Raw genomic sequence first — 115,343 nt, 5'->3', positions numbered from 1 at the left:
GGAAACAACGACGGCGGCCACGTCAAATCCAGCCAGGTGCGCGCCAACAAGCCCGACGACATGGGAGCCCAGGAAGTCTCCAAGGAGCTGGGCGGATTACCCGTCGTCGGAGATGCGTCGCTGGCGCCGGGATCGGTCCGGGTGGTGCTGGCCAACGACTACACGGGACCGGGCTCGGGCCTGTCCGGCGGCACGACCGCACCGGCACGGGTGACGAACCAATCGGCCACCGATCCGAATGTTCCCGCGCCCTCACCGATCCTGACCGCCGGCAGCGACAAGCCGGAGTGCATCAACTGACCACGCTATCCGGGGCGATCCTCGATCCGATGCTGGCCGCCGACCCGGTCGGTCCGCGCATCACCTATTACGACGATGCCACCGGCGAGCGCATCGAGTTGTCCGCGGTGACCCTGGCCAACTGGGCGGCCAAGACCGGCAACCTATTACGCGACGAGTTGGGGGCGGGCCCGGACAGCCGGGTGGCAATCCTATTGCCGGCGCATTGGCAGACCGCGGCGGTCCTGTTCGGGGTGTGGTGGATCGGGGCCGAGGCGGTGCTCGACGGGCCGGCCGACCTGGCGCTGTGCACCATCGAACGGCTCGACGAGGCCGACGCGACGGTCGAACCCGGTGGCGAGGTCGCGGTGTTGTCGCTGGACCCGTTCGGTCGTCCCGCGCCCGATCTGCCGATCGGCGTCACCGACTACGCCACCGCGGTGCGGGTGCACGGCGACCAGATCGTCGCCGAGCCCCATCCCGGTCCCGCGCTGGCCGGCCGATCCGTCGAAGAAGTCCTGGCCGACTGTGAAAGCTCCGCTACGGCAAGGGGTTTGACGGCCAAGGATCGGGTGCTTTCCACCGCCGCGTGGCCGGGCCCTGCCGAGTTGGTCGACGGCCTGCTGGCGATCATGTCCGTCGGGGCCTCGCTGGTGCAGGTGGCCAACCCCGATCCGGCGGCGCTGCAGCGCCGCGTCGAGACCGAAAAGGTCACCCGCGTCCTCTGACAAAACATATTGATATCGCTATACATCGATGTTAATTTCGTGGAAGCATCAGGTGGACGGCGCGGGAACTTGGCTGTTCGCGTCGCCGGCGATACGACTATCTGATAATGATTGTCATTAACGACCGTGGTGGGAGAAGGGATCAGGCGATGGCGGCATACGGGCTACTGGCAAAGGCGGCGGGAACGGTGTTCACCGGTCTGGTCGGAGTGACCGCCTACGAGGTCGTCCGTAAGGCCGTGGCCAAGGCGCCGCTGCACCAGACCGCCGTGGCGACCGCGGAGCTCGGATTGCGCGGCACCCGCAAAGCCGAAACGGCCGCCGAGTCGGCGCGTCTGCGGCTCGCCGATGTGATGGCCGAAGCCCGCGAGCGCATCGGCGAGGAGGCGCCCACCCCTTCCGTCGGCGACAGCCACGATCACGACCACTGATCGCTCGCCATGAGCCTCGCGATCGTTGAAGACATCGCAACTCCCAAAGACCCTTCCCTCGACATACTTTCGGATGCGGCCGGCCGCATGCGGGTTTCCGTCCCGTGGGTGCGCTCAAGCTCCCGCCGGGCCGTCGCGGTCGAAGAGGCCGTGGCCAGGCAGACCGGCGTGCGCGCCGTGCACGCTTACCCGCGCACCGGATCGGTCGTCGTCTGGTATTCACCGCGCCGCTGCGATCGCACCGAGGTGCTGGCCGCGATCGGCAGCGCGAAACATGTTGCTGCCGAACTGATTCCGTCGCGCGCACCACATTCTGCGGAGATCCGTAACTCCGACGTGCTGCGCATGGTGATCGGCGGCCTGGCGCTGAGCCTGCTCGGGGTGCGCCGCTACGTGTTCGTCCGGCCACCGCTGCTCGGCGCGAGTGGGCGGGTCGTCGCCACCGGCGTCACGATCTTCACCGGCTACCCGTTCCTGCGCGGCGCGCTGCGCTCGCTGCGATCCGGCCGAGCCGGTACCGATGCGCTGGTCTCCGCGGCGACCGTCGCGAGCCTGATCCTGCGCGAGAACGTGGTCGCGCTGACCGTGCTGTGGCTGCTCAATATCGGTGAGTACCTGCAAGATCTGACGTTGCGACGGACCCGGCGGGCCATTTCGGAGCTGTTGCGCGGCAGCCAGGACACGGCGTGGATCCGGCTGCCGGACAGCAACGAAGTCCAGGTGCCGATCGACAGCGTCGAGATCGGCGACGAGGTGGTGGTGCACGACCACGTCGCGATTCCGGTGGACGGCCAGGTCGTCGACGGCGAGGCCGTCGTCAACCAATCCGCGATCACCGGGGAGAACCTGCCCGTGAGCGTCGGTGTGGGCACCCACGTGCACGCCGGGTCGGTCGTGGTGCGCGGCCGCGTCGTAGTGTGTGCCGAGGCCGTCGGGAAGCAGACCACGATCGGGCGCATCATCACCCGCGTCGAGGAGGCGCAGCACGACCGGGCCCCCATCCAGACGGTCGGCGAAAACTTCTCTCGCCGTTTCGTTCCCACCTCGTTCATCGTCTCGGCGATCACTTTGGCGATCACCGCGGACGTGCGGCGCGCGATGACCATGCTGTTGATCGCCTGCCCGTGCGCGGTGGGCTTGGCCACCCCGACCGCGATCAGCGCGGCGATCGGCAACGGCGCGCGCCGCGGCATCCTGATCAAGGGCGGATCGCACCTCGAACAGGCGGGCCGGGTCGACGCGATCGTGTTCGACAAGACCGGGACACTCACCGTCGGACGTCCCGTGGTCACCAATATCGTTGCCATGCACAAGGATTGGCAGCCCGAGCAAGTTCTGGCGTATGCGGCCAGCTCGGAGATCCACTCGCGGCATCCGCTGGCCGAGGCCGTCATCCGCTCCACCGAGGAGCGTCACATCAGCATCCCGCCGCACGAGGAGTGCGAGGTGCTGGTCGGCCTGGGCATGCGGACCTGGGCCGACGGCCGGACCCTGCTGCTGGGCAGCCCGTCGCTGCTGCAGGCCGAGAAGGTCAAGGTGTCCAAGAAGGCCAAGGAGTGGGTCGACAAGCTGCGCCGCGAGGCGCAGACCCCGCTGCTGCTCGCGGTGGACGGCACACTGGTTGGCCTGATCAGCCTGCGCGACGAAGTCCGGCCCGAAGCCGCCGAGGTGCTACAGCAATTGCGCGCCAACGGGATTCGCCGCATCGTCATGCTCACCGGCGATCATCCGGACATCGCCCAGGTAGTCGCCGGCGAGCTGGGGATCGACGAGTGGCGCGCCGAGGTCCTGCCGGAGGACAAGCTAGAGGTGGTGCGCGATCTGCAGGGCGAAGGCTACATCGTGGGCATGGTCGGCGACGGCATCAACGACGCCCCGGCGCTGGCGGCCGCCGACATCGGAATCGCGATGGGGCTGGCCGGAACCGACGTCGCCGTCGAAACCGCCGACGTGGCGCTGGCCAACGACGATCTGCACCGCCTGCTCGACGTCCGGGATCTGGGCGCTCGGGCAGTCGAGGTGATCCGGGAGAACTACGGCATGTCCATCGCCGTCAACGCCGCCGGGCTGATCGTGGGCGCGGGCGGGGCCCTGTCCCCCGTGTTGGCCGCGGTTCTGCACAACGCGTCGTCGGTTGCCGTGGTGGCCAACAGTTCTCGCCTGATCCGCTACCGCCTCGGCTGAGGGCCGACCGGCAGCCGGGCTTTCGGCCGGTTAGGCGAAGCCGGCCGTTGCGGCGCGTTGAGCAGACGCTTGAGCACCTTTCCGCCCGCGTTGCGGGGCAATTCGTCGACGAACAGCACGTCACGCGGAATCTTGAAGCGCGCCAACCGGTTTCGGATGTATTCCTGCACGTCGTGCTCGGTCAACGATGCGCCGGGCCGCCGCACGATGTAGGCGCGCAGGCGCTGGCCGAACTCCTCGTCGTCGACGCCGATCACCGCGACGTCCGCGATGTCGGGGTGGTGTTCGAGCGCATCCTCGACCTCACCCGGGTACACGTTCTCCCCACCGGAGACGATCATCTCGTCGTCGCGCCCGTCGACGAACAGCCTGCCCGCGCGGTCGAAGTGACCGACATCGCCGGTGGATATCAGGCCCTGGATCGACTCCTTCTCGCCGCCGGTGCTGTATCCCTCGAAGGCCAGGATGTTGCCGACGAAAATCCGCCCCGTCGTTCCCGCGGGTGCTTCCTGCCCGTCGTCGGTGAAGACCTTGACGACCGACCCGGGCGCCACCGAACCGACGCAGCCCGGCTCGGCGGCCAGATCGGCGGGCGTGGCGATGGTCGCGTAGGCGACCTCGGTCGAGCCGTACATGTTGTAGATCACGGGGCCGAATGCCTCGAGGGCACGGGTGGCCAGCGCGGCGCCCAGCTGGGAGCCGCCGATGAACACGATGCGCAGCGACGACAGATCGTGTTCGGCCAGCGCCGCAGGGCCCAGATCGAGGATGCGCCGCAGCATGGTGGGAACGACGATCATGGCACTGGCACGATGTGCGGCCACGCTCGCCACGGCCTGCTCGGGATCGAAGTGGCGGCGCAACACCAACGTCGAGCCCAGCACCGTCGCATACATCGCCTGGCTGAATCCATTCGAATGAAACAGCGGCACACAGCATTCGGTGACCTCGCGGCCCAGGAAGGGCACTTTGCCGAGAAGTCCGCCGACCGGGATCAGCGAGTAGGGTTCCGAACGTACCGCGCCCTTGGGGACGCCCGTCGTCCCGCTGGTCGAGATGACGATCTTGGGACGGCCGCCGGAACGCGGCGGCGCAGCGGGGTCGCCGCGTTCGATCAGCCCCTCGAGCGTGTCCGCCGCGGGCGTATCGGCCCAGGCGCGCAGGCGGCCCAGCCTGGGGTGGACGCCCGCGACGACGGTGGCGTACTCCTCGTCGTACACCAGCAGGTCGGCGCCCTCGCGGGCCACCATCTCGGCGAGTTGCACGCTGCCGAAGCCGGTGTTGAGCAGCAGGATGCTCGCGCCGCATTTGCCGGCGGCAAAGACCGCTTCCAAAAAGCCGCGGTGGTTGCCCACCAGGATGGCCACGCTGGTGCCCGGGCCGAGGCCCAGGCGGCGCCACTCGTTGGCCAATGCGTTGGTCCGCCTGTCCAGGTCGCCGAAACTGAGCGGACCGTGCTCGTCGATCAGCGCCAACCCGTTGGGGTCTCGCCCGGCGGTGATCGCCGTTGCCGCCCCCAGCAGGCCGTAGCGTTGCACCGCACGCAGCACCGGCAGGATCGCACTCGGCGGAATCAACCTCAGTCCGCCAGATCGCGCGTACCACAACAGCGACCGGGCTTCCAACCCGAGGCGTCTGATCATTACCTGGATGCTGCCGGGGCGGGCGGTCGTCGATAAGGGCGTAATGCCACCGCGCCGGAGGTCTTTGGTCACCGCCGCAGCGCCCGTAGTTATTGTGTCTAACCATGGCACGCAGCGACAACGACACCTGGGACCTCGCGACGAGCGTGGGTGCTACCGCCACGATGGTGGCCGCCGGACGGGCCCGGGCCACCAAGGACAAGCTGATCGACGACCGGTTCGCCGAGCCGCTGGTGCGTGCCGTGGGCGTCGACTTCTTCACCCGGTGGGCCAACGCCGAGATCGACTCGGCCGACGTCGACGAGCCCGATGCGCCGTGGGGCATGCAGCGCATGACCGACCTGCTGGCGGCGCGCACCCGCTACATCGACGCGTTCTTCGCCGACGCGGCCGCCGCGGGCATCCGCCAGGTCGTCATCCTGGCCTCCGGCCTGGACGCGCGCGGGTACCGGCTGCCCTGGGCTCCGGGAACGACGGTGTTCGAGATCGATCAGCCGGAAGTCATCGAGTTCAAGACCACCACGATCGAAGCGCTCGGCGCCAAGCCCACCGCCGAGATCCGCGCGGTCGGGGTCGACCTGCGCCACGATTGGCCGTCGGCGCTGAAGCAGGCCGGGTTCGATGCCGGCCAACCCGCCGCGTGGGCTGCGGAGGGCCTACTCGGTTTCCTGCCACCCGAAGCCCAGGATCGCCTGCTGGACAACATCACCGCGCTGTCCGCCGACGGCAGCCGGCTGGTGGCCGAGGTGTTTCTCAACACCGGCCGCAATCAGAACGCGTTGAACGGCGCCAGCCAGCGGTGGCGGGACCACGGGCTCGACGTGGTGCTCGACGATCTGGGTTTTCCCGGTGAGCGCAGCGATGCGGCCACGTATCTGGCCGATCGCGGCTGGCAGCCGGTCAGCACCCCGCTGAATCAGCTGTTGGCCGACAACGGATTACCGCAGCAGCCCGACGGTGACGACGCCCCGTTCGCCAAGAATTACTACTGCACCGCAGTTTTGCACCAGGCAGGGTAAGAGAAAGGCTCTAGTATGCCAAACAGCCAGCCGCCCAAGCCTCTTGACGGATACCGGGTTCTCGATTTCACGCAGAACATCGCCGGGCCGCTGGCTGGACAGATCATGGCCGACCTCGGTGCCGAGGTCATCAAGGTCGAGGCACCCCACGGCGAAGCGGCCCGGCAGATCGTCGCGGTGCTGCCCGGGCGGCCGCCGCTGCCCACCCTGTTCTGGCCCCACAACCGGGGCAAGAAGTCGGTGGCAGTGGACCTGACCAAAGACGAAGCCAAACAACAGATCTTGCGACTCGTCGACACCGCCGATGTCGTGCTGGAGGGGTTCCGGCCCGGAGTGATGGAGCGTATGGGCCTGGGCCCCAATGAGTTACAAGCGCGCAACCCGAAGCTGATCTACGCCCGCTTGTCCGCCTACGGCGGCAACGGCCCACAGGGCAGCCGGCCGGGCGTCGACCTGATGGTGGCCGCGGAGTCGGGCATGACCACCGGAATGCCCACGCCCACCGGCAAACCACAGATCATTCCGTTTCAGCTCGTCGACGCCGCCAGCGGCCACGTGCTGGCGCAGGCGGTGCTGGCCGCGCTGCTCAATCGCGAGCGGCACGGCGTAGCCGACGTGGTGCGAGTCGCGATGTACGACGTCGCGGTGGGCCTGCAGGCCAGCCAGCTCACGATTCACCTGAACAAGCCCGCCGAGCAGCCCAAGCCGAAGCCGGACCCGGCGCCAACAGCCAAGAAACGCAAGGGCGTTGGCTTCGCCACCCAGCCGTCGGATGCCTTCAAGGCCGCAGACGGGTACCTGGTGATCAGCGCGTATGTGCCCAAGCACTGGGCGAAGCTGTGCGAGATCATCGGCCGGCCCGACATGCTGGAAGACGAACGGTTCATCGACCAGCGGTCCCGTGCGATGAACTACCACGAGTTGACCGAGGAACTCGAGGCGGCGCTGGCCGCCAAGACCGCCGCCGAATGGGTTGAGCTACTGCAAGAAGGCGGCTTGATGGCCTGCCTGGCCTACACCTGGAAGCAGGTCGTCAGCACCCCGCTATTCGCGGAAAACGAACTGGCTCTGACCGTCGGCAGTGGCGACGATGAAATCACGGTGATCCGCACTCCGGCCCGTTACTCCAGCTTCGATGCGGCCGCCGCCGATCCCCCACCCGCGGCCGGCCAGCACAACGACATGTTTCTGGCCGAGTCCTGATTTCGCGCACCGGCTTTCTTTGAATCGCCGATGAAACGACGTGTTGTCAACGCCGGGACACCTGGGTTTCTTTGAGTTGTCGATGAATTCGTAGGCGTTTATCCCGGTGATCGGGCAGTCGGGGAAAGCTTCCTCACACGAACTAGCCGCAGGCGGCACGACGTCTTGTCGTCCGCTTATCTGATTTGTCTTGGTCGCCGGGGCCGGTGGGCGCATGATTGACACACGACGTTCTACCGGTCATAAAGAGTCGTCAGCTTTGGGGTAGCGGACCGCCGCTTGCCGACTTCCTAACCGTTGGAGGAGTCGACTTATGAATGCGCTGGTAGAAACGGCCAAATCCGGGCCGCTGCTGAAGAATCTGCGCCACGACGTTCCCGCATCGCTCGTCGTCTTCCTGGTGGCCCTGCCGCTTTCGCTGGGCATCGCGATCGCCTCCGGAGCCCCGCTGGCCGCCGGCTTGATCGCCGCGGTCGTGGGCGGCATCGTCGCGGGCACTTTCGGCGGGTCGTCGGTCCAGGTCAGTGGCCCGGCCGCGGGCCTGACCGTCGTGGTCGCCGGACTGATCGATGACCTCGGGTTCCCGATGCTGTGCCTGATGACAATCGGCGCGGGTGCACTGCAGATCGCGTTCGGGCTGAGCCGGCTGGCGCGGGCCGCGCTGGCAATTGCTCCGGTGGTCGTGCACGCGATGCTGGCGGGCATCGGTATCACGATCATTTTGCAGCAGATTCACGTACTGATGGGGGGATCGTCACACAGCTCTGCCTGGCAGAATCTCGTGGCATTACCCAGCGGGATTCTGCATCACGAACTGCACGAGGTGATCACCGGCGCAACGGTCATCGCGATCTTGTTGGTGTGGTCGAGGCTGCCCGCCAAGATTCGGATGATCCCCGCCCCGCTGGTCGCCATCGTCGCGGCGACCGCGCTGGCGATCGCGGCGGGGCTGGACACTGATCGAATCTCACTGTCGGGCAACTTCTTCGACGCGCTCAACCTGCCTCACCTCTCGGGAGCGACCCCGAAAGGCAAGCCGTGGCTGGACGAGACCGAGGACATCGTCATCGGTGTGTTGACGATCGCCCTGATCGCCAGTGTGGAATCGCTGCTGTGCGCGGTCGGTGTCGACAAACTGCACAACGGCCCACGCACGAATTTCGACAAGGAGATCATCGGGCAGGGCACCGCGAACGTGGTATCCGGATTGCTTGGCGGACTCCCGATTACCGGTGTCATCGTACGTAGTTCGGCCAACGTGGCGGCGGGCGCCCGCACCCGCATGTCGGCGGTGCTGCACGGCGTTTGGATCCTGCTGTTCGCATCGCTGTTCACCGACCTGGTGGAACTCATCCCGAAGGCCGCGCTGGCCGGACTGCTGATCGTGGTCGGCGCCCAGCTGATCAAGCTGGCTCACATCAAATTAGCCTGGCGCACAGGCAACTTCGCCGTATACGCCGTCACCATACTGTCGGTGGTGTTCCTGAACCTGCTGGAAGGTGTGCTCATTGGGCTCGCCGTGGCCATCGGCTTCCTACTCATCAGGGTGACCCGCGCGCCGGTCGCGGTGCAACCGATCGGCGGTGAACACTCCAAGCAGTGGCGCATCGATATCGACGGCACGCTGAGCTTCCTGCTGCTGCCACGCCTGACCAAAGCGCTCGCGTCGGTGCCGCAGGGGACCGAGGTGACACTGAACCTGAACGCGGACTACATCGACGACTCGGTGTCGGAAACGATCGAGGATTGGCAACGCACCCACGAGGCGCGCGGCGGAGTCGTGGTAATTGTGGAGACCACCGGAGCCAAGCTGCAGAACGCGCACGCGAGTCCGCCGAAACGTCACTTCGCGTCCGCCCCGATCGGGCTGGTGCCATGGCGGTCGACGCGCGCCAATCACGAAAACAACGGCGACGCTTCGATTCTCGACCGCGTTGACGAGTACCACCGCAATGGTTCGGCCGTTTTGCACCAGCACATCGCGGGACTCGGCGGTGCCCAGGACCCGTATGCGCTGTTCCTCACCTGCGCGGATTCCCGGATCCTGCCGAACGTCATCACCGCCAGTGGCCCCGGCGACCTGTACACCGTCCGCAACTTCGGCAACCTGGTGCCGACCGACCCCGTCGACCGATCGGTCGACGCCGCAATCGAATTCGCGGCCGGTCAGTTGGGCGTGCGTTCGGTTGTCATCTGCGGGCATTCGTCGTGCGCGGCGATGAAGGTGCTGCTAGACGACAACCCCGGTCAATCCGCGACACCGATGGGCCAGTGGCTGCAATACGCCGGCGAGAGTCTGGCCGCCTACCGGGATCACCATCCGGCACGCGCCAGCGCACAGGCCAACGGGTACTCGGAGATCGATCAGCTGAGCATCGTCAACGTCGCCATCCAGCTGGAAAGACTGACCCGCCATCCGATCTTGGCGACCGCGGTCACCGCCGGCGATGTCCAGGTGGTCGGCATCTTCTTCGACATCGCGACCACCCGGGTGTACGAGGTGACGCCGCGCGGCATCGTGTGCCCGGAAGAACCCCTGGCTACACGCCCGGCAGGCGAACCACCTGCAGGAAGAACTCATCGATCTGCCGTACCGCACTGATGAACTGGTCGAGGTCGACCGGCTTGGCGACATAGGCGTTGGCGTGCAGCTTGTAGCTGCGCAGGATGTCTTCCTCCGCCGAAGAAGTGGTGAGCACGACGATCGGGATACGCGCGAGATCCGCGTCGGACTTCACCTTTTCCAGCAGCTGGCGCCCGTCGTACTTGGGCAGGTTCAGATCCAGCAGGATGAGATCCGGTCGCGGGGCGCCCTCGTATTGACCGCGCTTGTAGAGGAAGTCGAGCCCTTCTTCACCGTCATGCGCGACGTGTAGCCGATTCTGGAACTTGTTGTGCTCCAATGCTTCCCGTGTGATGAGTTCGTCTCCCGGGTCGTCTTCGACGAGCAGGATCTCGATTGCTCTGCTGGCGGGTGTCATGGGCGCGCTCCTTCCAGGGCGGCTGGGTGTGCTACGTCCACGGCAGCGGGGAGCGTGAGCTCGAATCGGGTTCCGTCGGTGTAGGTCGTGTCGATCCGGACTGCGCCGTCGTGATACTCGACGATCTTCTTCACCAGCGCCAGGCCGACACCCGTCCCCGGGTATACCTCGCGCCCGTGCAGCCGCTGAAAGATCACGAACACCTTTTCGGTGAACTCCTCGGCGATGCCGATACCATTGTCCGACACGGTCAGTAGCCACTGGTGAGTATCGGGGCGCAGCCGGCAGTCGATCACGATCCGGGGCGACCGATCCACGTGACGGAACTTGATCGCATTGCCAATCAGGTTCTGCCACAACATTGTCAGCAGTGTGGCATCTCCGAACACCTGTGGCAGCGGCTGGGCCGGGCGCACGATCTCGGTGTTCGACTCCTCGATGGCGGTGGCAAGGTTGGCCATGGCCGCGTCCAGCGCCATGTCCAGGTCGACCTCGGTTTGCTTGCCACCTACCCGGCCGACTCTGGAGAAGCTCAGCAGATCGTTGATCAGCACCTGCATCCTTTTGGCACCGTCGACCGCGTAGTTGATGTATTCGATGCCACGCTCGTCGAGCTGGTCGCCGTAACGCTTTTCGAGCAACTGGCAGAACGAGGCGACCTTGCGCAGCGGCTCCTGCAGATCGTGTGAGGCGACATAGGCGAACTGCTCGAGTTCGGCATTGGATCGCTTCAACTCGACTGCCTGCTCGTCCAATCGCGTCTCGGCCGCGCGCGAGACGTCCAATGCCGAAACGATTCGCTGCCTCATGTTCTCGACATCGATCGCCATGTCATGGATATCCTTGGGCCGCTGCGGGACCGAGATGGTCTTGGTGAAGTTGCCCTCGGTGATCCGCCGGCATGACGCGGCCAGCCCGGCCAGCGGCAGGGTGATGGCACTGCGGGTCAGCACCCCCAACGTGATGGCGAGGCCGAAGAAAACCAGCACAATCGCGGCCAGCACGCGGTCCCGCCATGCCTTGATGTCGTTCAATTCGTCGTTAGCCTGCGCTGCCGCCGCGGCGAGGTCGGTATTCTGGGTTTCGAAAAGTCCACGCAAATGGTCGAATTCGACTTTTCCGCGATCCGCCATCCTGCTGTTCACCACGTCGGGGGCGGTGGGGGTCACGCTCGCGATCAACGGCTCGGCGGAGCTGGCCCGCCAATTGGCGGCGGCCCGCTCGACGGCGTCCAAATCGTTGACCAGGTCCACGCGCTGACCGAGCAACCGCCGGGCTTCCTCGGCCGCCGCCTGTTCGGCATGCTGCCCGTCGTAGTAGGGCGTCAGGAACTGCCGGTCGGCGGCGATCGCATAGCCACGCACACCGGTTTCCTGGTCGCGCAGCGCGGCCTGCAGCTGCAGGGCGGCCCGCCGCGCGGGCTGAATCTGGTCGGTCAGGCCTCGCGACACCTCGTCGGTGCGATTCAGCAACGCCGTGCCCGCCGCGGCGCCGGCAAGCACCAGCAAGCCCATGCTCAACAAGACGAGGAACAGCCAACCGCGGACGGTCAGCTGAGCACGCGGGTGCGCGCCGGTCATGATGTCGCCGTCCGCTCTACCCGCACCACAGCGATGTCATCGGTGAGACCACCGCGCGGCTGGGCGAGTTCCTCGGCGCCGTCGATCAGCGCGTCGACGAATGCCGTCCCGGGCAACCCCGCATGGTCACGCGCGAGTGAAAGCAAGCCATCCTCCCCTAGTCGCTGGTTGCCGGTTCCGCTGTACCCCTCGAAGAGGCCGTCGGTGAGCAGCAATAGCCCCCGGCCCACCGGCAGTTCCAGCTCGGACTGCGGCCAGTCGTCGGCGCGCAGTCCCAGCGCCGGACCGCCCGGCGGCTCGATCCATTCCGCCGTGCCGGCGTCTTGGCGCAACATACCCGGGTGGCCGGCCCGGATACAGGTGATGCGCGGGGTGTCGGGCGGAATCTCCAAGGACAGGACCGTGGCGAAGACCCCGCTGCCGGCGCGTTCGGCCTGCAGCACCCGCTCCAGCTGGCGCATCGATTCGGCGGCACGCACACCCGCGAATGTCAGTGCGCGCCAAGCGATTCGCAACGCCGCGCCCAAGGCGGCCTCGTCAGGCCCGTGCCCGGCGACATCCCCGATCAAGACGTGCACAACCCGGTCCGGTGTCTGCACGACGTCGTAGAAGTCACCGCACAGCAGCGCATCCACCCGACTCGGCCGGTACCGGGCGACGATCTCGACACCCGGGTTGTCCAGCAGCAACGGCGACGGCAACAGGCCGCGTTCGAGCAAAGCGTTCTCGCGGGCTCGAAGCTGAGTCGCGTGCAGGTCCGCGGCGATGATCTCAACGCGCTTGCGCTCGATCGCGTAAAGCAGCGCACGGCGCAGCATTTCGGGTTCGACGCGGCCCTTGACCAGATAGTCCTGCGCCCCGGCCGCGACAGCGGACGCCCCGAAGTTCTCGTCGTTCAATCCGGTCAACACCACGATCGGGACGGTCGCGTCGTGTTTGGCGATGCGGTCCAGCGCATCGATGCCGCTGGCGTCGGGCAGATTGAGATCCAGCAGTACGCAGTCCGGCCGGGCCGAGGCCAGCTCGCGCTCGGCGTGCGCCATCGATTGCGCCCAGGTCACCCGGATGTCGTCGACCGCGTCGGCTATCAGATCCTCGACCAACACGGCGTCGGCCCGGTCGTCTTCGACCAGGAGTAACGACAACGTCTGCCAGTTCGCCGCCGGGGTGACAGGGCTAAGCATTCCGCACCCCTTGCCGCAGTCGTAACCTGCTCATTCGGCGCTACGCGTGGCCGCTACCCTCCGAACGGCACACGCTGAGCTTGGTCGTAGCGCTCGATCTTATTAGTTGAGCTGAATGTGAGGCTAACGGGTCCCGGCACAAGTTCAGCGCAGCAACGCCCGTGACATCACCACGCGCTGGATCTGGTTGGTGCCCTCGTAGATCTGGGTGATTTTGGCGTCGCGCATCATCCGCTCGACGGGGAAGTCGACGGTGTAGCCGGCGCCGCCGAACAGCTGCACGGCGTCGGTGGTGACCTCCATCGCGACATCGGAGGCAAAGCATTTCGACGCCGCCGAGATGAAGCCCAGATTCGACTCGCCACGCTCGGCCCGCGCCGCGGCGCTGTAGACCATCAGCCGAGCGGCTTCCACCTTCATCGCCATGTCGGCCAGCATGAACTGCACACCCTGGAAGCTGCTGATCGATTCGCCGAACTGTTTGCGGTCCTTGGTGTAGGCGATGGCCGCGTCGACCGCGCCCTGGGCGATCCCCACGGCTTGGGCGCCGATGGTCGGGCGGGTGTGATCCAACGTGGCCAGCGCCGTCTTGAAGCCGGTACCGGGCTCGCCGATCATCCGGTCGCCCGGGATGCGGCAGTTCTCGAAGTAGAGCTCGGTGGTCGGTGAACCCTTGATGCCCAGCTTGCGCTCCTTGGGCCCGACGGTGAACCCCTCGTCGTCCTTGTGCACCATGAACGACGAGATACCGTTGGCGCCCTTGTCCGGATCGGTCACCGCCATCACGGTGTACCAGCTCGACTTGCCGCCGTTGGTGATCCAGCACTTGGCGCCGTTGAGAATCCAGTCGTCCCCGTCGGCCTTGGCGCGGGTGCGCATCGAGGCCGCGTCGCTGCCGGCTTCGCGCTCGGACAGCGCATACGACGCCATTGCGGTGCCATCAGCGATCGACGGCAAGACCTGCTTCTTCAAGTCGTCCGAACCGCGCAGGATCAGGCCCATCGTGCCGAGCTTGTTCACCGCCGGGATCAACGACGCCGACGCGTCGACCCGGGCGACCTCCTCGATCACGATGCACGCCGCCACCGAGTCCGCGCCCTGACCGCCGTACTCCTCGGGCACATGCACCGCGTTGAAGCCCGAGGCGTTCAGCGCGTCCAGCGCCTCCTGCGGGAACCGGGCATTCTCATCCACGTCCGCGGCGTGCGGCGCGATTTCCTTTTCCGCCAGCGCCCGAATCGCCGCCCGCAACTCCTGGTGCTCTTCGGGCAATTGGAACAGATCGAAGTCGGGGTGTCCGGCCCATCCAGCCATCGTGAGATCTCCTAGCCCTCTTGCTACTCGCCGGTAACTTTACCCTGGAGCTCTTGCAGGGCCTCATCCTTGGCCCGCACGCTGTCGGCCAGCTGCTCCTGGAACGCCACGATCCGGGCCCGCAGCGCGGGGTCGGACGAGCCGAGAATCCGCACCGCCAGCAGACCCGCGTTGCGGGCCCCGCCGATCGAGACCGTGGCCACCGGCACGCCGGCGGGCATCTGCACGATCGACAGCAGCGAGTCCAGGCCGTCCAGCCGGCCCAGCGGCACCGGCACCCCGATCACCGGCAGCGGTGTCGCGGACGCGACCATGCCGGGCAGGTGGGCAGCGCCCCCGGCGCCCGCGATGATCACCTCGATGCCGCGGTCGGCCGCGCCGCGGGCGTAGTCGAACATCACACCCGGGGTGCGATGCGCCGAGACCACCCGGACCTCGGCGGGGATGCCGAACTCGGCCAGCGCCGCGGCGGCGTCGGCCATCACCGACCAGTCGCTGTCGCTGCCCATGATCACCCCGACGCGGGGGTTGCTACTCATGCGTGTGGATCCCATCCGTCCGACCACTGCCCGTGTGACAACCAGTGTGCCGCCAGCTCGGCGCGTTCACGAAGCTTCGGCACCTGGGCGACCCCAGCGCCCTGGTCGCCCAGGAAATTGATGTGCCCGACCTTGCGGCCCGGCCGCTCGTCCTTGCCGTAGAGGTGCACGCGCGCGTCGGGCATGCGCGCGTACAGGTGGTGCAACCGCTCGTCGACGGTCATGTCCGGGGTGCGCGCAGCCCCCAGCACATTGGCCATCACGGTCACCGGCGCGACGGCATCGGTGTCGCCGAGCGGATAGTCCAGCACCGCCCGCAGATGCTGCTCGAACTGGCTGGTGCGCGAACCGTCCATCGTCCAGTGCCCGGAGTTGTGCGGCCGCATCGCGAGCTCGTTGACCAGCAGCGCGCCGCTCGTCGTCTCGAACAGCTCGACAGCGAGCACACCGACCACGCCGAGTTCGGCCGCCAGCCGAAGCGCCAGCTGCTGTGCGGTCGCGGCCACGCCCTCGGGCAGCTCGGGCGCGGGCGCGATCACCTGCACGCAGATGCCGTCGGCCTGCACCGTTTCCACCACCGGCCACGCCGCACCCTGACCGAACGGCGAGCGGGCCACCAGCGCGGACAATTCACGACGCAGTTCGACCCGTTCCTCGAGCACCACCGGTACGCCGTCGGCCAGGTAGGCGCGGGTGATCTCGCGCGCATCCGCCAGGTCGCGTGCCAGCCGCACCCCCCGGCCGTCGTAGCCTCCGCGGGCCGCCTTGACCACCAGCGGGGCGTCGACACGGCTCACGAAGGCGTCCACTTCGTAGAGGCGATCGAGGGAATCCAGGCCGAGATAGCGCGGCACCGCGGCACCCAGGGCCTCCAGCCGGCGGCGCATCACCAGCTTGTCCTGGGCGTGCACCAAAGCCTGCGGTGGCGGTGCCACATTGACACCGTCGGCGACCAGCTTCTCCAGCAGTTCCGTCGGGACGTGTTCGTGGTCGAAGGTCAGCACGTCGGCGCCGGCGGCGACCCGGCGCAGATCGTCCAGATCGGTGTGCGAGCCGATCATCACATCGGGGGTGACCTGGGCGGCAGGCTCGTCGGCGGCCAACGCCAGCACCCGCAGGCTCTGCCCCAGCGCGATCGCGGCCTGGTGCGTCATCCGGGCTAGTTGACCGCCGCCGACCATGGCGACCAACGGGCTGCGTGTACTCGGCACGGCCATCATGGTGTCACGGCACACTGGTTCCTTGGTTGAAGGCGTGTTGACCGGCCGTGACGCGAAATCGTTATGTACCATTTTGCGCCGTTTTCGAGTCCGTCCGTACACTCACGTGTTGTGTCCTTTGCCGATGCCACAATCGCGCGCTTGCCCCGGGCTTTTCAGCCCTATGCACAGCGCCATCATGAATTCATCAAATTTGCCATCGTCGGGGGCACCACCTTCATCATCGACTCGGCAATTTTCTACACGCTCAAGCTGACGATTCTCGATACCAAGCCGGTGACGGCGAAGGTGATCGCGGGCATTGTCGCGGTCATCGCGTCCTACGTGCTGAACCGCGAGTGGAGCTTCCGCGACCGCGGCGGTCGCGAGCGCCACCACGAAGCGCTGCTGTTCTTCGCGTTCAGCGGCGTGGGCGTGCTGCTGAGCATGGCGCCGCTGTGGGTCTCCAGCTACGTGCTGCAGCTGCGCGAACCGATGGTGTCGCTGACCGTGGAGAACATCGCGGACTTCATCTCCGCCTACATCATCGGCAACCTGCTGCAGATGGCCTTCCGCTTCTGGGCGTTCCGGCGCTGGGTGTTCCCCGACCAGTTCGCCCGCAACCCCGAGAAGGCAATCGAATCCGCGCTCACCGCGGGCGGGATCGCCGAGGTGTTCGAGGACGAGGTCGAGTCCGGCAACGTCACCCTGCTGCGCGCCTGGCGCAACCGGCGCAGCCGGATCAATCAGCTCGGCGACTCCTCGGAACCCAGGGTGTCGAAGACTTCGTGATACAGCAGCGCGTGCACCTCGCGCAGCCGCGGAATGTTGTAGAACTCCAACGGATCTTGTGACGCCGACTCGATAATCAGTGTCCCGGTGCGAAACGGCCGTTCCCAAATCTTGTCCCGGAATTCCACGCTGTTAATCCGCGCGAGCGGGATATCGATACCGCTGCGGGTCAGCAATCCGTGGCGATACATCACCCGGCGATTGGTGACCACGAAATGTGTGGTGAGCCAAGTCAAGAACGGAAACAGCGTCAGCCAGCCGACTATCACCAACCAGATCCCCCAGATGACGCCGTGGATGATGTTCTTGGCCAGCTGCTCCCAGTGCGTGGAGTTGACGTAGCCCGACCCGAACGCCGCCAGCCCGGTCACCAGGATGAAAATCACCACCGGCCAGATCAATCGCTTCCAGTGCGGATGGCGATGTATGACAACCTGTTCGCCGGCGGCCAGGGCGTTGTCGGGATAGCTCATGTGGCGACATTAGCCCCGCAAATGCACGACGTCACCGGCAGAAACGACGACGGTCTCGTTGCCGGTCTCCAAACACAGCCGGCCGTGATCGTCGATTCCGCTGGCAGTCCCGACGATTTCCTTACCGCCGGGCAGCTGGGCGCGCACCCGGGTGCCGATGGTCAGGCTGCGTGCCCGGTAGTCGGCGGCTAACTGCCAGTCGGCCCCGCGAGCGGCCTGCCACGCGACGATCCGGCCGCCGAGTTCGCGCAGCACCGCGCGCAGGAGCTGATCGCGGTCGGGGGCGGCCACGCCCAGGTCGAGCAACGAGGTCGCCCCCGGCCCGCCGACCTCCTCAGGGGCCTGAGTCACGTTGAGCCCCAAGCCAATTACCACGACAGGGCGCGACACCTCGGCCAGGATCCCGGCCAGCTTGCCACCCCCGGCCAGCACGTCGTTGGGCCACTTGAGGCCGAGTTCCACCCCCTGCAGCAGCGGGGCCACAGCGTCGACCAGCGCCACCCCGGTGGCCAGCGGCAGCCAGCCCCACCCGGTGACCGGGACGTCGACGACGCTCACCGCGACCGACATCGTGATCTGTGCCCGCGGCGACGCCGACCAGGCACGGCCGTGCCGTCCGCGACCGGCGGTCTGGTGTTCGGCGATCAGCACCGCTCCGGCGACGTCGGTGCCGTCGGCGGCGCGAGCCAGTAGATCGGCGTTCGTGGAACCGGTCTGCTCGATGACATCGAGTCGCCGCCAACCCAATCCAGTCCCGACGAGCTCGGTGCGCAGCGCGGCCGCATCCAGCGGCGGCCTCAATGAGTCGCGATCCATCGACGTCCAGCCTAGAGGGCTGCAGCTGCGTGCCGGCGGTCTCGCATGTCCAGCGCCGCCAGGTGGCTGAACAGCATGCTGGTCCCGATCGGGTTGCCGCCGCCGGGATACGCCAGCCCGCTGGGTGCGGCCATCGTGTTGCCCGCCGCGTACAGACCGGGGATGGGGTTGCCCGAGGTGTCGAGCACCCGCGCCGCGGTGTCGGTGCGCAGGCCGCCCTTGGTGCCCAGGTCGGACAGACCGAACTGGGCCGCGTGATACGGCGGTGAGTCGATGGGCACCAGCGGCGATGCGCCCGCCGAGAAGGCGCGGTCGAAGGCCTCGTCGCCGCGGCCGAAGTCTTCGTCGACGCCGGATGCGGCAAAACCGTTGAACCGGGCCACAGTTGCGGCCAGCCGATCCCCCGGGACCCCGATCTTGGCGGCCAGCTCCTCGAGGGTGTCGGCGGTGTGCCACAGCCCGGCGGCGACGTAGCGCTCGGTCTCCACGATGGACACGTTGGCGGCCTTGACCGGCGGCACCTCGCCTTCCTTGTCGTCGTAGATCATCCAGTACGGCAACGACATTGAGCCGTCTTGCAGCTGCGCGATGATCTCGCGCCCGGCCCGGTCGTAGGCCCGTGACTCGTTGACGAACCGGTTGCCGTGCTGGTTGACGAAGATGCCGCCGGTGAACCACAGCGCGAACGCCGAGCGGCCGTCGGGATGGGTCATCCCCGGTGACCACCACGCCTGGTCCAGCAGGTCGGTGGCCGCGCCCGCGGCGATGCCGGCCTGTAGCGCCAGACCGCGACTTCCCGGGCCGCCCATGGTGTCTCGCGCCACGCCCGGCACGCCGTATGCGCGGCGCAACTCCTCGTTGGCTTCGAAACCCCCGGCGGCCAGCAGCACGCCCAGCCGGGTGCGGATCGCGCGGCGCTGGCCGGCGGTCTCGACGATCGCTCCGGTGACCCGCCCGTCGGACATCACCAGTTCGACCAGCGCGGTGTCGCGTCGCAGCGACGCGCTGGGGTACTGCTCGATGGCCTTGAGGAAACGCGCGATCAGCGCGCGGCCGCCGAGGTAGTAGTCGGGCGGCGTCTCGGCGCCCAGCCGGTCGGTGTCCAGCGGCCCGCGAATCGCGTCGCGCAATTCAGGAGCCGCGGCCACCTTCAGCGGCTTCGCGGCGATGTGGCGCTGCCCGTCCAGGCGCGCCTTGGGCGCCTTGCCGTAGTAGTCCGGCCAGGGCAACGGCACGAACTTGATGTTGGGGTCTTTCTCCAGGTACTCGATCAGCGGCGCGCCACCGCGCACGAACGTCTCTTGCAGGTCGCGGGGCGTGCGATCGCCGACCACGGCCCGGTAGTAGGTGAGCGCGTCCTCGATGGTGTCGTCGAATGAGCCCGGGGGGCCCGCGCGCACCAGCACCGGGTTGCACGGGAACCAGACGCCGCCGCCGCCGGAATAAGCCGTCGTGCCACCGAATTTCCCGGTCGCCTCGACCAGCAGCACCTCGAGGCCCTCGCGCGCCGCGGTGTAGGCACCGGTGACCCCGCCGCCACCCGACCCCGCGACCAGCACGTCGTACTCTTCACTCCACTGCAGCGTGCCCATAGTCAGCGCAGCCTATCCCCGCCGCTAAGCTCGACTCCCATGACGAGCGTTACCGACCACACTGCGGAACCCGCTGCCGAGCACACCATCGACATCCACACCACCGCGGGCAAGCTGGCCGAGCTGCACAAGCGCCGGGAAGAGTCGTTGCACCCCGTCGGTGAAGAGGCCGTCGAGAAGGTGCACGCCAAGGGCAAGCTGACCGCCCGCGAGCGCATCCTCGCCCTGCTGGACGAGGACTCGTTCGTCGAGCTCGACGCGCTGGCCAAGCACCGAAGCACCAACTTCGGCCTGGAAGCCAACCGCCCGCTCGGCGACGGTGTGATCACCGGGTACGGCACCATCGACGGCCGCGACGTGTGCATCTTCAGCCAGGACGCCACGGTGTTCGGCGGCAGCCTCGGCGAGGTCTACGGCGAAAAGATCGTCAAGGTCCAGGAGCTGGCCATCAAGACCGGCCGCCCACTGATCGGGATCAACGACGGCGCCGGCGCGCGAATCCAGGAAGGCGTCGTCTCGCTGGGCCTGTACAGCCGCATCTTCCGCAACAACATCCTGGCCTCCGGGGTCATCCCGCAGATCTCGCTGATCATGGGCGCCGCTGCCGGCGGGCACGTGTACTCCCCCGCCCTGACCGACTTCGTCGTGATGGTCGATCAGACCAGCCAGATGTTCATCACCGGGCCCGACGTCATCAAGACCGTCACCGGCGAGGACGTCACGATGGAGGAACTCGGCGGCGCCCACACCCACATGGCCAAGTCGGGCACGCTGCACTACGTCGCCTCCGGTGAACAGGACGCCTTCGACTGGGTCCGCGACCTGCTGGGCTACCTGCCGCCCAACAACTTCACCGACGCGCCCCGCTACGCGGTGCCGGCCCCGGAGGGTCCGATCGAGGAGAACCTCACCGAAGAGGACCTCGAGCTGGACACGCTGATCCCGGACTCGCCCAACCAGCCGTACGACATGCACGAGGTCATCACCCGCATCCTCGACGACGACGAATTCCTGGAAGTTCAGGGCGGTTACGCGCAGAACATCGTCGTCGGATTCGGCCGGGTCGACGGCCGGCCGGTCGGCATCGTGGCCAACCAGCCCACTCAGTTCGCGGGCTGCCTGGACATCAACGCCTCCGAGAAGGCAGCCCGGTTCGTACGGACCTGCGACTGCTTCAACATCCCGATCATCATGCTGGTGGATGTGCCCGGCTTCCTGCCGGGCACCGGCCAGGAATACAACGGCATCATCCGGCGTGGCGCCAAGCTGCTGTACGCCTACGGTGAGGCCACCGTCCCCAAGATCACCGTCATCACCCGCAAGGCCTACGGCGGCGCGTACTGCGTCATGGGCTCCAAGGACATGGGCTGCGATGTCAACCTGGCCTGGCCGACCGCGCAGATCGCCGTGATGGGCGCCTCCGGTGCGGTCGGCTTCGTCTACCGCCAGCAGCTCAAGCAGGCCGCCGCCGAGGGCCGCGACGTCGACGAGCTGCGGCTGCAGCTGCAGCAGGAGTACGAGGACACGTTGGTCAACCCGTACGTCGCCGCCGAGCGCGGTTACGTCGACTCGGTGATCCCGCCGTCGCACACCCGCGGCTACATCGCCACGGCGCTGCGGCTGCTGGAACGCAAAATCTCCCACCTGCCACCGAAGAAGCACGGGAACATTCCGCTATGAGTGAGCCGCACATCCAGATTCTGCGGGGCCGTCCCACCGCCGCGGAGGTGGCCGCGCTGATCACCGTGCTGGGCAGTGCCGGGGGTGGCGCGGCGCCCGAGCAACCGGAAAAGACCCGCTGGGGGCTTCCGGTCGACAAGCTGCGCTACGCGATCAGCAACTACCAGCGAGTCACCCTGCAGGAACGCATCCACATGCAGCGATGACTCGCGTGGTGCTGGGGTCGGCCTCCGCTGGCCGCCTCAAGGTGCTGCGCCAGGCGGGCATCGATCCCCTGGTCGTGGTCTCCGGCGTCGACGAGGATCGCCTGATCGACGGTCTGGGCCAAGACGCAGCGCCCGGTGACGTGGTCGGTGCGTTGGCCCAGGCCAAGGCCGAGCAGGTGGCCGGCGAACTGGATGCCGCCGTCGCGACGGATTGTGTTGTGATCGGCTGTGATTCGATGCTGTACCTGGACGGCGCGCTGTGCGGCAAGCCGGAATCCGTCGAGGCCGCACGCCAACTCTGGCAGTCGATGGCCGGGCGCTCCGGCCAGCTCTACACCGGCCATTGCGTGATCCGGCTGCAGGACAGTGACATTGTCCATCGCGAAGCGCAAACATCAATCACCACAGTGCATTTCGGAACACCGGAGCCCGACGACCTGGAGGCCTACCTGGCCGGCGGCGAATCGCTGCGGGTCGCCGGCGGCTTCACCCTGGACGGCCTGGGCGGCTGGTTCATCGACGGCGTCGACGGTGATCCATCGGCCGTGGTGGGAATTGGGCTGCCGCTGACACGTGCGCTGCTGCGCCGCGCCGGGGTGTCCATCGCGGCACTGTGGGCGGACAACGCCGAACCTCGGCGCTGAGTAGGCTTTGCCATGTGCCGCTACCCCCCGATTCAAGCCCCACGCTGTCGGCCTACGCCCACCCCGAACGCTTGGTCACCGCCGACTGGCTGTCCGGCCACCTCGGCTCGCCCGGTCTGGCGATCGTCGAATCCGATGAGGACGTGTTGCTCTACGACATCGGGCACATCCCCGGCGCCGTCAAGATCGACTGGCACACCGACCTCAACGACCCGCGGGTCCGCGACTACATCTCCGGTGAGCAATTCGCGGAGCTGATGGACCGCAAGGGCATCTCGCGCGACGACACCGTGGTCATCTACGGCGACAAGAGCAACTGGTGGGCCGCGTACGCGCTGTGGGTCTTCACGTTGTTCGGCCACCCCGATGTGCGGTTGCTCAACGGCGGGCGTGACCTGTGGCTGTCCGAGCGACGGGACACCAGCCTCGAGGTGCCGACCAAGACCTCGACCGGCTACCCCGTCGTGGCCCGCAACGACCCGCCTATCCGCGCCTACAAGGACGACGTGCTCGACATTCTGGGCAGCCAGCCACTGATCGACGTGCGCTCCCCCGACGAATACACCGGCAAGCGCACGCACATGCCCGACTACCCCGAAGAGGGCGCGCTGCGTGCCGGCCACATCCCCACCGCCCGATCGATCCCGTGGGGCAAGGCGGTCGACGAGAGCGGCCGGTTCCGCAGCCGCCAGGAACTCGAAGAGCTCTACGGTTTCCTGCAACCCGACGACAAGACGGTCGTCTACTGCCGTATCGGCGAGCGGTCCAGCCACACCTGGTTCGTGCTCACCCACTTGCTGGGCAAGCCCGGTGTGCGCAATTACGACGGGTCCTGGACCGAGTGGGGCAACACCGTGCGGGTGCCGATCGTCGCGGGCTCCGAACCGGGCCAGGCACCGGGAGCCGTACCGGCCTGATGACTCTGCCCGCTCCCCTGGCCGAGGTGGTGTCTGACTTCGCCGAAGTGCAGGGTCAGGACAAACTCAAGCTGCTGCTGGAGTTCGCCGACGACCTGCCGGACCTGCCCGACGATCTGGCCGAAGCGGCGATGGAGCCGGTTCCCGAGTGCCAGTCGCCGCTGTTCCTGCATGTCGACGCGCGCGACCCCAACCGGGTGCGGCTGTATTTCAGCGCTCCCGCCGAAGCGCCCACCACCCGGGGATTCGCGTCGATCCTGGCCGCCGGCCTCGACGAGCAACCGGCCGCCGACATCCTGGCGGTGCCCGAGGATTTCTACAGCGAGCTGGGGTTGGCCGCTCTGATCAGCCCGCTGCGGCTGCGGGGCATGTCAGCGATGCTGGCCCGCATCAAAAGGCGGCTGCGAGCTACCGCCGAGTAACCCCCGAATACCGACACCGCCTCATCGTCCCGACGGCGCGGCGCTTAGACTTCCCCCGAAATCGTTGTAAGAAATTCTCTTAGAGACGCACGCAGAACAATCTCTGCCGATAGGCCCAAACAGGAGGCGCAGTGGCCAGTCACGCCAGCTCAAGGATCTCCAAGGTGCTCGTCGCCAACCGCGGCGAAATCGCTGTCCGGGTGATCCGGGCGGCCCGCGACGCGGGCCTGTCCAGCGTGGCGGTGTACGCCGAGCCCGACGCCGACGCGCCGCACGTGCGTCTGGCCGACGAGGCGTTCGCCCTGGGCGGTCAGACTTCCGCCGAGTCCTACCTGGACTTCGGCAAAATTCTCGATGCGGCGGCCAAGTCCGGCGCCAACGCCATCCACCCGGGCTACGGCTTCCTGTCCGAGAACGCCGATTTCGCCCAGGCGGTCCTGGACGCCAACCTGATCTGGATCGGGCCCAGCCCGCAGTCGATCCGCGATCTCGGCGACAAGGTCACCGCCCGCCACATCGCCGCCCGCGCCCAGGCACCGCTGGTGCCCGGCACCCCCGACCCGGTCAAGGACGCCGACGAGGTGGTGGCCTTCGCCAAGGAGTACGGCGTGCCGGTCGCGATCAAGGCGGCCTTCGGTGGTGGCGGCCGCGGCATGAAGGTGGCCCGCAGCCTCGAAGAGATCCCCGAGCTGTTCGAGTCGGCCACCCGTGAGGCCGTCGCGGCGTTCGGCCGCGGTGAATGCTTCGTCGAGCGCTACCTGGACAAGCCGCGCCACGTCGAGGCCCAGGTGATCGCCGACCAGCACGGCAACGTCATCGTCGCCGGCACCCGCGACTGCTCGCTGCAGCGCCGCTTCCAGAAGCTGGTCGAGGAGGCCCCGGCGCCGTTCCTCACCGACGCGCAGCGCAAGGAGATCCACGAGTCGGCCAAGCGGATCTGCAAAGAGGCGCACTACTACGGCGCGGGAACGGTCGAATACCTGGTGGGCCAGGACGGTCTGATCTCGTTCCTGGAGGTCAACACCCGTCTGCAGGTCGAGCACCCGGTCACCGAGGAGACCGCGGGCATCGACCTGGTGCTGCAGCAGTTCAAGATCGCCAACGGCGAAAAGCTGGACATCACCGAGGACCCGACACCGCGCGGGCACGCGATCGAATTCCGGATCAACGGCGAGGACGCCGGCCGCGGCTTCCTGCCGGCGCCCGGCCCGGTCACCCGCTACGATATCCCGACCGGCCCCGGCGTGCGGCTGGACTCCGGCGTCGAGGCGGGCTCGGTGATCGGTGGCCAGTTCGACTCGATGCTGTCCAAGCTGATCGTGTACGGCGCCACCCGCGAGGAGGCGCTGGCGCGCTCGCGCCGCGCGCTGGACGAATTCCACGTCGAGGGCCTGGCCACGGTCATCCCGTTCCACCGCGCCGTGGTGTCGGACCCGGCGTTCATCGGCGACGGGAAGAGTTTCGCGGTGCACACCCGCTGGATCGAGACGGAGTGGGACAACACCGTCGAGCCGTTCACCGGCGGTGAGCCGCTCGACGAGGAGGAGACTCAGCCCCGGCAAAAGGTGGTCGTCGAGGTCGACGGCCGCCGGCTCGAGGTGTCGCTGCCCGGCGATCTGGCGCTGTCCAACGGCGGCAGTACCGGCGTGACCGGTGCCGGCGTCGTCCGCAAGAAGCCGAAGCCGCGCAAGCGCGGCGCGCACGGCGGCGCGGCGGCCTCGGGCGACGCGGTCACCGCTCCGATGCAGGGCACCGTGGTCAAGGTCGCGGTCGAGGAGGGCCAGCAGGTCGTGGTCGGGGAACTGGTCGTGGTCCTGGAGGCGATGAAGATGGAGAACCCGGTCACCGCCCACAAGGACGGCACCATCACCGGCCTTGCGGTGGAAGCCGGCATCGCCATCACCCAGGGCACGGTCCTCGCCGAAATCAAATAGCTGCTGACCAGGCTACCTGGGAATCAGCTAAGTAAACGTTGTCGGTCTCCGGCACCGGGGGTAGGGTTCGAGTCAGGTTGAGTTCACAGCCGCCCGGACTATGTGAGCGCCGCGCGGAAGGCGAATTCCCAGCTTTCAGCGTTTCGCCGTTGGCGTAGTCCTCACACCAATCCTCGGTATGAGGGAGTGAAGCAATGTCTGTGACTCAATCCTGGCAGCAGTGCCGCACGGCTCAATTCAGCGCCACCTGGAGCGCGTCGGGCACGGTCATCACGGTCGACGGTGAACTCGACGCCGCGAACTCCGACCAGCTCGCGATCTACGTGCAACGCAACGCGCGTCGCGCCAAGCGAGTGATCCTGGATCTACGCAGTCTCGATTTCATTGGTACGTCCGGCTTTTCGGCGCTGCACCGCATCAACGTGGTGTGCTCGGGCGCCCAACTCAGCTGGGCGATGGTGCCCAGCCCGGCGGTCATGCGGCTGTTGCGGGTGTGCGACCCGGATGGCACCCTGCCGGTGACGACACCGATGGAGGAGCCGCTGCTGGAGCGGGTCGCGTGGCCCGCGGGTCCCAACGCTCGGCCGCTACTCCAGCTGGTCGCGGAGCCGAGCTAGCGATTTAGCCAGCAGCCGCGAGACGTGCATCTGTGAGATGCCGACTCGTTCGGCGATCTGAGTCTGCGTCATCGACTCAAAGAACCTGAGCACCAACACCGTTCGCTCTCGCTCGGGCAGGCTCTCCAGCAACGGACGCAGCGACTCGCGGTCCTCGATTCGATCGATGCTGGCGTCGACGTCACCCAGCGTGTCCGCGATGGCCCGGGCGTCCTCTTCGTCGCCGCCGCCCCCACCGCTGTCGATGGACAGGGTGTTGTACGAGCTGCCCGCTACCAGACCCTCGACGACCTCGGCGCGATCCATTTCCAGCTCGGCCGCGAGTTCGGTTGCGGTGGGCGCCCGCCCGAGGCGCTGCGACAGGTCGGCGGTCGCGCTGCCGAGCCGCAGATGCAGCTCCTTGAGGCGCCGCGGCACCTTGACCGACCAGCTGTTGTCCCGGAAGTGCCGGCGGACCTCACCCATGATCGTGGGCACCGCGAACGACACGAAGTCCGATCCGGCGTCGACGTCGAAGCGGACCACGGCATTGACCAATCCCACTCGCGCAACCTGCACCAGGTCGTCGCGCGGCTCGCCGCGACCCTCGAACCGGCGGGCGATGTGGTCGGCCAGCGGCAGGCATCGCTCGACGATCTTGTCCCGTTGGCGCTGGAATTCCGCGGAGTCGGCCGCGACAGTGGCCAGCTCACGGAACATATCCGGAACGTCGGCGTATTCGTTTGGGCGTGACGAGCCCGAACCGCCGTCAGCTTGCGCTGTCACCGGCTAGCGGCCGCCCGTCGCGCCGTCAACTTGATACCGAAGATGCTGCCGGTTTCACTGGGTTCACGACCGTCGTGGAAAGTTTGGACGTCATCGGCCAGCGACGTCAGTACGTGCCAGCTGAAGCTGCCCGGCGACACCACGTCGTGGGTGGCGCATGCGGCGGATGCCTCGACCACCAATTCGTCTTCGCGCGGGTCGACCACCACGATCAGCGTCGCATCCGGGGTGGCCGACCGGATCAACCGCGTGCACACCTCGTCCACCGCGAGCCGGAGATCCGCCACGGCGTCGAAGTCCAGGTCCTCGTAGGTGCCGATCGCACCCACCAGCGTGCGCAGCATGGCCAGGTTCTCCAGGCGCGCAGCAACATGTAATTCGACGGCTCTGTGGCCGCGCTGACGCTTGTCAGCGCGCAATCCAACATCGGTCATTTGGTCTCCCGGCAACGTTTGGCTCACACTACCCCTCGCTTAGGGGCGCTCCATTGGTCGGGACAGCCCGCCTGGTTGGCCCTCATCGCGGCCGGGGATGTCGCTCGGTATGGACGCGCCAGACTCCACCGGCAATCCGAAATCACACTGGTCCTTCTGATCGTCATCGCCCGATGATGCGGTAGGCGCTGCGCGCACAATCATCATGGGCACTCATCATGGTTTAGACCTGATACCCAGTCGACGTCGCGGATAACCTACGAATCTGGCGACTGCCTGACGGCATCGGGGTGGTCGAGATACCACCGATCGAAGATCCGGCGCACCCGACGGTGTTCGGCGGCCAGCCACACCAGGCCCACCACCGTGACGACGAGCGCCGTCACCCCAGCGGTCATGCCCTCGTGCTGATGTCCGGTGCCGAAGGCCGCGAGGCTTCCGCACACCGCAACCACCCCGGCCACCACCATCAGGTATCCGGGCCAGTGCAATACATCGATCAGTGATTCGCCGGCGAGCGGCCGCGTCGTCCGCAAATGGTCGACGGGGTCGTGATAGGTGTCTCCCATGGCTGCTCCTAGGGTCGCACCTCTGATTATGAGCCTCCCAGCGCAGGACCGGCAATCGCCGGAACACCCATGGAGACGGCGACGATCATCAGCGTCAACAAGAACCAGCCCGCGCCGTGCCATCCCCACCAGGTGCCCTCGACACGCCATACCCGGTAGGTCCGCACGAAGGCCCATAGGCCGCCGGCCAACAGGATCAGCGGACCTCCGACGGCCAGCAAGGTGCGCTGCGGCGCCCCGCAGGCGGCCGTGTCCACGCCCGTTCCCGGGCAGGTGCTGACCCACAAGGCGGCCATCACGATGAATCCGACCCCCGCGGCCGCCGCCAAGACGGCAAAGCGGATGGCGGCGCGCACCTCGCCGTCTTCGGAACCCAGACGATCACCTCGTGATCGCTCGTCTGCTTTCGGCATCGAGAACCTCATACTCCGCGTGCTGACTCCGTGTGGTGTTTCGTCCGCACTGCTGGATTAGTTACCCGTTTCTCTCAGACAGTCACGCACCGCCGCGACGGCCACGTCTATTTCTGCCCGCGACACCGTCAGCGCGGGACGGAATCGCACGCCGTCGTCTCCGGTGGGTAACACGATCACGCCCCGCTGCCACAGCCGGCGGATCAACTCGTCGCGATCGGCGGTGGTCGGCAGGCTGAACGCGCACATCAGCCCGCGGCCGCGGGGGTCGGACACCAGCGCGCCGAACTCGCCGGCGAGCTCGACCAGCCGGCCCAGCAGATAGCGGCCCCGCTCGGCGGCCCGATCGAACAGTCCGTCGGCCTCGATGATTTCGAGGATGCGCCGCGCCCGCACCATGTCGGTCAGATTGCCGCCCCACGTCGAGTTGATCCGGGAGGAGACCGCGAAGACGTTGTCCGCGACCTCGTCGACCCGCCGGCCGGCCATCACCCCGCACACCTGAGTCTTCTTGCCGAATGCCACGACGTCGGGCTGCACACCCAATTGCTGGTAGGCCCAAGGAGTTCCGGTCAGCCCGCAGCCGGTCTGCACCTCGTCGAAGATCAGCAACGCATCGTGTTCGTCGCACAGCTCGCGCATCGCCGCGAAGAACTGGGGCCGGAAGTGCCGGTCGCCGCCCTCGCCCTGGATGGGTTCGGCGATGAAGCAGGCGATGTCGTGCGGGTGGGCCTCGAACGCCGCCCGGGCCTGGCGCAACGACTCGGCTTCGGCCGCGTCCATGTCCGTCTTGTTCAGGCCCGGCCGGAGGTAGGGCGCGTCGATGCGCGGCCAGTCGAACTTCGGGAACCGGGCCACGGTGACCGGCTTGGTGTTGGTCAGCGACAGCGTGTAGCCGCTGCGGCCGTGGAAGGCACCGCGCAGGTGCAGCACCCGGGTGCCCAGTTCAGGGCCGCCCGAGTGCAAGCCGCGGCTTTCGTTGTACCGGCTCTTCCAGTCGAAGGCCACCTTGAGGGCGTTCTCCACCGCGAGTGCGCCGCCGTCGATGAAGAACAGGTGCGGCAGCGCCGGGTCGCCGAGCACCCGCGCGAAGGTCTCGACGAAGCCGGCCATGGCCGCGGTGTACACATCGGCGTTGCTTGGCTTGTTCAGCGCGGCCACGGTGAGTTCGGCGCGGAACTCCTCGTCGTCGGCCAGTGCCGGATGGTTCATCCCCAGCGCCGACGAGGCGAAGAAGGTGAACATGTCGAGGTAGCGCCGGCCGTCGCGGGCGTCGACCAGATAGGAGCCGGACGACCGGGTCAGGTCGAGCACGAAATCGAAACCATCGACCAGCAGGTTGCGCGACAGCACGTCGTGGACGCCGTGGGCTTGCGACAGGACGGCAGTCATACCGGCCATTCTAGCCGAGTATTTACGGATTTATGACGATATTGTCGTAGATTTTATGGTACGTGTTGGCGATCACTGTAAAAAGTGTTGAGGATGATGGTGCTTCGGGTTTGGACGTTCGCCGCGGTCCGGATTCGCTGCAGCAGATCCTCGAGCGCCCGCGGAGACTCGACGCGCACCAGCAGCATGTAGCTTTCCTCGCCGGCCACCGAGTGGCACGCCTCGATCTCCTCGATGTGCGCCAGCCGGGCGGGCGCATCATCGGGTTGGGAAGGATCAAGAGGAGTGATGGCCACGAACGCCGATAGCACGTGCCCGACCGCCTCGGGGTCGATCCGCGCGGAGTATCCCGAGATCACGCCGCGGGCCTCCAGCCGGCGCACCCGGGACTGCACCGCCGAAACCGACAGGCCGGCACTCGCGGCCAACTCCGCGAGGGTGGCGCGTCCGTCCGCGACCAGCCGGCGCACCAGGATCCGGTCGATGTCGTCGAGCGTCTCACTCATGGCCAGAGATTAACCGTGAGCGGCGTCAAAAGGCTGGTGACCTGGCAGCTCCGCGAGCGCTTCGCGGCGGGGCTGTCGGCGATGTACGCCGGCGAGGTGCCCGCCTACGGCACCCTGGTCGAGGTCAGCGGACAGGTCAACGCCGAGTACGTGGCACGCCATCGGAGCGCCGAACGTCTGGGCTCCTTGGCGCGGGTCACCGCCGAACGCCATGGCGCCATCCGGGTGGGCAGCCCGGCCGAACTGGCCGCGATCGCGGACCTGTTCGCGGCCTTCGGCATGAGACCCGTCGGGTACTACGACCTGCGTCGCGCCCGCACGCCGATTCCGGTGGTATCGACGGCTTTTCGGCCCATCGATACAAACGAGTTGGCGCGCAATCCTTTTCGGGTGTTCACGTCGATGCTGGCCACCCGCGACGCGCGGTATTTCGATCCCGACCTGCGGGGCCGCGTCGAGACGTTCATCGCGCGCCGCGAGCTGTTCGACCCCGCGCTGCTCGGTCGGGCCCGGCTCATCGCCGCCGAGGGTGCCTGCGACGCCGAGGAAGCCGACGCGTTCGTCGCCGCGGCGGTGGGCGCCTTCGCGCTGTCGCGGGAACCGATCAACAAGGCCTGGTATGACGAGTTGTCCCGGGTGTGTGCGGTGGCCGCCGACATCGCGGGCGTGGGTTCGACCCACCTCAACCACCTGACGCCGCGGGTCCTGGACATCGACGAGCTGTACCAGCGGATGACCGGGCGCGGCATCACGATGATCGATGCAATCCAGGGCCCGCCGCGCACCGACGGACCCGCGGTGTTGTTGCGCCAGACGTCATTTCGCGCGCTGGCCGAATCATGCCTGTTTCGCGGCCGCGACGGGACCGTATCGGCGGGCAGTCTGCGGGTTCGGTTCGGCGAGGTCGAGGCGCGCGGTGTGGCGCTGACCCCGCGCGGGCGCGAACGCTACGACGCCGCAATGGCCACCGAGGATCCCGCCGAAGTGTGGAGCGACTACTTCCCGCCGACCGACACGGAGATGGCCGCCGAGGGGCTGGCCTACTACCGCGGCGGTGACCCGGCGGCCCCGATCGTCTACGAAGACTTCCTGCCGGCCTCGGCGGCGGGCATCTTCCGGTCCAACCTGGACCGCGACGCCCGGGCAGCCGACGGCGACGACGATTCTGGCTACAGCGCCGAGTGGCTGGCCGGGTCGATCGGCCACCATATCCATGACCCCTATCTTCTCTACGAGGAGGCATCGGCATGACGACCTCTGACGAGTTGCGCGACCGGGCACGTCGGGCCCTGCGGGCGACCGGCGCCGACGTCAGCCTCGGCGAGCCCGACGAACATGGTCTGGCGGCCAGCACGCCGATCACCGGCGAGGTGCTTTTCACCGTCGCAGAGACCTCGCCCGAGCAGGCCGACCGCGCGATCGCCGCGGCCGCCCGGGCCTTCACCACGTGGCGCGCCACCCCGGCCCCGGTGCGCGGTGCCCTGGTGGCCCGCCTCGGCGAGCTGCTCACCGCACACCAGAACGACCTCGCGACGCTGGTGACGCTCGAGGTCGGCAAGATCGCCTCCGAAGCCCTGGGCGAAGTGCAGGAGATGATCGACATCTGCCAGTTCGCGGTCGGCCTGTCGCGCCAGCTCTACGGCCGGACCATCGCCTCGGAGCGCCCCGGGCACCGGCTGGCCGAGACCTGGCATCCACTGGGCGTGGTCGGGGTCATCACCGCGTTCAACTTCCCGGTCGCCGTGTGGGCGTGGAACACCGCGGTGGCCCTGGTCTGCGGGGACACGGTGGTATGGAAGCCCTCCGAGCTGACGCCGTTGTCCGCGCTGGCCTGCCAGGCCCTGATCGGGCGGGCCGCCGCCGAGGTCGGCGCACCGCCCGCGGTGAGCCGGCTGGTGCTGGGCGAGCGCGACCTGGGCGAGCGGCTGGTCGACGACCCGCGGGTCGCGCTGGTGTCCGCGACGGGCTCGGTGCGGATGGGCCGGCAGGTGGGTCCGCGGGTGGCCGCGCGCTTCGGGCGGGCGCTGCTGGAGCTGGGCGGCAACAACGCGGCGATCGTGACGCCGTCGGCCGACCTGGACCTGGCGGTGCGCGCCATCGTGTTCGCCGCCGCCGGCACCGCCGGTCAGCGCTGCACCAGCCTGCGCCGGCTGATCGTGCACCGCTCGCTGGCCGACGTGGTCGTCGAGCGGGTGGCCGCCGCGTACCGGCAGTTGCCGATCGGCGACCCGTCGGCGCCCGGCACGCTCATCGGCCCGCTGATCCACGAGACCGCCTACCGCGACATGGTCGGCGCGCTGGAGCAGGCGCGCGCCGAGGGCGGCGAGGTGATGGGCGGCGACTACCAGGACGTCTGGGGCGAGGCGTATCCGAGCGCCTACTACGTCGCGCCGGCGGTGGTGCGCATGCCCGCGCAGAGCGACATCGTGGCCGCCGAGACGTTCGCGCCGATCCTCTACGTGCTCACCTACGACGACCTGGACGAGGCGATCGCGCTCAACAACGGCGTGCCGCAAGGGCTCTCGTCGGCCATCTTCACCACCGACCTGCGCGAGGCCGAGCGATTCCTGGACGGCTCCGACTGCGGCATCGCGAACGTCAATATCGGCACGTCGGGGGCCGAAATCGGGGGTGCTTTCGGTGGCGAGAAGCAAACCGGCGGCGGGCGGGAATCCGGCTCGGACGCGTGGAAGGCGTACATGCGACGGGCCACCAATACCGTTAATTACTCCAGCGAGCTGCCCTTGGCTCAAGGTGTGGAGTTCGGATAAACGCAAGCTGAATTGTCTGCCGGTCTTCGTGGGTACTATCTGACACATGCCAACGGCTAGGAGGCGGTTGTCCCCTGAGGACCGACGCGCCGAACTGCTTGCGTTAGGGGCGGAAGTCTTCGGGAAGCGGCCTTACGACGAGGTCCGCATCGACGAGATCGCCGAGCGGGCCGGCGTCTCGCGGGCGCTGATGTACCACTACTTCCCCGACAAGCGAGCGTTCTTCGCCGCGGTGGTCAAGGACGAGGCCGACCGGCTCTACGAGGCGACGAACAAAGAGCCGATGACCGGGCTGACGATGTTCGAAGAGGCGCGGATGGGCGTGCTGGCCTACATGGCCTACCACGAACAGAACCCGGAGGCCGCCTGGGCCGCTTACGTCGGCCTGGGCCGGTCCGACCCGGTTCTCCTCGGCGTCGAGGACGACGCCAAGAACCGCCAGCTGGAGCACATCATGACCCGTATCCATGAGGTCGTGGCCGCGGTTCCGGGAGCGAAGCTGGCACCCGACGTCGAGCGGGACCTGCGGGTGATCCTCAACGGCTGGATCGCGTTCACGTTCGAGCTGTGCCGTCAGCGCATCATGGACCCGACCACCAGTGCCGAGCGCCTGGCCGACTCGTGCGCGCACACGCTGCTCGACGCGATCACCCGGGTTCCCGAGATCCCCGAGGAACTCGCCCACGCGATGGCGACCGCCCGCCATCAACCGCAGTAGCACGTTTCTGTCGGTGGGTGTTGGCACCATGGCCAGGTGAGCACCGAAGCACTCGAGAAGTTCAGCGAGATAACCCGCGAGTGGTTCAGTAGCACCTTCCCCGCCCCGACCACCGCGCAGGCGGCGGCGTGGGAAGCCATTGCCGACGGCAACAACACGCTGGTCATAGCGCCGACCGGATCCGGTAAGACGCTGGCGGCGTTCCTGTGGGCCCTGGACTCCTTGGCCCGCACCACCGTCGCGGACGAACATCGGAGCGGCACCCGCGTCCTCTATGTCTCCCCGCTCAAGGCGCTGGCGGTCGACGTGGAGCGCAACCTGCGCACGCCGCTGGCCGGGCTGAGGCGAATCGCCGAACGCCACGACCTGCCCGCCCCCGACATCAGTGTCGGGGTCCGCTCGGGTGACACCCCGCCGGCCCAGCGCCGCCAGCTGATCAACTCCCCGCCCGACGTGCTGATCACCACCCCCGAGTCGCTGTTTCTGATGCTGACCTCGGCCGCGCGCGACACGCTGGCCGGCGTGCAGACGGTGATCATCGACGAGGTGCATGCGATCGCCGCGGGCAAGCGCGGCGCACACCTGGCGGTGTCGCTGGAGCGGCTCGAGGACTTGTCCCGGGACCTGCGGGACGGGCGGCCCGCGCAGCGCATCGGACTCTCGGCGACGGTGCGCCCGCCCGAGGAGCTCGCGCGGTTCCTGTCCGGTACCGCCCCGACCACGATCGTGGCTCCGCCGTCGGCCAAATCCTTTCAGCTCACCGTGCAGGTGCCGGTGCCCGACATGGCCAATCTGGCCGAAAACACCATCTGGCCCGACGTCGAGGCCCGCCTGGTCGACCTGATCGAAGCGCACAGCTCGACCATCGTATTCGCCAACTCACGACGGCTGGCCGAACGACTTACCGCACGGCTCAACGAGATTCACGCCGAGCGCAGCGGTGTCGAACTGTCGGACCCGGACAATCAAAGGGGCAACCGCAAGGTGCCCGGCGGGGCTCCGGCCCACATCATGGGCAGCGGCCAGACCTTCGGCGCCGATCCGTTGCTGGCTCGCGCGCACCACGGTTCGGTCAGCAAGGAACAGCGCGCGCTGGTCGAAGAGGATCTCAAACGCGGGCTGCTCAAGGCGGTGGTCGCCACGTCGAGCCTGGAGCTGGGTATCGACATGGGAGCCGTCGATCTGGTGATCCAGGTGGAGGCGCCGCCGTCGGTGGCCAGCGGCTTGCAGCGCATCGGGCGGGCGGGCCATCAGGTCGGTGAGGTGTCCCGAGGTGTGCTGTTCCCCAAGCACCGCACCGATCTGATCAGTTGCGCGGTCAGCGTGCAGCGGATGCTGGCCGGGCAGATCGAGAGCATGCGGGTGCCGGCCAATCCGCTCGACATCCTGGCTCAGCAGACGGTGGCCGCCGCCGCGCTCGAGCCGCTGAACGCCGACCGGTGGTTCGACACGGTACGACGCAGCGCCCCGTTCTCGACCCTGCCGCGCAGCGTGTTCGAGGCCACCCTGGACCTGTTGAGCGGCAAGTACCCGTCCACCGAATTCGCCGAACTGCGACCGCGACTGGTGTACGACCGCGACACCGGCACGCTGACCGCCCGGCCCGGTGCGCAGCGGCTGGCCGTCACGTCCGGCGGCGCGATCCCCGATCGCGGGATGTTCACCGTCTACCTGGCCAGTGAAGCCGAAAAGCCCTCGCGGGTAGGTGAACTCGACGAGGAGATGGTCTACGAGTCGCGGCCCGGTGATGTGATCTCGCTGGGGGCGACCAGCTGGCGGATCACCGAGATCACCCACGATCGGGTGTTGGTAATTCCGGCGCCCGGCCTGCCGGCCCGGCTGCCGTTCTGGCACGGCGACGGCGTGGGCCGCCCCGCCGAGCTCGGCGCGGCGCTGGGTGCGTTCACCGGCGAACTTGCCAGCCTTAGCCGCGAAGAATTCGGAACACGTTGCGCTGCATTGGGTTTCAACGAATACGCGACCGACAACCTGTGGGTCTTGCTCGACGACCAGCGGACCGCCACTTCGACGGTGCCCACCGACACCACCCTGCTGGTCGAACGATTCCGCGACGAGCTCGGCGACTGGCGGGTGATCCTGCACTCGCCGTACGGGCTGCGCGTGCATGGCCCGCTCGCGCTGGCGGTGGGCCGGCGGCTGGCCGAGCGCTACGGCATCGACGAGAAGCCGACCGCCTCCGACGACGGCATCGTCGTGCACCTGCCCGACACCGGGCTGTCCAGCCAAGAGGGCGCCCCGCTGGGCGCAGAGCTTTTCGTCTTCGACGCCGATGAAATAGACCCGATCGTCACCGCCGAAGTGGGCGGCTCGGCACTGTTCGCGTCCCGCTTCCGGGAATGCGCGGCGCGTGCGCTGCTGCTGCCGCGGCGCCACCCCGGCCGCCGCTCGCCGCTGTGGCACCAGCGTCAGCGCGCCGCGCAATTGCTGGACGTGGCCCGCAAATATCCCGACTTCCCGATCGTGCTGGAGACCGTCCGGGAATGCCTGCAGGACGTGTACGACGTCCCGGCGCTGGTCGATTTGATGACAGGCATCGCCAACCGCCGGGTGCGGGTGCTCGAGGCCGAAACACCCAAGCCGTCACCGTTCGCCGCGTCGCTGCTGTTCGGCTACGTCGGCGCGTTCATGTATGAAGGCGATTCCCCGCTCGCCGAGCGCCGCGCCGCGGCCCTGTCACTGGACAGCACGCTGCTGGCCGAGCTGCTCGGACGCGTCGAGTTGCGCGAGCTGCTCGACGCGGACGTCATCGCCGCGACCGGCCGCCAGTTGCAGCATCTGACCGCCGAGCGGGCCGCCCGCGACGCCGAGGCGGTCGCCGACCTGCTGCGGTTGCTGGGCCCGCTGACCGAAGACGAGGTCGCCGCGCGATCCGAGGCCGCCGACGTGGGCGGCTGGCTGGAAGGCCTGCGCGCCGCCCGGCGTGCGCTGACGGTGTCGTTCGCCGGCCGCAGCTGGTGGGTGGCCATCGAGGACATCGGCCGCCTGCGCGACGCGGTCGGCGTGGCCGTCCCGCTGGGCGTCCCGGCAACCTTCACCGAGCAGGTGGCAGACCCACTCGGCGAGCTGCTGGGCCGCTACGCGCGCACCCGCACCCCATTCACCACGGCCGAGGCCGCCGCCCGCTTCGGGCTGGGGCTGCGAGTGACGGCCGACGTGCTGAACCGGCTGGCCAGTGATGGCCGGCTGGTGCGCGGCGACTTCGTCGCTTCCGGCGGTGTCGGTGGAGTTGGCGGCGAACAATGGTGTGACGCAGACGTTTTGCGCATACTGCGGCGGCGTTCGCTGGCGGCGCTGCGCGCTCAGGTCGAGCCGGTCAGCACCGCCGCCTACGGACGCTTCCTGCCCGCCTGGCATCACCTGGGGGCCGCCAGCGGCCTGGACGGGCTGATGTCTGTGATAGATCAGCTGGCCGGGGTGCGGATCCCGGCGTCGGCCCTCGAGCCGCTGGTGCTGGCACCGCGAGTGACCGGCTACTCGCCGGCGATGCTCGACGAGCTGCTGGCGGCCGGCGAGGTCACCTGGTCGGGTGCCGGGTCGATCTCGGGCAGCGACGGCTGGATTGCTTTGCACGCCAGCGATTCCGCGCCGCTGAGCCTGACGACACCCGACGAGATCGACTTCACCGACGCCCATCGCGCGATCCTGGAAACCCTGGCCGGCGGCGGCGCCTACTTCTTCCGGCAGCTCGCTCAGGACGGCATCTCCGAATCCGCGCTCAAAGATGCGCTGTGGGAACTGATCTGGGCGGGCTGGATCACCGGCGACACCTTCGCACCGGTGCGCGCGCTGCTGACGGGCACCGGGGCCCGCAAACGCTCGGCTCCCGCCCACCGGACCCGCCGGGCGCCGCGGCTGAGCCGGTACAGCGTCGCGAATCCGAACGCCAGGACCACCGATCCCACCGTGGCCGGGCGCTGGTCGGCGCTGCCGACCCCGGAGCCCGATTCCACCCTGCGCGCCCACTATCAAGCCGAATTGCTGCTCAACCGGCATGGCGTGCTGACCAGGGGCGCGGTGGTGTCGGAAAATGTACCGGGGGGATTCGCCACCTTGTACAAGGTTCTGAGCACCTTCGAAGAAGCGGGCCGGTGTCAGCGGGGATACTTCGTGGAGTCGCTGGGCGGCGCCCAATTCGCCGTCGCCTCGACCGTCGACCGGCTGCGCAGTTACCTCGACGGGATCGATCCGGAACGACCCGAATACCGGGCGGTCGTGCTGGCCGCCGCCGACCCCGCCAACCCGTACGGGGCCGCATTGCCCTGGCCCGCAACCGACGGGCCACGCCCGGGCCGCAAGGCCGGCGCGCTCGTCGTGCTGGTCGACGGCGAGTTGGCCTGGTTCCTCGAGCGCGGCGGGCGAACATTGCTGACGTTCACCGACGATCCCGGCGCCCACCACGCGGCGGCCCAGGGGCTGGCCGACCTGGTCACCGCCCGGCGCGTCGAGTCGATCCTGGTCGAACGCATCGACGGGGTGCCGGCCCTGCAGCCGCTGCCCGGCGGGCCGAGTCCCGTCACCGAGGCACTGTCGGAAGCGGGCTTCGCGCGCACCCCGCGCGGAATGCGGCTGCGGTGATGACCGATGCCCGAGGGTGACACCGTCTGGCACACCGCGGCCATGCTGCGCGAGCACCTGGCCGGGCAAACGCTGACCCGCTGCGACGTCCGGGTGCCGCAATTCGCCACCGTCGACCTGACCGGCACCGTGGTCGACGAGGTGCTCAGCCGCGGCAAGCACCTGTTCATCCGGGCCGGGCGGGCCAGCATCCACTCACACCTGAAAATGGACGGCAGCTGGCGAGTCGGAAACCGCCCGGTGCGGATAGACCATCGCGCACGTATCATCTTGGAAGCCAACGGTATTCGTGCTGTCGGCATCGATCTTGGCGTGCTCGAGGTTCTCGACCGCGATCGCGACGGCGAAGCGGTCGCCCATTTGGGGCCCGATCTGTTGGGCCCGGACTGGGATCCCGACCTGGCCGCGGCGAACTTGGCCGCAAGCCCGGACCGGCCGCTGGCCGAGGCGTTGCTCGACCAGCGGGTGATGGCCGGGGTCGGCAACGTCTACTGCAACGAATTGTGTTTCGTCAGTGGACACTTGCCCACCGCACCGGTCAGCGCGATCGCAGACCCGCGCCGTTTGGTGTCGCGAGCCCGGGACATGCTGTGGGCCAACCGCTTCCGCTGGAACCGCTGCACCACCGGCGACACCCGGGCGGGCCGGCAGCTGTGGGTCTACGGCCGCGCCGGGCAGAGCTGCCGGCGCTGCGGCACGCGCATCAACATCGATGACACTGCCGCCCGGGTGGCCTACTGGTGTCCGTCCTGTCAGCGCTGAACCCCAAACTCTGGGCGAACTTCACAAACACGTTGTTCAACCCCGCCGGGAAATCCTGCGGAACAATGCGAATCGGCGACGGCTAGTCGCGGGCATGCGCCAGGAAGAATTGCGCGATCGATTCGGATCCGTCCAACACTCGCGTGGTCGGCCCGATCACCGCCCTCGGCAAATACTGCTTGCCGCCCGGCCAGGTGTGCCCGCCGTTGTCGATTTGGTAGAAGACCACCTCGGTGGCCGCCGCGCACGCCGTCGATTCGATGCGGTGCACGACGGTGCCGTCGCCGACGTTGGGCAGAACCTGGGCCATCGGGTCACCCTGGCATCCATCGGCCGAACGCCACTTGTCCACCATGCTTTTGACCGAAATGGAGTGGCTCAACCCCCCGCGACCACGTACGTCCCCGCCGTTGAAATGCACCAGCGGATCCGCGGTCCCGTGCGCCTCCCACACCGAAACGGGCTGCGACGGATTACACGCCACGCCGACGCCCAGCGTGCCCGCCACCGGCGCGATCGCCGAAAAAACATCAGCACGATCGCAAGCCAGCCGGTTGGACATGAAGCCGCCGTTGGACATTCCGGTGACGAATACGTGTCCGGGCGCGATGTTGTAGTCGTTGCGCAGCTTGTCGGCCAGCCCCACCAGGAAGCCGACGTCGTCGACATGGCGGCGATCGGCGGGCGAAGCTCCCCGCCCGTCGGCCCAGCTCTTGTCGTAACCGTCGGGGTAAACCACCAGCAGGTTGTTGGCGTCAGCGACGGCGTCGAAGTCCGTCAGACCCTTCTGGCCCTTTCCGCTGCCGCCGCCTCCGTGCAGGCTGAGTACCAAACCGACGGGATCCCCGGGTGGCAGGTGCATTACGTAGGTGCGGTCCAGGCCGCCGGACCGAAACTTTCCGGCCAGATCGCGCGGCGTGGCCGCCGATACGTGCTGCACGCCGCAGCCGACGAGACAGACCGCCAGCAGCGCCAGCGGTAGCAATCGTCCATACGGCATGAGGGTCAAATTACCTACCGCAGTGACGGTTCGATCACCTCGGGCGGGTATTGGATAGGCCGGCACTGAAAACGGCCATGTTCAACTCCCGGCCAGAGTTACTCACATTGGCAACCATCGCGATTTGAGCCATGATGAGGAACGTGAAAATTGCCAAGCCCGGCTCCCTGAAGATGCCGTCGGGCACCCGACTCGTAGCAGCGATGGCCGTGTCGCTTGGCGTGCTCGGCGCGGGGGTGGCCCCTGCCGCCCACGCCGACGCAAACGACGACAAATTCATCCAGCTGCTGATTGCCGACGGCATCACCCACGATTCCGTCCCCGCTGCAATCGCGGCAGCGCGGAAGGTCTGTGAGTACCTCGCCCAGGGGATGACGCCCAACGAAGTCGTCATCGACGTGATGAACAGCAGCAGCCTGCCCGACTACGACGCAGGCTACTTCGTCGGCGCGGCCATTCGCGCCTACTGCCCGCAGTACAAGCCGCCGCCGGAGCCTGCACCTCCGCCGGCACCGCCGTCGACCTAACGAAACGGCCACAAACCACCACAAAACGGCGAGCCGACGCCGTTGCGCCTTCGTCTGTGCGTACACTTTAACAACAGGTGAACAGACGGAGGACTAAAAATGATCACGAAGATAATAATTGGTGGCGCGGTCGTTCTAGGTGCCACGGTTGGACTCGCCGCACCTGCTAACGCGGACGTGGTGTTCAACCAATTTTCCTGTACCTGCGGGGCACCGCCCCCATTCGCCAGCCCACTGGCCGCGGATCGCATCAACCAGGGTATTCACGACGCCTTGACCCGCGTGCTGCCTGGCGACAACGGCTAACCGGCCGCTCCCTGTCCGACAGCTTGGACAGCGGCGTGCTCGTGTAGCGCCTGCTCAGCGTTCACCGGAACCGGCATCAGGTCGAAGACGACCTCCTTGACGGTTCCGGTGAACGCGTAGGGCGCCCTATCCTCGTATTCGCGATCGACGACCAACCCGTTGTCGCGGCCGATGTCCATCCCCGCGTACGACGTGAAGGCCAGACTCACCGTCTGCGGCAGTTCGCCCTCTCCGATCAACCGGTCGCCGGCCCATAGCGTCACGCGTCCCCCCGAACCGACGACGGGCTGGGCCGATTCGAACAGCATCCGCACGGTGACATCGCCGACGGGCAGTGCCTCGGTCGATACCTGCCGATAGGTCTCGACGCCGAGGAACGAATACGTGTGGTGCAGCTTGCGCTCCTCGTCGACCCACAACGCGAACCCGCCCATGAAGTCGGCGTTGGCGACGAGCACCCCCTGCGCTCCGGCCCCGGGGATGTGCAGCCGCGCTTCGATCGCGTAGGAACGGCCGAAGATGCGCGGCACCATGCCGCGCTGAATGTTCTGCACGCCGCCGGAGAAGCTGAACCGCGTGGTGGTGGGCAGCGGCGGCAGGTCGCCGAACATCACCGCAAGTCCGCCGAGAAGCGGTAGTACCCGGTTCTTTTCAGCTTCGTGCCACCACAGTTCGATCAGCTCGGCAAGCTTGTCGGGATGCTCGGCGGCCAGGTCGTTGGCCTGAGAGAAGTCGTCGGGCAGGTAGTACAGCTCCCAGACGTCGTCGTCGGGGTCGTAGTTGCCCGGCGCGAACCGCTGCATGGTCCGCGGCGACAGATCCCATGGCGCCTTGTCCAGCCGGGCGCAGGCCCACCAGCCGTCCTTGTACAACGCGCGGCTGCCGAAGTTCTCGAAGTACTGCACGGTGTGCCGCTCTGGTGCCGCCGAGTCGTCGAAGGTGTGGATGAAGCTGGTGCCGTCCATCGGCTCCTGCTCGAACCCGTCGACACTGCTCGGTTCCGGTAAACCGATGGCCTCCAACACCGTTGGCGCAATGTCGATGCAGTGTGTGAACTGGTCGCGCACTTGGGCGTCGGGCCGGATCCGGCTCGGCCAGGCCACCACCATCGGATCGCGGGTGCCGCCGAGGTGGCTGGCCATCTGTTTGCCCCACTGATACGGGGTGTTGTTGGCGTGCGCCCAGGCGCTGGCGAAATGCGGTGCGGTGTCCTCGTCGCCCAGCGCCTCGATCCCGCCGTATTGCTCGATGAGTGCCAACTGCTGCTCGGCGGTGAGATCGAGGCCGTTGATGAACGTCATTTCGTTGAACGAACCGGTGTTGGTGCCCTCCATGCTGGCGCCGTTGTCGCCCCAGATGTAGAAGACCATCGTGTTGTCGGACTCGCCGAGACCGTCGATCGCGTCCAGCAGGCGACCGACATTCCAGTCGGCGTTCTCCGAGAACCCGGCGAACACCTCCATCTGCCGGGCATAGAGTTGGCGCTGGGTCTGCGACAGGCTGTCCCACGCCGGAAAAAGATCGGGCCGCTCGGTGAGTTCGGCGTCGGGCGGAATGATCCCGAGCTGCTTTTGCCGCTCAAAGGTCTTCTGCCGGTACACGTCCCAACCCTCGTCGAATTGACCGCGATACTTGTCGGCCCACTCGGCGAACACGTGGTGCGGCGCGTGGGTGGCGCCGGTCGCGTAGTACATCATCCACGGCTTGGTGGCGTTGGCCGCCCGCACGGTGTGCAACCACTCGACGGCCTTGTCGGTGAGATCGTCGGGGAAGTAGTACGGCTTACCACCCTGGCCCGGGGGTATGCCAAGCACGGAATTGTCCTGGCTGATGATCGGGTCGTACTGGCCCGCGGCTCCCGACGGGAAGCCCCAGAAGTGGTCGAATCCCCAGCCGAGCGGCCAGTTGTCGAACGGACCCGCAGCGCCCTGCACGTTGTCCGAAGTCAGATGCCACTTGCCGAAAGCGCTTGTTACATAACCGTTGTCGCGAAGAATCCGCGGTAGCGCGGCGCAGCTGCGCGGCTTGGCCGTCGAGTAGCCGGGGTAAGGCCCGGGAAACTCGCACACCGATCCGAAGCCGACCCGGTGGTGGTTGCGTCCGGTCAGCAACGCCGCGCGGGTCGGCGAGCACACCGCGGTAACGTGAAATCGGTTATAAACCAACCCGTTACGCGCCAACCGGGACAGTGTCGGGGTGCGGATAGCGCCGCCGAAGGTGTCCGGGCCGCCGAAGCCGGCGTCGTCGATCAGCACGATCAGCACGTTCGGCGCGCCCTCGGGTGCGGCGGCACCGGGCACGATCGTCCAGTCCCCCACCGACTCAGCCACGGTGCGGCCCACGGTGCCGCCGAAGCCGCGCTGCGGGATCGGTAACCGGGTGCGGTCCGGGTTGAACTTGCCCATCGCCTCACCGAGCGCCACGCCGAAGCCACGCAAGGTCGAATGACCAAGCTCTGCAATAGATTTCATCGGCGAGCCGGCCAGCGCCTGCTGGACGGCCAATCGGGATTCGTCCGGAGCCAGGACGACGATCACGGCACTGTCGGCGGCCATCTGTTCGCCGATCTGGTCGGATAGCCCGCCCTTGACCTTCTGATTCAAGAAGGTGCCCGCCAGGGCGCCGGCCGCGGCGCCGACTGCCGCCGTGACCACCGACGCCGGCGAGAGCAGGCCCGCGGCCAGGCCCGCGCCCGCCCCCCACTTGGCGCCACGACGGCCGAGGCGATTGCCGCTGTCGACGAACACGCGATTGCCCTCGGCGTCCTTGCCGACCAGCACCGCGTCGCGTACCCGCAGGCTCTTGGCCTTAGCGCGGTCGGTCAGGGTGTGAAAGTCGTGGCGGGCTGCCTCGAGGCCTTGATAGCCGGCAACGATGACCAGCGTGCGTTCTTCGCTCATAACCAACTTATAGACCCCCGGCGTCAGTACGCGGAGATCTCATCCTCATTCGGCAATACTCCGCTGTTGATGAAGATGACACGACGGCCGATCTCCACGGCGTGGTCGGCGAAGCGCTCGTAGAAGCGGCCCAGCAATGCCGTTTCGACACCGGCGGAGACGCTGTGCGGCCATTCCCGATCTATCAGCACACCGAACAGCTCCCGATACAGGTCATCCATCGCGTCGTCTTGCTCGTGAAGCAGACCGGCTTGTCGCGGATCGCAGGATATCAATGCGCTTTTCGCACTGTCGCCCAACGTAATTGCCACCTTGGCCATGGCCGTGAAGTAGTCGCCGACTTCGGCGGGCAGGACGTGGTTGGGGTACTCGCGCCGGGCGATCTTCGCGATATGCACCGCCAGCGCACCCATGCGTTCCACGTCGGCGATGATTTGTATCGAGCTGAAGACCGCTCGCAATTCGCTGGCCACCGGTTGTTGCAACACCAGCAGCGCGAAGGCTTCCTTTTCAACGCGGGCCCGCAATGCCACGATCCGCTCGTGGTCGCCGATCACCTGCTCGGCGGCGACATTGTCGGCCTCGAGCAGAGCCCGGGTCGCGCGCTTCATCGCGACGCCCGCCAGGGCGCACATGTCGCCCAGCTGCGTGGTCAGGTTGGCCAGCTGTTGGTGATAGGCGGTACGCATCGGTGAAGACCTCCCTGAAAGCGAGTGGCTCGACAACGATGTTCGCCTTGTTCGGGAACCGCTCGCAAGGGACGAAAGCCCCTGAAGGGGGGCCTTACGCCTCCTCTGAATCAGCCCGGCGCCACATAGTCTGGCGAGGTGATCACGCCGCGTGGTTTACCGGGCTTTGCCTTGGTGACCGGCCCGTTGCGGGCGACGGTCGGCGGCACCCTCAGCAAAACGTTAACCCATGCCGCGCCGGATTTTTCGTCGGCGGCACGCGCGACGGCGGGCGTGCTGATCGAGGCGCTGGGCGGCCCCGCGGCACGGCGCACCAGTCGCAGCGGGCCGCGGTGCTGGATCGAGGTGCGAGGTCTCGGCGGCGAACATGCCCGCGCCATCGGCACCGACGTGCTGACCGCCGTCCGCGCGACACCCGGTGTTCACACGGCCTTCCTCAACCGTGCCCTGGCGCGGGTCGTGGTGACCCTGGACACCGAAGCCGCCGATGCGCCCTCGCTGACCGACCTGTGCCGGATCGTCGAGAACGCCGAATCGCGCGCCCGGGTTGGCGCCACTCGACAACACCCGGCCTCGCTGCCGGGCGACGATGCGCTGCTGGTGGCGCGGATGGTCGCGGCCACGGCCGCCACTGTGGGCCTTGGCCTTTCACTGACCGGCAGCCTGCTGCGCCTGCCCAGAATGCCCGACTTGGTGGCCGTGGTACCGACGCTGGCCGATCACCTGCCGCGAGCGCGTCGAGAGCTGGAACAACGCCTTGGTCCGGAGGGAACCGATGTGTTGTTCGGTTTGGTCAACGCCGTCACCGCCGCGCTGACGGTGTCGCCGACGGCGGCGGCCGCCGAGGCCGCTACCAACACGCTGCTGGCGGTGGAGGCGTGGAGTTGCCGGCTGGCGTGGTTCCGGCATGAATCCACCGTGGGCTGCCAACCGATTCCGGACGATGCGGCGTTGACGACGCGGGACCGGCCCCGCCCGCCCGACGGTCCCGCCGAACGCTACGCGAACCGCATCGGCCTGGCCGGCATCGGTGCCGGCGCGCTGGTGGGTCTGCTGTCACGGAATCTCGACACGGCCGGTGCCGCCGCGCTCAGTACCGTTCCGAAGCCGTTGCGCACCGTACGTGAGGCGTTCGCCTGTGCGATGAGCAGCGGCCTCAACGTCCACCATGACGCGCTGGTGCTGCACCCTCGCGTGCTGCGCTCACTGGATCGGATCGACGCGATCATGATCGACCCGCGGGCGCTCTACACCGACGAGCTGATGGTCAGTCGCGTTCTGGGAGTGGAGAACTCGGTACGTTCCCACGCATGGGAAGCAGTGCGTGGCGAACTCGAACGTGACGGCCTGAAGCCGGGATGGCACCAGCTGGCCGACATCCCCGGCGCCGGCGGTATCGGCGAGGCGCTGATCAGCCCGGTTCGCGATCCGTTCGCCGCGGCGGTGCTGACCGAAGCGCGCCGCTCACAGCCGCGGATATTCTCCCTGTACGACGACGGGTTACGTTCTCTGGCAAGGGGATTCGACCAGCTCTATCCCACAGACGGTTCGATCGACCACGCGGTGGCAGCGGCGGTGGCCGAACTGAAGGCCGGCGGCGCCACCGTGGCGCTGCTGACGACGGCGGAGATGCGGGCCGCGCACCGGTCCGACATCACGATCGGCGTGCTGCGCGACGGGCGGCCGCCGCCGTGGAATGCCGACGTGATCGTCGACGACCTGACCGGCGTCTGGCGGGTGCTGCACGCACTGCCCGCCGCCCGGTCCGCCACCGAGGGTGCCGTCCGGCTGTCCGCCTCGGCGTCGGCGCTCGGCGCCTTGATGTTGATTCCCGGTGTGCCCGGCCGCAGTTCAACGTCGGTCAACATCGGCATGGTCACCAGCCTGTGGCTCGGATACCGGGCCGCCGCCAAGGCGTTTCGCGATCCGTTGCCCGAGCCGGAGACCAGCCACGAATGGCACGCACTGCCCGTGACGGAAGTGCAGCGACTGTTGCCCCGCCCCACCGACCAACGCGTGGTGGAAGTACCAACGTGGTGGTCCCAGCGGCCGGCGGTTCGTGCGGTACACGATGCCACCGCGGCGTCATGGGGTCTGCTCCGCGACTTCGTCGGCGAGATGCGCGGCGACCTGGCGGACCCGATCACCCCGCTGCTGGCCACCGGGGCGCTGGCCAGCGCGCTGCTCGGCTCCCCGTTGGATGCGGTCCTGGTGGGTAGCGTCCTGTTGTCCAATGCGGCGTTGTCGGCCGAGCAGCAGCTGTACGCCGAACGCACGCTGGATCGCCTGCTAGCCGTGCAGGATCCGCCTGCGCGTCGCTACGTGGGCCGAGTGCAGGCGCAGCGCTACGAGAACGTTGCCACCAGGCGGCTGCGGCTCGGCGACGTCATCGAAGTCCGTGCCGACGAGGTGGTCCCGGCGGACGCCCGACTGCTGCACGCGGTCAATCTCGAAGTCGACGAATCCACACTGACCGGCGAATCGCTACCGGTGGCCAAGCAGACCGAGCCCACACCGGGCGCCCCGCTCGCCGAGCGCACCTGCATGATCTATGCCGGCACCACGGTCGTCGCGGGCACCGCGGTGGCCGTGGTTACCGCGGCGAGCTCGCGCTCGGAGATGCGCCGAGCGCTGGCGATGGCCCCGCGGAAATTGCAAGAGGTCGGCCTGCAGCGGCAGTTGCGCCACATCACCGGCCGGGCGTTGCCGTTCAGCGTGGCCAGCGGCGGCCTGGTGGGGCTGATCAGCCTGGTGCGCGGCACACCGTTGCGCGACGCGATGTCCAGTGCGGTCACCTTGGTCATCGCGGCCATTCCGGAGGGGTTGCCATTGGTCGCCACCCTGGCCCAGCTGTCCGCGGCCCGCCGGCTCACCAGCCGATCGGTCCTGATCCGCAATCCGCACTCGATCGAAGCGCTGGCCCGGTTGAACGTGGTCTGCTTCGACAAGACCGGGACGCTCAGCGAGAACCGGCTGAGGGTCAAATCGGTGCACCCGATGGCCGGCTACACCCCGGCGCAGGTGCTCGACGCGGCGGTGAGCACCAGCTACGCCAGACACACCCATCGTGTCGACCACGCCACCGACGACGCCATCACCCAAGCCGCCGACGACCCGCGGCTGCGAGGCGACGGGATGCCGCCACCACCGCGGCGCAGCCGCGACGCGTTCCTGCCGTTCCAGTCATCCGGCCGGCCGTTCGCCGCGGCGCTGGTGGGCACTCGACTGACCATCAAGGGATCACCCGAGGCGCTCTCGTCGGCGCTGCGGCACGACGACCAGCCGTTGGCACAGCAGGTCGACGAGATGGCGGCCAATGGTCTTCGGGTGCTGGCGGTCGCCGAGCGCGAACTCACCCCGCACCAGGCCGCGGCCGCCGCGGCCAACCCGGGCTATCTGGAGAGCGTGTGCACGTCGGGCCTCACCCCGGTCGGCCTGATCGGTTTGGCAGACACTCCGCGGCCGACGGCCCGCGCCCTGCTGCAAAGCCTGTCCGAGCGCGACATCGCGGTCCGGCTGATCACCGGTGATCATCCCTGCACCGCGCGGGTAATCGCCCAAGAGCTGGGCATCGACGTGCGCGCCGATCAGGTGATCACCGGCAGCGACTGGGAAGCGCTCTCCGCCGACCAGCGGGCGCAGACCGTCAAATCCTGTGTGGTGTTCGCGCGGATGACGCCGGAAGACAAGATCGACGTGGTCCAGACCCTCGAGCGGGCGGGCCTGGTCACGGCGATGGTCGGCGACGGCGTCAACGACGCCGCCGCGATCCGGGCGGCGAGCGTGGGCATTGGGGTGGCGGCCCGCGGCAGCGACGCGGCGCGCAGTGCGGCCGACGTGGTGCTGCTCGACGAACGGATCGAGGCGCTGCTCGATGCGCTCGACGAAGGCCGGCAGTTGTGGCAGCGGGTGCACTCGGCCGTCTCGATGCTGTTGGGCGGCAACCTCGGCGAGGCGTCCTTCGCGACGATGACCGCGCTCTTGACCGGGCGGTCGGTGCTCAACGCCCGGCAGATGCTGCTGGTCAACATGCTGACGGACGCGCTACCCGCCGCCGCGCTGGCCGTCAGCCCGCAGACGGGCAAAGCCGATGAGGACCGCGACGAGGCGGCGATGTGGCGCGCTATCGGGATTCGCGGTGCGGCCACCACGATCGGCGCCACGGTGGCCTGGACGATGGCCAGCGTGACCGGCACGCCGCGGCGCGCCGCGACCGTCGGGCTGATCGCGCTGGTGAGCACGCAACTTGCCCAGACTCTGATCGACTCGCACGCGCCGATGGTGGTGCTGACGTCGGTCGGTTCACTCGGAGTGCTGGTGGTGGTGGTCAGCACTCCGGGACTAAGCCAGCTGTTCGGCTGCACCCCGGTAGACCCGCTGGCCTGGAGTCAGGCCTTACTCGGGGCTGCGGTGGCCAGCGCGCTGCCCGCGATTGCTCCCCGCCTGCTGCGGCGGGCAGCTGAGGTAATCCGACGACAAATCTCGGGCGAAGAGTTGGCCCGACTAACTCAAGGAGTCGAAAGTGGTTGGCGATAACAGTGATTCACGATTGCAGCTCACGCCTTATCGAGCCGCCTCGGAGCATCTCGACGGAGCTTGGTGGCCGCGGTCGCAGAACCTGGTCGAGGAGTTGCCCGACCTGGTGGCGTCGGTGTCCGAACGACTGGGACGGGTCGTCATGGTGGGCTACCGCCGCAACGGCTGGGACGCAACCCCGGCCCTGGCCGAGATCGGCGGGCACACCATCGAATTGCTGGGCTTCATCAGCGACGAGCCGGCCAGTGTCATCCTGATCGGCGAAGACGGCCGCCATCTCACGCTGCACGTCATCCGTCCGGACACCGACGAAGCGGTTGCCCGAGAAGCGTTGGCGAAGGTGCAAGTACCGGCGGACGCCGACGTCACCCCGGCCGGTCGTGCAACGGTGGCGCGGTCCGTGGTCGAGGTCGCGGACAAGCTGGCCCGGCACGAGGGGCTTGATGACGATCGGCGCACCGCCCAGATCAAGGACTGGTGCCAAGAGGCCGCCCAACAATTCGTCAATGCGCCGGTGCAGACCTTCGTGCCGATCCTCGTCGAACACATCGTGCTCAACCGCATGATCGAGTCCCGGCGCAAGGCCTCCTCAGCCGCCTCGGCGAGCGGCCGATGACACGTGTGTGCCCTGGTCGAACCTGATCCCGAAGCCGGCTTGACCGCGCACGAGGCCGCTCGCCGCCTTGCCGCGGTGGGACCCAACGACATCGAACGTGTCCCGCCGCTGCCGAAGTGGAAAAAGATCGTCAGCCAGTTCCGCAGTCCGCTGATTTACCTGCTACTGGCCGCACTCCTTGCCTCCCTTGTGGTTTGGGCCCTCGAGGGGGCCGCCGGCTGGCCGGTCGATGCGTTGGTGATCGGCGTCATTCTGGTCCTCAACGCCGCACTGGGTTACGGACAGGAGGCCCACGCCGAGCGCGCGGTCGATGCGTTGGCCCGGATGACGACGACCACAGCGACCGTCGTGCGCGACGGAATCGAATGCAGGGTTGCCGCAAGCGAAGTGGTGCCCGGTGATGTGCTGCTGCTGACGGAGGGCGACGCCGTGGCAGCCGATGCCAGGCTGCTGTCGGCGGACGGGCTGCAGGTGCTGGAAAGCGCGTTGACCGGGGAGAGTGAGCCGGCCCGTAAAGATCCGCGGACCCTGGCCGAGGCGACGGCGCTGGACGAGAAAGCCGGCATGGTGTTCAAGGGCACGGCGGTCGCCAAGGGCGCCGGGCGGGCGGTGGTGACCGCCACGGGGATGGCCACGCAGACGGGTCAGATCGCCGGCCTGGTGCGCGCCGTCGACGACACCGCGACGCCCTTGCAGCGCGAGATCGACCGCGCCAGCCGTGTTCTCGGGATCGCCGTGCTGATTCTCGGCGTCGTGGTGATCGCGAGCATCTTCATCGTCTTCGGCGTGCACAGCGCCGATGATGTGGTCACCGCGGTGCTGCTCGGTGTCTCGCTGGCGGTGGCCGCCGTGCCGGAGGGGCTGCCCGCCATCATGTCGGTCGTACTCGCGCTGGGAACACGGCGGATGGCCGACGAAAACGCCGTCGTCAAACAACTCTCGTCGGCCGAAACCCTGGGATCGGCCTCGGTGGTCTGCTCTGGCAAGACCGGCACCCTGACGACCGGGGAGATGACGGTCGTTCGAATCCTCACCCCGGCCGGGGATGTCAGCGTGACGGGTGCGGGATACCGGCCGGAAGGCACGTTCGAGCACGACGGGGTCCAGCTTCGAGAGGGTGAAAACCTTTGGCGCCAAACAGCATTGGTGCTCGGCGCCCGCGCCGCCGGCGCGAATGCCTCACTTCGGGAACAGGACGGCCAACGGATTGCCGAGGGCGATCCCATCGAGGCGGCCTTCCTAATTGCCCAGACGAAGCTCGGTGCCGCACCATCCCCGTCGCCGCGCGTGACCAAGGGTGAGCCGGATGCGGTGCTGGCGCGCTGCACACAGGTGCGGATCGGCGATCGACTCGTACCGCTGGACACCGCGACGAAGGCGACCATCCGGTGCGGCGCCGAGCGGCTCACGCGCGACGGGCTGCACGCGGTCGCGGTGGCCTGTCCGGCCGCGGCCGACCGGCCCGACCAGCCGCTGGCGTACCTGGGCATGGTCGGCCTCACCGATCCCCCTCGCCCAGGAGCCGCCACGGCCATCGCCGACGCCCACCGCGCCGGGGTCCGGGTGGTGATGATCACGGGGGACCATCCCCGCGCGGCGGCGCGCATCGCGCGCGAACTCGGCATCGAAGACAACGAGTCGGCGGTATCCGGCGCGGAGATCGCCGCCCAGACCGATGATCAGCTCCGGCAAACGGTGCGCCGGCACTCGCAGTACACGCAGCTGGGCCCGGCCGACAAATTGCGCATCATCGGCGCCCTGCAGGCCGACCACGAGATCGTGGCCGTGACCGGCGAGGGGACCAATGACGCACCCGCCCTGAAATCGGCGGACATCGGGATCGCCATGGGCCGCACCGGCACGGACGTCGCCCGAGAAGCGGCGAACATGATTCTCGCCGACGACAACTTCGCGACGATCGTGCGGGCCATCCGGGAGGGCCGCGGCATCTTCGCCAACATCAAGAAGTCCCTGCGATACCTGTTGTCCTCGAACATGGGGGAAGTTCTGACCGTCTTTTTCGGGGTGGTCCTGGCCGGCGCGATCGGCCTGTCGCAGGCGCACACCGTGGCGTTACCGCTGCTGGCCACCCAGATTCTGTGGATCAACCTGCTCACCGACGGCGCTCCGGCCCTGGCCTTGGGCGCGGACCCGCAAACCGAGGACTTGATGGGCCTGCCGCCTCGGGCGGCGTCGGATCGGGTCATCGACAGGCGGATGTGGAACAACATCGTCGTGATCGGCGCGGCCGTCGCGGCCGCGACACTGCTGACGATCCACCTCTATGTCCCGGGCGGCCCGCTGCCGTCGTCGCTCGACACGGCCCGCACCGCGGGCTTCACCGTGCTGGTGCTCACCCAGCTGTTCAACACCCTCAATGCCCGCTCGGAGACGCAGACCGTGTTTCGTGGCCTGTTCGCCAACGGCTGGCTGTGGGCGGCGATCGCCTTCTCGGCGCTGCTCCAGGTAGCGGTGGTGCAGCTGCCGCTGCTGAATACGGCCTTCACCACCGAGCCGCTGTCCCTGAGCCAGTGGCTGGTGTGCATCGCCATGTCCAGCACAGTGCTGTGGGTCAGCGAGATCCGCAAGGTCATCCTGCGTCGCGGTGGCTGCCGAACATACGGCGCGACCCGGTGAACGGATCGTCGAACTCGATGCGTTGAGCCAGCAATCGCAGCGGAGTGCTGAAATCGTCGGCGGCCACGTCGATTACCTTGGGATACAACGGATCTCCGATGATCGGCAATCCCAGCGACGCCATCTGCACCCGCAGTTGATGGGTGCGTCCGGTGCGCGGCGTCAGCCGGTACAGTCCGTCCGGGGACAACAGTTCCACCAGCGTCTCCGCGTTCGGCTCACCGGGCTCGATTACGGCTTGTAAGTGGCTGCGGCGCTTGATGATTCGATGGCGCACCACGCGTGGCAGCTCCAGGCCGGGATCAACCGCCGCGCGAGCCAGATACGTCTTACCGACCTCCCCGCGGGCGAACAGCATCTGGTAGGCGCCGCGCACCTCGCGCCGGGTGGTGAACAACAGCACCCCGGCGGTCAGCCGGTCCAGCCGGTGAGCGGGGCTGAGCTCGGGCAGTCCCAGCTCGTTGCGCAGCCGCACCAGCGCGGTCTGCGCGACGTGGCGACCGCGCGGCATGGTGGCCAGAAAGTGCGGCTTGTCCACGACCACGATGTCGTCGTCGCGATGGAGCACCGGGATGTCGAACGGCACCGGCACCTCGTCGGGCAGGTCGCGGTAGAGGTAGACGCTGGCGCCGGCGGGCAGCACGGTGGCCGCTTCGATCACCGCGCCGTCGGCGTCGACGACCTCACCGGCGAGGACCTTGGCCCGGGCCTGCTCACCGAACCGCGTGGTCAGCTCGGCCAGCACCGCCCCGCCGTGCAGCCGTACCCGCGCGGGCCCCAATCCGTCGCGCACCGGCAGCGGGGCGGGCCTCACGGCCGGTTCACGTTAAAGGAACCGGCTCGAGGATCTCGGCACGCGCTTCGGGCGCGCTGGCGCGCAGCTCGTCGGCCGACACGTCGTCGGGCTGGGCCTGCGACAGGATCTCGGCCTCCACCCGCGCGGTGTAGTTCGCGACCTCACGGTTGACGTCCCCGGCGCTCCAGCCCAGTACCGGAGCCACCAGTTCGGCGACCTCGCGGGCGCAGTCCACGCCGCGGTGCGGGTATTCGATGGAGATCCGCATCCGGCGGGCCAGGATGTCCTCGAGATGCAGGGCCCCCTCGGCGGCGACGGCATACAGCGCCTCGACCAACAGGTAGCCCGGCGCGTCCTTGATCGGGGTTAGCAGTTCGGGACGATCGGCGGCCAGCGCCAGCACGTCGTCCATCAGCGAGCCGTAGCGGTCCAGCAGATGGCGCACCCGGTACGGGTGCAGGCCGACGAGTTCGCCGACGTGCTCGACCTGGTTGATCAGGGCGAAATAGCCGTCGGCACCCAGCAGGCTCACCTTCGCGGTGATCGAGGGCGCCACCCGGGCCGGAACGAACTGCGACGCGGCATCGATCGCGTCGGCGGCCATCACCCGGTAGGTGGTGTACTTCCCGCCGGCGATGGCGACCAGGCCGGGCGCGGGCACCGCGACGGCGTGCTCGCGGGACAGCTTGGAGGTCTCCTCGCTCTCCCCGGCCAGCAGCGGCCGCAGTCCCGCGTACACCCCGTCGATGTCGGCGTGCGACAGCGGCGTGGCCAGCACGGCGTTGACGGTGCCCAGGATGTAGTCGATGTCGGCCTTGGTGGCCGCCGGGTGGGCCAGGTCGAGGTTCCAGTCGGTGTCGGTGGTGCCGATGATCCAGTGGCTGCCCCACGGAATGATGAACATCACCGACTTCTCGGTGCGCAGGATGATCGCGGCATCGCTGACGATCCGGTCCCGCGGCACCACCACGTGCACGCCCTTGGACGCGCGCACCTGAAAGCGCCCGCGCTGCTTGGACAGGGCCTGGATCTCGTCGGTCCACACCCCGGTCGCGTTGACCACGACATGCCCGCGCACCTCAGTCACCGAGCCGTCCTCGGAGTCGCGCACCCGCACCCCGATCACCCGGTCGCCCTCGCGCAGCAGCGCGACCACCTGTGTCGAGCACCGCACGACCGCGCCGTAATGCGCGGCGGTGCGCGCGACCGTCATCGTGTGCCGGGCGTCGTCGACGACGGTGTCGTAGTAGCGGATCCCGCCGATCAGCGAGCTGCGCTTCAGGCCCGGGCTCAGTCGCAGCGCGCCGGCGCGGGTCAAATGCTTTTGGGCGGGAACGGATTTCGCTCCGCCCAGGCTGTCGTAGAGGAAGATGCCGGCCGCGGTGTAGGGCCGCTCCCACCACCGGTGGGTCAGCGGGAACAGGAACGGCAGCGGCTTGACCAGGTGCGGTGCCAGCGTGGTCAGCGACAGCTCACGCTCGTGCAGCGCCTCGCGCACCAGGCCGAACTCCAGCTGTTCGAGGTAGCGCAGCCCGCCGTGGAACATCTTCGACGAGCGACTCGAGGTCCCCGAGGCGAAGTCTCGGGCCTCGACCAGCGCGACCTTGAGCCCGCGGGTGGCGGCATCCAGCGCGCACCCGGAGCCCACTACCCCGCCGCCGATCACGACGACGTCGAACTGCTCGGTGCCGAGTCGCTTCCAGGCCGCCGCGCGTTGCTGCGGGCCCAGCATGGACAACAGGTCACTCACGGGAACGGACTCCTCACTTGGGCCAGGCTAATCCAGATCGTCGTGTGCCATCAGCCGGCGAGCGGCCTCGGTGATCGAACCGGACAACGACGGGTACACGGCCAGCGTCTGCGCCAGCTCGTTGACCGTGATGCGATTTTGCACGGCCACGGCGATCGGCAGGATCAGCTCGGAGGCGATCGGCGCCACCACCACGCCGCCGATGACCACCCCGGTGGCCTGCCGGCAGAACAGCTTCACGAAGCCCTGCTGCAGGCCGGACATCTTGGCCCGCGCGTTGGTCCGCAGCGGCAGCATGATCGTGCGGGCCGGCACCGAGCCGTCGTCGATCATGCTCTGCGGCACGCCGACCGCCGCGATCTCGGGGCGGGTGAACACCGTCGAGGCCACCGTGCGCAACCGGATCGGGCTGACGCCCTCGCCCAGCGCGTGATACATCGCGATCCGGCCCTGCATGGCGGCCACCGAGGCCAGCAACAGCAGGCCGGTGCAGTCGCCGGCGGCGTAGATGCCCGGAACCGACGTCCGCGACACCCGGTCCACCTTCAAATAGTCGCCGCGGCCCAGCTCGATGCCGACCCGCTCCAGGCCGAGGCCGCTGGTGTTGGGCACCGATCCGATCGTCATCAGCGCGTGGCTGCCCTCGACGGTCCGGCCGTCGGTCATCGTGACCAGGACCCCGGTCTCGGTGCGGACGACGGATTCCGCGCGGGCGTTCTTGATCAGGTCGACGCCGCGCTCGGCGAACGCCTCCTCGAGGACCAGCGCGGCGTCGGCGTCCTCGTAAGGCAGCACCCGGTCCCGGCTGGCCGCCACCGTCACCGGCACGCCCAGCTCGGTGTAGGCGTGCACGAACTCGGCGCCGGTGACGCCGGAGCCCACCACGATCAGGTGCTCGGGCAGCGCCTCCAGGTCGTAAAGCTGGCGCCAGGTCAGGATCCGTTCGCCGTCGGGTTGGGCCGACGGCAGCACCCGCGGGCTGGCGCCGGTGGCGATCAGGACCACGTCGGCGTCGTGCTCGGTGGTGGAGCCGTCCGAATGGGTCGCCTTGACGCGATGCCGGGCCAGGCCGGGGGCCGAGTCGCAGAGCTCCCCGCGTCCTGCGACCAAAGTCACACCGGCACTGCGCAGTTGGGCCGCGATGTCGGCGGACTGCTCGGCGGCCAGCGTCCTGACCCGTTTGTGGATCCGCGGCAGCGAGATCTTGGCGTCGTCGATGTCGATGTCGAAGCCCAGCCGGGGCGCGCGGCGCAGTTCGGTGCGCAGCCAGGTCGACGCGATGAACGTCTTGGACGGCACGCAGTCGTCCAGTACGGCCGCGCCGCCGATCCCTTCGGAGTCGATGACGGTGACGTCGGTGGTATCGGGGTGGGATGTGGCGGCCACCAGCGCGGCTTCGTAACCGGCCGGGCCTCCACCGAGGATCACGATGCGGGTCACCACAGCCCTAACCTATCCAAGAACCCGCCGGACGGCCGGATGAGTACCGGGCGGGCACCCGCCGTTTAAGCTTTCACCCGTGCCGCTCTACGCCGCCTACGGATCAAACATGCATCCCGAGCAGATGCAGCAGCGTGCACCCCACTCCCCGATGGCCGGAACGGGCTGGTTGCACGGCTGGCGGCTGACCTTCGGCGGTGAGGACATCGGCTGGGAAGGCGCGCTGGCCACCGTCGTCGAAGACCCCGATGCCAAGGTGTTCGTCGTGCTGTACGACATGACGCCGGCCGACGAGATGAGCCTGGACCGGTGGGAGGGCTCCGAGTTCGGCATCCACAAAAAGATCAGATGCCGGGTCGAACGCACGTCGTCGGACACCGACACCGATCCCGTGCTGGCGTGGCTCTACGTGCTCGATGCCTGGGAGGGCGGGCTGCCGTCGGCACGGTACCTGGGTGTAATGGCCGATGCTGCCGAAATCGCCGGCGCGCCAATGGAATACGTGCACGATTTGCGGACCCGACCGGCCCGCAACATCGGACCCGGCACTCCCGCGTGACGACACCGGGTGCGAGCCCGGCCGGCGAGGTGCCGACGGGGCGTGACGAGGTCGTCGCCGCGATCCTGGAGAGCGCCGCGGACCTGTTCGCCGAACGCGGACCGGCAGCCGCATCCATCCGCGATATCGCCGCCCGGGCGCGGGTCAACCACGGCCTCGTCTTCCGCCACTTCGGCAACAAAGAACAGCTGGTGGGAGCGGTGCTCAACCACGAGGCCGCAGCGCTGAGCAAACTGATCGACGCCGGTGCACAGCTACCCGAGATCGCTACCGCCGGCACCCGCCAGCTGCGCATCCTCAGCCAGGCGCTCCTCGACGGCTATCCGGTGGCCCAGCTGCAGACCAGCTTCCCGGCCGCCGATCGCCTGCTCGCCGAAGTGCGGCCCCTGCACGACAGCGACGACGCCGCCCGGCTGGCCACCGCGCACGCCGTCGCCTTGCTGCTGGGCTGGCAGCTGTTCGAATCCTTCATCCGCTCGGCGTTCGGCCTGCGGGATTTGTCCGCGGACGCGTTGCGCGAGTCGATCTTCGCCGAGATGGGACGGCTGACCGTCCCGCATTAACCCTCGGCGAACTGGGCCGCCTGCTCGATGATGTTGACCATCACTCGCAGTCCGACCCCCAGCGCGCGCTCGTCGAGATCGAAATTCGGCTGGTGCAGGTCCAGCTGCGGGCCCTCGCCCGGCCACACCCCCAGCCGCGCCATCGCGCCCGGAATCTCCTCCAGGTACCAGGAGAAGTCCTCGCCGCCGCCGGACTGGCGCGTGTCGGCCAGCACGTCGGGGCCCACCCCCTCGATCGCGTGGGTGAGGATGCGCGTCGAGACCTCCTCGTTGACCACCGGCGGCACGCCGCGCCGGTATTGCATCGTGTGTTCGATGTCCAGCGGCGCCAGCAGCGAATCCACCGCCTGACCGATGATCGCCTCGAGCTCGAGCCAGGTGTGCCGGCTCGCGGTGCGCACGGTGCCGGACAGCTGGCCGCTCTGCGGAATGGCATTGGCGGCCACCCCGGCGTTGACCGCGCCCCATACCAGGACGGTGCCGTTGCGGGGGTCGAGGCGCCGCGACAAAACGCCGGGTACCCCGGTGATCAGGGCGCCGAGACCGTAGACCAGGTCGGCGGTCAGGTGTGGCCGTGAGGTGTGCCCGCCCGGCGAATACAGCGTGATGTGGATGTGGTCGGCGGCCGAGGTGATCGGGCCCTGCCGGACCGCGACCTTGCCGACCTCGAGGCGGGGATCACAGTGCAACGCGAAGATCCGCGACACCCCGGTCAGCGCTCCGGCCGCGATCGCGTCGATGGCGCCGCCGGGCATCAGCTCCTCGGCGGCCTGGAAGATCAATCGCACCCCGACCGGCAGTTCGGGCACCGACGCCAGCGCCTGCGCGGTGCCCAGCAGGATCGCGGTGTGCGCGTCGTGACCGCAGGCGTGCGCGACGTTCGGCATCGTCGACGCATACGGCGCCCCGGTCCGCTCGGCCATCGGCAGCGCGTCCATGTCGGCCCGCAGCGCGACCCTGGGCTCGTGTTCCGGCCCGAAATCGCACGTCAGCCCGGTACCGCCGGGGAGCACCTTCGGGTTGAGACCCGCGTCGGCCAACCGCTCGGCGACGAACTGCGTGGTGGCGTACTCCTGCCGGCCCAGCTCCGGATAGCGGTGGATGTGCCGGCGCCACTCGACCATGTCCTCGTAGTGCGCGGCCAGCCAGGATTCGGCGGTGTCGACCAGGCTCATGGGGCGGCCCGACGTTGGACCCCGGCCAGCACCCGGTCCCGCTCGGCGCTGTCCTGGGCGAGGTGGACGACCGTGCGCGCCAGCATCACCGCGCCGTCGACCACCGCGCGGTCGGCGCTCGGGCCGGCGGCGGCCGCGGCGAATGCGCGCTGATGCACCGTCGCGCCACCGGCGTCGACACCGATCACCGGGTGGATGCCCGGCAGCACCTGCGTGACGTTGCCCATGTCGGTGCTGCCCATCGGCAGCGCCGTCTCGAATTCGGGCGACACCGGGTCCCGCCCCAGCCGGCGCATCTCTTCCCGGCAGATCTCGGCCAGCCAACGGTCGGGCTTGAGCTCGGCGTAAGCCGGTGACGGCGTGCTGATCTCGTATTCGCAGCCGGTGGCCAGGGCGCCCGCGGCAAAGCACGCAAACATCCGGCCCTCCAGCTCGCGCAGCGAATCCAGTTCGGCGGCCCGCATCGCGTACTGCAATGCCGCGTGGCCGGGGATGACGTTGACCGCCTGCCCGCCGTTGGTGACGATCCCGTGCACCAGCTGCCCGGGCGCCAGCTGCTGGCGCAGCACGCCGATCGCGACCTGCGCGACGGTGATGGCGTCGGCGGCGTTGACGCCCAGATGTGGGGCGACGGCGGCGTGCGACTCCTTGCCCCGGTAGTCGACCGTCACTTCGGACAAGGCCAGCGAACGGGCGGCGGCGATGTCGGTCGGCCCGGGATGCAGCATCACGGCCGCCGCGACGTCGTCGAACGTGCCGGCCTCCAGCAGCAGCGCCTTGCCGCCGCCCGCCTCCTCGGCGGGAGTGCCGACCAGGGCCACGGTCAGACCGAGCTCGTCGGCCACCTCGGCCAGCGCCAGCGCGGTTCCGACCGCCGAGGCCGCGATGATGTTGTGGCCGCAGGCATGTCCGATTTCGGGCAGGGCGTCGTACTCGGCGCAGACCCCGATCACCAGCGGTCCGCTGCCGAAGTCGGCGCGGAAGGCGGTATCCAAACCGCCGGCGCCCGCAGTGACCTCGAAGCCCCGCTCCGCGACCAGTGCCTGCGTTTTAGCGCAGCTGCGGTGTTCGGCGAAGGCCAGCTCGGGCTCGGCGTGGATTGCGTGCGACAACTCGACGAGATCGCCGCCACGACGCCGCACTGCGTCCTCGACGCTGTCCAATGCGGTGTTTGTGGGCATCCTCGCAGTATCTCATCGAACCAAGCCGCGGCGGACCGCGCCGACCGCGGCTACACCCGCCCGGCGATGAATCCCGCCGCCTGGCCGGGGAACGGCGGCGTCGAATAGTCGTGATGCGCATCGCGGTCGCGACCGCCGACGACGCAGACCGGGTCACCGGCGGCGCACAGGTCGATGGCACGGCCGGCGAATGCACCCGCCGTCGACAGCGGGGTGTTGAACCGGTTGCCGGGATTGCCGAACACGGCGACCGCCCTGATCTTGTTGGCCAGGCCGGGGTCCAGCGCCGGGGCCGACCCGAACTCACCGATGGTGTTGCCCAGCGGCGGCACCCCGGCCAGCATCGAGACCGCGGCGGCGCCCTGCGAGAAGCCGCCCAGGATCAGGTGGGTGGCCGGGCACTGGTCGACCATCGCCGCGATGTGATCGCGGGCGTCGTTGGCGCCGTCACCGGTCTGCAGGAAGTTGTAGCTGGCCGGATAGTTCACCGCGTAGTTGTCGAAGCTGCGACCGCCCAGCGAGCCCTGCAGCGCACCGAAGAGCGCATCACCCACGGCGCCCAGGCCGGGTGGCTCGTTGGTGCCCCGAGCGAAGATCAGCTGGACGTCCGGGCAGTCCGCCCTCGCCGCCGGAGCCGGACCACCGAGGAGCGCGGCCACCGAGACCGCAACAGCAACAAGCGCGCCGAGAACCGGCCACCTACCAAAACTCATGCGGGAAATCCTGACATATATAGCGAAGCTAAGCTCGCGCAGTGTGACCGACGTTGCATCCGAGAGTGCACAACTCGCGCGGCGCGCGGCAAATTCCATCCGCGAGAAAACCGGGGTCGACGAGCACGATGTCGCGATCGTCCTCGGCTCGGGATGGTCGCCGGCGATCGCGGCGCTGGGCTCCCCCGACGTCGTGCTGCCCCAGGCCGAGCTTCCCGGCTTCGCGCCGCCGCGCGCGGCCGGCCATCCCGGCGAGCTGTTGTCGCTGCGCATCGGCGAGCACCGGGTACTGGTGCTGGCCGGACGCGTGCACGCCTACGAGGGTCATGACCTGAGCCACGTCGTCCACCCGGTGCGGGCGGCCTGTGCGGCCGGGGCCGGCATCGTGGTGCTGACGAACGCGGCCGGCGGGTTGCGCGCCGGCATGCGGGTCGGCCAGCCGGTGCTGATCAGCGATCACCTGAACCTGACCGCGCGTTCGCCATTGGTCGGCGCCCAGTTCGTCGACCTCACCGATGCCTACGCCCCGCGGCTGCGCGACCTCGCCCGCGACACCGACCCCGAGCTGACCGAAGGCGTGTACGCCGGCCTGCCCGGGCCGCACTACGAGACGCCGGCCGAGATCCGGATGCTGCGGACGCTGGGCGCCGACCTGGTCGGCATGTCGACGGTGCACGAGACGATCGCGGTGCGCGCGGCCGGTGCCGAGGTGCTGGGCATCTCGCTGGTGACCAATCTGGCGGCCGGGATCAGCGGTGCTCCGCTGAGCCATGCCGACGTGATGGCGGCCGGGGCCGCGTCGGCGGCCAGGATCGGCGCGCTGCTGGCCGACGTTATCGCCCGTATTTAGCAGAATGGGTCGTGTGACGCCGCAGGAGTGGATCGCACATGACCCCGACCCGACGACTGCTGCCGAACTCGCCGCGTGCTCGCCCGAGGAACTTCAGGCACGTTTCGCCCGCCCCCTGACGTTCGGCACCGCGGGCTTGCGCGGCCCGGTGCGCGGCGGCCCGGACGCGATGAACGTCGCGGTCGTCTCGCGCGCGACGTGGGCAGTGGCGCAGGTGCTTACCGATCGCGGCCTGGCCGGCTCGCAGGTGATCGTCGGGCGTGACGCCCGGCACGGCTCGGCGATCTTCGCCACGGTGACCGCGGAAATCCTTGCTGCCCACGGCTTTACGGTCTTGCTGCTACCCGGCGCGGTGCCCACACCGGTGCTCGCCTACGCGGTGCGCCAGACCGGCGCCGCCGCCGGGATCCAGATCACCGCATCGCACAATCCGCCGGCCGACAATGGCTACAAGGTGTACTTCGACGGCGGCATCCAGATCATCTCCCCCACCGACACCGAGATCGAAACCGCAATGGCCACAGCGCCTCCCGCCGATCAAATCGCCCGCCAGCCGGTGGCGCCCGCGGGCACCGACCTGGTTGCGCGCTACATCGAACGCGCGGCCGGGGTGCGGCGCACCACCGGCTCGGTGCGGGTGGCCCTGACCCCGCTGCACGGCGTCGGCGGCGCGGTGGCCGTCGAGACGCTGCACCGGGCGGGCTTTCACGAGGTGCACACCGTCGGCGCCCAGTTCGCGCCGGACCCCGACTTCCCCACCGTCGCGTTCCCCAACCCCGAGGAGCCCGGCGCCGCCGACGCGCTGCTGGCCGTGGCTGCCGAGATCGATGCCGACGTCGCGATCGCCCTGGACCCCGACGCCGACCGCTGCGCGGTGGGCATCCCCACGGCCACCGGATGGCGGATGCTCTCCGGCGACGAAACCGGTTGGCTGCTAGGCGATTACATCCTCTCCCACGATAAACTGGACAACGCGGTGGTTGCCAGCACCATCGTGTCCTCCCGGATGCTCGCACAGATCGCCGGCCATTACGGCGCGACCCACGTCGAAACGCGCACCGGCTTCAAGTGGCTGGCGCGCGCCGATTCGAAGGTGCCCGGCGGCAGCCTGGTCTACGCCTACGAAGAAGCGATCGGCCACTGCGTCGACCCGGCCGCCGTGCGTGACAAGGACGGCATCAGTGCCGCGGTGCTGGTGTGCGACATGGTGGCTTCTCAGAAACAGCAGGGCCGTTCGGTCCCCGACGTGCTCGACGAACTCGCTCGGCGATACGGCGTGCATGACGTCGCGGCGGTTTCGCGCCGGGTCGCCGACAGCACCGAGGCCGCCGCACTCATGGCCCGGCTGCGTGCCGCCCCGCCGAAGCAACTGGCCGGGTTCGCGGCTACCGTCACCGACATCACCGACGCGCTGATCTTCGCCGCCGGCAACGACGACACCTCGATCCGGGTGGTGGTCCGGCCTTCCGGCACGGAGCCAAAGCTCAAGTGCTACTTGGAGATTGGCTGCGCCGCTTCCGACGAATTAGCTTCTTCTCGGACTTACGCCGCCGCGCTGCGCGCTGAGTTGGTTGCTTCGGTGGAACGCTGGTGAAGATGCGGGGCCCGAACTGACGGTCGCCGGCATCGCCGAGCCCGGGCACGATATACGCCGACTTGTTGAGTCCCTTGTCGACCGCCGCGGTGAACACTCGAGCGTTCGGCGCGATTTCCTCAACCGCCGCAAGCCCTTCCGGCGCGGCCACCACACACAGCACGCTGATATCCGTGGCACCACGGCGCTGCAGCAGTTCGATGGCATACGTCATCGATCCGCCGGTGGCCAGCATCGGGTCGAGCACGATGACGGGCCGGTGTTTGAGCTTTTCGGGCAGCGACTCCATGTACGGGTAGGGCAGATGGGTGTCTTCGTCGCGGGCCACACCGACGAAGCCGACCTGGGCGTCCGGGACCAGGGCGTGCGCCTCGCTGACCATCCCGAGCCCGGCCCGCAGCACCGGCACCAGCAGCGGCGGTTTGGCCAATCGCTTTCCGAATGTCTCGGCCAGGGGCGTCCGTATCCTGATCGGCGCGGTGGCCGCGTCCCGGGTGGCCTCGTAGACCAGCATCAGCGTCAGCTCACGCAGCGCGGCCCGAAAGCCCGCGGCGTCGGTGCGTTCGTCGCGCAGCACCGTCAACCGGGTGGCGGCCAACGGGTGGTCGATCACGCGGACTTCCATGCGCATGAGGGTATATAACGATCCGACCTCGGTTGGCTAAAGCGCAGCTCACCCCCATGCGCGCCTGGCGTGCGGCGCGCGCGTCGGCTCATATGCTCCCCGGGTGTTTCGCGAGATCCGAAGTCTTGGCAGGTTGGCCGCAGCGGTGGGGCTGATGTGGCTGGCAGCCACCCCGCTGGCTCCCCGCGGGGCCGCCGCGGCGGCGCTGCCCCGGCCCGCGCACATCGTAATTGTGGTGGAAGAGAACCGTTCTGAAGGTCACATCATCGGCAGCCCGCAGAACCCGTTCATCAACGCGCTGGCCTCCCACGGCGCCAACATGACGGCGTCGTTCGCCGAAACCCACCCCAGCGAGCCGAACTATCTGGCGATGTTCGCCGGCAACACCTTCGGTCTGACCAAGGACTCGTGCCCGATCAACGCCGGCAACGCCCCCAACCTGGGCTCTGAATTGCTCAGCGCCGGTTACACATTCGTCGGTTATGCGGAAGACCTGCCCGCGGTGGGCTCACCGGTGTGCAGCGCGGGCAAGTACGCACGCAAGCACGTGCCGTGGGCCAATTTCACCAACGTGCCGTCGGCGAGTTCGATGCCGTTCTCCGCGTTCCCGCAGGGGAACTACGCCAGCCTGCCGACGGTGTCGTTCGTCATTCCCAACAACGACAACAACATGCACGACGGCTCGATCGCGCAGGGTGACGCCTGGCTGAACCGGCAGATGTCCGGATACGCCAACTGGGCCGTGGCCAACAACAGCCTGCTGATCGTGACCTGGGACGAGGACGACGGCGGCACCCACAACCAGATCCCGACCATCATCTACGGCGCGCACGTCCAGCCGGGCGGTTACCCCGAGCAGATGAGCCACTACAACCTGCTGTCCACCATCGAGCAGATGTACGGACTGCCCAAGACCGGCAACGCGGCCAACGCTCCCGCGATCGCCAGCATCTGGGCGGGATAGGCCCGCTTCCCCGGCCGTCGCTATTGTGTGCCGCATGGCTGCTGACCTCGTACCCATTCGTCTGAGCCTGTCCGACGGCGACCGCTATACCGTCTGGGCACCGCGCTGGCGCGACGCAGGCGACGAGTGGGAGGCGTTCCTGGGCAATGAAGACGACCTGTACGTCTTCGAGGCCGTTGCCGATCTCGTCGCGTTCGTGCGGTCGGGTGCCGAAAACGACCTGACCGATCACCCGGGGTGGAAAGACCTGACCACCGCCCACGCGCACGATTTCGAGCCCGCCGAAACCAGACAGTTCGACCTGATCGCGGTCGAGGAGCTGGTGGCCGAGAAGCCGACCGAGGATTCGGTGACCGCGCTGGCCGGCGCACTGGCGATCGTGTCGTCGATCGGGTCGGTGTGCGAGCTGCCTGCGGTGTCGAAGTTCTTCAACGGCAACCCCAGCCTGGGCACGGTGTCCGGCGGCGTCGAGCACTTCACCGGCCGGGCCGGCGCCAAACGCTGGGATGCGATCGGCGAGGTCATCGGACGCAGCTGGGACGACGTGCTCAAGGCCATCGAGGGCATCACCAGCACCCCCGAGGTCGACGAGACGGCGGTCAAGAAGGCCGCCGAAGAGCTGGACGAAGAGCGCGAGGAAGAAGCTCCGGAAGAAACCGACGAGGACGAGTCCGACGGCGAAGCCGTCGACGAGGACGACGAGGCTGACGAAGCCGTCGACGACGAGGCCTTGGACGACGAAGAAAACGGAGACGAAGAAGAGGACGAGGAGGAGGAGGATCGCGCGCCCGGCGACACCGTCGTCCTCGGCGGTGACGAGGACTTCTGGATGCAGGTCGGCATCGACCCGGTCCGCATCATGACGAGTTCGGGCACGTTCTACACGCTGCGCTGCTACCTCGACGACCGCCCGATCTTCCTGGGCCGCAACGGGCGTATCAGCGTGTTCACCTCCGAGCGGAGCCTGGCTCGCTACCTCGCCGACGAGCACGACCACGACCTGTCCGATCTGAGCACCTACGACGACATCCGGACCGCCGCGACGGACGGATCGCTGGCCGTCGAGGTCAGCGACGAGAACATCTACGTGCTCAGCGGGCTGGCCGAAGACTTCGCCGACGGCCCCGACGCCGTCGATCGTGAGCAACTCGACCTGGCCGTCGAACTGCTCCGCGATATCGGCGACTACTCCGAGGAGAGCACCGTCGACAAGGCCCTGGAAACCGGCAAGCCGCTGGGCAAGCTGGTGGCCTACGTGCTCGAGCCCGGCTCGGTGAGCAAGCCCGCGCCGCCGTATTCGGCGGCGGTGCGCGAATGGGAAGAACTGGAGAAGTTCATCGATTCCCGGCTGCGGCGTGAATAGGGCGCTACCCGCGTTCGTTTGACGGGTGTCCGAGTGTCCTCTTTACTTGCGGGTGTCGCTTCCCGTGATCGGACCGCTGCCAGTCTATGGATTTCAGCGTCCGGCCCTGCTGTTGTTCGGGCTGATCCCGCTGGTCTTGCTGGCCGTCTATGTCGTCGTTGCGGCCCGGCAGCGGCGGCGCCTGCGCCGCTACACCGAGGCGGAGGTGCCGCAGTCGCCATGGCGGCACCTGCCGATAGCCGTGTCGCTGCTGAGCCTGGCGCTGTTGACGATCGCGCTGGGCACCCCGACGCACGACATGAAGATCCCGCGCAACCGCGCCGTCGTGATGCTCGTGATCGACATGTCGCAGTCCATGCGGGCGACCGACGTCGAGCCCAGCCGGCTCAAGGCCGCCGAGGAAGCCGCCAGTAAGTTCGCCGCGGCGCTGACCCCGGGCATCAATCTCGGGCTCGTCGGCTTCGCGGGCACGCCGTACCTGCTGGTGCCGCCGACCCCGCAGCACCAGGCGACCATCGACGCCCTGCCGAAGCTGCAATTCGGCGATGGCACGGCGACCGGTGAAGCCATCTACACCGCCCTGCACGCCATCGAGGCGACGAACACGACCGGTGGGGATACTCCGCCGCCGGCCCGGATCGTGCTGCTGTCCGACGGCGGGGAGAACAGGCCGACCGATCCCAGTGATCCGCACGACGGTGTCTACACGGCCTCGCGGCTGGCCAAGGACCAGGGCGTGCCCATCTCGACGATCTCGTTCGGCACCAAGAGCGGCAGCATCAGCCTGGACGGCGTGCAGGTGAACGTTCCGGTCTCGACGGACCAGATGAAGAAGGTCGCGCAGCTGGCCGGCGGGCAGGCCTATACCGCGTCCAACCTCGACGAGCTCACCAAGGACTACCAAGCCATCCAGAAGGAGATCGGGTATCGCACCGTGCCCGGGCCGGGTGGTTCCGGGTGGCTGCGCCTCGGAGTGCTCACCGCGTTGATCGCCACCGTCTTGGCGCTGCTGATCAACCGGCGCCTGCCTACCTAGCTCGTCAGGCGGGCAGCCTGCGGTTGAGGAACAGGCCGGCCAGCACCGCGCCGGCCAGCACCACCGAACCGAGCAGCAGCCACGCCAGGCTCGCATCGCCCTTGACCGTCTCGTAGCCGATCTGGCGCTGCAGCGTCGCGTAGACCTCCTTGAGGGACTGCAGGCTGTCGGCGTGGAACGCCTGGCCGTCGGTGATCTTGCAGATCTCCTGCAGGGTCTGGTCGTCGACCGGAACCGGAATTGTCGCGCCCTGGTAGACGACGGTGCCGTCGGGCGTACCGAACGAGATCGTCGAGATCTGCACGCCCTCGGCCTTGGCCGCGCGGGCCGCGGTGAAGGCGCCCTGCGGCGCGTTGGGGTCCAGCGGCACGTTCTCGGCGCCGTCGGACTCCAGCACGATGCGCGCCGGGGGCGGGCCGTCGCCGCCGCCCATCACCGCACCAACCGTCGCGATCGCCTGTAACGCGGTGAAAATGCCTTCTCCGGTGGCGGTTTTCGGAGCCGGTTGCAGGCCGTCGATCGCCGCCTTGACAGCACCGCGGTTGGTCGTCGGCGACACCAGCAGGGTGGCGTTGGCCGCGAACGCCACCAGCCCGAGGTTGATCGCCGGCGTCAGCTCGTCGGCGAACTGCTTACCGGCCTCTTGCGCGGCGGCCAGCCGGTTGGGAGCCACGTCAGTGGCGGCCATCGACTCCGAGACGTCGATGACCAGCATCACCACCGCGCGGTTGAGCGGAATGCGGACATCGGTTGTCGGCCCGGCCATTGCCGTCGTCAGCAGCACCAGCGACGCCGCGAGCAGGATCGTCGGGATGTGGCGCCACCGCGACAGCCGTGCGGGCGCGACGCGCTCCAGCACCTCCATGTTGGCGAACCGCAGCACCCGTCGGCGCCGGGCGAATTGCTGGACGACGTAGAGCCCGATCACCAGCAGCACGGCCAGCAGCGCCAGGAAGAACCATCCGTGCTGGAAGCCCGTGAGCGACACCGGACCCAGCAGTGGCAGCTTCATGCCACGCACATTACGTGGCGCCGCAGCGACACGGTTCAGCCAGCGACGAGGTCCCGGCGCGCAGTGAATTTGATGTCGAGACTGCGCAGGTGGGTCTGCAGCCCGGCGTCCTGCACGGGAATCAGGTGGGCGGGCTGATCGGTCTCGTTGAAGTGGGCGTGCCACATGCCCGGCGGAGTGGTGAACGCGCCACCGGCCTGCCAGTCCACCCGGATCGGGTCCACGATGTCGCCACGCTCGTCGAGGCGCGTACCGAGCAACGAGTAGCAGCCGCTGGGCGGAGCATCGAGAATGAGATCCAATGCGACAGACTGGTGCCGATGCGGGCGCTGCTCCTGGTTGGGCGGCAGCACGCCGAACATTGCCCACAGCACGTGGGTGATGGTCAGCGTCTGCTCCTGGTTCTCGTTGGCCAGCAGCACGCTCACCCGGCTCTTGTCGTTGGCGCCGGGACGCGACGCGATCTCGTCCAGCTTGGCCACCGCGTCCGTGCGGCAGAACTTAGTCGCGGCGAACCGCGGCTCGCGGGCTTCGGCGCCCAGGTAGCGCAGCAGCGGCTCGTCGTGCACCCAGTACATGGCCGCCTCCGAGTCGGCGTAGAACACCGAGCGGGCACCGGCGGGCAGGGTCAGGAAGTCGCCCTTCTCCCACTTGACCAGCTGGCCGTTCACGGCGGCGAAGCCGTGCCCGAACAACACGTAGTACAGCTGCGAGGTGGCGTTGGGGCTGGTGTCGATCTGCTCGCCGGCGCGGATGCGCAGGAAGTTGGCCAGCAGCGCGGGACTGGTCGCCGCTCCGCTGATGCCCAGGTCCGCGGACAGATCCAGCGGCACGATTCCGGTGGGCTCGTCCATGTAGACCTCGGGTCCGAACTGGGTAACCGGAACCTGCGGCGCATACCCGGAGCCGATCGGATTGGCGGCCTTGGAGTACTCGAAGTAGCGGGCTTCATCGGCCCAGTCGGCGAAACGGCCCTCGAACCCGTACTCGGCCACGTTGGTCATCGGGGCGGGAATCGTCGGGTCCAAGTTCACGGACATCGCGCATCTCCTTCAGGCTCAAGTACATCTTGTGTTTGAATCGTATCTATCTTGTATCTCAGTGTCAACCGCAACGTCGTGTACGGTATGGGCACCCTGAGATACGACTGAGCTACAAGGGGGCGCCGTGGCAGCGACCGCCAAGGACCGCGCGCTGGAGTACGTCAAGACCCAGGTGCTCACCGGAGCGTTTCCCGGCGGCGAACTGATCAGCGAGGGTGACGTCGCGACCGCGCTGGGCATGTCGCGGACCCCGGTGCGCGAGGCCTTTCTGCGCATGGAGGCCGAGGGCCTGCTGCGGTTGTATCCGCAACGCGGGGCGCTCGTCGTGCCCGTCTCCCCTGACGAGGTCCGCTCGGTGATCGAGGCCCGGCTGCTGCTCGAGCAGTACGCCGCGCGCAAAGTGGTCGGACGCGGGCCCGCCGGGTGTGCCGCCGTGTTCGAGCGGTTGATGGCCGAGCTGCAACGGCAGCGCGATACCGCGGCGGCGGGCGACTGGCGGGCATTCCTGGACTCCGACCGCGCCTTCCACGCCATCACCCTCGAAGAGTCGGGCAACGCGATTCTGTCCGGCTTCTACTCCTCGCTGCGCGACCGGCAGATGCGGATGATCGGCGAATCGGCGTTGCGCGAACAAGATCGGGTCGCGACGATCATGCGCGAGCACCTCGCGATCGCCGAGGCACTGCGCGACGGCGATCTGCCACGAGCGCAGCAGGCCGTGCAGACCCACCTGGTCAGCACCGTGCGCGCTATCGGTCTGGCCGTCGACTGGTCGTCGATCTGACCCGCGGCCGACACGGACTTATACACACGTCCAAAACCTTCCGAAGCCGAATTCCGCGTGCTAGAAATCCCTACAAGGGGGTCGACCTCTTCGGGCGGGGGTTTGTGCCAGAACGCTTCGCCGTTTTTACTGGTCCGTCCGAAAGGCAACGCCGCCATGGACTTTGGATTGCTGATGCCGGAAATCAACTCCGCTCGCATGTACTCCGGACCCGGGTCCGGCCCGTTGCTGGCCGCCGCGGCGGCCTGGGGCGAACTCGCCGCTCAGCTGGAATCGGCTGCCGGCGGCTACTTTTCGGAAGTCTCGGGCTTGACCGGGCAGACGTGGTTCGGCCCGTCGTCAATGCGGATGGCCGCCGCCGCCGCACCCTATGTGGCCTGGCTGCAGGCGGCCGCCGCGCAAGCCGCCCAAACCTCGGCTCAGGCATACGCGGCGGCAGCGGCCTACGAGGCGGCCTTCGCGATGACGGTCCCGCCGCCGGTGATCGCCGCCAACCGGGCGCAGCTGATGGCGCTGGTCGCGACGAACTTCTTCGGGCAGAACACCCCGGCGATCGCGGCCACCGAAGCCCAGTACGGGCAGATGTGGGTCCAAGACGCCGCCGCGATGTACACCTACGCCGCCGACGCGACGACCGCGAGCACCCTGACGTCCTACGACGAGCCGCCGCAGACCACCAACCAGGCCGGCCAAGCCGATCAGGGCCGCGCGATGGCCCAGAGCGCGGGCAATCTCACCAGTGCTCGCACCCAATCCCTGGTGCAGCAGGTATCGACCAACACCACCGGGCCCGGTGGCATCGACTACACGCCGGTCGGCGACGCCGACCCGCCGATCCCGCCCGGAACGTCGGCCAACGTGCCGCCGCTGAGCATCATCTCCGTCGGGACCAACTCGCACATGATCGTCGACGCCGGGTCGGTCACGATGGCACCCACCGGCGCCGCCGGCTTCTTCGAAGTCACGGCCCAGAGCGGTTCGACCGTCACCCTCAACCCCGGCAGCGTCTTTACCGCCGGAGCCTTGCAGTGGGTGGACGCGACCACCGGCGCCAACGTGAGTGGCGTCGTGAACGTCGGGGTTGGCGAAACCGTCACCCTTACCCCCAAATTCGCCATCGGGGCCTTCGGCTTCCTCAACGCGGGCTCGGCCACCCTCGGTCCGGGAACCGGCATCATCACCGTGAACGACACCGCCGTCGGATTCGCCGGCCTGTCCGGCGCGACCCTCACCAATGCCGCGGGCAGCGTCTCCTACACCTCCGTCCCCGTGCCCGCATTGGCCACCCCCGGCCTGGCCGGAACCGCGGGAATTCAACCCCAATTCAACGCCGAGGGCCTCGCCGATTGGGGCCGCCACGTGGCCTCCGCGCTTCTCCCCGAAGGCGAAGCCGCGGCGGCATTGGGCTAAGCGGTAGCGTCGAACCATGAAGCGCAGCATCGTCGGCGGACTGGCCGTCGTGCTGATCACCGGAGGGCTGCTCACCACGGCGCCGCCGGCCCTCGCCGGCTGCCAGTACGGCGGACCCGTGATCAGCAAGTGCGACGGACCCATTGCGCCCGACGGCACCTGGGAACGTTGCGTCGTGACGCACAATCTGGTGCCCAACGGCGCCAGTTCCTTCTTTGTGCCCGAGCGGACCTGCAACGTGATGGGCCCCGGGGGATTCGACCCGCACATCGACGGCTGAGGCTTGTCGGACCCCTCTTCTATACTCGAACACATGTTCGATGCATCGGGGCTGCTGACTCGCATCACCAACGCGGCGCGCGCGGAGAACCAGGCCGCGGCGGCGCGTCTTGACGCGATCGGCGATCTGTTCAGGTTGCGGGTCGCCCAGCACGGCGAGCGCGCGCAGTGGGCGGCCGACACCAGTGACGCGGTTGCCGCCGAGGTCGCGGCGGCACTGCACACCAGCGTGGCGATGGGCCACAGCAACCTGCGTTACGCCCGCGCCATGCACGAACGGCTGCCCGCCGTCGCCGCCGTATTTCGCGACGGGGACATCGACTTTCGGCTGTTTCGCACTATCGCGTTCCGCACCGACCTGATCTCCGATGCCGAGGCGTTGGCCGTGGTGGATGCCCAGCTGGCGATCAAGGCGCCGCGCTGGCCGTCGATGACCAGCTGGAAGCTTGCGACGGAGGTTGATCGGATCGTCGCCAAGATCGATCGCGACGCGGTGCGCCGGTCGCGCGAGTACGCGGAGGACCGTTATTTCAAGGTGACGGCGATGGAGGCGGGTACGGCACTGCTCAACGGCACGGTGTTCGCGACGACGGGGCAGGCCCTCGATCGCCGGCTCGACGAACTGGCCAAGACGGTGTGCGACGACGATCCCCGCACGATCGAGCAGCTGCGCGCCGATGCGCTGGGTGCGCTGGCCGCCGGCCATGACCGGCTGACGTGCGGATGTGACCGCACCGATTGCCCGACGAGTTCTGCACCCCGGCAACCGAATTCGGTCGTGATCCACGTAGTCGCCGATAGCGCTACCGTCGACGGGTCCGGCACGGCTGCGGGATTTCTCTACGGCGACGGCATCATCCCGGCCGAGGTTGTCCGTGAGTTAGCGAAAACGGCCAAGCTGCAACCGATTACCGTAACAATGACCACAGAATCAGGATATACACCGTCTCGGGCGCTGACAGACTTCGTGCGGGCCCGCGATCTCACCTGCCGGGCACCTGGGTGCGACCGGCCAGCGACCGAGTGCGACATCGACCACACCGTGCCGTTTGGCGACGGCGGTGCCACTCACCCATCGAATCTCAAGTGTCTATGCCGAAAACATCACTTGCTCAAGACTTTTTGGGGCTGGCGCGACCAGCAACTGCCCGACGGCACCGTTATCTGGACCCTGCCCGATGGACACACTCGCGTCACCACACCCGGCAGTGCCCTGCTGTCCGGTGCGGATCCGCCACCGATCGTCGCGATGCCGGACACGCAGTGCGACAACCGCGAAACAATGATGCCGCTGCGGACCCACACTCGCGCGCAGAACCGCGCCGCCCGCATCGCCACCGAGCGCCAGCACAACCGCGCCGCCCGCGAAAAGCGCCGCGCCGCAGCAGTAGCCGTTCCACCCCCAGACGACGACGAGCCGCCGCCCTTCTAGCCGATCAGCACCGCGTACCGCGGCTTGATCACGTCGTCGATGAGCGCGAGCCGCTCGTCGAACGCAATGAACGCCGACTTCATCGCATTGATGGTGAACCGCTCGAGGTCGCTCCACCCGTAACCGAAAGCCTCTACCAGCCGGTGCATTTCGAGGCTCATCGTGGTGTCACTCATCAGCCTGTTGTCGGTGTTGACGGTCACCCGGAACCGGGCCCTGGCCAGCAGATCGAACGGGTGGTCGGCGATGCTCTTGACCGCGCCGGTCTGCACGTTCGAGCTCGGGCACAGCTCCAGCGGAATTCGCTTGTCACGCAGGATCGATGCCAGCCTGCCCAATTCGACACCGCCGCCCTCGACGACTTCGATATCGTCGACGATGCGCACGCCGTGGCCCAGCCGGTCGGCTCCGCAGAAGGCTATCGCCTCGTGAATGGACGGCAGACCGAACGCCTCACCGGCATGAATAGTGAAGCGCGCGTTATGGTCTCGCATATATTCGAATGCGTCCAGGTGTCGCGTCGGCGGATAGCCGGCCTCGGCACCGGCGATGTCGAAGCCGACAACTCCCTTGTCCCGGAATCGAATTGCCAGCTCGGCGATCTCTCTCGACATCGCGGCGTGGCGCATCGCGGTCACCAGAAGACGCATCACGATCGGACGGCCCGCCGCGGCGGCGGCCTTCTCGCCGGCGGCGAAGCCTTCCAGTACAGCATCGACGATCTCGTCGAAGGACAGCCCGCGGTTGATGTGTAGCTCTGGCGCGAAACGGATCTCGGCATACACGACGGAGTCTGCCGCCAGATCCTCCACACACTCGTAGCCGACCCGGAACAGCGCCTCGGGCGTCTGCATCACGGCCACGGTGTGCGAGAACGGCTCCAGGTAGCGCTCCAGTGAACCGCTGTGCGACCGAGTGCGAAACCAGGTCGCCAGCTCGTCGGCGTCGGTGGCGGGCAACTCGTCGTAGCCGATCTGGCCGGCGATGTCCAGCACGGTCGACGGGCGCAATCCCCCGTCGAGGTGATCGTGCAGCAGCGCCTTGGGCGCCTGCTGGATCTGCCGCAATTCCAGCGGGGCGCTCACGAGGCGATCCCGATGATCAGCGGTCGCGGCGGCGGTGCCGTGTCACCCACACTCCAGCCGCGGTCCAGCTCGGCCAGCGCGGCATCGAAGCGTTCGGGGGTGTCGGTGTACAGCGTGAACAACGGCTCACCGGCGGCAACGGGCTGGCCGGGGTGTCGATGGATCCGGACGCCGGCGCCGGGCTGCACCTGCCCACCCGGGCGGGATCGGCCCGCGCCGAGTCGCCAAGCTGCCAGTCCCACTGCCATAGCGTCGATGTTCCCCATTGTGCCGCTCCGCGTCGCGATCACGGTCTCCGAATGCGAACCGATTGGCAACGGCACGGACAAGTCGCCGCCCTGGGCCGCGACCAACCGGCGGAACCGGTCCATCGCGGTGCCGTCGCGCAGGGTCTGGGCCGGATCGCGGCCGTCGATCCCGGCCAGCTCCAGCATCTCGACGGCCAGCCGGATCGTCAGCTCCACGACATCGGGTGGTCCGCCGCCGGCCAGCACCTCGAGCGCCTCGGCGACCTCGAGCGCATTGCCGACCGTGGCACCCAGTGGGCTGTCCATATCGGTCAGCACCGCCCGCGTGGGCACACCGTGGGCCACACCCAGCCCGACCATGGTTTCGGCCAGTTCGCGGCATTGCGCCTCCGAGGTCAGGAACGCACCACCACCGACCTTCACGTCGAGCACCAGCGCGCCGATGCCCTCGGCCAGTTTCTTGCTCATGATCGAGCTGGCGATCAACGGCAGGGAGTCGACCGTGGCGGTGATGTCGCGCAGTGCGTAGATCTTCTTGTCGGCGGGCGCCAGTTCACCGGCGCCGAAGATCGCCGCGCCGATATCGCAGAGTTGTTGATGCACTTGATGTTTAGATATCGACGCGCTGAACCCGGTGATGGATTCCAGCTTGTCCAGGGTGCCGCCGGTATGGCCGAGCCCACGGCCGGAGACTTTGGGCACCGCACCACCACAGGCGGCGACGACGGGCACCAGCACGAGCGTGGTCTTGTCGCCGACCCCGCCGGTCGAATGCTTGTCGACGGTGGCCAGCGGTTTACCGCCGGACCGCAGATCGCTGAAATCCAGCCGGTCGCCCGACGCCAGCATCGCCGCTGTCCACCTGACGATCTCGCCATGGTCCATGCCACGCCAGAAGATCGCCATCAACAGCGCCGCCATCTGCTCCTCGGCAACGCGACCATCGGTATAGGCCGCGACGACCCAGTCGATCGCGGCATCGGACAACCGACCCCCGTCACGTTTGGTTCTGATGACCGTAGGCGCGTCGAATGCGAAGTCAGTCAAGGACGTTCCCGGGTGAGATCATCGGCATCGAACGGATCGGGCAGTAGCTCTTCGAGCCGGCGGGGGCCGGCCGGATGCGCGACCAGCAGGTCGCGTCCGCCGTGCTCCAGCAGGAGTTGGCGGCAGCGCCCGCAGGGCATCAACAGCGCTGCCTGTGAGTCAACGCACACCAGGGCAACCAACCGGCCGCCACCGGTCGTATGCAGGGCGGACACCACGCCGCATTCGGCACACAGACCAAGGCCATATGAGACATTCTCCACATTGCAGCCGGTGACCACGCGACCGTCGTCGACCAACGCGGCCGCACCCACCGGGAACTGCGAATACGGGGCATAAGCTCCCGTCGATGCCTGTATTGCTCTGTCCCGCAGCATATTCCAATCAATAGCAGGCATACCGCAACCCCAATCACCGATCGGCCGAGTCGAGAAAGCCACCCTAACCCTGGCACGAAAGCGCCGTTGAAGAACGATGTTGGCCGGTTCCGGACCCATCTCTGCCGGGCTAAGCTCGATTGCCCGGCTTTAGTTTCGCGGATGAACAAGGGAACTGGTTTGAGCACTGAGACCACCGAGCCATCACGCAAGCGGCGGCCACCACGGACCCTGTATCGGGGAGATCCGGGGATGTGGTCGTGGGTGCTGCATCGCATCACCGGCGCAACGATCTTCTTCTTCCTGTTCGTGCACGTCCTGGATACCGCCCTGGTCCGGGTGAGCCCGCAGACCTACAACGAAGTGGTCGCGACTTATAAGACGCCGATCGTCGGCCTGATGGAGCTCGGCTTGGTCGCCGCGGTGGGATTCCACGCACTCAACGGGATCCGCATCATCTTGATCGACTTCTGGGCCGAGGGTCCCCGCCACCAGAAGACGATGCTGTGGGTCGTCGCCGTCGTCTACCTGTTGGTCATGGTGCCCGCGGCAGTGGCCATCGGTGTCCACATGATGGAGCACTTCCGATGAGCAGCCCCGACCTTCAGCTCGGCCGGGGCGAGGTAGCGCCGGTCCTGCAGCGCAGCCACGATCGCCCGCCCAGCCTGGACAACCCGCGCTCACCCCGGCGGCGGTCTGGCATCCCCAACTTCGAGAAATTCGCCTGGCTGTTCATGCGGTTCTCCGGCGTCGCGCTGGTCTTCCTGGCGATCGGGCACCTGTTCATCATGCTGATGTGGGACAACGGCGTGTACCGCATCGACTTCAACTACGTGGCGCAGCGCTGGGCGTCGCCGTTCTGGCAGTTCTGGGACCTATCGCTGCTGTGGCTGGCGCAATTGCACGGCGGTAACGGCCTGCGCACCATCATCGACGACTACAGCCGCAAGAACAGCACCCGGTTCTGGCTGAACAGCCTGCTGCTGTTGTCGATGGGATTCACGTTGGTGCTGGGTACCTACGTGTTGATGACGTTCAACCCCGATGTCGGAGGCTAACCCGTGATCCAGCAACACCGATACGACGTGGTGATCGTCGGCGCGGGCGGTGCCGGGATGCGGGCAGCCGTCGAGGCCGGCCCCCAGGTGCGCACCGCGGTGCTGACCAAGCTGTACCCGACCCGTAGCCACACCGGCGCCGCCCAGGGCGGCATGTGCGCGGCACTGGCCAACGTCGAGGACGACAACTGGGAGTGGCATACCTTCGACACCGTCAAGGGCGGTGACTACCTCGCGGACCAGGACGCCGTCGAGATCATGTGCAAGGAAGCCATCGACGCGGTGCTCGACCTGGAGAAGATGGGGATGCCGTTCAACCGCACCCCCGAGGGCCGGATCGACCAGCGCCGCTTCGGCGGCCACACCCGTGATCACGGCAAGGCCCCGGTTCGGCGCGCCTGCTACGCCGCGGACCGCACCGGCCACATGATCCTGCAGACGCTCTACCAAAACTGCGTCAAGCACGACGTGCAGTTCTTCAACGAGTTCTACGCGCTCGACCTGGTGCTCACCCAGACGCCCAGCGGCCCGGTGGCCACCGGCGTCGTCGCCTATGAGCTGGCCACCGGTCGCATCCACGTCTTCCACGCCAAGGCCGTCGTGCTGGCGACCGGTGGCTCCGGGCGCATGTACAAGACCACCTCCAACGCGCACACGTTGACCGGCGACGGTATCGGCATCGTGTTCCGCAAGGGACTTCCGTTGGAGGACATGGAATTTCACCAGTTCCACCCGACCGGACTGGCCGGTCTGGGCATCCTGATCTCGGAGGCCGTGCGCGGCGAGGGCGGCCGGCTGCTCAACGGCGAGGGCGAACGCTTCATGGAGCGCTACGCCCCGACGATCGTGGACCTGGCCCCCCGCGACATCGTGGCCCGCTCGATGGTCCTGGAGGTCCTGGAGGGCCGTGGTGCCGGGCCGCATAAGGATTACGTGTACATCGACGTCCGCCACCTCGGCGAAGACGTGCTGGAATCCAAGCTGCCCGACATCACCGAGTTCGCCCGCACCTACCTGGGCGTCGACCCCGTCCACGAGCTCGTCCCCGTCTACCCCACCTGTCACTACGTGATGGGCGGCATCCCGACCACGGTCTCCGGACAAGTGTTGCGGGACAACACATCCACCGTCCCCGGCCTGTACGCGGCCGGTGAGTGCGCATGCGTCTCCGTGCACGGCGCCAATCGGCTGGGCACCAACTCGCTGCTGGACATCAACGTCTTCGGCCGCCGCGCCGGCATCGCCGCGGCCAGCTACGCTCGGGGCCACGACTTCGTCGACATGCCGCCGAATCCGGAGGCCATGGTCGTCGGCTGGGTGGCCGACATCCTGAGCGAGCACGGCAACGAACGCGTCGCCGACATCCGTGGCGCCCTGCAACAGACGATGGACAACAACGCCGCGGTGTTCCGCACCGAGGAAACACTCAAGCAGGCGCTCACCGACATCCACGCGCTCAAGGAGCGCTACTCGCGAATCAGCGTGCACGACAAGGGAAAACGATTCAACAGTGACTTGCTGGAAGCCATCGAGCTGGGCTTCCTGCTGGAGCTGGCCGAAGTCACCGTCGTCGGCGCCTTGAATCGCAAGGAGTCCCGCGGCGGACATGCCCGCGAGGACTATCCGAACCGGGACGACGTCAACTACATGCGCCACACCATGGCTTACAAGCAGGGCAGCGAGCTGTTGAGCGACATCGCGCTCGACTTCAAGCCCGTCGTGCAGACGCGCTACGAACCCAAGGAGCGGAAGTACTGATGTCTGAAGAGGTCGGGGAACCACCCCTGCCCGCCGTTCCGGACGGCGCCGTGATGGTGACTCTCAAGATCGCCCGGTTCAATCCCGACGATCCCGATGCGTTCGCGAAAACCGGTGGCTGGCAAAGCTTTCGGGTGCCGTGTCTGCCCAGCGACCGGCTACTCAACCTGCTGATCTACATCAAGGGCTACCTGGACGGCACGTTGACCTTCCGGCGATCCTGCGCCCACGGCGTCTGCGGATCCGACGCGATGCGGATCAACGGCGTGAACCGGCTGGCCTGCAAGGTGCTGATGCGCGACCTGCTGCCCAAGAGACCGGGCAAGTCCCTGACGATCACGGTCGAGCCGATCCGTGGTCTGCCGGTGGAGAAGGACCTGGTCGTCGACATGGAGCCGTTCTTCGACGCCTACCGGGCGGTGAAGCCGTACCTGATCACCAGCGGCAACCCGCCGACCCGCGAGCGCATCCAAAGCCCGACCGACCGCGCCCGCTACGACGACACCACCAAGTGCATCCTGTGCGCGTGCTGCACCACCAGCTGCCCGGTGTTCTGGAGCGAGGGCACCTACTTCGGCCCGGCCGCGATCGTCAACGCGCACCGGTTCATCTTCGACAGCCGCGACGAGGCCGCCGCTGAGCGCCTCGACATCCTCAACGAGGTCGACGGGGTGTGGCGCTGCCGCACCACGTTCAACTGCACGGAGTCCTGCCCGCGTGGAATTCAGGTCACCAAGGCGATCCAAGAGGTCAAGCGCGCGCTGATGTTCTCACGCTGAGCCCGGCGGTGTGGCACTCGGCGACCAGGTCGTCGACCACCGCCCGCCAGGCCGCTTCGTCGATGCACAGCCGGCTGGCGGTCAGCACCACGCGGTCGGGTTCGCCCGGCAGCAGCGAGACCGCGAACAACCGGCCGGTGTGCATGTCGAAACTGGCCAAATGCCGCGCAATGACGTCGGTGACGCTGCCGCCGGGTGGTTCCACCCCCCACGCCCAGCCGCCGCCCGGTCGGGTCATCCAGATCTTCAGTTTCGACTCGAACACGGTGCCCAGGTCGGGGTGAGCAGCGAAAACCGCGTCGACCGCGGCCCGGACGCGGGCCTGGTCCAGCCGCGGCTCGGCGACCAGCACCTCGCTGTGGGTGGCCGGCTCGATGTCTTCCAGGCGGGGCGGCTCGTCGAAATAGCAGTAAGTCATCACCCCACACTTGCCGGGGATCCTTATCGGATTCTTGGAAGAAGCTTGGTCACACTCCCCGAAGCTGCGTCGTCTTGAACGTATGACTCAGAAAACACGCATCCAGCCGCTACCACCCAAGAGCGCCGGCCTGATGACCCGCGCCATGTACCGGATCGCCAAGCGGCGCTATGGCCAGGTGCCCGAACCGTTCGCGGTGGCCGCGCATCATCGCCGGCTGATGGTCGCCGGCGCCGTGCACGAGACCCTGGTCGACCGGGCGTCCCGCACGCTACCGATCAGTGTCCGTGAGCTCGCCGTGTACTGGACCGCGCGCTCGATCGGGTGCTCGTGGTGCGTCGACTTCGGGTCCATGCTGCAGCGCCTGGACGGCCTCGACATCAAGCGGCTCAGGGAGATCGACGACTACGCCACCTCGGCGGCGTTCACCGACGACGAGCGCGCCGCGATCGCCTACGCCGACGCCATGACTACCGATCCGCACACCGTCACCGACGAGCAGGTGGCCGACCTGCGGGCGCGGTTCGGTGACGCCGGGGTGATCGAGCTGACCTATCAGATCGGCTTGGAGAACATGCGGGCGCGGGTGAACTCGGCGCTGGGCATCACCGAGCAGGGCTTCAATTCGGGTGATAGTTGCCGCGTTCCGTGGGCGACGGAAGGCGCAGCGGGGATCCGCTGAACTTGTCGGGATTAGCGACATCCCATAGGGCACAGACCTTTCCGTCGCGCACCGTCATCGCCATGATCCGGGGCATCATCTCGCGATACCCGTCGCCGGCGGGCACCCCCGCGGTGTAGCCGCCGAGTTCGCCATTGACCAACCCGAGCTGATACGTCGTGAACATCGCCGGGCCGTAGCGGTTGGCCAGGCCGAAGAAGAATCGCGCCACCTTGTCTGCCCCGTGGATGACGTTGATTGCGGTGGGCGCCTTGCCATTCGCGTCGCCGGTCAATGTCACGTCCGGATGCAGCAGCGCCACCACCGCTTCCAGGTCGCCGGAGGCCATCGCGGCCATCAGCTTGCCGACCACCTCGTTGTGCGATGGATCGGGTTCCGGCGGCGGCTGGCTCGCGACGGCCTTGCGGGCCCGCGAGGCCAGCTGCCGGGCGGCCGGCTCGTTGGTTCCCAGCACCTCGGCCACTTCGGCGAACGGCATCGAGAACCCGTCGTGCAACACAAAGGCGACCCGCTGATCCGGGGACAGCCGCTCCAGCACCACCATCGCCGCGAACCGGGCGTCCTCGCGCGCCACCACGGCAGCCAGCGGATCGGTGCCGTCAAAGCCGGTCACCACCGGCTCGGGCAGCCAGTTGCCGGTGTAGGTCTCGCGCCGGTGGGCGGCCGAGCGCAGCCGATCCAGTCCGAGCCGACTCACCACGGTCGTCAGCCAGGCGCGCAGGTCGGTGATCGTCGCGTCTTGTCCGTCCCAGCGCAGCCACGCTTCCTGGACGATGTCCTCCGCGTCGGCCACGGTGCCCGTCACCCGGTACGCAACCGCCATCAGATGGGGGCGCAGCGCTTCGAAATCGGTGACCTGCGTTGCGGTCATGTCCCGAGCCTATGCGCATCCTGACTACAACTGTGCGCGCACTGGCTGCCGGCGGCCCCGGTCCGGCAGCACAGTGGATTCATGACGGGGCGCTTGGAAGGCCGCTTGGAAGGCAAGGTCGCATTCATCACCGGTGCAGCGCGCGGGCAGGGCCGCGCGCACGCGCTGCGGTTCGCCGAGGAGGGCGCGGACATCATCGCCGTGGACATCTGCCGGCAGATCGACACCGTCGCTTATTCGCTGAGCTGTCCCGAGGATCTGGACGAGACGGTCAACCTGGTCGAGAAGACCGGTCGCCGCATCGTCGCCGAGCAGGCCGATGTGCGTGACTTCGAACGTCTTCAGTCGGTACTGGCGAACGGCGTGGCCGAGCTCGGTCGCCTGGACTTCGTCCTGGCCAATGCCGGCGTGGGGCCGGGCATCGGCCTCGCCGAGCCGACGATGGATTCCTACGTCGATGCGATCGACATCATGCTCAACGGCGTCTACTCCACGATCGAAGCGGCCTTGCCGCATCTGCTCGCGCACCAGGACGGCGGGGCGGTCGTCATCACCAGCTCGGCGGCGGGCTTCAAATCGATCGGGCGCGACTTCGACACCCGCAACCCGGGCCTGGCGGGCTACACCGCGGCCAAGCACGGGGTGATCGGCCTGATGCGTTATTACGCAACTACATTGGCGGAGAAAGAGATTCGAGTGAACTCCGTGCATCCGACCGGGGTGGGGACGCCGATGATCCACAACGAGATGATGGACAGGTTCCTCGAGCAGCACCCGACGCTCGCGTCAGCCTTCACGAATCTGCTGCCCGTTTCGGTGATCGACGCCGAGGATGTCTCGGAAGCGATGCTCTACCTGTGCGCCAAGTCCGGCCGCTACATCACCGGCACGACGCTGTCGGTGGATGCCGGAATATTGCTTAAGTGATCGCCGCCCGTGGCGTTACGCTCGCTGACAACATGACTGACAATCTTTGGCTGCACTTCGCCCGGCACGGCGCCGACATCACCGCGCCGATCATCACCCGCGGTGAGGGCGTCATGATCTACGACGACCGCGGCAAGAGCTATCTGGACGGGCTGTCCGGGCTGTTCACCGTGCAGGTCGGCCACGGCCGCACCGAACTGGCAGAGGTCGCGGCCCGGCAGGCGAGCACACTGGCGTTCTTTCCGTTGTGGGGGTACGCGACCCCGCCCGCGATCGAGCTGTCCGAGCGCCTGGCCCACTATGCCCCCGGCGATCTGAACCGGGTGTTCTTCACCACCGGCGGCACCGAGGCCGTCGAGACCGCGTGGAAAGTGGCCAAGCAGTATTTCAAGCTCACCGGCAAACCCGGGAAACACAAGGTGATTTCGCGCGCGATCGCCTACCACGGCACCACCCAGGGAGCGCTGGCGATCACCGGACTGCCGCGGTTCAAGGCACCGTTCGAACCGGTCACGCCGGGCGGCTTCCGGGTGCCCAACACCAACTTCTACCGGGCGCCCGAACCCTTTCGCACCGACGCAAAAGCATTCGGGCAGTGGGCCGCCGACCGGGTCGCCGAGGCGATCGAGTTCGAGGGACCCGACACTGTGGCCGCGGTGTTCCTCGAACCGGTGCAGAACGCCGGCGGCAGCATCCCCGCTCCCCCAGGCTATTTCGAGCGGGTCCGGGAGATTTGCGACGAGTACGACGTGCTGCTGGTCTCCGACGAGGTGATCTGCGCGTTCGGCCGGATCGGCTCGATGTTCGCCTGTGACGACGTCGGCTACGTTCCCGACATGATCACCTGCGCCAAGGGCATGACGTCGGGCTACTCACCGATCGGCGCGATGATCGCCAGCGAGCGGCTGTTCGAGCCGTTCAACGACGGCGAGACCATGTTCCCGCACGGGTATACCTTTGGCGGCCACCCGGTTTCGGCTGCCGTCGGCCTGGCCAACCTTGACATCTTCGAGCGCGAGGGCATCAACGACCACGTCAAGGCCAACGCGCCCGCCTTCCGCGCCACCCTGGAGAAGCTGTACGACCTGCCGATCGTGGGCGACGTACGCGGCGAGGGTTTCTTCTACGGCGTCGAGCTGGTCAAAGACAAGGCGACCAAACAGACCTTCACCGACACCGAACGCCGGGCGCTGCTGGGCCACGTGTCCAAAGCGCTGTTCGAGGCCGGATTGTATTGCCGCACCGACGATCGCGGCGATTCCGTCATCCAGTTGGCGCCGCCGCTGATCAGCGGTCAGGCCGAATTCGACACGATCGAATCGATCCTGCGCGGCGTGCTCAGCGATCCAGCGCGGCCCTAGCGGTGCCGGTGGCCATCACCAGCTGACGGGCGTGCGCCGCGCTCGGGTTGTTCACGAACCGCGACAGCGAATTGCACAGCCAGGCCAGCGCCGACCGCGCCTCGGGATCGCCGGTGGCGTCGCGATGCATCTCCAACTCGGCCAACACCTGGTCAAGTCCGGTCCGCCGTACCTGGGTCGACTTCTCCACCTGTTTGAACAGCTGCTCCAGCGATCGCGGCGAGCTGCCGGATCCGTTGGTGCCCGCGCGGCGCCGCCACTTCGACCACAATCGCTCGCTTGGAATGGCGCACCCTTTTCGACGGCTGATGGCTGACGGCTGTCGGCCCCTGCCAGCGTAGTGGGTTGCCGGAGCCTGCGCCGCACGGATGAACTTGTCACATCAGCCTCAGCAGTCACAGCGCGGCTCCCGGCAATCGGGCGCCCCATCGCCTAGTCTGCACACCAATGCCCCGCTCAAAAGCTCGCCTACGTTCTGCATCCTGCCTGGTTGCGGCGGTTTTCATGACCGCTGCCCCGGCCGCTTCGGGCATGCCCACCGCGCTCGCGGAGCCGAGCCCCGGCGCCAACGCCGGGGCTCCCAGCTGCCCGTACAAGGTGAATACTCCACCCGCGGTGGACTCGTCGGAGGTGCCGCAGGCCGGCGATCCGCCGATGCCGTTGGCGGTGCCCGCCAAGCCGGTCGGCGGCGAGGCCCTGTCCGGCTGCGGCATCGTCACCGCGCCAGACACCCCGGCGCTGCCGACCGACGTCTCCGCCGACGCCTGGCTGGTCGCGGATCTGGACAGCGGCGCGGTGATCGCGGCCAAGGATCCGCATGGCCGCCACCGCCCGGCCAGCATCATCAAGGTGCTGGTCGCGATGGCCTCACTGAACGCGCTGCCCCTCAACAAGTCGGTGACCGGAACGGCCGACGACGCCTCCGCCGAAGGCACCAAGGTCGGCGTGGACGACGGCGGCGTGTACACCGTCAACCAGCTGCTGCACGGGCTGCTGATGCACTCCGGCAACGACGCGGCACACGCGCTGGCCATGCAGCTGGGCGGAATGCAGCAGGCGGTGGAGAAGATCAACGTGCTGGCCGCCAAGCTCGGCGGCCAGGACACCCGGGTGGCGACACCGTCGGGACTGGACGGGCCGGGCATGAGCACCTCGGCCTACGACATCGGCCTGTTCTACCGGTACGCCTGGCAGAACCCGACTTTCGCCGACATCGTCGCGACGAAGACCTTCGACTTCCCCGGTCACGGCGACCACCCCGGCTATGAGCTGGAAAACGACAACCAGCTGCTCTACAAATATCCGGGCGCGCTCGGCGGCAAGACCGGCTACACCGACGATGCCGGCCAGACGTTCGTCGGCGCGGCCAACCACGACGGCCGACGGCTGGTGGCGATATTGCTGCACGGCACCCGGCAGCCGATCGCGCCCTGGGAGCAGGCGGCGCATCTGCTCGACTACGGCTTCGCCACGGCGCAGGGCACCCAGGTCGGCGCCCTGATCGCACCCGACCCGTCGCTGGCGCCCAAGCAAGAGCCCGCAGCGGATCGGCTTGGGGCCGGGTCCCAGGCGGCGGGGCTACTGCCCTCGGCCGACGCGTTGCCGGTGCGGGTGGGTGTGGGCATCATCGGGGCGATCGTCGTGTTCTCGTTGATCATGGTCGCGCGCTCGATGAACCGCCGGCCGCAGCACTGAACGCCATCGTGACGCTCGCCGGAACCGGCATCACCCCAACATTGTGGCGGCCACCGAAGGTCACGCTCCGGTAACCGGTTGTTGCCACCGGACGCCGCTCACGTCGGTGAGGGAAAGTGTGTAGCCCCGACTCCTGTCAATAGCTGCGGCCCCGGTGTTGATGGAGATCCGCGCTTTGCCTCCCAACGGTATGACCAGGCCACACGTCCCCGGTTTCACCTCTGCCACGTTGTAATTCACGATGTCGCTCTTGGGGAGTTGGCTCAGCTGCGGACCCGCGACCTTGAAAATGGTCGTATCGTTATCGAGTAGAGCAACACTGACCAGGAATGAGCCATAGACATCCACGCCTTCGGTCCGATAGACCGTAAACCGCAAACCGCCGCGCGTGATCCTGGCATCCGAGATTTTGACGACAGGTTTGACCGATTTGTTATGCAGGGGCCCATAGACACCGCCATGAAAGTACTGGTTGGTCGCCAGCGTTGCTGAAAGCACCGCGGCCGTCGCGATGACGATCACGGGCTTTCTGACCTTCAATTCACCCGAAGCCAGCCATGTGAAATGTTTGCTCCGTGTGAAGCTCAAGCCCTTGCGCCTGAGCAGAGCATCGACTGAGTACTCGCCGCCTCCGCTGAGCAGGAACGCGGCCCCCGAGGCGATACCTAGAATTCCGATCTGCCATTCGTCGAGACAGGTGGTACCCAGCCAACCCGCGCCAAGCAGAATGCCGAGGGCCAGCAGCATGGCAATCGCACCCATGGTCCGGGTAAATATCCCGAGCATCAGAAACAATCCGACGAGCGCTTCCACCATTGTGAAGGCAATCATGGACCATTTCAGGAGATCCGGGTGCATCACCAGGTAGCTTATGATCGGTTTGATGCCCAGTGCGTTGGGAAGGAAATTGTTGAACTTCTCTCCGACATATCCGGGGCTGCTGGCGTCCAACTTGTCAGCGAGAACTACCCTGCGCCAAAATGCAGAAAAATAGGTCCACCCGACAACCAGTCGGAGCGGAAAGAGAATGAGCGCAGCCGACGAGCCTTGGGTGCCGGGCTCAGTAGTGAGATCCTGATTTCGCATTGAAAATACCATCCTTAAAAAAATCGGAATGATTATGACAGTGGATGGCCGAAGGAATTGGCGAGCACTATCCGCAGCTGCGGGGAGCGGAATTCACTCCGGCGGTGGGCTATTCCTCAGCGCCGGAGTGAGCAGAGCAAATGAAGGCGAGCGCGTCCGCTGAAAATATGAGGAGGTGCCCTCGCGTTGCCTGCGGAGACGTCGATCCCCTGGGCAAAACCGACCGCGGGCGTGCTGGGTGAGTCGTCAGTACCAGTAGGCGAACCATTGGCAACGAGAGTGAAATCGCTGCTGCGGCAAAGCTCGCCGGGGGCAGCCTTATGCCGCATCGACGCGGCGCGCGAGTGGTCAACCGGCTGCTCACCGGCGGGGGGCGCCGCCTGTGCAGATTCCTGGTGTACCGCAACGATGGCAGTCAAAGCCTCGAGTGTGCGCGGGCAATGCGTGAGAGCAAGCGGCGCGAGAAGAACGATCACAGCGACTGCTGCCCACCGCTTGCCTCGAAGTCGGTTGCGCCGCGTGGTCTCGAGGGCTCTCGGTGCGCGGCGCACGCGATCAACATAGCACCGGGCGCGGCGGGATGCGGGGCTCACCGAGAAACCACCTAACGATTAGCTGAAACCCAGGATGCGCCAATTCCATCGGCGGTAGCGTCTACATCGCTGACGCGCGAGTTATCGGATTTGCAATGCACGCCGAAAACTGGCGGAGGATATGCGTTCGCGCCGGTGACAGACGAGGGCGAAGATGAATTCGGTTACCACAGTGGTGAAACGAATGTGGTTGCTGCTGGCCGTAATTGCGATTGCCGGTGTCGCGGCGCTCGGAATCTATCGCCTCCATAGCATGTTCGGCGTTCACGGACATCCCGTTGTCAGGGTCAAGGCCGATCTCGACGAACCGGTGTTCGACCCGAAACAAGTCACCTATGAAGTCTTCGGCCCCGCCCCGACCGCAAAGATCGCGTACCTGGATCCCGACGCACGCGTGCAACGTCTGGAAAATATTCCGCTGCCGTGGTCGCAAACGGTGTCGACGACACTGACTTCGGTCACCGTCAACCTTTTGGCGCAAAGCAGCGGCGGCGTCATCGGCTGCCGAATCAAGGTGAACGGCACGACCAAGGACGAGCGATCCGAAACCGGACCGAAAGCGTTGACCTTCTGCCAGGTGAATGCCGGATGAGCCAAACAGCCGCCGCACCCGCCTCCAATCCCCCACTGTTGCCAAAGATCATCCGCCGATTCGCGGTGCCGATCGTCCTGATCTGGCTCGGGCTCACGGCCGTGCTCAATCTCGCCATCCCGCAGCTGGAAGCGGTCGGCAAGGCGCATTCGGTTTCGATGAGCCCCAAGGGCGGCGCTTCGATTCAGGCACTCAAGCGGGTGGGACAGGTATTCGGAGAATCCGGTACCGACAACGCCGCCACGATCGTGCTGGAAAGCGACAAGCCACTCGGCGACGAGGCGCACCGTTTCTATAGCGAGCTGTTGCGCCGCCTTTCGGCCGATACCCAGCACGTCGCGCACATCCAGGACTTCTGGAGTGACCCGCTGACGGCGGGGGGATCGCAAAGTGCCGACGACAAAGCCGCGTATGTGGTGGTCTACCTTGCCGGCAAGAGTGAAACGGCGGCATACAACTCGGTCCACGCCGTACGCCACATCGTCGACACCACGCCGGCGCCACGCGGACTCAAGGCGTATGTAACCGGCTCGATGGGGCTGATCGCCGATCAGTCCGAGGCCGGCGATAAAAGTATCGCCAGGGTCACCCTGATCACCGGGGTGGTGATCGCGGCGATGCTGCTCTTCATCTACCGGTCCTTCGTCACGATGATCCTCGTCGTGGCCATGGTCGGGATCGAGCTCGGGGCGATTCGCGGCATCGTCAGTTTTCTGGTTGATCGCGGCGTTTTCGGCCTTTCGGCCTTCGCGGTCAACTTGCTCACGCTGCTGGCCATCGCCGCCAGCACGGATTACGCGATATTCCTGCTCGGCCGCTACCACGAGGCCCGCTACGCGGGTAAGGACCGAGAAGCCGCGTACTTCGCCATGTTTGACGGAACCGCCCACGTGATTCTGGGCTCCGGGCTGACCATCGCCGGCGCCATGTGTTGCCTCAGCTTTGCCCGGTTGCCGTACTTCAAGTCGCTCGGGCCACCCTGTGCGGTCGGCATGTTGGTCGCGGTCCTCGCCGCGCTCACGCTCGGGCCGGCGGTGCTGACCGTCGCCAGCTTCTTCAAGTTCTTCGAACCCAAGCGCAGGATGGCCACGCGGCGCTGGCGGCGGGTGGGAACCGCGATCGTTCGCTGGCCCGGCCCGGTGCTCGCGGCGACCTGCGCGGTGGCATTCGTCGGGCTGCTGGCCTTACCGAATTACCGGACGACCTACGATCTGCGCAGATTCGTGCCGGCCAGCATGCCGGCCGTCGTCGGGGATGCGGCCGCGGGCCGGCACTTTTCCCAGTCCTGGCTCAACCCCGATGTGCTTTTGATCGAATCCGATCATGACATGCGCGATCCGGTGGACATGCTGATCCTGGACAAGGTCGCGAAAGCCATTTTTCACAGCCCCGGAATCTCACAGGTGAAATCGATAACCCGGCCGCTGGGAACGTCTCTCAAACACACGTCGATTCCGTTCATCATGAGCATGCAGGGCGTCTCACAGGCCGAAAACATGCAATTCATGAAGGACCGCCTGGACGACATGGTGATCCAAGCGCAGGCGATGACGGTATCCATCGACACGATGAAGCACATGTATCAGCTCATGGGCGAAATCGTCGACAACACGGTCGATATGGATCACCTCACGCACGATATGTCGAACACCACCGACACAATACGAGATCATCTTGCGGACTTGTCGGACTTCCTGCGACCGATCGGCAGCTATTTCTATTGGGAGAAGCACTGTTTCGATATTCCGGCCTGCTGGGCGGTCAGATCGATATTCGAAACGTTCGACAACATCGATCAGCTGAGCGAGAAATTGGAGTCGCTCGTCAAGGATATGGACGTCCTGATCCGGCTCTTACCGGAGATGCGCGCGCAGATGCTGCCGATGATTTCGACGATGACGATCATGCGCGACATGCTGGTCGTCTGGCACGGCACACTGCTGTCTTTCTACAAGGAGCAGGAGATGAACACCAAAGACCCGGGTGCCATGGGCCGGGTCTTCGACGCCGCCCAGGTCGACGATTCGTTCTATCTCCCGCAGTCGGCCTTTGAGAATCCGGATTTCAAGCGGGGCCTGAAGATGTTCCTGTCACCGGACGGCAAGGCGGCCCGCTTCATCATCGCGATGGACGGAGATCCGTCGACGCCCGAAGGCATCTCCCGTGTCGAGCCGATCCAGCTGGCGGCCAAGGAGGCCATCAAGGGGACTCCGATGCAGGGCGCGGCCATCTCGATGGGCGGCACCGCCTCGACGTATCGGGACATTCAAGAGGGCGCCTTTTACGATCTGCTCATTGCGGGAGTCGCCGCGATCAGCCTGATCTTGATCATCATGATGATCGTGACCCGCAGCGTGATCGCTGCCGCTGTCATCGTCGGCACCGTGCTGGTGTCCCTGGGCTCCTCCTTCGGCCTGTCCGTGCTGCTCTGGCAGGACATCCTCGGCGTCGACTTGTACTGGCTGGTGCTGGCGATGTCGGTGATCCTGCTGCTGGCCGTCGGATCGGACTACAACCTGCTGCTGATCTCACGACTGAAAGAGGAAATCGGCGCCGGCCTGAAGACGGGAATCATCCGCGCCATGGCCGGCACCGGCGGCGTCGTCACCGCCGCCGGCATGGTATTCGCCGTCACCATGTCGCTATTCGTCTTCAGCGATCTCCGCGTCATCGGCCAAATCGGCACCACCATCGGCCTGGGCCTGGTGTTCGACACCCTGATCGTGCGCTCGTTCATGACACCGTCGATCGCCGCACTACTCGGACGCTGGTTCTGGTGGCCCCAACAAGTCCGCCCCCGCCCGGCCAGCCGCATGCTCAGATCATCCGGGCCCCGCCGCTTGGTACGTGCCCTGTTGCTGCCGCCCGCCGAAAAGGCACCGGAGACAGCGCGACCCTAGGCGGCGTGCGCTCGCCGCGGTGCGCCCAAGGACACCACGGCGGCGATGACGGACAGAATCAGCACCACGACGACGGGCCAGATGGTGGTGTGCTTCTGGGCGATGCCACCCAGCGCCCCGCCCAGCACGGTGGACACGACAGCAACCAGCGTCGAGCAAAAGCCGATCAGTGTGCCGCGGTGCTGTTCTGCGGCGAGCACGCTGATCCACGAGATCCCGGCAGCGACGACAGCCCCGGTGGCTACCGTTGCCAGCAGGAACACCGAGCCGTACGCCCAGATGTGTTGCCACAGGCCGCACGACTCGGCCACGATGCACAGCGCCGCGGCCAACGCGCTGACCAGGGCACTGCCCACCAGCATGCCGCGCACTCCGAAACGCCGGTGCACCCTGCTCCACAGCGGCGAACCGAGAACGAGTCCGATGCTGGTAACGATCACCAGTACGTGCAAACCACCGCCCTGATGGGCAGTGCGCAACGCATAGAAAGTGGTGCCCAGGGCGACAGGAGCGAACAGCAGAGACGTGATCACATACCGGCGAAACCACGGCTCGGAACGGGCTACCGCGAAGCCCAGCCGGTAGGTCTCCCGAAATGACATCCGGGTGCTCGCCGATACGGCCCGTACCGGGCCGAGGAACAACGCCGCGAGGCCGGAGGCGGCCAGTCCGGCTGCACCCAGCCAGAGCAGACCGCGGTGATACGCCATCGTGTCGCCATGGCCCAGCATCGGCACGACGAACAGCGTGAGGACGACGGCCAGCACCGATCCGATGGCCCCCTTGACCAGCAGCAGCTCGCCCCGCCGAAACTCGGACAGCTTGCTGGAAATCAGGTCGAGGTAGGCGACGCGAGAAACCGCGACGACGACTCCCCCACCCGCGGACACCAACACAAACACCGCCGCGGCGAAAACACCGGTCCAGGGGACGACGGCGTCACAGACAATCAGTGCGGCCGAGATCGCCGCCGATACCGCCAACAGCAGGTGCCGCATCTGGCCGGCTCGCTGCAGGGCCGCCGGTGACAACGAATGTCCCGCGATAGAGCCGATGCTGTACGCCGGAAACAGCATCGCCGCCGCCCAGGTGAGGCCGTGGTGCGCGGCAATGAACGGCAACACCACAGCGCCGTTGCTGAGCTGCATCCCGGCGGTGTGAATCGTGCCCTGGGAGAGCAGTCTCCAGAACGGGTTCGTTTGTGCCGAGAAGGCAGGCGCCAACGGTACGCCCATGGCTGGTGACAGTACCGGGCACTGAACTGGCAGAACCATCCTTTGATCGGATGCATGCAGCGCATTGAGGGCGCAACGCTAGGCGGCCTGCAGGCTCACCGCCGGTGAGACGGCCGGAAAGGACCGGCGAACGGGAGTGACCGCCCGCCGTGTTTCCGACGGCGGAGCGCCCAGCGAAGCCAGTGCGGCGCCGATGGCCAGGATCAGCACCACGACGTCGGGCCAGATGGTGGAGTGGTTCTGCGCGAGGTTCCCGAGCACCGCCGCCAGTGCCATGGTTTCGACGGCAACCAGCGTCGAGCTGAACGCGATCAGGGTCCCGCGGTGCGACTCATCGGCGACCACGCTGATCCACGAAATCGCCGCGGCGAAGACGGCCTGGGCGGCCACCGTCGCCATCAAGAACACCGTGCCGTACGCCCAGATGTGGGTCCATTGGCCGCAGACTTCGGCCGTCAGGGTCAGCGTGGCGGCGGCGACGCTGAGCAGCGCGCTGCCCAGCATCATCCCGCGCACTCCGAACAGGCGGTACACCTTGCGCCACAGCGGCGACCCGAAAACCAGTCCGATGCTGGACAGGATCACCAGCACATGCAGGCTGCGACTGTGGTGAGCGGTGCGCAGCGCATAGAAGGTGGTGCCCAGGGTGACCGGGCCGAACAACAGGCAGGCGACCATGTACCGGCCAAACCACGGCTGGGACCGGGCGACCGCGAAACCCTCCCGGTAGGTGTCCCGCATCGACATCCGGGTGGTGGTAGACGTGGACCGCGACTGGCCGACGAACAGCGCCGCGACGGCCGAACCGGCCAGCCCGACCGCACCCAGCCACAACAGATCGCGTCGATACGCCATCTCGTTGCCGTGGGCCAGCAGCGGCACGACGAAAAGCGTGACGACGGTGGCCAGCACCGACCCGATGGCACTCTGGTACAGGAACAGCTCACCGCGCCGCGCGCCGGATAGCTTGCTGGAGACCATGTCGGGGTAGGCGACGCCGGCGATTCCGAGCAGCACTCCCGCGAGCACGCAGGTCAGCAGAAACACCACCGCGGTGGTGGCGCCGCGCCACGGAATCAGGGCGTCGCACAGGGTCAGCGCGGCCACGCTGGCCGCGATCACGGCCAGCAGCCGGTGCCGCATCTGGCCCACTCGCTGCAGCACCAGTGGCGACACCGAGTTTCCGACGATGTCGCCGAAGCTGAAGGCCGGAAAGAGCAGCGCCGCCACCCAGGTCAGGCCCTGGTGCGCGCAGATCAACGGCAGTATCACGGTGCCGTTGCTGAGTTGCATGCCTGCGGTGTAAAAGGTGCCCTGGGAAAGCAGCCGCCCGAACACGCGCGGCTGAGCCACGGGGGCGGGAACCAGGGTGACGGGCATAACAACAGAATCTAAGGTTGGTCAAGAATCAATAACATCCTCCGATCGGATGCCGCGGGTTGAATTGTTTATCCCCCAATCGGCGGACAGCTCAGGCCCGATGCGCGTGATCGTTGACCGCCAATGTTTGCTGTGGCACCGTCGTGCGGGTGAGGATCAGTTGAGAGGTCCGCGCATCGGGCTCACCGGCGCAAGTGTCGGGCTCATCTACGGATACGACCTGTCCATCATCGCCGGCGCGCAGCTGTTCATCACCGAAGACTTCGCACTCACCACATCCCAGCAAGAACTGCTGACGACGATGGTGGTGATCGGGCAGATCGCCGGGGCGCTCGGCGCCGGTGTGCTCGCCAATGCGATCGGCCGCAAGAAATCGATCATGCTGATCCTGATCGCCTACGCGACCTTCGCGCTGCTGGGTGCGTTCTCGACGTCGTTGCCGATGCTGCTGGCGGCACGGCTGCTGTTGGGCGCGTCGATCGGTGTGATGGTGGTGGTGGTCCCGGTGTTCATCGCGGAGTCGGCTCCGACGGCGGTGCGCGGCGCGTTGCTGACGACCTATCAACTGGCGATCGTCAGCGGCCTGATCGTCGGGTATCTCGCCGGTTACTTGTTGGCCGGCGGCCACAGCTGGCGCTGGATGCTGGGGCTGGCTGCGGTACCGGTGATCCTGTTGCTGCCGTTGGTGCTTCGGCTGCCCGACACGGCCCGGTGGTACCTGCTCAAAGGCCGGGTCGACGACGCCCGGCGCGCGCTGCTGCTCGTGGAGCCTGCCGCCAACGCCGACGCCGAGCTGGCCGAGGTCGGCCGCGCGTTGAGCGAAGGCTCCCCCGGTTTCAAAGGCGGCATCGGCGAGATGTTGCGACCACCGTATCTACGGGCCACCCTGTTTGTGATCGTGCTTGGCTTCCTGCTCCAGATCACCGGCATCAACGCGATCATCTACTACAGCCCCCGCATATTCGAAGCCATGGGATTCAGCGGAAATTTCGCGCTACTGGGCCTGCCGGCACTGGTGCAGGTCGCCGGTTTGGCCGCGGTGGGCGCAGCGTTGACGCTCGTGGACCGGGTCGGCCGGCGACCAATCCTGTTGTGCGGCATCGCCATGATGATCGCCGCGGACATCGTGCTGACGGTCGTGTTCGCCGGGGGCTTCGGCGGCGCGGCGCTCGGATTTGCCGGCATTCTGCTGTTCATCATCGGCTACACCCTGGGTTTCGGCTCGCTGGGCTGGGTGTACGCCAGCGAGAGCTTCCCCACCCGGTTGCGGTCGATCGGGTCGAGCACGATGTTGACCTCTAACTTGATCGCCAACGCGATCGTCGCGGCGGTTTTCCTGACGATGTTGCATTCCTTGGGCGGCGCGGGCACTTTCGCGGCATTCGGGGTGTTGGCCGTGATCGCGTTCGGATTCGTCTACAAGTTCGCGCCGGAGACCAAGGGTCGACAGCTCGAGGAGATCCGGCGCTTCTGGGAAAACGGCGGCCACTGGGAAGACCCGTGCACCTGATCCGTGCGGGCGCCGTCGTTCTCGATGGCAAGCTCTGCCGGCCAGGATGGGTGCAGATCGCCGGATGGCAGATTTTCACCTGCGGGTCCGGCAACCCGCCCAGACCACCCGACCAGGATTTCCCGGATTGCATTGTGGCGCCCGGGTTTATCGACATGCATGTGCACGGCGGCGGCGGGGCGTCGTATGTGGACGCCGAAAACATCGGCGGCGCCGCGGACTTTCACCTGAGCCACGGCACGACCACCACGATGGCCAGCCTGGTCACCACGTCGCCCGACAAGCTGCTCGCAGGTGTGCGAGCACTGGCCGACGCGACTCGAGACGGCACGCTGGCGGGCATCCACCTGGAAGGGCCGTGGCTGTCCACCGCGCGCTGCGGTGCACACGACCCCGTCCATATGCGTGACCCCGATCCCGCCGAGATCGACGAACTGCTGGCCGCCGCCGACGGCGCGATCCGGATGGTCACCCTGGCGCCGGAGCGACCCGGCAGCGGCGAGGCGATCCGGCGCCTTCGGGAAGCGGGAGTTGTTGTCGCCGTAGGACATACCGATGCGACGTATGAACTCACCCGGCAGGCGATCGCGCTGGGCGCCACGGTGGGCACGCATCTGTTCAACGCGATGCCGCCGCTGAATCACCGCGAGCCCGGAGCGGCGCTGGCACTACTGGAGCACCCGGACGTCACCGTCGAGCTGATCGCCGATGGCGTGCATATGCACCCCGCGATGGCGCTTGCGGCCATGCGTGCCGCCGGGGCCGACCGGGTGGCGCTGATCACCGACGCGATCGCCGCCGCCGGATGCGCCGACGGCAGCTATCAGCTCGGCGGGGTAGCGATCGACGTCGAATCCGGTGTGGCCCGGGTGCATGCGACGACTACCATCGCCGGCAGCACCGCGACGATGGATCAGCTCTTCCGCACCGCGGCCGCCCAGGCAGGACTGGAGGCCGCGGTGCGGATGACCTCGGCGACCCCGGCGCGGGCCCTGGGCCTACAGCAGGTGGGCGAGCTGCGGGCCGGCTACGACGCCAATCTTGTTGTGCTGAATCGCGACTTGCGGGTCACCGCCGTCATGAAACGGGGCCACTGGCGCTAGCGCAGCCAGCGGGTCAGCCGGGAAACAGCAAGCGCGCCAAAGGCTCCCATCGCCATCGCGGTCAGCGTTTGTCGGGTGCTGATCCCCTCGTCGAGCAGGACGCGTGGAGCGATGATCGCGGGCGCGGGCGGCGGAGCGTACTTGCTGCGCGGGTCGTTGGAAAGCGTCGCCGCCCAGGCCGCGGCGAAGAGCACGAGATACCCGGTGATGTAGGAGAACACCATCAAGCCCAGCACCGGCCCGAACGTCGCACCCGCCGGGCTGCGCAGCACGACGCTCAAGTAGATCGAGGCCACCTGTTTGAACAGCTCGAAGCCGATCGCCGCGAGTAGGCCGGCGCGCGCCGAGTTTGGCAGGCTGACCTTGTGTCGCGGCAGCCGGCCGATCATCCAGGTGAACAGCATCCACGACACCAGCAGCGACACCAGTATCGATAGGCCCCGGAATATCACGCCGAATATCGAGAAATCGGGTATGCCAAGCCATTTCAACACCGCGCGCATCGGAGCCGCGTGGCCTAACGCGGTCAGCGCCACGGTCGCGAGGATGACCACGAACGTCCCCACCATCGCGACCAGATCGGACAGCTTGCCGCGCACGAAGCCCGGCGACTGGATCGGTTCGTCCCACCACATCTCGGTCACCGCCTCGCGTGTGTGCGACATCCAGCCCAGACCGGCCCACGCCGCGGTGATCAGACCGATCACACCGACCGACGCGCGCGCGTTGATCGCCGAATTCATCAAATTCACCAACTGCTGTCCGAGGGCGCCCGAGATCGTGTCGCGGATGTGGCCGTCGATGCTGGCGAGCAACTGCGGATCTCGGGCCAGTATGAAACCGACGACCGCGAAACTGACCATCAGCAAAGGGAATAGCGCGAAGATCGTGTAGTAGGTGAGCCCGGCCGCCAAGAAGCCGCCGTTGCGCGCGTCGAAATGCTTGTAGGCGCGCAGCACGTGGTCGAGCCATCCGAACCGGGCCCGCAACCGGTCAAGGATTCCGGGCTTGGCCGGCTCGTCCATGGTGAGCGCACTACCTCCGTTGCGGAAGAAACCCCAGCCGATCGTAGACCCGCTGGACTGTTTTTCCGGCCACTTCATCGGCGCGCTGTGCGCCTGCCGCCAGCACGGCCTCCAATTCGGCCAAATCCGATGTCAATTCGTCGACGCGGGCCTTGATCGGGGTGACGAATTCGACGACGGCCTCGGCCGTCTCCTTCTTCAAATCCCCGTAGCCGCGCCCGGCGTATCCGTCCACGAGCTTGTCGACGTCGACTCCGGTGACCGCCGACTGGATGGTCAGCAGATTCGATACACCCGGCTTGACCTCGACGTCAAAGCGGATCTCACGTTCGCTGTCGGTCACGGCCGAGCGAATCTTCTTCGCGGACAATGCCGGATCGTCGAGCAGATTGATCAGGCCGGCATCGGTGGCCGCCGACTTGCTCATCTTCGACGTCGGGTCGGCCAGGTCGTAGATCTTGGCGGTGGCCTTGGGAATGAGCATGTCGGGAACGACGAACGTGTCCGGGAAGCGGCTGTTGAACCGCTCCGCGATGTCACGGGCCAGCTCGAGGTGCTGGCGCTGGTCCTCACCCACGGGGACCAGATCGGTGTCGTAGGCCAGCACGTCGGCGGCCTGCAGCACCGGATAGGTGAACAGCCCCACGGTGGTGGAATCGGTGCCCTGGCGCTGCGACTTGTCCTTGAACTGCGTCATCCGCGATGCCTGACCGAAGCCGGTGAAGCAACCCAGCACCCAGGCCAGCTGGGTGTGGGCCGGGACGTGGCTTTGCACGAAGACGGTGCTGCGGGCGGGGTCGATTCCCAGCGCGAGGTACTGGGCGGCGGTGACCAGGGTTCGGCGGCGCAGTGCCTCGGGGTCTTGCGCGACGGTGATCGCGTGCAGGTCGACCACGCAGAAGAAGGCGTCATATTCGTCGGGGTGGTCGTCCTGCAGCGCAACCCACTGGGTAATCGCGCCCAGCGCATTGCCGAGGTGAAGCGAATCAGACGTGGGCTGCACGCCGGAGAGGATCCGGCGGGGTCCGGTAGTGGTGCTCATGATGCCCCGATCTTTTCACGCGCGCTTTGGTCGCCGCGCCCTCGCTTGCGGTACCGGCGGTACCGCATTTAATGTCGGCTGCATGACGACGCGCGAGCCGATCCACCTGGGTTCCGGAGAGCCCGTCCTGCTGCTGCACCCGTTCCTGCTTTCCCAGATGGTCTGGGAGGACGTCGCGCAGCAGCTGGCGGACACCGGCCGCTACGAGGTGTTCGCCCCGACCATGGCAGGTCACAACGGTGGACCGTCGGCCGGGACCTGGTTTCTCAGTTCGGGGGTGCTCGCCGACCACGTCGAGCGGCAAATGGACGAACTGGGCTGGGAGACCGCACACATCGTGGGCAACTCGCTGGGCGGCTGGGTCGCGTTCGAGCTCGAGCGGCGCGGTCGGGCCCGCAGCGTCACCGGCATCGCGCCGGCCGGTGGCTGGACGCGGTGGAGCCCGGCAAAATTCGAGGTCATCGGCAAGTTCGTGCTGGGTATCCCGCTGCTGGTGCTCGCCTGGCTGTTCGGGACGCGGGTGCTGCAGCTGCCGTTCAGCCGCCAACTGTCCACCTACGCGCTCAGCGCCTCGCCGGACGGGGTCAGCGAGCACAAACTCAGCGGCATCATCGACGACGTCGCGCACTGCCCGGCCTACCTACAGCTGCTGGTCAAGGCGTTGCTGCTGCACGGATTGCGTGAGCTCGCGCTCAACGCCGTGCCCGCCCACCTGGTGGTCTGCGAGAAGGACCGGGTCATCCCGGCACCCAGGTTCAGCCGGCATTTCACCCGGCACCTGCCGGAGGGCCACCGGGTCACCAAGCTCGACGGAGTCGGGCATGTCCCGATGTTCGAGGCGCCCGACCGCGTCACCCAGGTGATCACCGGCTTCCTCGACGAGTGCAGCCGGGCGGACTCGCGCCCGCAGCAATCCACCGGCTAGTCAGGCCCGCGCCAGCGCCTTGTCCAGGTTCTCGGCGATCGAGGCGAGGAACTCCTCGCTCTGCTGCCACTTCTGATCGGGTCCGATCAGGATGGCGAGATCCTTGGTCATCTTGCCGCTCTCGACGGTGGCGATGACGACGGATTCCAGCTTCTGGGCGAAGTCGATGACGGCAGGCGTGTTGTCCAGCTTGCCGCGGTGCTGCAGTCCCCGCGTCCAGGCGAAGATCGAGGCGATCGGGTTGGTCGACGTCGGCTTGCCGGCCTGATACTGCCGGTAGTGCCGGGTGACGGTGCCGTGCGCTGCCTCGGCCTCGACGGTCTTGCCGTCGGCCGTCATCAGCACCGAGGTCATCAGCCCCAGCGAGCCGTAACCCTGTGCGACGGTGTCGGACTGGACGTCACCGTCATAGTTCTTGCAGGCCCAGACGTAACCGCCGTCCCACTTCAGGCAGGCGGCCACCATGTCGTCGATCAGCCGGTGCTCGTAGGTCAGCCCCTCGGCTTCGAACTGTGCCTTGAACTCCTCGTCGTAGATGCGCTGGAACTCGTCTTTGAACATGCCGTCGTAGGCCTTGAGGATGGTGTTTTTGGTGGACAGGTACACGGGCCATTTGGCGTTGAGCCCGTAGGCGAATGACGCCCGGGCGAAGTCGCGGATGGAGTCGCGGAAGTTGTACATCCCCATTACGACGCCACCGTGCTCGGGGATGTCCACCATCTCGTGCACAACCGGCTCGCCACCGTCAGCGGGCGTGAAAGTTATTGCGACAGTGCCGGGCTTGTCGACCTTGAAATTCGTCGACCGGTACTGGTCGCCGAATGCATGACGGCCGATGACGATCGGCTTGGTCCAGCCCGGCACCAGCCGAGGCACGTTCGAGATCACGATCGGTTCACGGAAGATGGTGCCGCCCAGAATGTTGCGAATCGTCCCGTTCGGCGAAAGCCACATCTTCTTGAGGTTGAACTCCCGGACACGCGCCTCGTCGGGGGTGATCGTGGCGCACTTGACACCCACACCGTGCCTCTTGATGGCATACGCCGCGTCGATCGTCACCTGGTCGTCGGTGCGGTCTCGGTGCTCGATGCCCAGGTCGTAGTACTCCAAGTTGATGTCAAGGTGCGGAAGGATCAGCATGTCCTTGATCATCTTCCAGATGACGCGGGTCATCTCGTCACCGTCGAGCTCGACGACGGGCCCCTTGACTTTGATCTTGGGCACGGTCAGCCCTGCGAAGCCGCTATCGCTTCATTGAACGTCTTGCTCGGCCGCATCACGGCGGTCGTCTTTTCGCTGTCGGGCTGGTAGTAACCACCGATGTCGACCGGTTCGCCTTGTACCTTTGCCATTTCGGCCACGATGGATTCCTCGTTCTCGCGCAGCGAGTCGGCCAGCGGGGCGAAGTGCTCACGCAGCTCTTCGTCGTCGGTTTGCTCGGCGAGTTCGCAAGCCCAGTACATCGCCAGATAGAACTGGCTGCCCCGGTTGTCGAGTTCACCGGTCTTGCGTGACGGACTCTTGTTGTTGTCCAGCAACTTGCCGATGGCGGCGTCCAGCGTCTTGGCCAGAATCTTGGCGCGCGCGTTGTCCGTCTTGATCCCGATGTCCTCGAAACACGCTCCCAGAGCCAGGAATTCGCCGAGGGAGTCCCAGCGCAGATGGTTCTCCTCGACAAGCTGGTGCACGTGCTTGGGCGCCGAACCACCGGCTCCCGTTTCGTACATCCCGCCGCCGGCCATCAACGGCACGATGGACAGCATCTTGGCGCTGGTGCCCAGCTCCAGGATCGGGAACAGGTCGGTCAGGTAGTCGCGCAGGATGTTTCCGGTCGCGGCGATGGTGTCCTGTCCGCGCATGGCGCGTTCGATGGTGTGCCGCATGGCGCGTTCCTGCGACATGATCTGGATGTCGAGGCCCTCGGTGTCCAGCTCGGCCAGGTACGTGTTGACCTTCTTGCGTAGTTCGTTCTCGTGCGGACGCTCCTGGTCCAGCCAGAACACCACCGGCATGCCCGAATTGCGCGCCCGGTTGACGGCCAGTTTGACCCAGTCGCGGATCGGCTCGTCGCGAACGATCGGCATGCGCCAGATGTCGCCGGCTTCCACGTTTTGCGTCAGCAGCACGTCCCCGGTGTCGAGGTCGACGATGTTGGCGACGCCGTCCTCGGGGATCTCGAACGTCTTGTCATGCGAGCCGTACTCTTCGGCCTGCTGAGCCATCAGTCCGACGTTGGGGACGGTGCCCATCGTGGTCGGGTCGAAGGCGCCGTGCGTCTTGCAGAAGTTGATGATCTCCTGGTAGATCCGGGCGAAGGTCGATTCCGGGTTGACGGCCTTGGTGTCCTTCTGCCGGCCGTCGGCCCCGTACATCTTGCCGCCGGCGCGGATCATCGCCGGCATCGACGCATCCACGATCACATCGCTGGGCGAGTGAAAGTTACTGATGCCCTTGGCCGAATCGACCATGGCCAGTTCGGGACGGTGCTCGTGGCAGGCGTGCAGGTCACGGATGATCTCGTCGTGCTGCGACGCCGGCAGCGACTCGATCTTGTCGTACAGGTCGACCAATCCGTTGTTGACGTTGACGCCGAGTTCGTCGAACAACGCCTGATGTTTGGCGAACGCGTCCTTGTAGAAGACCTTGACGGCGTGTCCGAAGACGATGGGGTGGGATACCTTCATCATCGTCGCCTTCACGTGCAGCGAGAACATCACGCCGGTCTTGCGCGCGTCCTCCATCTGCTCCTCGTAGAACTCGCAGAGCGCTTTCTTGCTCATGAACATGCTGTCGATGATGTCGCCGTCGCGTAGCGACACGGTCGGCTTGAGCACGATCTTCTTGCCGCCCTTGGTCTCCAGCTCCATCTTCACGCTGCGCCCGCGGTCCAGCGTCATCGACTTCTCGCCGTGATAGAAGTCGCCGTGCTTCATCGTCGCAACGTGGGTGCGCGATGCCTGGGACCACTCACCCATGCTGTGCGGGTGCTTGCGCGCGTACTCCTTGACCGCGTTCGGCGCGCGACGGTCCGAGTTTCCTTGGCGCAGCACCGGGTTGACGGCGCTGCCAAGGCATTTCGAATAGCGCTCGCGGATTTCCTTGTCTTCGTCGGTCTTCGGGCTCTGCGGGAAGTCGGGGATCTTGTAGCCCTTGCCTTGCAGCTCCTTGATCGCGGCAACCAGCTGGGGCACCGAGGCGCTGATGTTCGGCAACTTGATGATGTTGGTGTCGGCCAGCTTGGTCAGCCGGCCCAGTTCGGCCAGGTTGTCCGGCACCCGCTGCTCTTCGGTCAGGTGCTCGGGGAACTCGGCGAGGATCCGGGCGGCCACCGAGATGTCGCTGGTCTTGATCTCGATGCCGGCCGGCTCGGCGAAAGCCCGCACGATCGGCAGGAACGCGTAGGTCGCCAGCAACGGCGCCTCGTCGGTCAGCGTGTAGATGACGGTCGGCTTATCGGCGCTCACGGACGGTCCCTCTCCCGATCAGATTTTGGGGGGCTCAGCGTTGTCCTTGCCACGTTATCAAGGGCGTTTGAGCAGGTGTCGACCTGCCATTGGCATCCAGTCGGCTCAGTAAGCTAGTCTTCGTATTGGTCATGAGCGCCAGCATCAAGCCCCGGCTTGCTGGCCGGCAACCCTCCAACCGCGGTGGGGTGCCCCGGGTGATGACCAGGTTGAGTAGCCACAGCACCGGCTATCCGGCAAGCGCGGGTCCGCCATGACGGGCCCCTGAGTAGACAGGGAACGTGATGTGCAGTCACCCACCTCATCCGCGTCTCATCGCGTGTCGGTGCTGAACCACCGGCCCCCGGCTGACGTCTTCGATGCAGGCGTCCCGGGCGGCTACCAGCACCTCGACACGTCCCCTTCCAGCAGAAAGCCCCGCTCATGAGCGCCGACACCGACACCGATCCGACCGCGCATTGGTCGTTCGAAACCAAGCAGGTGCACGCCGGCCAGCAGCCGGACCCGGCCACCAACGCACGCGCCCTGCCGATCTACCAGACCACCTCGTACGTCTTCGACGACACCAACCACGCCGCCGCCCTGTTCGGGCTCGAGGTTCCCGGCAACATCTACACCCGGATCGGTAACCCGACCACCGATGTCGTCGAGCAGCGGATCGCCGCACTCGAGGGCGGCGTCGCCGCACTGTTTCTGTCCTCCGGACAGGCCGCTGAGACATTCGCCATATTGAACCTCGCATGTGCCGGCGATCACATCGTGTCCAGCCCTCGCCTGTACGGCGGCACCTACAACCTGTTCCACTACTCGCTGCCCAAGCTCGGCATCGAGGTGACCTTCGTCGAGGATCCCGACGACCTGGATTCATGGCAGGCGGCGGTGCGGCCCAACACCAAGGCCTTCTTCGCCGAGACGATCTCCAACCCGCAGATCGACATCCTGGACATCCCCGGTGTCGCCGGGGTGGCCCACGCCAACGGCGTACCGCTGATCGTCGACAACACGATCGCCACGCCGTACCTGATCCAGCCATTCGCCCACGGCGCCGACATCGTGGTGCACTCCGCGACCAAGTACCTGGGCGGGCACGGCTCCGCGATCGCCGGGGTCATCGTCGACGGCGGCACCTTCGACTGGACGCAGGGCCGCTTCCCCGGGTTCACCACACCCGACCCGAGCTACCACGGCGTGGTGTTCGCCGAGCTCGGACCGCCGGCGTTCGCCCTGAAGGCGCGCGTGCAATTGCTGCGCGACCTGGGGTCCGCGGCGTCGCCTTTCAACGCGTTCCTGGTGGCCCAGGGTCTGGAGACGCTGAGCCTGCGTATCGAGCGCCACGTCGCCAACGCGCAACGGGTCGCGGAGTTCCTCGAGGCTCACGACGGCGTGCTGTCGGTGAACTACGCGGGGCTGCCCAGCTCACCGTGGCATGAGCGGGCAAAGAAGCTGGCGCCCAAGGGAACCGGTGCGGTGCTGGCGTTCGAGCTGGCCGGCGGTGTCGAGGCGGGCAAGGCGTTCGTGAACGCGCTGCAACTGCACAGCCACGTCGCCAACATCGGCGACGTGCGCTCGCTGGTGATCCACCCGGCGTCGACCACCCACGCCCAGCTGAGTCCCGCCGAGCAGCTGAGCACCGGCGTCACACCCGGACTGGTGCGCCTGGCCGTCGGCATCGAGAACATCGACGACATCCTGGCCGACCTGGAGCTCGGATTCGCCGCCGTCCCGAACAGTTCTGACCCACAGTCCGTGGCGGCTTTCTAGGGACCTGACATGACGATCTCCGACGTCCCCACCCAAACGCTGCCCGCCGAAGGCGAGGTCGGCCTGGTCGACATCGGCTCGCTGACCACAGAGAGCGGCGCGGTCATCGACAACGTCTGTATCGCCGTGCAGCGCTGGGGCGAGCTGTCCCCGACCCGCGACAACGTCGTGGTGGTTTTGCACGCTCTCACCGGCGATTCGCACATCACCGGCCCGGCCGGGCCGGGACATCCCACACCCGGTTGGTGGGACGGAATCGCGGGGCCGGGCGCGCCGATCGACACCAACCGCTGGTGCGCGGTCGCGACCAATGTGCTGGGTGGGTGCCGTGGCTCCACCGGGCCGAGTTCGCTTGCCCGGGACGGCAAACCATGGGGTTCCCGGTTCCCGCTGATCACGGTACGCGACCAGGTCGAGGCGGACATCGCCGCCCTCGACGCGCTGGGAATAAACCAGGTCGCCGCTGTCGTTGGCGGATCCATGGGCGGCGCAAGGGCTTTGGAATGGATGGTCGGCCGCCCCGAGCGGGTCCGGGCCGGATTGCTGCTGGCCGTCGGGGCACGTGCCACCGCCGACCAGATCGGCACCCAGACCACCCAGATCGCGGCGATCAAGGCCGACCCGAATTGGCAAGGCGGCGATTACCACGACACCGGCCGGTCTCCGGATGCCGGACTGTCGATCGCCCGGCGCTTCGCCCATCTGACGTACCGCGGCGAGGTCGAACTCGACAACAGGTTCGCCAACGACAGCCAAAGCGACGAGGACCCGTCCGACGGCGGGCGCTACGCGGTGCAGAGCTATCTGGAACACCAGGGCGACAAGATCCTGGCCCGTTTCGACGCCGGCAGTTACGTGATCCTGACCGAGACGCTCAACAGCCACGACGTCGGCCGCGGCCGCGGCGGGGTGAGCAAGGCGCTGCGCGGGTGCCCGGTGCCGGCCGTGGTCGGCGGCATCACCTCCGACCGGCTGTATCCGCTGCGCTTGCAGCAGGAGATGGCCGACCTGTTGCCGGGCTGTCGCGGGCTCCAGATTGTCGACTCGATCTGCGGGCATGACGGATTTCTGGTGGAGACCGAGGCGGTGGGCGAATTGGTCCGCGAGACACTGGATTTGGCTGCGAACGAAGGTGCGTGTCGGCCGTGACCCGGTCGAGGCACGACCGCTCCCTGTCCTTCGGTTCAGCGGCCGCCGCCTACGAGCGTGGCCGCCCGTCGTATCCACCCGAGGCGATCGACTGGCTGTTGCCGCGGGGTGCGCGTCAGGTGCTGGATCTGGGCGCGGGCACCGGCAAGCTCACCACCAGGCTGGTGGAACGCGGCCTCGACGTGGTGGCGGTGGACCCGATTCCGGACATGCTCGAGGTGCTGAGCGCCTCGCTGCCGGAAACTCGTGCGGTGCTGGGCACCGCCGAAGAGATTCCGTTGGAGGACAACAGCGTTGACGCCGTGCTGGTCGCCCAGGCGTGGCACTGGGTGGACCCGGAACGAGCGATTCCCGAAGTGGCCCGCGTGCTGCGTCCCGGCGGACGACTGGGCCTGGTGTGGAACACCCGCGACGAGCGGCTCGGCTGGGTGCGGGAGCTCGGTCAGATCATCGGAAGCGACGGCGACGGACGCCGCTTCGACGTCACGCTGCCCCTGCCGTTTGCCGAGCGTCAGCGTCATCAGGTTGAGTGGACGAATTACCTTACGCCGCAAGCCTTGATCGACTTGGTTGCCTCGCGCAGCTACTGCATCACCTCGCCGACCGAAGTCCGCACTCAAACGCTCGACCAGGTACGCCGGCTGCTGGCCACCCACCCGGCGCTGGCGAATTCGACCGGGCTGGCGATGCCCTACGTCACCGTCTGCATCCGGGCGACGCTGGCCGGCTGACGGTCCTGCGCGGTGATCCTGGACTCGATGTCATAGGGCACGATGATCGCGGTCGCCCCACGGATGCGGCTGACGGCGCGAGCCATCTTGTCCGCGGTGCGATCGTGCAGCAGCCGGCCCAGCAGCGGCGAGAAGGTCCGGCGCGGCAACAGCACCGTCACCTTGCTGCCGGGGTGATCACTGAGCACCCGCCTGACCAATTCGTGTGCCGCCCGGCTCAAATGCCGATCCGGGCAGTTGATCAACCACAGCGGGGTGTCGTGTTCGAAGCGATCCCAGCGCTCCCGCAGCCGCATCGCATGATCGACATCGATCACGAAATGCACCGCGGTGAGCTCGTCGGCGTGCAGCCCGTACCCGAGGCGCAGTGCTTCCACCTCGGCGAGGTCGACCGAGTCGACGAACACCAGCACCTGCAGTTGCGGATGCCGGTCCAGGTCGATGTCCGCTCCGTGCGACATCTCCAGGACGGAAGCCTCGGCACGGTACTTCTTGTTCAGCCGTATCAGGGTGAACACCAGCACCGGGAATACGACCACGACGAGCCACGCACCTTCGGTGAACTTGGCCACCGCAAAGATCGCCACCACAATCGTCGAGGAGATCCCCGCCGACACATTGACGACGAACTTGCTCCGCCACCCCGGCCCGCGTTGCTTGTAATGGTGTTTGGCCATGCCGTAGCCGGCCATCGAAAATCCGGTGAACACACCGATCGCGAAGAACGGCACCAGCGCGCTCACCTTCGCCTCGGTGATCACCAGCAGCGTCAGCGCCAGACCGGCGAGCAGCAGGATGCCGTTGGAGAACACCAGCCGATGACCGCGCTTGGTCAGCGGGCGGGGCAGAAAGCGGTCCTCGGCCACGAAACTGGCCAACGCGGGAAAACCGTTGAAGCTGGTGTTGCAGCCGGTGAACAGGATCGCCGCGGTCGACGCCTGCACCAGGAAGTACAAGACATGGCCCAGCACACCGTTACCGAAGACGGCGTGGGCGATCTCGGACAACATCGACGGGTATTCGTCGAGATACGGCACGGCGTGGGTGACGTGCGCGAGCCAGGCCACCCCGGCCAGCAGGAAGCCGAGGATGCACGCCATCACCGTGATGACGCGACGGGCGTTGACGCCCTCGGGCTTCTGGAAAACGTCGACACTGTTGGAAACCGCTTCGATACCGGTCAACGAGGCGCCGCCATTGGCGAACGCACGCAACACGATCAGCACCGTCGCACCCATCACCAGTCCACCACCCTGATGCACCGGCACGGCACCGGCGATGTGCTGCGGGTCGTATTTTGGTAAACCCCAGATGATTTCACGAACGAAACCGGTCAGAATGGTCACGGCGATCATGGCGACGAAGGCATAGGTGGTCATTGCGAACGCCCGGCCCGACCGTCGCACCCCACGCAGGTTGACCAAGCAGATCAGCACCACCGCGGCCAGCGTGATTTCCAGATGGTACGGACGCAAGACCGGAATCGCCGAGACGACCGCCACGGTCGCGGCCGCGGGTTGCACCGCCACGGTGACCACATAGTCGATCAGTAACGCCGCCGCCGCGACCTGCGCCACCCGCGGACCGAAGTTCTCCCGGGCAACGGTATAGGAGCCGCCGGAGCGCACGTAGGTCATCACGACCTGCCGGTAGGACGCCGAGACCAGCGCCAGAATGACGAGGATGACTCCGGTGATCGGAAGTAACAACGCGAACGCCGCCATTCCGGCCGCCGGCAACAGCTCGAGCATGATCTGCTCGGGACCGTACGCGGTCGACGAGATAGCGTCCGGTGAAAGCGCGCCGAGCGCAACAGGATTCGACAGTCGTTCCGATTCCAGCTGATCGGTGGTCAGTGGCTTTCCGAGGAAGGTCCGCTTGCACCTGTCGGAAAATGACAGCGGTATTCCGGGGTTCGTCATACCCGGGTCACCTCCGCGATCCGGGACTCGATGTCATAGGGCACGATCTGTGCCGTCGCACCGGAAATGCGGCTGACCGCGCGGGCGATCTTGTCCGCGGTGCGGTCGTGCAGGAGTCGGCCTACCAGCGGCGAATACGTTCGGCGCGGTAGCAATACCGTCACCATGGTGTCGGGATGGTCGTCGAGCACCCGCAGCACCAATTCATGTGCGGCCCTTGCTAAGTGGCGGTCGGGGCAGTCGACCATCCGCAGCGGGGTGTGGTGCTCGAAGCGCTCCCACCGCTGCCGTAACCGCTCGGCGCTCAGCGCGTCCAGCATGAAGTGCACCGCTGTCAGCTCGTCGGCATGCAATCCGTTGCCGTAGCGCAGCGCCTCGATCTCGGCGAGATCGACGGCATCCACCAAGACCAGGACTCGATGTCGCGAGTAGCGTTGCAGCACAGGACTTTCAGAATGCGACATCTCCAGTACCGAAGCCTCGGCGCGGTACTTCTGGTTGAGCCGCATCAGCGCGAAGACCAACAGCGGAAAGACGACGACGATGAGCCACGCACCCTCGGTGAACTTGGCCACTGCGAAGATGCACACGACGATCGTCGACAGGATCCCGGCCGACAGATTCACGGCGATCTTGTAGCGCCACCCCGCTCCGCGTTGAGTCAGGTAGTGCTTGGTCATGCCGTAGCCGGCCATCGAAAATCCGGTGAACACACCGATCGCATAGAACGGAACCAGCGCGTCGACGGAGCCGCCGGTGATGACCAGCAACGCCACCGCCAGCGCGGTGAGGGTGAGGATACCGTTGGAGAACACCAATCGGTGTCCGCGCTTCATCAGCGGCCGGGGCATGAAGCGGTCTTCGGCGACGAAACTGGCCAGCGCGGGGAATCCGTTGAAGCTGGTATTGCCGCCGGTGTACAGGATCGCCGCGGTCGATGCCTGCAACAAGAAGTACAGGACATGACCGATCGCACCGTCGCCGAAGACAGCCCGGGCGATTTCGGACAACATCGACGGATAGCCGTCCACATAGGGCGCGGCGTGCGTAACGTGCACCAGCCACGCCACACCCGCCAGCAGAAAGCCGAGTATGCAGGCCATGATCGTCATCACCCGCCGGGCATTGACACCTTCGGGCTTGCGCAGACTGTTGACCGTATTGGAGATGGCTTCCACTCCGGTGAGCGACGAGCCGCCATTGGCGAACGCGCGCAACACGATCAGTACCGTCGCGCCCATGATCAGTCCACCACCCTGATGCACGGGGACGACTCCCGCCATGTGTTGCGGATCGTATGTTGGCAGATTGCCCAGGAATTCACGGACGATCCCGGCCACGATCATCAGCGACACCATGGCGACGAATGCGTAGGTCGGTACCGCGAAGCGAACTCCTGCTTCCCGCAGTCCGCGCAGGTTCGCGAAGCACATCAGCAGGACCACCCCCACCGTGATCTCCAGGCTGAAGGGCCCCAGCACCGGAACCGCCGACACCACCGCGACCGTGCCGGCGGCACACTGCACCGCGACGGTGACGACGTAGTCGATTAGCAGCGCGGCGGCGGCAACCTGGGCCACCCGCGGCCCGAAGTTCTCGCGCGCGACCACATACGATCCGCCCGACCGGGTGTAGACCATGACAACCTGGCGATAGGACGCGGACACCAGCACCAGGATCAACAGGATCACGCCGGTAATCGGAAGCAGCAATGCAAAGGCGGCCATTCCCGCTGCCGGCAGCAGCTCGATCATGATCTGTTCGGACCCGTAGGCGGTCGACGAAATTGCATCCGGCGACAGCACACCCAGCGCAACGGGATTCGACAATCTTTCATGCTGGAGCTCGTCGGTGATCAAAGGCTTTCCGAGCAGGCCGCGCTTGCACACGTCGGAGAACGATGACCACGCCTTGTGCTTGTCATCCAAAGTTGTTGCCACAGGCCATATTCCTTATCCCCATCCGAATCCCCATCCGATGAAACCCGCCGAAAGCGTAGCGCCTCGAAGGTGTCATGTCTCTTCCCCGCCAGACGACAAGGAGCAGGAAAGTCCGCAAAGACACAGCAAGTTTTCAGCGATACTGGCAGGAGATTCGAAGTTGGTCATCTGGGTGTAACAAAGAAGGTCTCTTGGATCACAAAAGCAGCCGATTTCAACCACATTCGGCAACAACTGAGGCTCACTAAGATCACCATGAAATCAGGTAACTACCAGCAAACACTCATGCCGTGGGCGGGTCCGGCAACTACACCAGCCGGGCTGTCGAGTTCACTGAATCGGTGAATTATGTTGTGCTCCAACGGAATTATGGCGCCAGGGCGGACATTCGCTTACTTTCCAGTGAATTCTGCTGAGGCTCACAGCGATTCATCAGCTGTTACGATCGGCCAAATCTTCTGAAAGGGGCGGAATCTCATGCACCAGTGCGTCATCGTCAGCGGTGATGACGCGCTGGCGACGACGATCATCGAGGAGCTGAAAAGGGCGGGCGCAAGCGTTGCCAGGCTCCTCGACTCCGACCTCGCCGGCGCCCGCGTCAAGACCGAACTCGCCAAGGCCGGCGTCGCGCACGCGTCGGCGGTCATCTGCGCCGGCGTGGACGATGCCACGAATCTCGAGATCGCCCTGCTGGCGCGTAAGGCCAATCCCGATATTCGCGTCGTGGCGCGACTGGCCAACGACGTGTTGCGCGAGGCCGTCGCCGCCGACGACGGGCTGAGCGCGATCCTGGGCGTTGCGGACCTCGCGGCGCCGGCAGTCGTCGAAGCGTGCTTGGCACGCACTACCCACCCTTTCGAAGCCGCCGGAATGCAATTCGTTGTCTTCGGCGCCGAAGCGCCCTACGACGCGGCCTTGCGTGAGATCTACGGCGACCTGGCTCCCGTAGCAATTGTCAACGGTGAGAAGACCCTCAGCCCCGGTGAAGTCGTGGTCTGCCCGGGGCGGGACATGCGCGTCAACGCGGGCGACTGGACGGCCATGATCGGCACCACCGAGGAGGTGGCCGCCTGCGGGATCAAGGCACCGCGTCAAAACAGAACGCGTACCCGTCAGCCGCGGCTGCGCCGAATGATTTACGCCTTGCGCACCCTCTCCAATGACGTCAATCCCGCCTTCTACCCCGTGATCGCGGCGCTGGGCGTTTTGGTCATCGGCTCGACGACGCTGCTGCATTTCTCCTACACCCACCCGGGGATGTCGTGGGTCGACGCGTTCTACTTCACCAACGAGACGATCACCACCACGGGCTACGGTGACTTCAGCTTCGCCAAACAGCCGACCTGGTTGCGGTTCTACGCCGCCATGCTGATGTTGGGCGGCGTGACCACCACCGCCCTGCTGGTCTCCTTCGTCGCTGATGTGATGTTGTCCCGGCGGTTCGTCTGGTCCTCCGGACGCCCACGGGCACGGCACCTGCGCAACCACGTCATCGTCGTCGGCCTTAGCGCGCTGGGCATCCGGGTCGTCACCGATCTGATCGCGGAAGGCTATGACGTCGCGGTCATCGAGCGTGACCAGGGCAACCCATTTCTGTCGACGATGACCGAACTTGACGTGCCGGTGATCTTCGGGGACGCGACCCTGCGCCAGACGCTGGAGGCCGCCCGTGTCGAAACCGCCCGCGCGATCGCGGTGCTGACTCGTGACGACATGGTCAATATCGAGACCGGAATCGTGCTTCGGGAGATGCTGGGCTCCCAGCTGACAACGGCAGGCAACAGCCGGTGGAGTGAGGTTCCGGTGGTGCTGCGGGTCTACGATCACGACCTCGGTTCCGCGGTCGCACAGCGATTCGGGTTCGAGAATGTACGTTCCACGGTCGAGTTGGCCGCACCGTGGTTCATCGGCGCCGCAATGGGTCTGCAAGTGCTGGGCACGTTTTCAGTCGGAAGCCGATCCTTCTTGGTTGGTGGCATGCATGTGCAGGCCGGCAGTGAACTAGACGGGTTGCAGATGTTCGAGGTGTCAACCCAAATCCGGGTGATCGCGATTACCCGCGACGACGCCCCGGTTCAGTTGCACCCGCGCCGCGATGCCCGGCTCAGCGCCGGAGACACCGTCTACCTCGTCGGCCCATACCGGGAACTGCTGGCCACCTTGCGCAAGGGACAGCCGTCTACCGATGCTGCCGCTCACCCGTGCCCGGGCGAAGCCTACTCCATCGTTCGCTCGAACGGCGCCGGCGCGTAATGGATTTCGCGACACTTCCGCCGGAGGTCAACTCCGGCCTGATGTACAGCGGTCCCGGGTCCGGCCCGATGCTGACCGCCGCCCAGGCGTGGGAAGAGCTTGCGGCACAACTATACTCGTCGGCACACTCTTATCAGTCGGTGGTCTCTGAGCTTGCCGCGGGACCATGGCGGGGTCCGTCGTCGGTGACGATGGCGGCGGCCGCCGCGTCGTACGCGGCATGGATGGGCCGAACCGCCGCGCAAGCCGAGCAAACGGCCGGGCAGGCCATTGCGGCCGTGGCCGCGTATGAGTCCGCTTTCGCCGCAACGGTTCCCCCGACGGAGGTGGCCGCCAACCGCAGCCTGCTGATGTCGTTGATCGCCACAAACCTGTTGGGGCAGAACACGCCCGCCATCGCGGCCACCGAGGCCCAGTACAGCGAGATGTGGGCGCAGGATGCGGCGGCGATGTATGGCTACGCCGGTTCGACGGCAGCGGCCACACAGCTGACGCCGTTCGCCGCGCCACGACAAAACACCGACCCGAGCGGGACGGCAAGCCAGGCGGATGCGGTGGCCCAGGCCGGTGAGGTGCCCGCCGGCTCGGCGCAGAGCGTGGTGACCAGTGCGACGGGATCCGACGTGGCGACCGCCGCCGCGTCTGCGCTCGGCTTGTCGACACCGAGGGACGCGATCGACCTGGGTGCCGACGCCATTGCCTACGCCGTCGACGCGCCACTGGCACCACTCGGGGCAATTTCCCTTCCGATCGACCTGGTCGGTGCCCAGACCGGTATACACACTGACGACATCGTCAGTGGGTGGGACGCCGCGGGAACCGCACCGGAGGCTGTGGTGAAGAGCGTGACGCCCTCCGTATCGGGGCCGAATGTGGTTTCCAACACGGTGTCGGCGGGCCTGGGCGAGGCCGAGGCGGTCGGACGGCTCTCGGTGCCGCCCACCTGGGCTTCCGCGACGCCGGCCGTGCAGCCGACTGCGCTGGCTTTGCCGGCAACGCCGGCCGCGTTCGCACCGCAGGCGGTGACCCCCGGTTTGGGTAGCTCGTTCGGCGAGATGGCCCTGGCCGGCACGGCCGGGCGTGCCATCCGCGATGGTTTCGGCGCGCGCGCCAAGGATCGGGTCGGGCCCCAGGCAGTCAGTGCCGCGGCCCCGCGAATCGGCGACGACGATACCGCCGCCGGGGACGAGCCGCGCACCGTGGTGACGGGAATCGCAGCCGAGATACGCGAATTCGCCAGGCTGCGCGACGAGGGGCTGATTTCCGACCAGGAATACACCGAGCAGCGGAATCGACTGCTGGGTCGCTGATGTGAATTCACCACTGACCGACGACGTCCAACAGAGGAACTGCATCTTAAAGTTGAGCGCGGGCCTCGAATCGCGTCATAGTTGGAGCTAAACATGTTGTCGCGCACGGTATCTTGAGCTCGTGCCGAGGGCCGCAGAGTACGCCTCCGCGGTACGGGATTATCCAACCGCGAAAGTTGCGGATTCCCAGCGTCCCCCGCGATGGAAGCCAATCGTGCTGCTCGCTTTGGTCGTCGGGCTGCAAAGCGCCGATGCCGGGACCGTGGGGGCACTGGTTGTCCCACTCACGCAGTCATTGCACATCAACAACATTCAGGTTGGCCTGCTGGTCACGGTGTCGACCGGCGTCGGTGCCGTCGCCACGCTGGTGGCCGGGCCGCTGGCCGACCGCACCGTGCGGGTGCGCCTGCTGTGGATGGCGCTGCTGCTGTGCTCGGCGGCGATGGCGCTCAGCGCGGCCAGCCCCAGCTACGGCTGGCTGCTGGCATGCCGGGTGGCCCTCGGCGCCGGGATCGCGGTGTCCGGGCCCGTGGTCGCCTCGCTGGTCGGCGACTACTTCAAGCCGGCCGAGCGCGGTCGCGTGTACGGGCTCGTCCTCGCGGGTGAGGGCACGTGTACGGCGATCGGGCTGCTGGTCGCGGGCGAACTCGGGGCCCTCAGCTGGCGGCTCGGTTTCGGCTGGCTGGCCGCGGTGGGTTTCCTGCTCAGCGTCGCGGTGGGCACACTGCTGCGCGAACCGTCGCGTGGCAGCCGACTCGGCGACCGGGTGACGGATGCGCCGCACCGCTCGGTCTGGCGGGAACTGCGCTGGGTGGCGTCGGTGCGCACCAATGTCGTTCTGATCGCGGCGTCCTCGTTCGGCTACTTCTTCTCGACCGGGTTGAGCACGTTCGGTGTCGCCTTGCTGTGCGGCCGGTTCGAGATCGGCCAGTCGGTGGCCACCATGCTGATCGCCGTCCTCGGGGTCGGGGCGCTGACCGGCGTGCTCACCACCGGACGCATGGCCGACTGGCTGACCCATCGGGGGCACATCAGCGCTCGGATCATGGTGGGCGGGGCGGCTTTTCTCGCCGCGGCGGTATTCATCCTTCCGACGCTGCTCGCGGACAGCCTGGTGTTGGCGCTGATATTCGCGTTCTTCGCGGGTACCGCGATGGGTGGGGTGAACCCACCGCTGAATGCGGCAAGGCTGGACATCGTGCATTCCCGGCTGTGGGGCACGGCGGAGGCGGTGCGGAGCACCCTGGTGTCGGTGTCTACCGGGCTGGCGCCGGTGGTGTTCGGCGGGGTGTCCGCGGCGCTGGGCGACACCCCCGGCGCGTTGGGCGACACCTTTCTGATCATGCTTGTCATGCCGATCGTCGCCGCGGGGCTCTTGCTCGTGGTTGCCCGGCGTACCTACCCGCGCGATGTAGCGACGGCGATGGCCTCCGAGGTGCTGACGGCTACTACCGAACCGGAGCGGTGCCGAACCTGAACCGGCGCCCGGAGACCTCCAGCGGGAGCAGCCGGACGAAGTAGGGCTTCACCGTTGCCGGCCACGCCATCAACGGCGCTTCCTCGGCGTCGAGGATCTCGTCAGCGGCCGTCAGCAGGTGTGCCCTGCCCTGGATGATCACGCTCCACCCCTCGACGTCGGTGTAGCCGTCGGCCTCGAAAGCTACCTGGTCGCTCATCACGGCGTGGTAGAGCTTGGTACCCGGAGCAGTTCGAAAGACCAGGGTCCGGCGCTGGGTGATGTAGTTGATCGGAAAGATTTCGGCTCGGCCGTTCGTGACGACGACAAAACGGCCTAATGCCGTGCTCGATAGCAAGTCCCAGCTCTCTTCATCGCTGAGTACGGTCACCGGATCGTCTGCAGGCATGGCTCAGCCTAACCCGATGGGGATCGGGCGGGGCCGCTGACTGAAGTTTGCCAGGATGATCATCCCGCACGGCCGCCCCTGACCCGATGGCTGCGGCACCGGGCGTGAAGACGACTACCGTTGCTTCATCCAACATTACTGGCGCACAGGGCCTTTCGTCGCTATTAC

At 67.1% G+C, this 115,343-nt stretch carries 94 protein-coding genes, 4 pseudogenes and 1 riboswitch (1 of these 99 running past the window's edge); of the genes and pseudogenes, 54 read left to right on the top strand and 44 right to left on the bottom strand.

Features of this window, described 5'->3' with window-relative positions; genetic code table 11:
* The 4 genes from AC5Y5O_RS22770 to ctpC form a co-directional block, all read left to right on the top strand.
* Positions 1–300: the 3' end of an LCP family protein gene (locus AC5Y5O_RS22770; protein ID WP_423790859.1), read on the top strand. It extends 1,167 nt beyond the left edge of the window; the window shows 300 of its 1,467 coding nt (coding positions 1,168–1,467); its start codon lies beyond the left edge, outside the window; the stop codon is at positions 298–300.
* A complete protein-coding gene (locus AC5Y5O_RS22765) occupies positions 288–1,007 on the top strand; it encodes a TIGR03089 family protein (protein ID WP_207768470.1) in 720 nt (239 codons plus the stop codon). The genes AC5Y5O_RS22770 and AC5Y5O_RS22765 overlap by 13 nt, the downstream gene beginning before the upstream one ends.
* A gap of 149 nt (positions 1,008–1,156) precedes the next feature.
* Positions 1,157–1,438: a DUF1490 family protein gene (locus AC5Y5O_RS22760; protein WP_096285237.1), complete on the top strand. Its 282-nt coding sequence runs from the start codon at positions 1,157–1,159 to the stop codon at positions 1,436–1,438.
* Positions 1,439–1,447: 9 nt separating this feature from the next.
* Positions 1,448–3,622 carry a manganese-exporting P-type ATPase CtpC gene (ctpC, locus tag AC5Y5O_RS22755; RefSeq protein WP_500027562.1) on the top strand — a complete coding sequence of 725 codons (2,175 nt, stop codon included), beginning with the start codon at positions 1,448–1,450 and terminating at the stop codon, positions 3,620–3,622.
* Here the strand turns inward: ctpC and AC5Y5O_RS22750 are convergent.
* A complete protein-coding gene (locus tag AC5Y5O_RS22750; RefSeq protein WP_500027561.1) occupies positions 3,607–5,265 on the bottom strand; it encodes an AMP-binding protein in 1,659 nt (552 codons plus the stop codon). The genes ctpC and AC5Y5O_RS22750 overlap by 16 nt on opposite strands.
* Positions 5,266–5,369: 104 nt before the next feature.
* On the opposite strand from AC5Y5O_RS22750, the gene AC5Y5O_RS22745 reads away from it, so the two are divergent.
* From AC5Y5O_RS22745 to AC5Y5O_RS22735, 3 genes are all read left to right on the top strand, one after another.
* Positions 5,370–6,284 carry a class I SAM-dependent methyltransferase gene (locus tag AC5Y5O_RS22745; RefSeq protein WP_096285231.1) on the top strand — a complete coding sequence of 305 codons (915 nt, stop codon included), beginning with the start codon at positions 5,370–5,372 and terminating at the stop codon, positions 6,282–6,284.
* Positions 6,285–6,299: 15 nt separating this feature from the next.
* Complete coding sequence (locus tag AC5Y5O_RS22740) at positions 6,300–7,487, top strand: CoA transferase (protein ID WP_096285229.1); 1,188 nt, start codon at positions 6,300–6,302, stop codon at positions 7,485–7,487.
* 313 nt (positions 7,488–7,800) lie between these two features.
* Positions 7,801–10,089, top strand: a complete 2,289-nt coding sequence (locus AC5Y5O_RS22735) for a SulP family inorganic anion transporter (RefSeq protein ID WP_500027560.1) — start codon at positions 7,801–7,803, stop codon at positions 10,087–10,089.
* Here AC5Y5O_RS22735 and AC5Y5O_RS22730 read toward each other — a convergent pair.
* The 6 genes from AC5Y5O_RS22730 to AC5Y5O_RS22705 form a co-directional block, all read right to left on the bottom strand.
* The gene (locus AC5Y5O_RS22730; RefSeq protein WP_096285225.1) at positions 10,028–10,468 is read right to left on the bottom strand and encodes a response regulator; all 441 of its coding nucleotides are present in this window, start codon (positions 10,466–10,468) and stop codon (positions 10,028–10,030) included. The genes AC5Y5O_RS22735 and AC5Y5O_RS22730 overlap by 62 nt on opposite strands.
* Positions 10,465–12,048, bottom strand: a complete 1,584-nt coding sequence (locus AC5Y5O_RS22725; RefSeq protein WP_500027559.1) for a sensor histidine kinase — start codon at positions 12,046–12,048, stop codon at positions 10,465–10,467. Before AC5Y5O_RS22725 ends, AC5Y5O_RS22730 begins: the two co-directional genes overlap by 4 nt.
* Positions 12,045–13,232, bottom strand: a complete 1,188-nt coding sequence (locus AC5Y5O_RS22720; RefSeq protein WP_096285221.1) for a PP2C family protein-serine/threonine phosphatase — start codon at positions 13,230–13,232, stop codon at positions 12,045–12,047. Before AC5Y5O_RS22720 ends, AC5Y5O_RS22725 begins: the two co-directional genes overlap by 4 nt.
* A 144-nt stretch (positions 13,233–13,376) precedes the next feature.
* Positions 13,377–14,546, bottom strand: a complete 1,170-nt coding sequence (locus AC5Y5O_RS22715; protein ID WP_096285219.1) for an acyl-CoA dehydrogenase — start codon at positions 14,544–14,546, stop codon at positions 13,377–13,379.
* A 23-nt stretch (positions 14,547–14,569) separates the two neighbouring features.
* Entirely contained in the window at positions 14,570–15,085 is a 516-nt protein-coding gene (gene purE / locus AC5Y5O_RS22710) for a 5-(carboxyamino)imidazole ribonucleotide mutase (RefSeq protein ID WP_096285217.1), read from the bottom strand.
* The gene (locus AC5Y5O_RS22705) at positions 15,082–16,305 is read right to left on the bottom strand and encodes a 5-(carboxyamino)imidazole ribonucleotide synthase (RefSeq protein ID WP_500027615.1); all 1,224 of its coding nucleotides are present in this window, start codon (positions 16,303–16,305) and stop codon (positions 15,082–15,084) included. Before AC5Y5O_RS22705 ends, purE begins: the two co-directional genes overlap by 4 nt.
* 111 nt (positions 16,306–16,416) lie before the next feature.
* Here AC5Y5O_RS22705 and AC5Y5O_RS22700 point away from each other — a divergent pair, with 111 nt between their 5' ends.
* A complete protein-coding gene (locus AC5Y5O_RS22700) occupies positions 16,417–17,076 on the top strand; it encodes a GtrA family protein (RefSeq protein WP_096285213.1) in 660 nt (219 codons plus the stop codon).
* On the opposite strand, the gene AC5Y5O_RS22695 is transcribed toward AC5Y5O_RS22700, so the two are convergent.
* Genes AC5Y5O_RS22695 through AC5Y5O_RS22685 form a run of 3 tightly spaced genes read right to left on the bottom strand, consistent with a single transcriptional unit; the run spans position 17,031 to position 19,957 of the window.
* A complete protein-coding gene (locus AC5Y5O_RS22695; RefSeq protein WP_096285211.1) occupies positions 17,031–17,549 on the bottom strand; it encodes a PH domain-containing protein in 519 nt (172 codons plus the stop codon). The two genes, AC5Y5O_RS22700 and AC5Y5O_RS22695, sit on opposite strands and share 46 nt — an antisense overlap.
* Before the next feature lie 9 nt (positions 17,550–17,558).
* The gene (locus AC5Y5O_RS22690) at positions 17,559–18,365 is read right to left on the bottom strand and encodes a biotin--[acetyl-CoA-carboxylase] ligase (RefSeq protein WP_096285209.1); all 807 of its coding nucleotides are present in this window, start codon (positions 18,363–18,365) and stop codon (positions 17,559–17,561) included.
* A gap of 11 nt (positions 18,366–18,376) precedes the next feature.
* Positions 18,377–19,957 (bottom strand): FAD-binding protein, encoded by a 1,581-nt coding sequence (locus tag AC5Y5O_RS22685; RefSeq protein ID WP_096285207.1) that lies wholly within the window; start codon positions 19,955–19,957, stop codon positions 18,377–18,379.
* A gap of 39 nt (positions 19,958–19,996) precedes the next feature.
* Here AC5Y5O_RS22685 and AC5Y5O_RS22680 point away from each other — a divergent pair, with 39 nt between their 5' ends.
* The 7 genes from AC5Y5O_RS22680 to AC5Y5O_RS22650 all read left to right on the top strand — a co-directional run bounded on the left by AC5Y5O_RS22680 (position 19,997) and on the right by AC5Y5O_RS22650 (position 26,377).
* Positions 19,997–21,637, top strand: a complete 1,641-nt coding sequence (locus AC5Y5O_RS22680; RefSeq protein WP_096285205.1) for an acyl-CoA carboxylase subunit beta — start codon at positions 19,997–19,999, stop codon at positions 21,635–21,637.
* Positions 21,634–21,843 (top strand): acyl-CoA carboxylase subunit epsilon, encoded by a 210-nt coding sequence (locus AC5Y5O_RS22675; RefSeq protein ID WP_096285203.1) that lies wholly within the window; start codon positions 21,634–21,636, stop codon positions 21,841–21,843. Before AC5Y5O_RS22680 ends, AC5Y5O_RS22675 begins: the two co-directional genes overlap by 4 nt.
* Positions 21,840–22,487 carry a Maf family protein gene (locus AC5Y5O_RS22670; RefSeq protein WP_096285201.1) on the top strand — a complete coding sequence of 216 codons (648 nt, stop codon included), beginning with the start codon at positions 21,840–21,842 and terminating at the stop codon, positions 22,485–22,487. The genes AC5Y5O_RS22675 and AC5Y5O_RS22670 overlap by 4 nt, the downstream gene beginning before the upstream one ends.
* A gap of 14 nt (positions 22,488–22,501) precedes the next feature.
* Entirely contained in the window at positions 22,502–23,404 is a 903-nt protein-coding gene (locus tag AC5Y5O_RS22665; protein WP_096285199.1) for a sulfurtransferase, read from the top strand.
* Entirely contained in the window at positions 23,404–23,826 is a 423-nt protein-coding gene (locus tag AC5Y5O_RS22660) for a SufE family protein (RefSeq protein WP_096285197.1), read from the top strand. Before AC5Y5O_RS22665 ends, AC5Y5O_RS22660 begins: the two co-directional genes overlap by 1 nt.
* A 131-nt stretch (positions 23,827–23,957) precedes the next feature.
* Positions 23,958–25,760 (top strand): acetyl-CoA carboxylase biotin carboxylase subunit, encoded by a 1,803-nt coding sequence (locus AC5Y5O_RS22655; protein WP_096285195.1) that lies wholly within the window; start codon positions 23,958–23,960, stop codon positions 25,758–25,760.
* A gap of 194 nt (positions 25,761–25,954) precedes the next feature.
* Positions 25,955–26,377: an STAS domain-containing protein gene (locus AC5Y5O_RS22650; protein ID WP_096285193.1), complete on the top strand. Its 423-nt coding sequence runs from the start codon at positions 25,955–25,957 to the stop codon at positions 26,375–26,377.
* Here AC5Y5O_RS22650 and AC5Y5O_RS22645 read toward each other — a convergent pair.
* The 6 genes from AC5Y5O_RS22645 to AC5Y5O_RS22620 all read right to left on the bottom strand — a co-directional run bounded on the left by AC5Y5O_RS22645 (position 26,348) and on the right by AC5Y5O_RS22620 (position 30,456).
* Complete coding sequence (locus AC5Y5O_RS22645) at positions 26,348–27,142, bottom strand: RNA polymerase sigma factor SigF (protein ID WP_090600696.1); 795 nt, start codon at positions 27,140–27,142, stop codon at positions 26,348–26,350. The genes AC5Y5O_RS22650 and AC5Y5O_RS22645 overlap by 30 nt on opposite strands.
* Positions 27,139–27,576 carry an ATP-binding protein gene (locus AC5Y5O_RS22640; RefSeq protein ID WP_096285191.1) on the bottom strand — a complete coding sequence of 146 codons (438 nt, stop codon included), beginning with the start codon at positions 27,574–27,576 and terminating at the stop codon, positions 27,139–27,141. Before AC5Y5O_RS22640 ends, AC5Y5O_RS22645 begins: the two co-directional genes overlap by 4 nt.
* Before the next feature lie 257 nt (positions 27,577–27,833).
* Positions 27,834–28,145, bottom strand: coding sequence for a protein UsfY (gene usfY / locus AC5Y5O_RS22635; protein WP_096285189.1), 312 nt, complete (start codon positions 28,143–28,145; stop codon positions 27,834–27,836).
* Positions 28,146–28,171: 26 nt separating this feature from the next.
* On the bottom strand, positions 28,172–28,558 hold the full coding sequence (locus AC5Y5O_RS22630) for a hypothetical protein (protein ID WP_096285187.1): 387 nt from the start codon (positions 28,556–28,558) through the stop codon (positions 28,172–28,174).
* A 57-nt stretch (positions 28,559–28,615) separates the two neighbouring features.
* Positions 28,616–29,959 (bottom strand): L-lysine 6-transaminase, encoded by a 1,344-nt coding sequence (gene lat / locus AC5Y5O_RS22625; protein ID WP_096285185.1) that lies wholly within the window; start codon positions 29,957–29,959, stop codon positions 28,616–28,618.
* 44 nt (positions 29,960–30,003) lie between these two features.
* The gene (locus tag AC5Y5O_RS22620) at positions 30,004–30,456 is read right to left on the bottom strand and encodes an Lrp/AsnC family transcriptional regulator (protein WP_500027550.1); all 453 of its coding nucleotides are present in this window, start codon (positions 30,454–30,456) and stop codon (positions 30,004–30,006) included.
* Positions 30,457–30,471: 15 nt separating this feature from the next.
* On the opposite strand from AC5Y5O_RS22620, the gene hglS reads away from it, so the two are divergent.
* The 5 genes from hglS to nei2 are packed head-to-tail and all read left to right on the top strand — an operon-like array spanning position 30,472 to position 39,303.
* Positions 30,472–31,707, top strand: coding sequence for a 2-oxoadipate dioxygenase/decarboxylase (hglS, locus tag AC5Y5O_RS22615; RefSeq protein ID WP_500027548.1), 1,236 nt, complete (start codon positions 30,472–30,474; stop codon positions 31,705–31,707).
* Positions 31,704–33,227, top strand: a complete 1,524-nt coding sequence (gene amaB, locus AC5Y5O_RS22610) for an L-piperidine-6-carboxylate dehydrogenase (RefSeq protein ID WP_096285179.1) — start codon at positions 31,704–31,706, stop codon at positions 33,225–33,227. The genes hglS and amaB overlap by 4 nt, the downstream gene beginning before the upstream one ends.
* Before the next feature lie 46 nt (positions 33,228–33,273).
* The gene (locus AC5Y5O_RS22605) at positions 33,274–33,945 is read left to right on the top strand and encodes a TetR/AcrR family transcriptional regulator (RefSeq protein ID WP_096285177.1); all 672 of its coding nucleotides are present in this window, start codon (positions 33,274–33,276) and stop codon (positions 33,943–33,945) included.
* Positions 33,946–33,981: 36 nt separating this feature from the next.
* Positions 33,982–38,541, top strand: a complete 4,560-nt coding sequence (locus AC5Y5O_RS22600; RefSeq protein ID WP_500027546.1) for an ATP-dependent helicase — start codon at positions 33,982–33,984, stop codon at positions 38,539–38,541.
* Between the two features lie 6 nt (positions 38,542–38,547).
* Complete coding sequence (gene nei2 / locus AC5Y5O_RS22595) at positions 38,548–39,303, top strand: endonuclease VIII Nei2 (RefSeq protein WP_096285173.1); 756 nt, start codon at positions 38,548–38,550, stop codon at positions 39,301–39,303.
* Between the two features lie 82 nt (positions 39,304–39,385).
* Here the strand turns inward: nei2 and AC5Y5O_RS22590 are convergent, their stop codons facing one another.
* Complete coding sequence (locus AC5Y5O_RS22590) at positions 39,386–40,303, bottom strand: extracellular catalytic domain type 1 short-chain-length polyhydroxyalkanoate depolymerase (protein ID WP_096285171.1); 918 nt, start codon at positions 40,301–40,303, stop codon at positions 39,386–39,388.
* Between the two features lie 143 nt (positions 40,304–40,446).
* Between AC5Y5O_RS22590 and AC5Y5O_RS22585 the strand changes: the two genes are divergently transcribed.
* Positions 40,447–40,830 (top strand): DUF732 domain-containing protein, encoded by a 384-nt coding sequence (locus tag AC5Y5O_RS22585; protein ID WP_243393785.1) that lies wholly within the window; start codon positions 40,447–40,449, stop codon positions 40,828–40,830.
* A 302-nt stretch (positions 40,831–41,132) separates the two neighbouring features.
* Here the strand turns inward: AC5Y5O_RS22585 and AC5Y5O_RS22580 are convergent, their stop codons facing one another.
* Positions 41,133–44,036: an arylsulfatase gene (locus tag AC5Y5O_RS22580; protein ID WP_500027540.1), complete on the bottom strand. Its 2,904-nt coding sequence runs from the start codon at positions 44,034–44,036 to the stop codon at positions 41,133–41,135.
* A 23-nt stretch (positions 44,037–44,059) separates the two neighbouring features.
* Positions 44,060–44,725: a phosphate signaling complex protein PhoU gene (phoU, locus tag AC5Y5O_RS22575; protein ID WP_096285165.1), complete on the bottom strand. Its 666-nt coding sequence runs from the start codon at positions 44,723–44,725 to the stop codon at positions 44,060–44,062.
* Between the two features lie 138 nt (positions 44,726–44,863).
* Here phoU and AC5Y5O_RS22570 point away from each other — a divergent pair, with 138 nt between their 5' ends.
* Genes AC5Y5O_RS22570 through AC5Y5O_RS22560 form a run of 3 tightly spaced genes read left to right on the top strand, consistent with a single transcriptional unit; the run spans position 44,864 to position 52,514 of the window.
* Entirely contained in the window at positions 44,864–49,261 is a 4,398-nt protein-coding gene (locus AC5Y5O_RS22570; protein WP_096285163.1) for a cation-translocating P-type ATPase, read from the top strand.
* Positions 49,248–49,877, top strand: coding sequence for a DUF5994 family protein (locus AC5Y5O_RS22565; protein ID WP_096285161.1), 630 nt, complete (start codon positions 49,248–49,250; stop codon positions 49,875–49,877). The genes AC5Y5O_RS22570 and AC5Y5O_RS22565 overlap by 14 nt, the downstream gene beginning before the upstream one ends.
* Before the next feature lie 3 nt (positions 49,878–49,880).
* Complete coding sequence (locus AC5Y5O_RS22560) at positions 49,881–52,514, top strand: cation-translocating P-type ATPase (protein ID WP_096285159.1); 2,634 nt, start codon at positions 49,881–49,883, stop codon at positions 52,512–52,514.
* Here the strand turns inward: AC5Y5O_RS22560 and AC5Y5O_RS22555 are convergent.
* From AC5Y5O_RS22555 to AC5Y5O_RS22545, 3 genes are read right to left on the bottom strand one after another with little or no spacing between them, the layout of a single operon-like run.
* Positions 52,468–53,328: a pseudouridine synthase gene (locus AC5Y5O_RS22555; protein ID WP_096285157.1), complete on the bottom strand. Its 861-nt coding sequence runs from the start codon at positions 53,326–53,328 to the stop codon at positions 52,468–52,470. The two genes, AC5Y5O_RS22560 and AC5Y5O_RS22555, sit on opposite strands and share 47 nt — an antisense overlap.
* 7 nt (positions 53,329–53,335) lie before the next feature.
* On the bottom strand, positions 53,336–55,042 hold the full coding sequence (locus AC5Y5O_RS22550; protein WP_096290903.1) for a glycerol-3-phosphate dehydrogenase/oxidase: 1,707 nt from the start codon (positions 55,040–55,042) through the stop codon (positions 53,336–53,338).
* A 45-nt stretch (positions 55,043–55,087) separates the two neighbouring features.
* Complete coding sequence (locus tag AC5Y5O_RS22545; RefSeq protein ID WP_096285155.1) at positions 55,088–56,503, bottom strand: NAD(P)H-quinone dehydrogenase; 1,416 nt, start codon at positions 56,501–56,503, stop codon at positions 55,088–55,090.
* A 76-nt stretch (positions 56,504–56,579) separates the two neighbouring features.
* Here AC5Y5O_RS22545 and AC5Y5O_RS22540 point away from each other — a divergent pair, with 76 nt between their 5' ends.
* Positions 56,580–57,059: a gamma-glutamylcyclotransferase family protein gene (locus AC5Y5O_RS22540; protein WP_096285153.1), complete on the top strand. Its 480-nt coding sequence runs from the start codon at positions 56,580–56,582 to the stop codon at positions 57,057–57,059.
* Entirely contained in the window at positions 57,056–57,622 is a 567-nt protein-coding gene (locus AC5Y5O_RS22535; RefSeq protein ID WP_096285151.1) for a TetR/AcrR family transcriptional regulator, read from the top strand. Before AC5Y5O_RS22540 ends, AC5Y5O_RS22535 begins: the two co-directional genes overlap by 4 nt.
* Here the strand turns inward: AC5Y5O_RS22535 and AC5Y5O_RS22530 are convergent.
* From AC5Y5O_RS22530 to AC5Y5O_RS22520, 3 genes are read right to left on the bottom strand one after another with little or no spacing between them, the layout of a single operon-like run.
* The gene (locus tag AC5Y5O_RS22530; protein ID WP_096285149.1) at positions 57,619–58,797 is read right to left on the bottom strand and encodes an amidohydrolase; all 1,179 of its coding nucleotides are present in this window, start codon (positions 58,795–58,797) and stop codon (positions 57,619–57,621) included. The two genes, AC5Y5O_RS22535 and AC5Y5O_RS22530, sit on opposite strands and share 4 nt — an antisense overlap.
* Positions 58,794–59,978: a M20 family metallopeptidase gene (locus AC5Y5O_RS22525; RefSeq protein WP_096285147.1), complete on the bottom strand. Its 1,185-nt coding sequence runs from the start codon at positions 59,976–59,978 to the stop codon at positions 58,794–58,796. The genes AC5Y5O_RS22530 and AC5Y5O_RS22525 overlap by 4 nt, the downstream gene beginning before the upstream one ends.
* A gap of 50 nt (positions 59,979–60,028) precedes the next feature.
* On the bottom strand, positions 60,029–60,691 hold the full coding sequence (locus tag AC5Y5O_RS22520; RefSeq protein WP_500027535.1) for a cutinase family protein: 663 nt from the start codon (positions 60,689–60,691) through the stop codon (positions 60,029–60,031).
* Positions 60,692–60,734: 43 nt separating this feature from the next.
* Between AC5Y5O_RS22520 and AC5Y5O_RS22515 the strand changes: the two genes are divergently transcribed.
* Both AC5Y5O_RS22515 and AC5Y5O_RS22510 read left to right on the top strand, forming a co-directional pair.
* Positions 60,735–61,541: a purine-nucleoside phosphorylase gene (locus AC5Y5O_RS22515; protein WP_500027534.1), complete on the top strand. Its 807-nt coding sequence runs from the start codon at positions 60,735–60,737 to the stop codon at positions 61,539–61,541.
* Between the two features lie 13 nt (positions 61,542–61,554).
* A complete protein-coding gene (locus AC5Y5O_RS22510) occupies positions 61,555–63,135 on the top strand; it encodes a phospho-sugar mutase (protein ID WP_500027532.1) in 1,581 nt (526 codons plus the stop codon).
* On the opposite strand, the gene upp is transcribed toward AC5Y5O_RS22510, so the two are convergent.
* Positions 63,026–63,760 (bottom strand): uracil phosphoribosyltransferase, encoded by a 735-nt coding sequence (upp, locus tag AC5Y5O_RS22505; RefSeq protein ID WP_096285139.1) that lies wholly within the window; start codon positions 63,758–63,760, stop codon positions 63,026–63,028. The two genes, AC5Y5O_RS22510 and upp, sit on opposite strands and share 110 nt — an antisense overlap.
* Before the next feature lie 154 nt (positions 63,761–63,914).
* Here upp and AC5Y5O_RS22500 point away from each other — a divergent pair, with 154 nt between their 5' ends.
* From AC5Y5O_RS22500 to AC5Y5O_RS22490, 3 genes are read left to right on the top strand one after another with little or no spacing between them, the layout of a single operon-like run.
* Positions 63,915–64,724 (top strand): alkaline phosphatase family protein, encoded by an 810-nt coding sequence (locus AC5Y5O_RS22500; RefSeq protein WP_500027613.1) that lies wholly within the window; start codon positions 63,915–63,917, stop codon positions 64,722–64,724.
* A 34-nt stretch (positions 64,725–64,758) separates the two neighbouring features.
* The gene (gene satS / locus AC5Y5O_RS22495; protein WP_500027529.1) at positions 64,759–66,087 is read left to right on the top strand and encodes a protein export chaperone SatS; all 1,329 of its coding nucleotides are present in this window, start codon (positions 64,759–64,761) and stop codon (positions 66,085–66,087) included.
* 52 nt (positions 66,088–66,139) lie between these two features.
* Complete coding sequence (locus tag AC5Y5O_RS22490) at positions 66,140–67,123, top strand: VWA domain-containing protein (RefSeq protein WP_096285133.1); 984 nt, start codon at positions 66,140–66,142, stop codon at positions 67,121–67,123.
* A gap of 4 nt (positions 67,124–67,127) precedes the next feature.
* On the opposite strand, the gene AC5Y5O_RS22485 is transcribed toward AC5Y5O_RS22490, so the two are convergent.
* Positions 67,128–68,135: a VWA domain-containing protein gene (locus AC5Y5O_RS22485; protein WP_096285131.1), complete on the bottom strand. Its 1,008-nt coding sequence runs from the start codon at positions 68,133–68,135 to the stop codon at positions 67,128–67,130.
* Positions 68,136–68,170: 35 nt separating this feature from the next.
* Positions 68,171–69,175, bottom strand: a complete 1,005-nt coding sequence (locus AC5Y5O_RS22480; RefSeq protein ID WP_096285129.1) for a cupin domain-containing protein — start codon at positions 69,173–69,175, stop codon at positions 68,171–68,173.
* A 127-nt stretch (positions 69,176–69,302) separates the two neighbouring features.
* On the opposite strand from AC5Y5O_RS22480, the gene AC5Y5O_RS22475 reads away from it, so the two are divergent.
* The 4 genes from AC5Y5O_RS22475 (at position 69,303) to AC5Y5O_RS22460 (ending at position 73,083) form a co-directional block, all read left to right on the top strand.
* Complete coding sequence (locus AC5Y5O_RS22475) at positions 69,303–69,962, top strand: GntR family transcriptional regulator (RefSeq protein WP_500027526.1); 660 nt, start codon at positions 69,303–69,305, stop codon at positions 69,960–69,962.
* 156 nt (positions 69,963–70,118) lie between these two features.
* Complete coding sequence (locus AC5Y5O_RS22470) at positions 70,119–71,372, top strand: PPE family protein (protein WP_096285125.1); 1,254 nt, start codon at positions 70,119–70,121, stop codon at positions 71,370–71,372.
* Between the two features lie 16 nt (positions 71,373–71,388).
* Positions 71,389–71,652: a CDGP domain-containing protein gene (locus AC5Y5O_RS22465; RefSeq protein WP_500027524.1), complete on the top strand. Its 264-nt coding sequence runs from the start codon at positions 71,389–71,391 to the stop codon at positions 71,650–71,652.
* 33 nt (positions 71,653–71,685) lie between these two features.
* On the top strand, positions 71,686–73,083 hold the full coding sequence (locus AC5Y5O_RS22460; RefSeq protein WP_500027522.1) for an HNH endonuclease signature motif containing protein: 1,398 nt from the start codon (positions 71,686–71,688) through the stop codon (positions 73,081–73,083).
* Here AC5Y5O_RS22460 and AC5Y5O_RS22455 read toward each other — a convergent pair.
* From AC5Y5O_RS22455 to AC5Y5O_RS22445, 3 genes are read right to left on the bottom strand one after another with little or no spacing between them, the layout of a single operon-like run.
* Positions 73,080–74,168: an adenosine deaminase gene (locus AC5Y5O_RS22455; protein WP_500027520.1), complete on the bottom strand. Its 1,089-nt coding sequence runs from the start codon at positions 74,166–74,168 to the stop codon at positions 73,080–73,082. The two genes, AC5Y5O_RS22460 and AC5Y5O_RS22455, sit on opposite strands and share 4 nt — an antisense overlap.
* On the bottom strand, positions 74,165–75,463 hold the full coding sequence (locus AC5Y5O_RS22450) for a thymidine phosphorylase (protein WP_096285117.1): 1,299 nt from the start codon (positions 75,461–75,463) through the stop codon (positions 74,165–74,167). Before AC5Y5O_RS22450 ends, AC5Y5O_RS22455 begins: the two co-directional genes overlap by 4 nt.
* Positions 75,460–75,861 carry a cytidine deaminase gene (locus tag AC5Y5O_RS22445; RefSeq protein WP_096285115.1) on the bottom strand — a complete coding sequence of 134 codons (402 nt, stop codon included), beginning with the start codon at positions 75,859–75,861 and terminating at the stop codon, positions 75,460–75,462. Before AC5Y5O_RS22445 ends, AC5Y5O_RS22450 begins: the two co-directional genes overlap by 4 nt.
* Positions 75,862–76,092: 231 nt before the next feature.
* Here AC5Y5O_RS22445 and sdhC point away from each other — a divergent pair, with 231 nt between their 5' ends.
* Genes sdhC through AC5Y5O_RS22425 form a run of 4 tightly spaced genes read left to right on the top strand, consistent with a single transcriptional unit; the run spans position 76,093 to position 79,435 of the window.
* Positions 76,093–76,431, top strand: coding sequence for a succinate dehydrogenase, cytochrome b556 subunit (sdhC, locus tag AC5Y5O_RS22440; RefSeq protein ID WP_243393927.1), 339 nt, complete (start codon positions 76,093–76,095; stop codon positions 76,429–76,431).
* A complete protein-coding gene (locus AC5Y5O_RS22435) occupies positions 76,428–76,898 on the top strand; it encodes a succinate dehydrogenase hydrophobic membrane anchor subunit (protein WP_096285111.1) in 471 nt (156 codons plus the stop codon). Before sdhC ends, AC5Y5O_RS22435 begins: the two co-directional genes overlap by 4 nt.
* 3 nt (positions 76,899–76,901) lie before the next feature.
* Positions 76,902–78,656: a succinate dehydrogenase flavoprotein subunit gene (gene sdhA / locus AC5Y5O_RS22430; RefSeq protein WP_096285109.1), complete on the top strand. Its 1,755-nt coding sequence runs from the start codon at positions 76,902–76,904 to the stop codon at positions 78,654–78,656.
* Complete coding sequence (locus tag AC5Y5O_RS22425; RefSeq protein WP_096285107.1) at positions 78,656–79,435, top strand: succinate dehydrogenase iron-sulfur subunit; 780 nt, start codon at positions 78,656–78,658, stop codon at positions 79,433–79,435. The genes sdhA and AC5Y5O_RS22425 overlap by 1 nt, the downstream gene beginning before the upstream one ends.
* On the opposite strand, the gene AC5Y5O_RS22420 is transcribed toward AC5Y5O_RS22425, so the two are convergent.
* Positions 79,407–79,853: a condensation domain-containing protein gene (locus AC5Y5O_RS22420; RefSeq protein WP_342929683.1), complete on the bottom strand. Its 447-nt coding sequence runs from the start codon at positions 79,851–79,853 to the stop codon at positions 79,407–79,409. The genes AC5Y5O_RS22425 and AC5Y5O_RS22420 overlap by 29 nt on opposite strands.
* Positions 79,854–79,923: 70 nt before the next feature.
* Between AC5Y5O_RS22420 and AC5Y5O_RS22415 the strand changes: the two are divergent.
* Positions 79,924–80,535: pseudogene (locus AC5Y5O_RS22415) on the top strand (carboxymuconolactone decarboxylase family protein); the annotation flags it as partial.
* Here AC5Y5O_RS22415 and AC5Y5O_RS22410 read toward each other — a convergent pair.
* Positions 80,474–81,406: a sigma-70 family RNA polymerase sigma factor gene (locus AC5Y5O_RS22410; protein ID WP_096285101.1), complete on the bottom strand. Its 933-nt coding sequence runs from the start codon at positions 81,404–81,406 to the stop codon at positions 80,474–80,476. The pseudogene AC5Y5O_RS22415 and the gene AC5Y5O_RS22410 overlap by 62 nt on opposite strands.
* Positions 81,407–81,487: 81 nt before the next feature.
* Here AC5Y5O_RS22410 and AC5Y5O_RS22405 point away from each other — a divergent pair, with 81 nt between their 5' ends.
* Entirely contained in the window at positions 81,488–82,333 is an 846-nt protein-coding gene (locus AC5Y5O_RS22405) for a mycofactocin-coupled SDR family oxidoreductase (protein ID WP_096285099.1), read from the top strand.
* Between the two features lie 32 nt (positions 82,334–82,365).
* Entirely contained in the window at positions 82,366–83,694 is a 1,329-nt protein-coding gene (locus tag AC5Y5O_RS22400) for an aspartate aminotransferase family protein (RefSeq protein ID WP_096290902.1), read from the top strand.
* On the opposite strand, the gene AC5Y5O_RS22395 is transcribed toward AC5Y5O_RS22400, so the two are convergent.
* Positions 83,672–83,965, bottom strand: a complete 294-nt coding sequence (locus tag AC5Y5O_RS22395) for a hypothetical protein (protein ID WP_096285097.1) — start codon at positions 83,963–83,965, stop codon at positions 83,672–83,674. The genes AC5Y5O_RS22400 and AC5Y5O_RS22395 overlap by 23 nt on opposite strands.
* Before the next feature lie 176 nt (positions 83,966–84,141).
* Between AC5Y5O_RS22395 and dacB1 the strand changes: the two genes are divergently transcribed.
* Positions 84,142–85,389 (top strand): D-alanyl-D-alanine carboxypeptidase DacB1, encoded by a 1,248-nt coding sequence (gene dacB1 / locus AC5Y5O_RS22390; protein WP_096285095.1) that lies wholly within the window; start codon positions 84,142–84,144, stop codon positions 85,387–85,389.
* A 60-nt stretch (positions 85,390–85,449) separates the two neighbouring features.
* Here dacB1 and AC5Y5O_RS22385 read toward each other — a convergent pair whose 3' ends face one another.
* Entirely contained in the window at positions 85,450–86,475 is a 1,026-nt protein-coding gene (locus tag AC5Y5O_RS22385) for a TQO small subunit DoxD (protein ID WP_096285093.1), read from the bottom strand.
* A 747-nt stretch (positions 86,476–87,222) separates the two neighbouring features.
* Here AC5Y5O_RS22385 and AC5Y5O_RS22380 point away from each other — a divergent pair.
* Both AC5Y5O_RS22380 and AC5Y5O_RS22375 read left to right on the top strand, forming a co-directional pair.
* Complete coding sequence (locus tag AC5Y5O_RS22380; RefSeq protein ID WP_500027511.1) at positions 87,223–87,660, top strand: MmpS family transport accessory protein; 438 nt, start codon at positions 87,223–87,225, stop codon at positions 87,658–87,660.
* The gene (locus AC5Y5O_RS22375) at positions 87,657–90,560 is read left to right on the top strand and encodes an MMPL/RND family transporter (protein ID WP_500027508.1); all 2,904 of its coding nucleotides are present in this window, start codon (positions 87,657–87,659) and stop codon (positions 90,558–90,560) included. The genes AC5Y5O_RS22380 and AC5Y5O_RS22375 overlap by 4 nt, the downstream gene beginning before the upstream one ends.
* An 11-nt stretch (positions 90,561–90,571) precedes the next feature.
* On the opposite strand, the pseudogene AC5Y5O_RS22370 reads toward AC5Y5O_RS22375, so the two are convergent.
* A pseudogene (locus AC5Y5O_RS22370) lies at positions 90,572–91,795 on the bottom strand (MFS transporter); the annotation flags it as partial.
* A 78-nt stretch (positions 91,796–91,873) separates the two neighbouring features.
* Complete coding sequence (locus AC5Y5O_RS22365) at positions 91,874–93,175, bottom strand: MFS transporter (RefSeq protein ID WP_500027506.1); 1,302 nt, start codon at positions 93,173–93,175, stop codon at positions 91,874–91,876.
* A 100-nt stretch (positions 93,176–93,275) separates the two neighbouring features.
* Between AC5Y5O_RS22365 and AC5Y5O_RS22360 the strand changes: the two genes are divergently transcribed.
* Both AC5Y5O_RS22360 and nagA read left to right on the top strand, forming a co-directional pair.
* A complete protein-coding gene (locus tag AC5Y5O_RS22360; RefSeq protein ID WP_096285083.1) occupies positions 93,276–94,685 on the top strand; it encodes a sugar porter family MFS transporter in 1,410 nt (469 codons plus the stop codon).
* The gene (gene nagA, locus AC5Y5O_RS22355; protein WP_096285081.1) at positions 94,676–95,788 is read left to right on the top strand and encodes an N-acetylglucosamine-6-phosphate deacetylase; all 1,113 of its coding nucleotides are present in this window, start codon (positions 94,676–94,678) and stop codon (positions 95,786–95,788) included. The genes AC5Y5O_RS22360 and nagA overlap by 10 nt, the downstream gene beginning before the upstream one ends.
* On the opposite strand, the gene yhjD is transcribed toward nagA, so the two are convergent.
* The gene (gene yhjD, locus AC5Y5O_RS22350) at positions 95,785–96,813 is read right to left on the bottom strand and encodes an inner membrane protein YhjD (protein ID WP_500027610.1); all 1,029 of its coding nucleotides are present in this window, start codon (positions 96,811–96,813) and stop codon (positions 95,785–95,787) included. The two genes, nagA and yhjD, sit on opposite strands and share 4 nt — an antisense overlap.
* A 10-nt stretch (positions 96,814–96,823) precedes the next feature.
* Complete coding sequence (gene trpS / locus AC5Y5O_RS22345) at positions 96,824–97,855, bottom strand: tryptophan--tRNA ligase (protein ID WP_096285077.1); 1,032 nt, start codon at positions 97,853–97,855, stop codon at positions 96,824–96,826.
* 82 nt (positions 97,856–97,937) lie between these two features.
* On the opposite strand from trpS, the gene ephH reads away from it, so the two are divergent.
* On the top strand, positions 97,938–98,780 hold the full coding sequence (gene ephH, locus AC5Y5O_RS22340; RefSeq protein WP_165796307.1) for an epoxide hydrolase EphH: 843 nt from the start codon (positions 97,938–97,940) through the stop codon (positions 98,778–98,780).
* Here the strand turns inward: ephH and AC5Y5O_RS22335 are convergent, their stop codons facing one another.
* On the bottom strand, positions 98,781–100,010 hold the full coding sequence (locus tag AC5Y5O_RS22335; protein ID WP_500027608.1) for an NADP-dependent isocitrate dehydrogenase: 1,230 nt from the start codon (positions 100,008–100,010) through the stop codon (positions 98,781–98,783).
* Positions 100,007–102,244 (bottom strand): NADP-dependent isocitrate dehydrogenase, encoded by a 2,238-nt coding sequence (locus AC5Y5O_RS22330; protein WP_500027501.1) that lies wholly within the window; start codon positions 102,242–102,244, stop codon positions 100,007–100,009. Before AC5Y5O_RS22330 ends, AC5Y5O_RS22335 begins: the two co-directional genes overlap by 4 nt.
* Before the next feature lie 127 nt (positions 102,245–102,371).
* Positions 102,372–102,493, top strand: a riboswitch (SAM riboswitch).
* 174 nt (positions 102,494–102,667) lie between these two features.
* Here AC5Y5O_RS22330 and AC5Y5O_RS22325 point away from each other — a divergent pair.
* The 3 genes from AC5Y5O_RS22325 to AC5Y5O_RS22315 are packed head-to-tail and all read left to right on the top strand — an operon-like array spanning position 102,668 to position 105,885.
* Positions 102,668–104,005: a bifunctional o-acetylhomoserine/o-acetylserine sulfhydrylase gene (locus tag AC5Y5O_RS22325; RefSeq protein WP_096285069.1), complete on the top strand. Its 1,338-nt coding sequence runs from the start codon at positions 102,668–102,670 to the stop codon at positions 104,003–104,005.
* Between the two features lie 9 nt (positions 104,006–104,014).
* On the top strand, positions 104,015–105,154 hold the full coding sequence (metX, locus tag AC5Y5O_RS22320; protein ID WP_096285067.1) for a homoserine O-acetyltransferase MetX: 1,140 nt from the start codon (positions 104,015–104,017) through the stop codon (positions 105,152–105,154).
* The gene (locus AC5Y5O_RS22315; protein WP_096290901.1) at positions 105,151–105,885 is read left to right on the top strand and encodes a class I SAM-dependent methyltransferase; all 735 of its coding nucleotides are present in this window, start codon (positions 105,151–105,153) and stop codon (positions 105,883–105,885) included. Before metX ends, AC5Y5O_RS22315 begins: the two co-directional genes overlap by 4 nt.
* Positions 105,886–105,899: 14 nt before the next feature.
* Here the strand turns inward: AC5Y5O_RS22315 and AC5Y5O_RS22310 are convergent.
* A pseudogene (locus tag AC5Y5O_RS22310) lies at positions 105,900–107,807 on the bottom strand (APC family permease); the annotation flags it as partial.
* A gap of 11 nt (positions 107,808–107,818) precedes the next feature.
* Positions 107,819–109,735, bottom strand: a pseudogene (locus AC5Y5O_RS22305) (APC family permease); the annotation flags it as partial.
* A 489-nt stretch (positions 109,736–110,224) separates the two neighbouring features.
* On the opposite strand from AC5Y5O_RS22305, the gene AC5Y5O_RS22300 reads away from it, so the two are divergent.
* The 3 genes from AC5Y5O_RS22300 (at position 110,225) to AC5Y5O_RS22290 (ending at position 114,787) form a co-directional block, all read left to right on the top strand.
* The gene (locus AC5Y5O_RS22300) at positions 110,225–112,000 is read left to right on the top strand and encodes an NAD-binding protein (protein WP_096285061.1); all 1,776 of its coding nucleotides are present in this window, start codon (positions 110,225–110,227) and stop codon (positions 111,998–112,000) included.
* Complete coding sequence (locus AC5Y5O_RS22295; protein ID WP_096285059.1) at positions 112,000–113,310, top strand: PPE family protein, SVP subgroup; 1,311 nt, start codon at positions 112,000–112,002, stop codon at positions 113,308–113,310. The genes AC5Y5O_RS22300 and AC5Y5O_RS22295 overlap by 1 nt, the downstream gene beginning before the upstream one ends.
* Before the next feature lie 214 nt (positions 113,311–113,524).
* Entirely contained in the window at positions 113,525–114,787 is a 1,263-nt protein-coding gene (locus tag AC5Y5O_RS22290; protein WP_243393780.1) for an MFS transporter, read from the top strand.
* Here the strand turns inward: AC5Y5O_RS22290 and AC5Y5O_RS22285 are convergent.
* Positions 114,759–115,175 (bottom strand): pyridoxamine 5'-phosphate oxidase family protein, encoded by a 417-nt coding sequence (locus tag AC5Y5O_RS22285; RefSeq protein WP_096285055.1) that lies wholly within the window; start codon positions 115,173–115,175, stop codon positions 114,759–114,761. The two genes, AC5Y5O_RS22290 and AC5Y5O_RS22285, sit on opposite strands and share 29 nt — an antisense overlap.
* Positions 115,176–115,343: the final 168 nt, after the last annotated feature.

Source organism: Mycobacterium sp. NGS40, from assembly GCF_059812735.1.
Note: the sequence above shows the minus strand (reverse complement) of the source record. Positions and strands in the feature narration are given on the sequence as shown.

What these genes read in the sequence shown, in the direction of transcription:
- AC5Y5O_RS22760 (WP_096285237.1), top strand. Translation starts at nt 1,157, where the DNA reads ATGGCGGCATACGGGCTACTGGCAAAGGCGGCGGGAACGGTGTTCACC.
- ctpC (WP_500027562.1), top strand. Translation starts at nt 1,448, where the DNA reads ATGAGCCTCGCGATCGTTGAAGACATCGCAACTCCCAAAGACCCTTCC.
- AC5Y5O_RS22750 (WP_500027561.1), bottom strand. Translation starts at nt 5,265, where the DNA reads ATGATCAGACGCCTCGGGTTGGAAGCCCGGTCGCTGTTGTGGTACGCG.
- AC5Y5O_RS22745 (WP_096285231.1), top strand. Translation starts at nt 5,370, where the DNA reads ATGGCACGCAGCGACAACGACACCTGGGACCTCGCGACGAGCGTGGGT.
- AC5Y5O_RS22740 (WP_096285229.1), top strand. Translation starts at nt 6,300, where the DNA reads ATGCCAAACAGCCAGCCGCCCAAGCCTCTTGACGGATACCGGGTTCTC.
- AC5Y5O_RS22735 (WP_500027560.1), top strand. Translation starts at nt 7,801, where the DNA reads ATGAATGCGCTGGTAGAAACGGCCAAATCCGGGCCGCTGCTGAAGAAT.
- AC5Y5O_RS22730 (WP_096285225.1), bottom strand. Translation starts at nt 10,468, where the DNA reads ATGACACCCGCCAGCAGAGCAATCGAGATCCTGCTCGTCGAAGACGAC.
- AC5Y5O_RS22725 (WP_500027559.1), bottom strand. Translation starts at nt 12,048, where the DNA reads ATGACCGGCGCGCACCCGCGTGCTCAGCTGACCGTCCGCGGTTGGCTG.
- AC5Y5O_RS22720 (WP_096285221.1), bottom strand. Translation starts at nt 13,232, where the DNA reads ATGCTTAGCCCTGTCACCCCGGCGGCGAACTGGCAGACGTTGTCGTTA.
- AC5Y5O_RS22715 (WP_096285219.1), bottom strand. Translation starts at nt 14,546, where the DNA reads ATGGCTGGATGGGCCGGACACCCCGACTTCGATCTGTTCCAATTGCCC.
- purE (WP_096285217.1), bottom strand. Translation starts at nt 15,085, where the DNA reads ATGAGTAGCAACCCCCGCGTCGGGGTGATCATGGGCAGCGACAGCGAC.
- AC5Y5O_RS22705 (WP_500027615.1), bottom strand. Translation starts at nt 16,305, where the DNA reads ATGATGGCCGTGCCGAGTACACGCAGCCCGTTGGTCGCCATGGTCGGC.
- AC5Y5O_RS22695 (WP_096285211.1), bottom strand. Translation starts at nt 17,549, where the DNA reads ATGAGCTATCCCGACAACGCCCTGGCCGCCGGCGAACAGGTTGTCATA.
- AC5Y5O_RS22690 (WP_096285209.1), bottom strand. Translation starts at nt 18,365, where the DNA reads ATGGATCGCGACTCATTGAGGCCGCCGCTGGATGCGGCCGCGCTGCGC.
- AC5Y5O_RS22685 (WP_096285207.1), bottom strand. Translation starts at nt 19,957, where the DNA reads ATGGGCACGCTGCAGTGGAGTGAAGAGTACGACGTGCTGGTCGCGGGG.
- AC5Y5O_RS22680 (WP_096285205.1), top strand. Translation starts at nt 19,997, where the DNA reads ATGACGAGCGTTACCGACCACACTGCGGAACCCGCTGCCGAGCACACC.
- AC5Y5O_RS22675 (WP_096285203.1), top strand. Translation starts at nt 21,634, where the DNA reads ATGAGTGAGCCGCACATCCAGATTCTGCGGGGCCGTCCCACCGCCGCG.
- AC5Y5O_RS22670 (WP_096285201.1), top strand. Translation starts at nt 21,840, where the DNA reads ATGACTCGCGTGGTGCTGGGGTCGGCCTCCGCTGGCCGCCTCAAGGTG.
- AC5Y5O_RS22660 (WP_096285197.1), top strand. Translation starts at nt 23,404, where the DNA reads ATGACTCTGCCCGCTCCCCTGGCCGAGGTGGTGTCTGACTTCGCCGAA.
- AC5Y5O_RS22650 (WP_096285193.1), top strand. Translation starts at nt 25,955, where the DNA reads ATGTCTGTGACTCAATCCTGGCAGCAGTGCCGCACGGCTCAATTCAGC.
- AC5Y5O_RS22640 (WP_096285191.1), bottom strand. Translation starts at nt 27,576, where the DNA reads ATGACCGATGTTGGATTGCGCGCTGACAAGCGTCAGCGCGGCCACAGA.
- usfY (WP_096285189.1), bottom strand. Translation starts at nt 28,145, where the DNA reads ATGGGAGACACCTATCACGACCCCGTCGACCATTTGCGGACGACGCGG.
- AC5Y5O_RS22630 (WP_096285187.1), bottom strand. Translation starts at nt 28,558, where the DNA reads ATGCCGAAAGCAGACGAGCGATCACGAGGTGATCGTCTGGGTTCCGAA.
- lat (WP_096285185.1), bottom strand. Translation starts at nt 29,959, where the DNA reads ATGGCCGGTATGACTGCCGTCCTGTCGCAAGCCCACGGCGTCCACGAC.
- AC5Y5O_RS22620 (WP_500027550.1), bottom strand. Translation starts at nt 30,456, where the DNA reads ATGAGTGAGACGCTCGACGACATCGACCGGATCCTGGTGCGCCGGCTG.
- amaB (WP_096285179.1), top strand. Translation starts at nt 31,704, where the DNA reads ATGACGACCTCTGACGAGTTGCGCGACCGGGCACGTCGGGCCCTGCGG.
- AC5Y5O_RS22605 (WP_096285177.1), top strand. Translation starts at nt 33,274, where the DNA reads ATGCCAACGGCTAGGAGGCGGTTGTCCCCTGAGGACCGACGCGCCGAA.
- nei2 (WP_096285173.1), top strand. Translation starts at nt 38,548, where the DNA reads ATGCCCGAGGGTGACACCGTCTGGCACACCGCGGCCATGCTGCGCGAG.
- AC5Y5O_RS22590 (WP_096285171.1), bottom strand. Translation starts at nt 40,303, where the DNA reads ATGCCGTATGGACGATTGCTACCGCTGGCGCTGCTGGCGGTCTGTCTC.
- AC5Y5O_RS22580 (WP_500027540.1), bottom strand. Translation starts at nt 44,036, where the DNA reads ATGAGCGAAGAACGCACGCTGGTCATCGTTGCCGGCTATCAAGGCCTC.
- phoU (WP_096285165.1), bottom strand. Translation starts at nt 44,725, where the DNA reads ATGCGTACCGCCTATCACCAACAGCTGGCCAACCTGACCACGCAGCTG.
- AC5Y5O_RS22550 (WP_096290903.1), bottom strand. Translation starts at nt 55,042, where the DNA reads ATGCTGGGCCCGCAGCAACGCGCGGCGGCCTGGAAGCGACTCGGCACC.
- AC5Y5O_RS22530 (WP_096285149.1), bottom strand. Translation starts at nt 58,797, where the DNA reads ATGAGCCTGGTCGACACCGCCGAATCCTGGCTGGCCGCGCACTACGAG.
- AC5Y5O_RS22525 (WP_096285147.1), bottom strand. Translation starts at nt 59,978, where the DNA reads ATGCCCACAAACACCGCATTGGACAGCGTCGAGGACGCAGTGCGGCGT.
- AC5Y5O_RS22520 (WP_500027535.1), bottom strand. Translation starts at nt 60,691, where the DNA reads ATGAGTTTTGGTAGGTGGCCGGTTCTCGGCGCGCTTGTTGCTGTTGCG.
- upp (WP_096285139.1), bottom strand. Translation starts at nt 63,760, where the DNA reads ATGGAAGTCCGCGTGATCGACCACCCGTTGGCCGCCACCCGGTTGACG.
- AC5Y5O_RS22500 (WP_500027613.1), top strand. Translation starts at nt 63,915, where the DNA reads ATGTGGCTGGCAGCCACCCCGCTGGCTCCCCGCGGGGCCGCCGCGGCG.
- satS (WP_500027529.1), top strand. Translation starts at nt 64,759, where the DNA reads ATGGCTGCTGACCTCGTACCCATTCGTCTGAGCCTGTCCGACGGCGAC.
- AC5Y5O_RS22485 (WP_096285131.1), bottom strand. Translation starts at nt 68,135, where the DNA reads ATGAAGCTGCCACTGCTGGGTCCGGTGTCGCTCACGGGCTTCCAGCAC.
- AC5Y5O_RS22480 (WP_096285129.1), bottom strand. Translation starts at nt 69,175, where the DNA reads ATGTCCGTGAACTTGGACCCGACGATTCCCGCCCCGATGACCAACGTG.
- AC5Y5O_RS22470 (WP_096285125.1), top strand. Translation starts at nt 70,119, where the DNA reads ATGGACTTTGGATTGCTGATGCCGGAAATCAACTCCGCTCGCATGTAC.
- AC5Y5O_RS22465 (WP_500027524.1), top strand. Translation starts at nt 71,389, where the DNA reads ATGAAGCGCAGCATCGTCGGCGGACTGGCCGTCGTGCTGATCACCGGA.
- AC5Y5O_RS22460 (WP_500027522.1), top strand. Translation starts at nt 71,686, where the DNA reads ATGTTCGATGCATCGGGGCTGCTGACTCGCATCACCAACGCGGCGCGC.
- AC5Y5O_RS22445 (WP_096285115.1), bottom strand. Translation starts at nt 75,861, where the DNA reads ATGCCTGCTATTGATTGGAATATGCTGCGGGACAGAGCAATACAGGCA.
- sdhC (WP_243393927.1), top strand. Translation starts at nt 76,093, where the DNA reads ATGTGGTCGTGGGTGCTGCATCGCATCACCGGCGCAACGATCTTCTTC.
- AC5Y5O_RS22435 (WP_096285111.1), top strand. Translation starts at nt 76,428, where the DNA reads ATGAGCAGCCCCGACCTTCAGCTCGGCCGGGGCGAGGTAGCGCCGGTC.
- AC5Y5O_RS22425 (WP_096285107.1), top strand. Translation starts at nt 78,656, where the DNA reads ATGTCTGAAGAGGTCGGGGAACCACCCCTGCCCGCCGTTCCGGACGGC.
- AC5Y5O_RS22420 (WP_342929683.1), bottom strand. Translation starts at nt 79,853, where the DNA reads ATGACTTACTGCTATTTCGACGAGCCGCCCCGCCTGGAAGACATCGAG.
- AC5Y5O_RS22410 (WP_096285101.1), bottom strand. Translation starts at nt 81,406, where the DNA reads ATGACCGCAACGCAGGTCACCGATTTCGAAGCGCTGCGCCCCCATCTG.
- AC5Y5O_RS22405 (WP_096285099.1), top strand. Translation starts at nt 81,488, where the DNA reads ATGACGGGGCGCTTGGAAGGCCGCTTGGAAGGCAAGGTCGCATTCATC.
- AC5Y5O_RS22400 (WP_096290902.1), top strand. Translation starts at nt 82,366, where the DNA reads ATGACTGACAATCTTTGGCTGCACTTCGCCCGGCACGGCGCCGACATC.
- dacB1 (WP_096285095.1), top strand. Translation starts at nt 84,142, where the DNA reads ATGCCCCGCTCAAAAGCTCGCCTACGTTCTGCATCCTGCCTGGTTGCG.
- AC5Y5O_RS22385 (WP_096285093.1), bottom strand. Translation starts at nt 86,475, where the DNA reads ATGCGAAATCAGGATCTCACTACTGAGCCCGGCACCCAAGGCTCGTCG.
- AC5Y5O_RS22380 (WP_500027511.1), top strand. Translation starts at nt 87,223, where the DNA reads ATGAATTCGGTTACCACAGTGGTGAAACGAATGTGGTTGCTGCTGGCC.
- AC5Y5O_RS22375 (WP_500027508.1), top strand. Translation starts at nt 87,657, where the DNA reads ATGAGCCAAACAGCCGCCGCACCCGCCTCCAATCCCCCACTGTTGCCA.
- AC5Y5O_RS22365 (WP_500027506.1), bottom strand. Translation starts at nt 93,175, where the DNA reads ATGCCCGTCACCCTGGTTCCCGCCCCCGTGGCTCAGCCGCGCGTGTTC.
- AC5Y5O_RS22360 (WP_096285083.1), top strand. Translation starts at nt 93,276, where the DNA reads ATGCGCGTGATCGTTGACCGCCAATGTTTGCTGTGGCACCGTCGTGCG.
- yhjD (WP_500027610.1), bottom strand. Translation starts at nt 96,813, where the DNA reads ATGGACGAGCCGGCCAAGCCCGGAATCCTTGACCGGTTGCGGGCCCGG.
- trpS (WP_096285077.1), bottom strand. Translation starts at nt 97,855, where the DNA reads ATGAGCACCACTACCGGACCCCGCCGGATCCTCTCCGGCGTGCAGCCC.
- ephH (WP_165796307.1), top strand. Translation starts at nt 97,938, where the DNA reads ATGACGACGCGCGAGCCGATCCACCTGGGTTCCGGAGAGCCCGTCCTG.
- AC5Y5O_RS22325 (WP_096285069.1), top strand. Translation starts at nt 102,668, where the DNA reads ATGAGCGCCGACACCGACACCGATCCGACCGCGCATTGGTCGTTCGAA.
- metX (WP_096285067.1), top strand. Translation starts at nt 104,015, where the DNA reads ATGACGATCTCCGACGTCCCCACCCAAACGCTGCCCGCCGAAGGCGAG.
- AC5Y5O_RS22300 (WP_096285061.1), top strand. Translation starts at nt 110,225, where the DNA reads ATGCACCAGTGCGTCATCGTCAGCGGTGATGACGCGCTGGCGACGACG.
- AC5Y5O_RS22295 (WP_096285059.1), top strand. Translation starts at nt 112,000, where the DNA reads ATGGATTTCGCGACACTTCCGCCGGAGGTCAACTCCGGCCTGATGTAC.
- AC5Y5O_RS22285 (WP_096285055.1), bottom strand. Translation starts at nt 115,175, where the DNA reads ATGCCTGCAGACGATCCGGTGACCGTACTCAGCGATGAAGAGAGCTGG.